Origin of the sequence: Methylorubrum sp. Q1 (genome assembly GCF_004683995.1) — a bacterium.
Classification (GTDB): domain Bacteria; phylum Pseudomonadota; class Alphaproteobacteria; order Rhizobiales; family Beijerinckiaceae; genus Methylobacterium.
Window position 1 is genome coordinate 1 of sequence record NZ_SRHQ01000019.1, and the last position, 114,228, is coordinate 114,228.

The window sequence follows — 114,228 nt, forward strand, 5'->3', positions numbered from 1 at the left end:
GTGGTTCGACGCCTCCTCGTGAACAGAGATACAGGCGCTCCTTGGGAGCGCCTGTTTTCGTTTGAGCGCTCGGCCCCTAAACTGGCGGCAGCGACGCACGCGCGGGATCTGGGGCGGAAGGCGCCGTGTCCTGCAGGACTGGGACAGGCTGCCGATGACGCGGTTGGCGCCGGGCTCACGGCCCTCGGTCATTCTGAGAGGGAGCCCCGTTGCGTACGGGCTCTTCGTCGGGTGGACCTGACAGGCCCGCCAACCCTCGAGCAGGTCAGGCGGCGGGGTCTCTCGTTTTGAGGAACGATCCCATCCTCTCGCTCATTCCTGCCTGCCTATATCGGGCTCAGGAAGCATTCGATGCCTCGCCTCGCCACCCTCGGCCTTCTGCTTGCCGCACCGTTCGTCGTCGCCGCGGCCTCTGCCGCACCGGAGAGCAAGCGCGGCAACCCGGATCTCAAGAAATACTGCACGGGCGATGCCTTGCAGTTTTGCGGAGGCATCGACTCCGATAGCCCCGAGATGGATGCCTGCTTCAAGAAGCACCGCGCCGAGCTGTCCGAGAACTGCCGCCGCGCGATCACCGCCTACGAAGCGTCGGGCGGGAAGTGAGGGGCAGACCCGTGCGTCGGACCTCTCTCGCCATCGTCGTCGCTGTCACCATGACAGGAGGGGTGCCCAACTCTATCACGAGTGCATGAAGCGGCTCCGCGCGGTAAGGCGCCGATGCAAGGCCGAAGCACTGATGGGCAGCCGCATTCGCGAGGCTGCCGGGAACGATCTGACGAAATTCGTTGGGCGCTTGTGAGGTATCCGTCGATGCACGCCAAACTCGCTACGATCCTCATCACGGTTGGGATCGCGATGGCCGCCCCCGCTCACGCGCAGGGACTTCAGCGCGGGGCGCAGGAGGGGGCCGCGCGCGGGGAGGAGATGGCCGGCCCCCTGGGAGCCGTGGTTGGCGGAGCGATCGGTGCGGCCGTCGGGACTGCCAATGGAATTCTTGGCATCGACCGCCGTGAGCGTTTTCGCATCTACGCTCGGGCTGAACGTCGTCCTTCCTTCGTCTCTCGTCTGCCGGTTCGCGTCGGCACCATCCTGCCGGACGAAGGTCCGGTCTATTACGACGTTCCGCGCGAGTTCGAGCTCAAGGGCTACAACTACACCATCGTGAACGATCACCCCGTGCTCGTCGAACCGGGCACGCGCCGCATCGTCGAAGTGATCGACTGAGGAGGCCGCAGCCTGGAACGGCATGCCGTGCCGGCTCGAAAGTGACCGGGCCGTCGGACCGCTCATTGATTGTTAACCAAGATACCCCCATCTGACGGACATGCCGATCGCGATCCTGTCGCTCGATCGGTCGCGGCCACGATGCCGGGATTGGGGTGACGCCGGATGTACGCGCACCTTCGTTCCGGCTCCCGTGGCCGTTCGTTTTCAGCGCCGGTCCGAATGACTTTGAGGCGCGTTCGGAGCGTGCTCATCGAAGCGTGACGGAGCCGCTTTCGTACTCTCCACCAGCAGACGGATCATCTCTGATCGGCTCTCCAGCATGATGGCGGGAGGTTCGCCGACGAGAGACCGCCAGCGGGCCACGAAATCCGCCTGAGGCAGATCGACGAGAACGTCCAAGTCTGGCGGCCATTTATCATCGGACATGCCGGCACTCCTGTCTGGTGCACTTATACGGAGTTGCGCGGGAACCCGTTTCGCCCCCCATACCGAGAGGGTTAACCGCCCCTTTCGGGAAAGGGACATCCGACAAGGCAGCCACGAGCGCAGGGACTGAGGACTGCCCGGCTCAGTCTGCCTATCGATCAGCCCCGGCAGGCCGAGGAGAACGCCTCTCGTGAGGAGAGGCGGGCAACCCGCAGCACAGCATCAGATTGGAAAGCCGGAAGTCTTGCACGTTCTCGTTCCCGGCCGAACCTGTGGCACCTGTGCGGAGTGCTGCCGCTTTCTTGAAGTGAAGGCGCTTGCCAAGCCTGCCGGAACCTTATGCGCGCATCAGACAGGTGTGGCCTGCGGCATCTACCAGGATCGTCCAGCCGCCTGCGCCACGTGGCACTGCCTCTGGCGCAAAGTCGGGGCGCTCCCAGATGAGTTGCAGCCCGACCGTTCAGGGGTGATGTTCTCGCTGGAAACGGCTCCCGCGGCTGAAGACCCTTTCCTGCGCGCCCGCATTGTCTGCCGGGCCGTGCACGGGTCTGACGCCTTCGAGCGGTGGGAGGCGGTCGAGGCGATCGACATGTTCGTTCGAGAGGGCTCGCTGCCGGTATGGACAGCCTTCGACTCCGTGACGTCTCTGGTGTACCCAGAGCCTGCCCATGCGGATCGGCTGCGGGACGCCATCAGGCATCCGCACGCGGCGATAAGCCAAGTCTGCGGGCAAGAGGCCGCAATCTGGAGGCTGAGGCTCGGCTACGGCGATGCGCCTCAAGAAGCCAACGGTTTGGAACAAAAGCCGCTCGGCGCGTTAAAGCCTCTGTTCGCCACAGGAGAAGCACACATGGCAACCGGTACGGTAAAGTGGTTCAACGAGACGAAGGGCTATGGCTTCATCCAGCCCGACAACGGCGGCAAGGACGTGTTCGTGCACATCTCGGCGGTCGAGCGCGCCGGCCTGCGCGATCTCGCTGAAGGGCAGAAGGTGACCTACGAGGTTGAGATCGACCGGAAGAGCGGCAAAGAGTCGGCCGGACAGCTTCAGGTTGCCTGATCGTCGGGCGCCCCAGAGTCGCCAGTAGGGAAAGTGGTGGGCTGGCTTAGCGTCAGCCTACCCGCTTTGCGGTCGCTTGCCCTGTTCGGTTTGCCCGAGCCAATGCGCTCGTGAAATGCCCGTCCCTGCGACCAACTGCGCAGCTTGGGATCATCCGCCGATGAAGCGCGGTTGCCACCTCGCTTTTATGCGGACCGGAGTTCTGCTTGTCCAATCCCTTCATCGCTTCCCTTCTGCTCGCGTTCGAGGCGCAGCGGGTTATCGAACTCCGTCTGGTACGGCTTGCCTGGGGCGGTCAGGAAGGGTGGGCCGAGATGAACTCGATGGTGTTCGAGAAGATCGCGGCGGCCACCGAGACGACGACGACGTTGCTGACCGGCGGTTCACATCAGGACGTGGTTGCCCGCTACCTTGAACACGTGGCAGCGAACACGGAGCGGCTGAGGGCGTAGCGTCCGCCCCGGATGCCGCGCTCGCCCGTTCGGTGTGGCCAGCGCATCCCCCTTGCTCGCCTACCGGCCTTCGAGGCGGCAAGAGGGGGCTGTTTCGACGGGGCAGGAGGCGGGTGGCTCTCGATAAATCCGCACTCGGGGCGGCTCATCGCCGTTTTCCAGCGCATTGCGACGCTCTTCCTCGGCGTAGTCCCAACTCCATTCGTCGGAGTGCTCCCCATCAAGGACGACGCCGGCCCGGCAGCCCCAGCCATGCTTGCGTGCGACCTGGGCCTGCTCGTAGGTGACGGTGAAATAGCCGTACTCGTGAAGCTCTCGATCACGGCAGAGGATCTGACCGTCAGCCGTCACGATATCGCCCGGCTTCGCACCATCCGGCATTGTCGATGTCATTGTTGGTTCCTGTGCGTCGCGTCTCGGCACGATCATACCGATCCTTCGGATGTGTGGAACAGGCCGCGGAGCGTATCTCTGCAAAATAACGGCAGTCAGCATCGGCGCCAATGCGCTGCCCGGAGCGCTTTCAGACGAAGTGGCTTCCGGTTCGTCGAAAGAATGCGCGGCACAACAAAAGGTTAGAGGCGTGATCCGACCCAACGTGGGCGGGTACGGCTCTCATGGTCGAGCATGGGGCATGGTTGCTGCACCGGCCACCGGTGGAATGCCTCGGTGCGCTCGAGCCCTCACCCCGCCATCGAACGCGCGGTTCGAACTGATGAGCGTACAAAGCGCCGCGCCGAGCCAATTCAAACAGAAAACGGGGCGCAGCCCAGCATTCTTCTCGACGTCTTTCCCCTGACATGCTTGCTGAGAACACCGGCCAGCACGAGCCGGACAGGGAGCAAACATGCGCAACGGTTGGGTTGTGGTCGGCGCACTTGGCTGCGCCCTCGGCGCTGAGCCGGCTCAGGCGGGCATCACCGGCATCGAGATCGCCAGCGTCGAGCCTTTTGCGGATGGCGCGGCGTTCGGATCAGCCGGCAGCTACGAGCGTGTCGTCGGCACGGCCCGCGGTGAGCTGGACCCCGCCGATCCCGCGAATGCCGGCATCGTCGACATCGCCCTGGCGCCCCGCAACGCCCGCGGCATGGTCGAGTACAAGACCGACCTGTTCATCCTGCGGCCCAAGGATCCGGCCCGGGGCAGCGGAACGCTCTTGTTCGAGGTGCTGAACCGGGGCCGCAAGTTCCTCTTCAACTGGGTCCTCGATGCACCGGCTCAGGCCGCGCAGGCGGTCAACGATCCCAAGACCGCCACCGATGCCGGGACCGGGCTCGTCCTGCGCCGGGGCTACACCATCGTCTGGTCGGGCTGGGAGGCGGACGCACTGCGCCAGCAGGGCGGTATGGCGATCGACGTCCCGGTGGCCACGCGCAGCGGCAAGCCGATCGTCGAGGTCGTGCGCGATGAACTCGTCAGCGCGACCCGAGGCCCGCCCGAGGCTCCGTTCTACCTTTCCTTCAAGACAGCCAGCCAGGACAAGGCCGACGTGCGGCTCACCGTTCGGCGCCGAGAGGCCGACCCGCCGCGACCGGTACCGCCCGACGCTTGGCACTACGCGACGCCACGTCAGATCGAGCTTCTGCCGAAGGGCATCAAGCCGCTGCCCGGCTCGCTCTACGAATTCACATACCAAGCCACCGAGCCGAAGGTTCTCGGGATCGGCTTCGCCGCCACGCGGGACGTGGTGGCCTATCTCCGCGGCGCGGGCGGCGCGGCCAATCCGGCGGGTGGCGCGATCCGGCACACCCTCGCGCTCGGCATCTCGCAGAGCGGGCGCTATCTGCGCGACTTCATCCAACAGGGCTTCAACCGGGACGAAACCGGCAAGCGGGTGTTCGACGGCGTCCTGTCTCACATCGCGGGCGTGGGCGGGGTGTTCCTCAACGCCCGCTTCGGTCAGCCCTCGCGAACCAACACGCAGCACGAAGACCATCTCTACCCGGAGAACACCTTCCCGTTCTCGGCCGCCGCCCAGCACGATCCCGTCACCGGTCGGACGGGCAAGCTGCTGCGGGATGATGGATTCGACCCTCTGTTGATCGAGGCTAATACCGGCACCGAGTATTGGCAGAAGGGTGCCTCCCTCCTCACGACCGATCCGGCTGGCCGCACCGATGTGCCGCTGCCGGACACCGCGCGCGCCTACTTGGTTTCGAGCGGCTTCCACTATCGGCGTGCCGGACTGGGCTCGACCAAGGGCCCCTGCACGAACCCGCGCAGCAGCCTGAACCCGGCCCCGGCAGTCCGGGCGCTGCTGGTCGCGCTCGAGGAGTGGGTGACGGATGGTAAGGCACCGCCCGAGAGCCGTGTGCCGCGCCTATCCGATCAAACCCTGGTCGAGGCGGCCGATATCGGCTTCCCGTTCATGATCGGCGTTCCCGTTCCGACAGCGCCGAATGCGATCGCGCGCTTCAGCACCTATGTGGATCCACGCCCGGAAAGCGGGCCGCAATATCGCCCGCTGGTCCCGCGCGTCGATGCCGACGGCAACGAGGTGGCCGGCATTCGCCTGCCGGCCGTTGCGGCCCCGCGTGCAACCTTCACTGGTTGGAACCTGTATGCCGATCCGTTCCCCGCCGGTGCGCTGTGCGATCGCGAGGGCAGCCAGATCCCGTTCGCGCGCACCCGTGCCGAACGGGACACGGCCGGCGACCCCCGCTTGTCCCTTGAGGAGCGCTATCAGGACGCGGATGCCTACGTCGCGGCCGTGACGAAATCCGTCGATGCACTCGTGTCGGATCGCCTGCTGCTGCAGGAGGACGGGGATCGCATGATCGCGGCGGCGCGACAGGAAACGCCGTAGCGGACGGCCTTTCGCGGAGGACGGCGCCATTCGCCGGCCTCCGCACCCGACCTCACCCGGATCGAACGGGCCTTCGCCGAGCTTCAAGGCACTGCTGCGCCAGAGAGCACCGGAGCAGACGACACACCGGTGGCGCCGGCCATCGTGGTCGGCGCCACCGGATGCCGTCCCTGCGCTCAGTTGGTCTTCGGGTCGGTGACCGTGAAAGCGAGCGTCGCGCCGTAGCTGTCCGCATCGGCCAGCGTCGGCGTCTGCGAAGGGGTCACGCGGTGCGCGACACCGAGCACCTGCGGGCCGGCACTGCGCAGCGAAACGACGGCGACGCCCTGCGCATCCGTCGTGGCGCGGGCCTGATCCGCCTCGCTCTTGAAGTTCACGCCGTCGGTGGCGACCACGCTGGCGCCTCCGAGCGGGCGGCCCTCGAACAGCACGCGCACCCGGATCTGGCCCGAGGCCGCAGCCGGCTCCTCCAGCGGGACGATCTCCAGCGGTTGGCCGACGATCCTGTCCCACGGAGCCGTCGGGCCCGATACGGCCTTGGCGAACTTCACCGACCAGAGGCTCTTATCGGCCTGCGGCAGCATCCGTTTGCTGGCGTTGCGGTAGCTGCCGTCGGGCAGGCGCACCCAGTAGCCGTTGTCGTAGGACGCCGCGACCAGCGCATCGCCGTCGTGGGCGGCCTTGAGCACAGGTGCCGCGCCGGACTCCACCTTGGCGTTCAGGGCCACCGCGCTCGAAGGCTCGTAGGCGGTCAGGCTCATCAGCTTGCCAGCACTCGGCAGTTCCGGCTCGTGGGGATGGCCGTAGAGGACCTGCACGCCGCCGCCGACCGGATTGAGCCAGAGGTCGTGGGCGCAAGCCGGTGCGGTGAGGGCGAGGAACGCGGCGAGGAGGGCGGTGTGTCTCATCGTGGAGATGCTTCCCGTTACGGAATTTCGGGCGATGCCGGCCGGCCGCGGCGGACTGGTGAAGATCGCGGCAGCCGCAGCCGGTGGCGAGACCGTGGCCTGCGGATTCGGCGTCGGCCCCGGGACGGTCGTCGCCGACGTCATGGCACCGCACAGCGCGATGATCCGGATCTCCAACGATTCCACTGCGGCCGGATGGATGGCGTCGCAAGAGGTGTTCACCCCGAACGGCACCGGCCGATGCGCGCCGGTGCGTCAGGAGCGGCGACGTCGTTCGAGCCGGGGCTCAAAGCCTCGGATCGATACGGGATCGCAGCGCCCGAGTATGCACAAGCTACGCCATTTTACACCCATGCACGCCCCACGCAGATTTCGGGCATCTTGCCGTGGAGCGGGCACATGCGGATGCACCGCCCTCGACCGTGCGGCCCGGCGGCTCCTCGGGTCGGCTCACTTGATTCCCGGGACCGGACCTCGCGCCGCATGGCCCCTCAGGCAGCGACCTCGTCGCGCGGCTCCTGCATCGATGCGAGGGGGGCTTCCAAGCGGCAAACGAGACCGGTCGGCGCGTAGCTGAGCTTGACCTCTCCGCCGACCTCGGCGGCGAAGCTGCGCTCGATCAGGCGCGAACCGAAGCCGCGGCGCGAGGGCTGGCTCAGGATGGGCGGCCCGCCCTGCTCGGACCATGTCAGGCAGAAGCGGGGCGCCTCGCCCTCGTGCACCACGTGCCAGCGCAGGTCGACGCATCCCGCCTCGTTGGAGAGGGCGCCGTACTTGGTCGCGTTGGTAGCCAGCTCGTGCAGGGCCAGGGCAAGCGAGAGCGCCGCCCTGGCCCCGAGAAGCACGCCCGGCCCGCTCGCGCGGATGCGCGCCGTGGCGGCGCCGCGATGGACCGCCAGAGCGCCCTCCACGATCTCGGCGATGGGCGCCTCGGTCCAGCTCGACCGGGTCAGGATGTCGTGGGCGCGGCCGAGCGAGATCAGGCGCGCGGCGAAGGCCTCGCGGGCTGCATCGAGATCCGGGGCGTTGCGGAGGGTCTGGCTGGCGATGGCCTGGACAAGGGTGAGCGTGTTCTTGACCCGGTGCTGCAACTCGCCCGTGAGCAGGCGCTGGTGCTCCTCGGCCCGCTTGCGCTCGCTGATGTCGAACATCGCCCCGATCATCCGCACCGCCGTCCCGTGCCCGTCACGGATGACGTAGCCCCGGTCGAGGATGTCGGCATAGGTGCCGTTCGCGCGCAGGAAACGGTACTCGTCGCTCCAGGCAGTGCCGGTCCCGTCGATGATCGCGTGGATGGAGGCGTCGATCCGCGCCCGGTCATCGGGATGGATATGGGCGATCCACCAATCGCCGGTCGGATCGACCGCCTCCGGCGGATAGCCGTGAGCGGCCGTGAGGGCCTCGTTCCAGAGGACTTGGTTGGTCGCGAGGTTCCAGTCCCAGATCGCGTCGTTGGTGGCGCGCGCCGCGAGGCGGTAACGCTCCTCGGTCTCACGCAGGGCCTGCTCGGCCCGTCGGCTCTGCGTGACGTCGCGCGCAGTGCCGATGAAGCGCACGGTGCGGCCGCCGGCGACGAAGGCCTGTCCCTTGGCGGCGACCCAGCGCTCGACGCCGTCCTCCAGCCCGATGGTCCGGTAGGCGATGTCGTAGCTGCCGCTGCCGGCCGGATTGAGCGCGGCCTCGACCGCCCGATCGACCCAGGCTCGGTCATCCGGATGCAGGCCGGCCAGGAACACGTCGTAGCCGACCGGCGCCTCAGGTCCCAGGCCGAACAGCGTGCGGGTGCGTGAATCCCATTCCAGCGTGCCCGTGACGAGGTCGTAGTCGAAGATGCCGGTTCCGGTCGCCTCGACGGCGAGATGCAACTGCTCGCGCGCCCGGTGTAGATCCTCGTCCGCCTGCCGACGGTCGTGGATGTCGCTGTTGCTGCCGAGCCAGCCGACCACCGCGCCGCTCGCGTCCCGGCGCGGCTCGGCACGGATCAGGAACCAGCGGTAGGCTCCGTCGCCGCGGCGCAGCCGCGCCTCGGTGTCGTAGACGGTCTCGCGGGTGCGGGCCGTCTCCCAGGCTTCGAGCAGGCCGCCCAGGTCGTCCGGGTGGATCGCCTCGCCCCAGCCGAACGGCAGCGCCTGTTCCGGGGTCTGGCCGGTATAGGCGTACCAGCGGTCGTTGAGGTAGCTGAGGCTGCCGTCCGGATTGCCGAACCAGATGATGGCCGGCGCCAGTTCGGTGAGCGCCGAGAAGCGTTCCTCGGCCACCTTGCGCTCGTGGATGTCGAGGGTGGTGCCGATCCAGCTCCGGAGATCGCCCGCCTCGTCGCGGACGGGCTGGGCCCGCGACAGGAACCAGCGGAACTGACCGTCCGCGCGACGAAGGGGGAACTCGACCTCGTAGGCTCCCTGGCTTCGCGCCGCCGCGAGCCACGCGTCGCGGACGCGCTCGCGGTGATCGGGGTGGATCACGCCCATCCAGCTCGCCTCGCCGGTCTCCCCGGCGGGCAGGCCCGTGTAGTCGTACCAATAGGCATTGCAGTAGGTGATGTTGCCGGCCTCGTCGCCGAACCACACCACTTGCGGACTGACTTCGACGAGGGAACGGTAGCGCAGCTCGCTCGCCCGTAGCGCGGCCTCCGAAGCGCGGTGCCCGCTGCGGTCGCGTAGGATCTTGAGGAAGCCGATGACCCCGCCGTCTTCGGCCGTCAGCGGCATCATCTCGCCCGAGGCCCAGAAGCGGGTCCCGTCCTTGCGCATGTGCCAGCGCTCGTCCGGAGCGCTGCCGGCCTGCGCGGCCAGGCGCTTCTCGACCTCGGGCCGGCCGTCCGCCCGATCCTCCGGCGTGAAGAAGGCCTCGACCGTCCGGCCCAGCATCTCGGCCTCGGTCCAGCCGAGGATGCGCTCGGCGCCGGTGTTCCAGCGCGTGACGCGGCCCTGGGGGTCCATGGCCACGATCGCGTAGTCGGTGGCACTGTCGAGGATGCGCTCGTGCAGCAGGCGCTGCTCGGCCTGCTCACGCAGCGAGCGGCGCAGTTCCATCTGCGCCATCGCTTGGCGGGCGAGCCGCATCAGGCCGCGGCGCTGCCGCTCCGTGAGTTCGCGCGGGCGGGTATCGAGGACGCAGACGGTCCCGATCGGCTGCCCCTCGCCGGTCCTCAGCAGGGCACCGGCGTAGAAGCGCAGGCCGGGATCGCCGCCAACGAGCGGGTTGCCTTCGAAGCGCGGGTCGCGCGCGGTGTCGGGCACGTAGAGGAAGTCGTCGTGCAGGATGGCCTGCCGGCAGAAGGAGGTTTCGAGCGGCGTCTCGCGCACACCGAGGCCGACCTCCGCCTTGAAGAACTGCCGCCCGTCGCCCACGAGGTTGACCACTGCGATCGGCGCCTCGCAAAGCTCGGCGGCGGCCTCCGCGATCTCGTCGAAATCCTGCTCGCGCGGGGTGTCGAGCAACCGATAGCGGTCCAAGGCGCGAAGGCGCGCAGCCTCTTGCTCGCTCATCGGGGCGGGGTTCATCGTTCGGACAGGCTGGGGCTCGACACAGTGTTCCACCATGGAGGTCCGGCGGAGGCGAAAGTGAGGCCGGGCCCCGTTTCCACCGGAAGGCGGCGCCTCACCTGGCGGCCGCATGAGACACCGCCTTCACGCCCATCCCGGCCGGGCCGCTGCCGACGGCCGGATGCGACGGCCTACGCGCCTTCGAGACAGGGCCCGCCGAATGCCCGCCCGCGAAGGGCCGGCAGCCGCCATCGGCCCGCAGGATCAGCGGCGCGGTTGCCGGCGGCCACGGCCGGTTGCGCGAGCGCCGCGCTCAAGAGGAGCGGTCGGCGGTGCCGGAGCCTCCGGGAGGTGGCGCGCCGCCACCCGGGGCCGGGGCGCCCGTGCTGCCCGCGGACGATTCTGCCGACGCGCCGCTTCCGGGCATCGACACGTCAGGCTCCGACAGGGCGGCCTGCAGGCGGCTCTCCTGCTCCGGCGAGAGCGAGGAGCGGATGACGCGCCCTCGGAACCGTGACATCTCCGCGAGCACCTTTTCCGGCTGTGCCTTGCGCACGAGGATGAACAGCGCCGAGGTGTTCGGCTGCACCGCCTCGGCGACGGAGCGGATGAAGTCATCGTTGATGCCGTAATCCGCAAGCTTGCCCGAGAGGGCGCCCGCGCCCAATCCGAGAGCAGCCCCCGTCGCGAGGCCGAGCAGCGGGTTGAGGAAGAGGAGGCCGACCAGCGAGCCCCACATCGCGCCCCAGATACCGCCGGAGGCTGCTCCGGCGCCGACCAGATCGACGCTCTGCTTGAGCCGCAGCTTGCCGTCGGAGCTCCGCACGGCGACGACCGCATCTTCGAGATCGATCAGATACTCCGTCTGCAAGCGGGCCAATTCGTTCAGGGCGCGGTCCGCCTCCTGCGGATCCTCGAAGCCGATCACCACGAGTTCTGCCATCCAATCCTCCTCAATGAATACGTCCGGCGGGGATTCCCGAGGGCAGCCGACCCGGACCGTCCCGTCGCCTGAACAATCCTGCAGCGCATCGACGCCGCGGCAGCGAAGGACGAGATCCAGACTTGTCGAATGAGAGAAAGCTTTGCAGCTCCTCTCTCGGCACAGCCTTCGCCGGGATCCTTGCTGCGCAATCCCCTCAGGAAACCATCGCTCAGGGCCAATTCAGCGCTAACACAGGGGATGGCCGGCCCGATTGCGACACATCAATGCCAACGCACCGGACTCATGGCCAAACAGGCCGACTTTCGAGGCTCAAAACTGCTTTTGCAGCAGGCCCTACGCTAGCGATTACGAGCCGATCACCCGCCTGACTGTCTCTCACGAAACGCCCGCTGCGCCGCCGTGCCCGGAAGGCGGGACGATCGGTGATCGCGCGTTTCGTGAGGCCCTCTTATCCGTCACGCCGGCCCTCTGACGCCGGCCGTCCTCTCGGGAGACGCGCAATGGCCGAAGCCATTCCAGGCAAGGAAGGTCACGATTTCGTCGTCGAACCCGATGCATCGGCCGCCTATTGGCACAATCGCCCTGCCAATACGCTCCCGCCCCCCGACATGATGGGCGCCTACATGCGCAACCGCCCGGTGCCGGGGCCGCGGGTGGAGGGGCGCAAGGCCTGGATCATCGGCGGCGGCATCGCCGGGCTGGCCGCCGCATTCTACATGATCCGCGATGGCGGCATGAACGGCCAGGACATCACGATCCTCGACGCGTTGGACGTCGAAGGCGGCTCGCTCGACGGCGCCGGCAACCCGGAGGACGGGTACATCATCCGCGGCGGTCGCGAGATGAACTGGAACTACGACAACCTCTGGGACATGTTCCAGGATGTTCAGGCGCTCGAACTCCCGGAAGGCTACAGCGTCCTCGACGAGTACCGGCTCGTCAATGATCAAGACCCCAATTACTCCAAAGCCCGCCTCATGCATGAGCAGGGGCAGATCCGGGATTTCTCGAATTTCGGCCTCACGAAATCCCAGCAATGGGAATTGATCCGCCTGCTGCTCAAGCGCAAGGAGGATCTCGACGACATCACGATCGAGCAATATTTCAGCCCGGAATTCCTGGAGACCAACTTCTGGTTCTTCTGGCGATCGATGTTCGCCTTCGAGAACTGGCAGAGCCTGCTCGAGATGAAGCTCTACATGCACCGCTTCCTCGATGCGATCGACGGGCTGGCGGATATGTCGGCGCTCGTCTTTCCGAAGTACAACCAATACGACAGCTTCGTCCGGCCGCTGGTCAACCACCTCATGGCGCGCGGCGTGACCGTGCGGTTCGGCGTGCGGGCGTATGATCTGGCCATGAGCGTCGATGGCGATGCCCGCACCGTCATGGGTATCCACGTCAAAACGAAGGGCAAGGAAGAGGTCATTCCCGTCTAGAACCGGGACGTGGTCTTTGCTCTGACGGGCTCGATGACCGAGGGCACGGCCTATGGCGACATGGACCAGGCGCCGATCCTCGAACGCGGCCGACACGATCCGGGCCAGGAGAGCGACTGGGCGCTGTGGAAGAATCTGGCTGAGAAATCACCGGTCTTCGGCAATCCCGTGAAGTTCTACGGCGACATCGACAAGTCGATGTGGGAATCGGTGACGCTGACCTGCAAACCCTCGCCCCTCGTCGAGCGCCTGAAGGAGCTGGCGGTCAACGATCCGTATTCGGGCAAGACGGTGACGGGTGGCATCATCACCTTCACGGATTCGAACTGGGTGCTGAGCGTGACCTGCAACCGTCAGCCGCACTTCCCGGAACAGCCCAAGGACGTGTTGGTGCTCTGGGCCTATGCGCTCCTGATGGATAAGGACGGGAACCACGTCAGGAAGCCGATGCCCGCCTGTACCGGCCGGGAGATCTTGAGCGAACTTTGCTATCATCTCGGCATTGCCGACCAATGCGAAGCCGTCGCGGCCAACACCAAGGTGCGGTTGGCGCTGATGCCCTACATCACGGCGATGTTCATGCCCCGTGCGGCGGGCGACCGGCCGCATGTCGTGCCGAAGGGCTGCACGAATCTGGGCCTGATGGGCCAGTTCGTCGAAACCTCGAACGACATCATCTTCACGATGGACAGCTCGATCCGCACCGCACGCGTAGCCGTCTATACGCTGCTCGGCCTGCACAAGCAGGTGCCCGACATCAGCCCTGTACAGTACGATATCCGAAACCTTCTCAAAGCGGCGCGCGCCCTGAACAACAATCTACCCTTCCCCGGCGAACGTCTGCTGCATCGATTGCTGGGCAAGACCTATTACGCCCATATTCTTCCGCCCCTGCCGGCCTTGGAAGGCCCGAGCCGCGAAGCGGCCCAGTTGGAACTGCGACATCTGCTGGGGCGGCGTCGCCACGCCTTGAGCGCGATCGGCGAGTCTCTGGAACACATTCGAGGCTATCTCAAATCGCAGAAATGATGGCCGCGCCGGGGTTCGCAGTTCGGCGCCGCATCAACCTCGGGAGCGGTCCCGCGCTGCCGGACCGTCCCTCGACATCATCCCTTCGCCTGTCCCGCAATCATCCGGCCCAAAGTCCGCTCCGGTTTTACCCCCGCCCGACCATGATCTCGCCCCAGAATCGCCGAGTGCGACGACGCACTTGGTTAACGAGACATTGACCGGCCGGGGATTGCGCGTCGCAGGTCGCGTGCGTCGGCGGGACGGTACAGGACCGGGGCGGAGGCCGCCCCCGGACGGGAATTCGGGCGGCGCATGGCACATCCTCTCCTCTCGTGGGCTCTCCCCTCGACCGCCTATCTGAGCGCGGCACTGATCCTGGCCTCCTCCGCGCCGTTTGGACGGCTCGATCTGCCACCGCTTCAAACGGTGGCGGTTCCCGTTGCGGCCGACCCGGTGCCGGATGCCCCCGAAGAGACGGTGGCCGAAATCGCGGAGAAGGCGCCGGACGCCGCGGAGCCGCCGGCCGAAGCTTTGGCCGAATCCTTGACCGAGTGGATGCCCCGGGCGTTGCCCGCCCCCGCCGAGGCGCGCTTCGGGACGGCTTCCCTGTTCTGGCTTCCGGATGCGGCGCCGGCGACGGCCCTCGCGCAGGTCGTGCCGTTGCCGGTGCGCCGCCCGGCCGAGCTGACGCGCCTCGGGGCGGCGGACGCCCTGCGCCGGGCCGAGCGGATGGTCGCGCGCCGGTCCACGGCTGCGGTGGCGCCGGCCCAGGCAGAGGACACCCGCACTTTCTTCGAGAAGTTGCTCGGCGTCGAAAAGCCTGCCACGCCGGCCCCCGCCCTCGCCTATGCGGCCCTGGAAAACGGCGCTGCCGAGTCGGCCGCCCGCCGGGTCCTGACCACACCCCTGCCCGCCGCGCCGCCCGTCGGCGAAGGTGGTATCGCGGTCTACGACATCAGCGCCCAGAGCGTGGTTCTGCCGAGCGGCGAACGGCTGGAAGCACATTCCGGCCTCGGCGAGAGCATGGACGATCCGCGCTACGTCCATCTCAAGATGCGCGGCGCCACCCCGCCGGGCACCTACGATCTGACCGAGCGTGAGGCCCCGTTCCACGGCGTACGAGCCCTGCGCCTCACGCCCATCGGCGGCAGCGAGGCGATCCACGGCCGCGTCGGCCTGCTCACCCACACCTACCTGCTCGGGCCCAACGGCGCCTCGAACGGCTGCATCTCGTTCAAGGATTACGACCGGTTCCTGCAGGCCTATCTGCGCGGCGAGATCCGCCGCGTGGTGGTCGTTCCGGGTCGCGGCCGTGACGCGAACCCTTTGGTTGCATCGCGCTGAGCACGCGCCACACCGCTCGCCGTTTTCTTTCTGAGAAAATTTAATTCTCAATACGCTCGATTCTGACTCGATCTTCGCTTAGGATCTCGGGCGTTGCCGGGACCTGCCCCGTGGTTTCGGCACCCCGGGGACAGCTCCGCCCCCGCACCGGGCGGGGCGGCGTGTGTATCGGAGTCGTGGCGTATGCGTGTGATCCAACGCGTTCTGGGCAGCCGGTCGGAGGCTGGTCTCGCGGAGCGCCTGCATCACCTCGAACATCACGGCGCGGTGGACATCCTGCGGGTGCCGAGCGCCGACGTGGCCCGGCGCCGCCTGCGGGCGACGACGGTGGCCGGCGAGGAGATCGCGCTCGCCCTGCCGCGGGATCAGGCCCTGTTCGACGGCGCCGTGCTCGTCCTCGAAGATGGTCATGCTCTCGTCGCCCGCGTCGGCGCCGAGAGCTGGCTGCGGCTCGTGCCGCGTTCCACCGCCGATGCGCTCGAACTCGGCTACCATGCCGGCAACCTTCACTGGAGGGTCCGCTTCGATGGCGCGACGCTCCTCGTCGCGCTGGAAGGGCCGGCCGAGGATTACCTCGTCCGTCTCGGCGCCCTGGTCGAGGAGGGGCGCGTCGCCCATTCCATCGACGCGGCGGTTGAGGAGGCCTGAGGCGTTGCTTGCCGCCCTCACCGCGCTCCAGCAGGCCGACACGGCCTTCCCGAGCGGCAGCTTCGCCTTCTCGAACGGCCTCGAAGGCTTGGTGGCCGAGAACCCGGCCTTCGACGAGGCGGCGCTCGCCCGCACCGTCACGGCGGCCCTGCGATTCCGCTGGGCCGCGACGGACCGGGTCGCCCTGATCCTGGCCCACCGCGCCGGCGGGGCGATCGAACGCCTCGCTGCCATCGACGCGGCGGTCGAGGCGGCCTCACTTGCCGAGCCGATGCGGGTCGGCAGCCGCCGCAACGGCGCCTCGCTGCTGGCCTCGCACGCCCGCCTTGGCACGCCGGGCGCCACCGAACTGCGCGCGGCCGTGCGCGCGGGCCGGCTGCTCGGACACCTTCCCACCGTGCAGGGTGCATTGTGGCCCGCGCTCGGCCTCGACGAGCGCAATGCCGCGTCCGTTTCCGGATACCTCTTCGCCAGCGGCCTGACCTCGGCCGCAGTGCGGCTCGGCGCCATTGGGGCGATCGAGGCGCAGCGGGTGTTGGGGGGCGCGCTGCCGCTGATCGCCGAACTGCTGGAGCCGCCCGTGCCCGAGCCGGCGGGCGCCATCGAACTCACCGGCTTCACCCCGCTGATCGAGATCGCCGCCATGCGCCAGGCCCAGGCCGAGCTGCGCCTGTTCGCGAATTGAAGGAGCCGCGCCGATGCTGCTGACGCCGACCGAGATGGAACGGCTCACGATCTTCACCGCCGCCGAACTCGCCCGCAAGCGGCGGACGCGGGGGCTCAAGTTGAACTACCCGGAAGCGGTGGCGATCATCACCGACGAGATCCTAGAGGGCGCCCGCGACGGGCGCACCGTCGCCGACCTGATCGGCTGGGGCTCGACCATCCTGACCACCGGCGACGTGATGCCGGGCGTGGCCTCGATGATGCCGATCCTGCAGGTCGAATGCGTCTTCCCCGACGGCACCAAGCTCGTCACCGTGCACGAGCCGATCCGACCCGCGGAAGGGGCGGAAGCCGACACGCTGGAACCCGGCGCGATCCTGCCGGCAGAGGGCGAGATCGAGCTTGCCGCCGGGCGCCCGCGGGTCACGATCGAGGTCGTCAACACCGGCGACCGGCCGGTGCAGATCGGCTCGCACTACCACTTCTTCGAGGTCAACCGGGCGCTCGACTTCGACCGGGCCAAGGCGCTGGGCTTTCGCCTCGACATCCCGGCGGGCACGGCGGTCCGGTTCGAGCCGGGCCAGCGCAAGAGCGTGACGCTGGTGGGGTTCGGCGGCGAGCGCGAACTCACCGGCCTCAACAACCTGACGCAAGGCAAGCTCGACACCGACGCGGCCCGCGCCGACGCGCTGGCGCGCGCCAAGGCCCGCGGCTTCAAGGGCGCCTGAGGGAGACGCGGAAAAATGGTCACGATCCCCCGGCGCGACTACGCCGCCCTCTACGGCCCCACCACCGGCGACGGCGTGCGGCTCGCCGACACCTCGCTCATCGCGGTGGTCGAGCACGATCACGCGGTCTACGGCGACGAGTGCCTGCACGGCGGCGGCAAGACGCTGCGCGACGGCATCGGCATGGCGCCGGGTGTCACGGCGGCTGAAGGAGCGCTCGACTTCCTGCTCTGCAACGTGCTCGTGATCGATCCCGTGCTCGGCATCGTGAAGGGCGATCTCGGCATCAAGGACGGGCGCATCGTCGGCCTCGGCAAGGCCGGCAACCCGGCGATCATGGACGGCGTCGATCCACGCCTGATCGTCTCGGCCGGCACCACCGTGCGCGACTGCGAGGGGCTGATCGCGACACCGGGCGCCATCGACGTGCACGTGCACTTCGATTCCGCCGGCCTGCCCGACCACGCCATCGCCTCGGGCATCACCACCCTGCTCGGCGGCTCGCTCGGGCCGATCACGGTGGGCATCGATTCCGGCGGGCCGTTCAACACGGGAAAAATGCTCCAGGCGGCCGAAGCCTGGCCCGTCAATTTCGGCTTTTTGGGAAGGGGCAACACCCACAAGCCGGCGGCCTTGAAGGAACAGCTTGAGACCGGCGTCCTTGGCCTCAAGATCCACGAGGATTGGGGGGCGATGCCGGCGGCGATCGATGCCTGCATCGGCTTTGCCGACGAATACGACTTCCAGGTCCAGCTCCACACCGACACGCTGAACGAATCCGGCTTCGTGGAGGACACGCTGGCGGCGATCGGCGGGCGCACGATCCACATGTACCACACGGAAGGCGCCGGCGGCGGGCACGCGCCGGACATCATCCGCGTGGCGGGTTTGCCCCACTGCCTGCCTTCCTCGACGAACCCGACCAACCCCTACACGGTCAACACGTTCGACGAGCACCTCGACATGACGATGGTGTGCCACCACCTCAACCCGGCTTTGCCCGAGGACGTGGCCTTCGCCGAGAGCCGCATCCGCGCGCAGACCATCGCGGCCGAGGACGTGCTGCACGATATCGGCGCGATCTCGATGCTCGGCTCCGACAGCCAGGGCATGGGCCGCATCCACGAGGTGATCTGCCGGACATGGCAGCTCGCCTCCAAGATGAAGGACCAGCGCGGCGCGCTGCCCGAGGAGCGGCCGGGCTTGGGCGACAACGCCCGGATCAAGCGCTACATCGCCAAATACACCATCAACGCCGCGCGCACCTTCGGCATCCAAGAGCACATCGGCTCGCTGGAGCCCGGCAAGATGGCCGACATCGTGATCTGGCGCCCGGCCTTCTTCGGCATCAAGCCCGAACTCGTGATCAAGGGCGGCTTCATCGCCTGGGGCGCCATGGGCGATTCCGCGGCCTCGCTGATGACCTGCGAGCCGATGCTGATGCGCCCGCAATGGGGGGCCTTCGGGCTCGCCAAGCAGGGGCTGTCGGCCTGCTTCGTCCATCCGCTGGCGATTGAGGGCGGGCTTCGCGAGAATCTGGGTCTGCGAAAGAACCTGCTGCCGGCCCGCGGCACCCGCCGGCTCACCAAAGCCGACATGCTCTGGAACGACGCCTGCCCGGACATCCGGGTCGATCCGCAGACCTTCAAGGTCTTCGTGGACGGGCAGCTCGCCACCTGCGAGCCCGCGACCGTCCTGCCGCTCGCTCAACGGTACATGCTGCGATGAGCGCGTCCGCTCTCCCCTCCCCCGCCCTCCCTGAGACCGTCGCGGCCGCCCGCATCGGCATCGGCGGCCCGGTGGGCTCCGGCAAGACCGCGCTGATCGAACGGCTGATCCCGGCGCTCCAGGCCCGCGGGGTCGATCTCGCGGTCGTCACCAACGACCTCGTCACCAAGGAGGATGCCGAGCGCCTGCGCCGCTCCGGGCTGATCGACCCGGCCCGGGTCGAGGCGGTGGAAGCCGGAGCCTGCCCGCACACCGTCATCCGCGAGGACCCGACCCTCAACATCGCGGCCGGCGACGATCTGGAGGCGAAGTTTCCGGGGCTCCAGCTCCTGATTTTCGAATCGGGGGGCGACAACCTCGCCTCAACCTTCTCCCTCGATCTGGTCGATTGGTGGATCTTCGTGATCGACGTGGCGGGCGGCGACGACATCCCGCGAAAGCGCGGCCCCGGCGTGCTGCGCTGCGACCTCCTCGTCATCAACAAGACCGATCTCGCGCCTCATGTCGGCGTCGATCTGCCCGGCATGCTGGCCGAGGCCGCACGCGTCCGGGGCGAAAAGCCGGTCGCCGCCACCAATGCCCGCTCCGGCGAAGGCGTCGAGGTGGTCGCCGACGCGATCTGCCGCGCCGTGCTGTTCGCGCCCTGATGGCCCTGTCGCTGGACGGCCGTCCGGAGACGCCCACCCCGGCCCAGGCGCCCTCCGCTCCGGTCGGGCGCCGGGTGCAGGCGTCCCTCGTCTTCGCCCGCGGCGGGGGCAGCACCGTGCTGTCGCGGCAGGTCGTGCCGTACCCGTTCCACATCACCCGCGCCTTCCGGATGCATCCGGAGAGCCCCGACCTCGCCACGCTCTACCTGCAATCGGCCTCGGGCGGCCTCTACGCCGCCGACCACCTCACCCTCGCGATCACGGCGCGGGCCGGCGCACGGGCGCATGTCACGACCCAGGCCGGCACGGTCGTGCATCGCGGCGGCCCCGAACCCTCGCGCCAGGAGACGCGGCTCACCATCGCCGCGGATGCCTTCCTCGCGCTCAATCCCGATCCGCTCATCCTGTTTCCGGGCGCGCATCTCGCCGTCTGCACCGAGATCACCGCCGAGCCCGGTGCCCGCGCCATCGTCACGGAGAGCGTCGCCTGTCACGACCCCGCGGGTGAAAGCCGTCCGTTCGACCGGCTCGACCTCGGCCTGACGATCCGCACCCCGGACGGACGCCCCCTGGTGCAGGAGCGCAGCCGCATCGACGGGACGGCGTTCGCGGCGCCGGATTCACCGATGGGGCCTCACCGCGCCTTTGGCACGATGGTCGTGCTCGGCGCGCCCGACGACGCGCGACTGGCCGGCCTCCGCCTGAGGCAGGCGGCCGATGCAGTCGGCTGCCTGACCGGCGTGAGTCCGCTGCCCAGCGGCGCGGGGCTCGGCCTGCGCCTGCTCGCCCCGGACGGCGGTGCGCTGTCCGCCGGCATGGATGCGGTGTTCCGGATCGTGTTCGAGGCCTTGAGCGGGTGCGCACCCGGCCGTCGCCGGAAGTAGAGATTGCCCCGAAACGACCAGTCGGGCGGCAGATCGCGAGAAATATGAGCAGGCCGCCCAGCAATTCCCCTTGATACGTATCGTTTTCCTGAGACGAAATACGCACGGGGGCATCGGCCTCGTTTGACGGCCACACAGCCGTCATTCGGACCGATCGGCCGGATGACGTTCGAAGGATTTCGAAGAGACATGCGCTCGCGTGACCGAAACGACGCCCACTTCCATCTCCGCCGCCGGCTTCTCCTCGGCCTTGCCGCCTCTCCGCTGCTGGGTGCCCTGCTCGGACGTGCCCTTGCGCAGACCGGCGCGGGCGCGCTCGCCGTCACCGACACGGAGGTGACCATCGGCATCCTGCACTCGATCAGCGGCACCATGGCGATGTCCGAGACCGGGGCGACGCAAGGGGAGAGGCTCGCCATCGAACAGATCAATGCGGGCGGCGGCATCCTCGGCCGCACGGTGAAGGTGATCCAAGAGGACGGCGCCTCCGACTGGCCGACCTTTGCCGAGAAGGCGCGCAAGCTCGTCGTCAACGACCATTGCGCGGCGGTGTTCGGCTGCGTGACCTCGGCCTCGCGCAAGGCGGTGCTGCCGGTCTTCGAGCAATATAACGGCCTCCTGTACTACCCGACCTATTACGAGGGCCTGGAGCAATCCAAGAACGTGATCTACACCGGCCAGGAGGCGACCCAGCAGACGCTCGCCGCCCTCGATTGGGTGACGAAGGAGAAGGGCGCCAAATCCTTCTTCATGGTCGGCTCGGACTATATCTGGCCGCGCACCACCAACAAGATCGCCACCAAGCACATCACCAACGTGACCAAGGGCACGATCGTCGGCGAGGAATACTTCCCGCTCGGGCACACGCAGTTCAACTCGGTCATCAACAAGATCAAGCTCAAGAAGCCGGACGTCATCTTCGCCACCGTCGTCGGCGGCTCGAACGTGGCGTTCTACAAGCAGATCAAGGCGGCCGGCATCGACCTCAAGAAGCAGACGCTGGTCACGGTCTCCGTCACCGAGGACGACGTCGATGGCATCGGCGGCGAGAACATCGCCGACGCCTATTCCTGCATGAAGTACTTCCAGTCGCTGAAGAACCCGGCCAACGAGGCTTTCGTCGCCGCCTTCAAGAAGCGCTGGGGCGACAAGACCGTCATCGGCGACGTGACCCAGGCGGCCTATCTCAGCCCGTTCCTGTGGAAGGCGGCGGTGGAGAAGGCCGGTTCCTTCGAGGTCGACAAGGTGATCGCCGCTTCACCGGGCCTCGAGCTGAAGGACGCACCGGAAGGCGTCGTGAAGATCCACGAGAACCATCACCTCTGGGCCAAGACCCGCGTCGCCCGCGCCCGGCCAGACGGGCAGTTCGACGTGGTCTACGAGAGCCCGGAGTTGATCGAGCCGAACCCGTTCCCGAAAGGATATCAGTAGGCGGCTCGGGCGGGGTCAGAGGTAGCTCAGACCCCGCCACCGGCTTCGCCGCTTCAGCCGGACCATCCAGAGGCAGGCCGGGTAGAGGGCCAGCGCGAACACCGCCGCGATCAGCCAGATCTGAAACGGGGCGTCGGCTTCGACCCGGCCGGAGGGACCCACAAGGCCGAAGGCGGCGAGGCCGTCGTAGGTCAGGCGCAGGGCCCACAAGTGCAGCAGGTAGAAGAACAGCGGCGCCCCGCCAAAGACGGTGAGCCAGCGTAGACGCCGTTCCGGCAGGCGCTCGAACAGAGCGAGCAGCAGCAGGCCGGGACCGAGGGTCGCGAGCAGGAAGTCGGCCGAGGGCGGATACTTGGTGAGGTTGACGAAGGACAGCGCGGTCGCGCCCCAATCCTGACCCGCCTGCCATGGATGCGGATCACCGTAGCCGTTGAAGCCGCGCAGGATCAGGAAGGCGGCGAGGCTCGCGAACCCGAGGGCGACGAGGCGTCGGCGGCGCGTGCCCGGATCGACGCCCGCGCCGTAGAGCGGCCCCAGCGCGTAGCCCGCGGCGATCACGCCGATCCAGGGCAGCACCGGATAGGAGGTGCGCGCCGCGCCCCAGGGCAGCGGGATCAAGCCGCGCTGATGCAGCACCGCCCACAGGGCGTAGCCCATCTGATCGGGCGTGAGCATGATCCCGTCGAGCGCATTGTGCCCCAGCATGATCGCCAAGCCTACGCCGATCAGCGCCGGACGCGGCAGCCAGAGCAGTGCGGCGAGCGCCATCATGCTGAGCCCGATCGCCCAGATCACCTGCAGGTAGAGGATCGGCGGTAGGAGGGCACGGGTCCAGGCCAGGTTGACCAGGGTCACTTCGAGGGCGACCAGGAAGAGTCCGCGCTTGATGAGGAAGGCGGAGGCCGCGGCGCGGCTGGCGTGCTTCTGCCCGTAGAGGCTCGCCGAGAGCCCCGTCAGCAGCAGGAAGACCGGGGCGCAGACATGCGAGGCGGCCCGCGTCAGGAACAGGCCGGGCGGGGTTGCCGCGAGGTTCACCGGGTCGCTCACCTGGGCGTGCAGGTAGAAGAACTCCCGCACGTGATCGACCAGCATCAGCAGCATCACGAGCCCGCGCAGGGCATCGATGGCGCCGATGCGGGTGCGTGGCGCGGCCCCCGCCCCGATGGGAGCCGGGCCGGGGGCCGCCGCCTGGCGAGCCTTCATCAGAACCGCACCGTCATCGTTCCGGTGAAGCGGCGGGGCGCACCGGGATAGACCCGGAAGCGGTTGAGGGAGCTCTCGTAATACTCGGTGTCGAACACGTTCTCGATGTTCAGCCCGAAGCGGAAGTTCTCGTAGCGGTAATAGGCGAGCGCATCGACCGCGATGTAAGCTGGCAGGGAGAAGCTGTTGACCGCATCCGCCGCCCGCTCGCCGACGCCGCGCACGCCGCCGCCGAGCCCGAGCCCCTTCCACGGGCCGGCCTGCACCTCGTGGACGGCGAGCAGGCTGCCGGAATGGCGCGGCACGTTGATCAGCGGCGTGCCGGCCGGCAAGGTCGGATCTTCGGTGACCACGGCCTCCGCGTAGACGTAGCCCGCCAGCAACTTGATCTCCGGCGTGATCTGGCCGGCGGCGGTCAGCTCGAAGCCCTGGCTGCGCGCCCCGCCGACCGCCACGGAGAAGCCGCTGCCGTTGGCCTCCGGCGTCAGCACGTTCTGCCGTTCGATCCGGAAGGCGGTGCTGGTCAGCGCCAGCGCGCCGCCGTAGAGGTCGAGCTTGGCACCGACCTCGTAGCCGATGCCGGTCTCCGGCGCGAACGGCCCGGAGGCGGCGACGGCGGCGGCATCGGGACCGATATTGGGGCGGAAACTCGTACCGACATTGGCGTAGAGGGAGAATTCGGGCAGCGGTTGGTAGACGAGGCCGGCGCGGGGCGTCGCGGCAAAGTAGGTCTGATCGACCTGGGACCGCGGGATACGCTCGCGGAACGACTGTTCGAAGAAGTCGAAGCGCACGCCGAGCAGCGCCTTCCATTCGGCGGTGAGGCTGATCTGGTCCTGCGCGTAGAGGGCGGTGTTGGTGATCCGCTCGAGGTTGTTGCGCGGGATGGTGATCGGCGGCAGCGGCTGGCCGTAGCGCGGATCGTCGATGTCGATCGCGTAGGGGCTCGTGCGGAAGTTCGAGCGCAGATAGAGCACACGGCTATCGGTGCTCTCGCGCTCGAAGCCCAGCAGCATCGTGTGACCGATGCCGGCGGTGTCGAAGCGCCCGACCACCTCCGCTTGGCCGATCGCCGTGTCCCAGCGGTAATCGCGCACGTTGCGATCGCGCGAGACGGTGCGGTTGTCGGCGGCGATGGCGCGGATCTCGGCGGATTCGCCCTCCAGCGTGCCGGTGTTGAAGTGGGTGGCCAGCCGCATCTGCCAATCGGCGTTGAAGCGGTGATCGACGCGGACCTGCATCGTGTTGTTGGTCTGATAGGTGCTCTGGCCCGGCTCGCCGAGGAAGCGCGAGATCGGCAAGAGCCCGAGCCGCCCGTTGATGGCGATGACGCCGCGGTCAAAGACGATGCGGTTGCGCAGGAACTCCGTCTCGACGGTGATGCGCGTGTCCGGCGTGATCTGCCAGCTCAGAACGGGCGCCACGAGCAGCCGGTCGCTGTCGACGAAATCGCGAAAACTGCCCTGGCGGCCGGCGGCGAGATTGAAGCGGTAGGCGAGCGTGCCCTCCTCGTTGAGCGCGCCACCGGCATCGACCGTACCGCGGAACTGCCCGAACGAGTCCCACAGCCCGCCCATCTCGACGAAGCGCTCGGCGGTCGGCTGCTTGGTGATGATGTTGACGAGCCCGCCCGGATCGCTGCGCCCGAACAGCCCGCCGCCGGGGCCTTTGAGCACCTCGACGCGCTCGACGTTCTGGGCGTCGGGCGGGGGCGGCGTGCCGCGGTTGAGCGGAAAGCCGTTCTTGTAGATCTCGGACGTGGGCACGCCGCGGATGGCATAGCTGAACACCGACAGGCCGCCGAAATTGTTCTGCTGCGCCACGCCCGGCGTGTAGTTGAAGACGCGATCGACGCGGGTGGCGGCGAGATCCGTGATGACCTCGCGCGGCGCCACGGTGACGATCTGGGGCACGTCGCGCTGGGGCGTGTCGGTCTTGGTGCTGCTCACCGCGCGGTCGGCGCGGTAGCCCGGCGTCGGCCCGATCAGGCCGATCGTGCCGGCGGCGCTGGTCCGGCCGTCCGATGCGCCGTTGCCGACGCCGCGGCCGTCGCCCTCGACCGCCAGTTCCTCGAGGGTGACCGATTCCTGCGCCCGCGCCTCCGGGCCGTGCAGGCCGGCGCAGAGCAGCGCGGCGAGCATCCAAGGCGGGCGCCGGATCGAGACGTCGATGGCGTTCAGGCTCGTCCGAACTGTCACAAGGCGCGCTCTGGCTGTTCGGACGCAGGGCCCGAGCGGGTGCCCCGCCGGGAGCGCAGGGGAACGCTCTCGCCGATCAGGCACGCCGCCGGAGCACCCCGCCCGGGGGACATCGTCGCGCCAAGGCAGGTCTCCTGGCTCACGGGTCAGCGCCCCCGTCTCGGCCTTCCCGGTGCAGGGCACCAGTGACCTTCGACGACGGAGGCTCGCCGCTTACAGTTGCGGGGGCAGCTTCGGCCTCGCCCGGACGGGCTTACCGAATTCCCTCTTAGCCCTCGGACATGCATCCGGGGAACCTTGGCCGCAGCAACTTCGCTGCGATGCGGCGCAGGGTCAACATGCCAACGAATGAAATGTAACAACATTACACAGCCTGTGGCTCGCAGAGCACAAGGCTCGGCGACGTTCTCCATGACTGCACACCGCGCCCGTCCGGGGGGAAAGGCCGCGCCTCGTGGCGCGGCGCAGCCGTCGAGAAACAGCATCGAACGTTTTTCAAAGGACGTGACCGAGCTTTAGGCAAGATTAACCAAGATCCCGTTGAATGACGAAGGCTTAAGGTTGATCCTTCCCTAATCGGCGAAGCCATCTCGTTTTGTCATTCTGGCACAGATAGGCCGGGGATGACGGCGGGAGGCCGTATGGGATCCGCGTTGTCGAGTACCGCCCGCAATGGACATCGCCGAGCTCGTCCAGAGTCGCTCCGCCCGGCCCGTCATCCGCCGTCGGCGCCGCCCGCCTGTCGCGGCGCTCGCGCTGACCGCCCTCGGCGGTCTCGCGGTCGCCGGGATGCTGCAACCGCAGAATCGTGCCGCGCCCGCCCCCGTGGAAACCGCGCAGGTCTCGGGCGAGGCCGAAGGAGCGGAGACCGTGCAGGCCGCGCCCGGCGCGTTGGCCTGGATGCTCGACCCCACCCCCGTTCTCGACACCGCGCCCCGCGGCTTCGTCCCCCGGACCCCGCAGGTGTCCGCCTTCCGGGCGCCGCCCGTGGCGGAGCCTGCCCCATCGGAGCCGGTCACGACCCTGGCCGCCCTCCCCGCGGATCAGGCCGACGACACCGCGCCCACCGTCACGCCGCGCCCGGCTGTGCCGACGGCCCGCCTCGCCCTTACGGTGCCGCTGCCGGTGCGGCGGCCCAACGAATTCCGCTACGAGCCGCGCATGCAGACCGCCCGGGCGGCGACGCCTCGGATCGCCACCGCATCCACGGCGCGCGCCTCCGCCGAGCCAACCCGCAGCGTGTTCAGCGCCGCGGTCACCGACAACCGCAACTTCCTCGAGAAGATGTTCGATCTGCCGGGCTCTGCCGCGCCGTCCTCGGACAGGGCGATGGCCTATGCCGGGCTCGACAGCGGCGCGGTCGATTCGGCCGCGCGGCGCCGCGTCGTGCCGGGCCCGGTCTCCGAGCCGGGGGTCGCCGTCTACGACATCAGCGCCGCCACCGTCACGCTGCCGAGCGGCGAGGTGCTGGAGGCGCATTCCGGCCTCGGCGTCGCCCAGGACAACCCGGACCACGTCCATATCCGGATGCGCGGCGCCACCCCGCCCGGAGTCTACGACCTGCGGGAGCGCGAGGCGCTGTTCCACGGGGTGCGGGCGATCCGCCTCAACCCGGTCGGCGGCTCGGCCGCCATCCACGGGCGCGACGGCATCCTCGCCCACACCTACATGCTGGGCCCGAGCGGTGCCTCGAACGGCTGCGTCGTGTTCCGGAACTACACCCGCTTCCTTCAGGCCTATCTGAGCGGCCAAGTCCGGCGTCTCGTCGTGGTGCCCGGTACCGCCCCCGGAATCTTCGCCAGCCGGCGCAACGCCACGCCGCGCCGCTCGGCCTCGGCGGATTAACGGGTTTCCAAAGGGATCATCCCTTTGGCGGGGCATCGGGGCGGCGCCCCGATCTCTTTTCAGGGCTCTGCCCTGGACCCGCGAAAGGACTTGTCCTTTCGAAACCTGCTTTGGGCCCGTCAGGACTTGGCGACGGGCTTGAGCTTGAGTTGGTCGATGGCCCAGCGCCACGTCCCGTCCGATTGCCGGCGGGCCGACTCGACCGAGAGTCCGCCGTTCGGCAGCCGCGCGAAGGTGAGCGCGAGGTCGCCGTTGCGGATCGCCGGCAGGGTCTCAGGCTCGGGGAAGTCCGACTTGCGTGCGAGCAGATCCGTGTAGAAGCGGCGGATCTCGTCGTGGCCGGTCGCCACGATGTCGCCCGCGGCCACCACGGCCTGCGGCTCGTACAGGGCAACCAGCCCCTCGGCATCGCCGGCATTGGCCCGTTCGTGGAAGAGCCGGGCCAGATCCTCCGGCTCGCGTGCCACATCCCGCTGCGTCTCGCTCATCGCTCGTTCCTCCCTGTCTGTTTCAAGCCTGTCTATTTCAGACGGTTGCCCTGGCCGTCCCGCACCGCGACCGCCACCGGAACGCCAGCCTTGACGCTCTCGGACACGGTGCAGAACTGCTCGAACTGAGCGAGCACCCGGTCGAGCCGGTCCATCGATTCGGCGGGCGCGCCGAGCGCGATATCGACCTCGATCCCGACAAGGCGCAGGCGGCCTTCCGCGTTGCGGGCCACGCGCCCGATCGCCTCGGCGCTCACGCCCCCGCCCTCCTGCCGGTACTTGCCGAGCGCGAAGGCGAGGCTCGCGCACAGACAGTTGCTCACGGCCGCAATCAGCACCTGCTCCGGCGAGGGCCCGGTGCCGCCACCGATCGGCTCCGGCTCGTCCGTCAGCAGCGGCACGAAGCTCTCGCCGAAATCGATCCGGAAGGCATAGGCTTCGATCTGCCGGATCCGAATGCTGTGTTTGTCCGACATCGTGACCTCCTCGCCTTCCTATCAACCCGCCGCTGCGCGATCTCGTTCGAGTCCGGCCGGACGATCGCTCGAACGCGATCCCCCCCGGTTTCTGGCTGGCTTCAATCGCCGGGGCCCGCCGCCGCGGACCGTGTCGGTTCCTTGCCCGGCTCCCCGGGCTTTCACGCCGCCAAGCCGCTCAAGCGGGTTCGCGCAATGCCCCTGGCCAGTCCGCACCATGCCTTGACCTGCCATTCGCATCTGGTATACCAGATGCCAATGACGAGCCACCGGAAAGAGTGATCTCGACCCGGAAGGCCCGAGACCCGGGAAGCCAAGGAGGCAACGCCTGCCATGACCGAACGCGGCATCCTCGACAGACATCGCATCTCTCCGCTCACAGCGCGGCCTCAGGGCTAGCCGGCGGCGGAAGGGGGGCAACGGATGGCCCAATCGCAGACCTTCGACACGTCCGGGCTCGTCGCGGCGATCGGTGACGCGGTGGTGATCTCCGACGCGGACGGACGGATCGTCATCTGGAATCCGGCCGCCGAGCGGATCTTCGGCTACTCGGAAGCCGAGGCGCTTGGGCAGAGCCTCGACCTCATCACCCCGGAGCGTCACCGCCGCCGCCACTGGGATGGCTACGCCAAGACGATGCGCACGGGCGAGACCCGCTACGGCACGTCCCTGCTCAAGGTTCCGGCCCTGCACAGGGGTGGCCGGGCCCTGTCCATCGCCTTCACCGTCGCGCTGCTGCACGGCGCGGAGGGCGAAGTCACCGGCATCGCCGCGGTCATCCGCGACGAGACCGAGCGCTTTCAGGAAGAGCGCTCCCTGCGCCGCCGCGTGGCGGAGCTGGAAGAGGCTTTGGGCACCCTCGTCTGCGCCTGAGGCGGGGCGCCCGAGCCATTCAGCAATATTACCGACCGTAATATTTTTCGATTTTCCAACAACGACGACCCACAACGAAGTCGAAATAGGGAGAAGACTGAGATGACCCAGCCGCTCGACGGGATCAAAATCATCGATTTCACCCACGTCCAGGCGGGTCCCGCCTGCACCCAGCTCCTCGCGTGGTTCGGGGCGGACGTGATCAAGGTCGAGCGTCCGGGCTCGGGCGACGTGACGCGCAACCAGCTTCGCCACGTCGAGGACGCGGATGCGCTCTACTTCACGATGCTCAACTCCAACAAGCGTTCGCTGACGCTGGACACCAAGAACCCGCAGGGCAAGGAAGTCCTGGAAAAGCTGATCCGCGAATCCGACGTGATGGTCGAGAATTTCGGCCCCGGCGCGCTCGATCGCATGGGCTTCACCTGGGCCCGCATCCAGGAGCTCAACCCAGGCATGATCCTCGCCTCGGTGAAGGGCTTCTCCGACGGACACCACTACGAGGATCTGAAGGTCTACGAGAACGTGGCGCAGTGCGCCGGCGGTGCGGCCTCGACCACCGGCTTCTGGGACGGCCCGCCGACCGTGTCGGCCGCCGCGCTCGGCGACTCGAACACCGGCATGCATCTCGCCATCGGCATCCTCACGGCGCTTCACCAGAAGACCAAGACCGGCAAGGGCCAGAAGGTCGCCGTGTCGATGCAGGATTCGGTGATCAACCTCTGCCGGGTGAAGCTGCGCGACCAGCAGCGCCTCGATGCCATCGGCTACCTCGAAGAATACCCGCAATACCCGCACGGCGAATTCTCGGACGTGGTGCCGCGTGGCGGCAACGCGGGCGGCGGCGGCCAGCCGGGCTGGGTGCTCAAGTGCAAGGGCTGGCAGACGGACCCGAACGCCTACATCTACTTCACGATCCAGGGCCATGCCTGGGCCCCGATCTGCAAGGCGCTCGGCCGCGAGGAATGGATCGACGATCCGGCCTACAACACCGCCCGCGCTCGCCAGGACAAGATCTTCGAGATCTTCGCCATCATCGAGGATTGGCTGGCCGACAAGACCAAGTTCGAGGCCGTCGATATCCTGCGCAAGTTCGACATCCCGTGCTCGCCGGTGCTGTCGATGAAGGAGATCGCCGCCGATCCGTCGCTGCGCGCGAGCGGCACCATCGTCGAGGTGCCGCACCCCAAGCTCGGCTCGTATCTGACCGTCGGCTCCCCGATCAAGTTCTCGGACATGAAGGTCGACATCAAGGCTTCGCCGCTTCTGGGCGAGCACACCGACGAGGTCCTCGCGGGCCTCGGCTACTCGCCCGAGCAGATCGCCGCGATGCACGAGTCGCGCGCGGTCTGAGGGGAAGCGGCAGCGCGGGTCTCCGCGCTGCCCGCACAGGATGGCCAGTCTCTTTCGGCCATGAACCTCCCGGGACGGGGCATCGCTCCGGGAGCGCATGACCGGGCATGACGCCCGGGTTTCTTCCTCCTCCGATGACTTTCCCGGGCCGACTCCGTCGGTCCGGTTTTTCGGTGTCCGGGCCCCTGATACGGCATCCGTTTGATCGAACTTGCGTCACGGCGGAAGCCGAGTGTTCCCCTCTCCCCGCGGGCTGGGAGAGGGGAAATCCGCCCTCCCGCAGGGATCAACCGGATTGAGACTGTCTCACTCACAAAACTCTCGATCTCTGACCGTTCTCGTGTTGGCGAGGACGGCGCGGCGGGCGTTTTCGAGAGACACTTGAATGGAGGCGCGTTCGCCCGCGCCGCCTAACCGAAGAAATCGCCCAGGAAGAAGTCTACGGCCTGGCTCACCACGTTGGGATGGTAGGCATGCGGACCGTCATACTCGACGTAGGTGAGGTCGTAGCCCGCCGCCCGAAGCAGCCGGGCGTGGTTGCGGGCGCTCCGGTCGATCGGAATCTGCTCGTCGCGGGTGCCGTGCGACAGGAAGATTTTGGGCGCACCCGCCTGCACCTGCACCGACATGAACCCGGCGGACGACACGATCAGGTGGCTGACCCGGTCACCGTTGGTGAGCCCGAGGGACAGCGCGTAGCTGCCGCCGTCCGAATGGCCCGCGAAGGCGAGATGGCCCGGATCGATCAGGAACCGGTCGGCCACCTCGGCGAGCGCCCGGTCGAGCCGCTCCCGGTCCGGCCCGTTGCCGGCGATCACGAGATCCCAGGTCGGGTGCAGCGATTGCGGCGCGAGCAGCAGGAAGCCGCGCTGGTCCGCATGGGCTTCCAGCATCGGCAGGATCTTTTCGGCACTGCCGCCGCCGCCGTGGAACAGGACGACGAGCGGCGTCGGCAGGCGGGGGTCGATGTGCTCGGGCACGCGGAGCATCGCGTCGCGGGTCTCGAACAGACCGAGCGCGTGGCGGCCCGGCGGCAGCGGCGGCTTGCCCGGCAGCCGCGGCAGGAAGGCGAGCCGGCCGGCGAGCCGGGGATCGAGGGCAACCATCGGATCGAAGGGGGAGGAGGACATGGGGCGTCTCGCAGGTGGAGCCCAACGCCGCCCCTCATGCTGAGGTGCCCGCGACAGCGGGCCTCGAAGCACCTCGGACCGGTCCTTCCCCATGCCCGGGAAGGACATCGGAAGGCTGTCTCGGGTCGTTCGCCGCGCGTGCTTCGAGGCTTTCGCTTCGCTCCGCACCTCAGCATGAGGGACGGAGGGGCTTGCCGGACAAAAAAGGACCGCGGCGCCCATTTCGGGCACCGCGGTCCGGCTCAGTCGAAGCGGTCGGAGGGCAGTGCCCGCCTCACTTCTTCTTCAGGGTGCTCTGCGGGTTGAGGCTGCCGATATTGCCGCTCTCGCTGCCGGCGGCCGGGTCGATCTCCGCATTGATGAGGGTCGGCTTACCGGAATTCATCGCCTCGTCCACGGCCCGCTTCAGCTCGTCCGGCGTGGTGACGTTCACGCCGACGCCGCCGAAGGCCTCCATCATCTTGTCGTAGCGGGAATTCTTGACGAAGACGGTGGTGCCCGGATCGCGGCCGGTCGGATCGGTGTCGGTGCCGCGATAGATGCCGTTGTTGTTGAAGATGACGATGCAGACCGGCAGCTCGTAGCGGCAGATGGTCTCCACCTCCATGCCGGAGAAGCCGAAGGCCGAGTCACCCTCGACCGCCAGCACCGGCTTGCCGGTCTCGACAGCCGCCGCGACGGCGAAGCCCATGCCGATGCCCATCACGCCCCAGGTGCCGACGTCCAGGCGCTTGCGCGGCTGGTACATGTCGATGATGCCGCGGGCGAGATCGAGGGTGTTGGCGCCCTCGTTGACGAGGATCGCGTCGGGCCGCTCCTTGATGACGGTCCGGAGCGCCCCGAGTGCCGAGTGGAAGCACATCGGCGAGGAGTTCTTCATCAGCTTCGGGGCCATCTTGGCGATGTTGGCCTCGCGCTTGCTCCGCAGCGTCTCCAGCCAGTCGGAGGGCGCACCCTTCCAGTCCTTGCGGATGCCGTCGAGCAGCGCTTCGACGCAGGAGCCGATATCGCCCACCACCGGCGCGACGATCTCGACGTTCGAGTCCATCTCGCGCGGCTCGATGTCGATCTGGATGAAGCGCTTCGAGCCGGGCTCGCCCCAGGTCTTGCCCTTGCCGTGGGAGAGCAGCCAGTTGAGGCGGGCGCCCACCAGCAGCACCACGTCGGAATCCTTGAGCGCGGTGGAGCGGGCCGCACCGGCCGAGAGCGGGTGGGTGTCGGGCAGGAGGCCCTTGGCCATGCTCATCGGCACGTAGGGGATGCCGCTCTCCTCGACGAGCGCGCGCACGGCCTCGTCGGCCTGGGCGTAGGCCGCGCCCTTGCCGAGGATGATGAGCGGACGCTCGGCCGACTTCAGCACGTCGAGCGCCCGGGCGATGGCGGACGGGGCCGGGAGTTGGGCCGGGGCCGCGTCGATCACCTTGACCAGCGAGCGCGCGCCGAGATCGGCGTCGATGACTTGCGAAAAGAGCTTGGCGGGCAGATCGAGATAGACGCCGCCGGGCCGGCCGGAGACGGCGGCACGGATCGCGCGAGCCACGCCGATGCCGATATCGGCGGCGTGCAGCACGCGGAAGGCGGCCTTGCAGAGCGGCTTGGCGATGGCGAGCTGGTCCATCTCCTCGTAGTCGCCCTGCTGCAGATCAACGATCTCACGCTCGGAGGAGCCGGAGATCAGGATCATCGGGAAGCAGTTGGTGGTGGCGTTGGCCAGCGCGGTTAGGCCGTTGAGGAAGCCCGGCGCCGAGACCGTAAGGCAGATGCCCGGCTTCTTGGTGAGGAAGCCGGCGATCGCGGCGGCGTTGCCCGCGTTCTGCTCGTGGCGGAAGGAGATGACCCGCAGACCCTCGGCCTGGGCCAGACGGCCGAGATCGGTGATCGGGATGCCGGGCACGTTATAGATCGTCTCGATGCCGTTGAGCTTGAGCGCGTCGATGACGAGGTGGAAGCCATCCGTCAGCTCCGGCTCCTCGTGGGGCATCGCGCCCGCGGTGATCGCGTCGATGTTCTGGGCCTGGACGGTCATGCGGCGTTCTCCCTTATGGTGCGGATGCTCTTGTCCGGCGCGGGGCCCGATGGCGTCAGGCCGGGCTCGTTTCGCGCCTGCTGCTGCGCCGCGCGCAGCGTGCGGACCGGTCTCGAGTGGCCGGTCTTGTTGCGACACATCTGGCATACCAAATACCAATGAGTTGGTCAAACGAAACACGTGGCTTTGCGTGCCCCCACGTGAGGCGCCGGGGGAGCGGTCGAAACAGGGGCTGCGGGGGTCGCCGGATCCAGGGTTTCGGGGATGACGCGTCGAGAGACAGGCCGCCCGGCATCCGGCGGACATGCTTCCTCGAAGGGAAGTCCGACGGCGGACTTGTCTTCAGCGTTTTCTGATCACGCTCGGCACGGTCCCGAAGCGCGATCCGGCCTCGTCGTGGGTCGCCGGCCAGATTGGCTACGAGTCGAGACACCGGCCCCCTGTGACACCGCGAAAGCGTTGAAGGCATGGTCGGCGAAGGGCGGCCGAGGGGCCGGCGCGAGGAACTCCGCTGCCGGGAGTTCGGCTGGGGCGGCCGCCGCCCCGACGCGAGCCGTCGAGGCGGCGGACCATCATTCGAGGCCTTCAGGCCAGCGTCACTGCGCGAGCTTCCGCCGCGTCGGCGATCTCAGCCTCCGCCGCGAGGTAGCGCCGCCGCATCGGCTTCAGCACGAAGACCGCCAGCGCCGCGGCCAGGATGTTCAGCCCGATGATGAGGCCGAACACCGCCGACCAGCCGTAGGACGCCGACAGCACGCTGGCGAAGGGGACGAGGAAGGCCGCCGTACCCTTGGCCGTATAGAGGAGGCCGGCGTTGCTGGCGGCGTATTTCGAGCCGAACGTGTCGCCGCAGGTGGCTGGGAACAGCGAGTAGATCTCCCCGAACACGCCGAAATACATCGCCGTACACAGAACGAAGACGACCGGATTACGCCCGTAGCCGAGGAGCAGAATGCAGGCCGTCGCCGCAATCACGAAGGCAATGAACATCGTGTTCTCGCGGCCGATGTTGTCGGACACCCAGCCGAAGAAGGGCCGGCCGAACCCGTCGAAGATGCGGTCGAGCGAGATCGCCAGGGTGAGCGCGGCCATCTGCAGGCCGAACAGGTTCATCGGCACGTCGGCGACCTTGAAGTCGTGGGCGATGGGCGCGATCTGCGCCGCCGCCATCAGGCCGCCGGAGGTGACCATCACGAACATCGCGTACATCGTCCAGAATACGGGGGTGCGCACCGCTTCCTTCGGGCTGCGGTCGATCTTGGTCTGGGGAAGGCGCAGGTTCTTGCGCCGGATCGGCACGGCGACCGAGGGCTTGCGCAGGAAGAAGGACAGCAGGACGACGACCGCGCCCTGGCCGAGGCCGAACACGAGGAAGGCCTGGGCATAGCCGCTGGCGGCGATCATGTTGGCGATCGGGATCACCGTGATCGCCGCGCCCGCGCCGAAGCCCGCCGCGGTCGCGCCCGCCGCCAGCCCGCGCCGGTCCGGAAACCATTTCAGGGCGTTGCCGACGCAGGTGCCGTAGACCGAGCCCGCGCCGATGCCGCCGATCACCGCGGCGGTGTAGAGCAGGAAGAGGGAGTCGGCATAGGCGTTCAGGGCCCAGGACAGGGCGATCATGACGCCGCCGAAGCCCACCACGATGCTCGGCCCGTAGCGATCGACGAACCACGTCTCGACCGGCACGAGCCAGGTTTCGGTGGCGACGAAGATCGTGAAGGCGAACTGGATCGCCGTGCGCCCCCATTGGTGCTGCGCATCGATCGGATCGACGAAGAGCGTCCAGCCATACTGAAGGTTGGCGATCATGGCCATGCAGAGCACGCCGAAGGCGAGTTGCCACCACTTGGCGGAAGGCGCATCCGAAGGCGCCTGGAGCGGCGCGTGTTGCTCTGCCGGTTGGTGTACCATCCGGTTCTCTCCCTGAACGTTTCTCGTGCTCCCCTGGCGCCGCATCATGCACAATGATGCTAGGCATACAATATACCAACGCAGGAAAGTCCGTCCGCGATGCTGCGGCGACCCGGCACACCGGGCGACGGCATCGGCGCGCACTTCAAAGAATGCGCGGCGTCGGGACCGGAAAACGCGTCGGCGCGCACCGGGCGTCTGAGCCCGGCACGCGCCGACATTCTTCGAAAGGCCGGGCGGCGGCCCGGCCCGTGCGCGGCCTTAGTGGGCGGAGACCGTCTCCGGCTTGGCCTCCAAGGCGGCCGACTCCCGCGTGTAGGCCTGCCGCATCGGCTTGAGGACGAAGATCGCCATCAGCGCCGCGAGGATGTTGAGCGCGGCGGCCGCCAGGAACACCGCGTGCCAGCTCCCCGTCATCGTCGTGAGGATGCTGGTATAGGGCACGATCAGCGCCGCCGTGCCCTTGGCGGTGTAGAGCAGGCCGGCATTGGTGGCGGCGTATTTCGAGCCGAAGGTGTCGCCGCAAGTCGCTGGGAACAGCGAGTAGATCTCGCCCCAGGCGAAGAACACCAGACCGGTCAGGATCACGAACAGGATCGGATCCTGGCCGAACTGGCTCAGCAGGTAGATGCCCACACCCTCGATGCCGAAGGAAAGGAACATCGTGTTCTCACGGCCGATATGGTCGGAGATCCAGCCGAAGAGCGGGCGCGTCACGCCGTTGAGCACCCGGTCGATCGTGGCGGCGAAGGTGAGTGCCGGCAGGGTGATCCCCAGCAGGCTCACCGGTACGTCGGCGATGTGGAAGTCCTTGGCGATGGGGCCGAGCTGGGCGGTGGCCATCAGGCCGCCGGCCGCCATCATCACGAACATCGCGTACATCACCCAGAAGATCGGGGTGCGCACCATCTCGCCGGGCGTGAAGTCGCGGCGGCTCTGGCTGACGCGGGCGATCTCGGGCACCTGCCCCTTCTTCGGCGCCACCAGAAACAGCGCGATCAGCATCACGATCAGGCCCTGGCCGATGCCGAACCAGAAGAAGGCGGCCTCGTAGCCGTAATGGTGGATCACCGCCTGGATCGGCACGACGGTGAGCGCCGAGCCCGCGCCGAAGCCCATGGCGGTGAGGCCCGCAGCCAGACCGCGCCGGTCGGGGAACCACTTCAGCGAATTGCCGACGCAGGTGCCGTAGACCGCGCCCGCACCGGTGCCGCCAACGGCCGCCCCGACATAGAGCAGCCAGAGCGTGTCGGCGTAGGCGTTGATCACCCAGGCCAGCCCGCACAACAGGCCGCCGACGAGCGTCACGGCCCGCGGGCCGTACTTGTCGACGAACCAGCCCTCGATCGGCACCAGCCACGTCTCGGTGAGGACGAACAGGGTGAAAGCGACTTGGATCGCGGCGCGGTCCCAGCCGTGCCGTTCCTGCATCGGGTTGACGAAGAACGTCCAGCCGTACTGCATATTGGCGATCATGCACATGCAGACGATGCCGAACACCAATTGCAGCCATCGGCTCGTCGGTGGTGGAACGTATGTTGTCGTGGGTTGGGTCATGGACGCATCTCCAGTGTACGCTCGATTTTTCCGAGCTTTTTGGCCGCTCAATTTCTCGATTATTTTTCGAATATGACTTTAAATATTCTCTGACGCGAATGACTGCCTGAGCAGACCATCGCGCTCTTCCGGTCGAATCTTGGGGCCGCATCCCACTCGATCACATCGGATCGGCGGATCCGGACCATCGTTTCAACGCGCCCTCTTTCGACGAACCGGCAGCCACCTCGTCGGAATGCGCTCACGAAGCCGAAGGCACCGCCCCGGACGAACTCTCCCGGTTCCCGGGGACACCCTGCGAGGACGACGGCGAGGCTTTCGCGCAGCCCTGGATCAGGGGCAGGACATGCCTCGGATCATGCCGCACCGGCCGAACGGAGGACGTCCAAGCAGGTCGATTTGGCGGGTCGATCTTGCCAATCCCGCCCGGACGCCGGCACCATAATTCAAAACGCAGGATTGACAATAGGTATGCTGTATACCAGCCTGCGTTCAAAGGCGGCCCCGTTCGAGAGGCATGCCGATGGAGGAGCGCCGTGTTTGGAACGATGCGCCGTGAGCCGGATGCCGCGGGCGTCCGCACCATCCACCGGGACCGATCCGTGGCCGAGGCAGCGCAACTCCTCGCCCAGCCGGGAACGGGCGCGCTCGTCGTCGTCGAGGGCGATGCCGACGCAACGGTGACGGGTCTGCTGACCCAGCGCGACATCTTCCGCGCGGTGGCGGCCGAGGGCCCCGAGATCTACAGCCGCAGCGTCTGGCTCATCACCGATCACGACTTTCCCGCGGTCGATGTCGGCGCTTCGGCGCAGGAGCGGCTGAAGACCTTCTGCGAGCGGAAGGTCGATCACATCGCCCTGATGGATTCCTGCCGCATCAGCGCGATCCTGAGCATCTGGGACTGCGCTGGCCAAGGGGTTGGTCAAGGGGTCGGCCACGATCTTAGCCGAGATCTTGGCCAAGCACCGGCGACAAACCCGCCGGCATTGCCGCATACGTGAAGGCGCACGGCGGAGAGTGAGCGCAAATGGAGCGCCGGACACGACGCATCTCGTTATGGATTCATGCCTGCCGGGAGCAGGCACTGTTCACCGAGCGTTGTGCGAGAACGATCCGGAACAGGTTGGAAGACGATTCCGAGAAAAGGCGTCAGCCATGGAAAACCCGATGAAATATCTGACCGTCGTCGAATGCCCGATCGTCTTTCCGGGCGAGAACGAATTCGGTGCGTCGAGCATCGATATGCTTCCCCGTCTCGGCATCGCCGGCGGGCTGGAGAGCCGCCACATCCGCGTTCTGGACGAGCGCATCATCGCGGTGTGCATCTGGCGCAGCTCGTTCTGCGCCAAGCTGTTCTTCGACACCGCGTGGCACGAGCGGGCGGCGAGCCTGTGGGGCGAGGCCTACCAGATCCGGTTCGAGGCGATCGAGAACGCCTCCGCCGCCTGATCGAAACCGGGAGGGGCGAGCGATGACCGACGCCGCGCCGCCCCTCGCCGACAGGTTTGCAGACGAAACCGCCGGCACCGCCCTCGCGGACGAGCCGGCCTTCCACGCCTGGAATCCCGGCCTCGAACCCGGCCTGCCGCGGGCGATGCGCCCGCTCGCGACGGTGTTCCGGCCCGAGAACCTCCGCCTGCCCTTTTCCGAAATCCTCGAACTGTCCGATTTCAGCGGCCTGCCCCCGACGCAGCTCGCCCTCTTCCGGCCTGAGCGCCTCGCGGTCCACGAGGTGCTGATCCGGGTCATGGCCGATATCTCGGTCCCCGTCGGCGAAGTCTACGCCGATCTCGGACTGAACTTCCGGCGCATCGTCGGTACGCTGCTGCGCGAGGGCGTGATGCACCGCCTGGACGCGGTCGCGGCCATCCTCGACGCGGTCCGCGCCGAGGCCGATGCGGCGCTGGAGTGCGAGCTGTCGGCCCTGTTCGACGAGGCGCCCGCGCCGCCGCCCGAACCGGTCTCCGCCTGGGCCGGGTGGCTCCGCCGCCTCGGCCCACGCGAGCCGCCCTCCCCTTCCCCGTCCCCTGCCCCATCGCCTTCTCTGGCCGGCGACGGGCAGGCTCGCATCCTCGCCCGCCTCGACGAACGATGCGCGGCCGCGAGCGAAGCCGAGAGTATGGAGAGCGCCGCCCGCGAGGCCCTGCGCACGGTGTTCGGCCACGTCATCGCCCGCCAGGGCATGCTGATCCGCGACCGCACGCTGCTGCGGCGGCTCGCCGGCATCCTCGTCACCAACCGTTGCGGCAGCGACCGGATCGGCGCGCTGATCGCGCCCTGGATCGAGTCGGTCGCCGCGGCGCAGGGCTACCATCGGCCCGCACCGCAAGCGCAGCCGGTGGTGATGACCGTCAAAGGTGCGTCGGCCTCGGGCAAGAGCACGATCCGGCCCTATCAGCGCGACCTCGCCGGACGGATCGGCGCACAATGGCAGGACTTCGCCGTCATCACGCCCGACGTCTGGCGCAAGTTCCTGCTGGACTATGACAGCTTGGGCGAAGCGCGCCGCTATGCCGGGCCGCTGACAGGCCACGAGGTCGAGATCATCGATGCCAAGCTCGACCGCTACATCACCCGCAAGGCGGCCGGCGGCCGCCTCTCGCACCTGCTGATCGACCGGTTCCGCTTCGACAGCTTCTCGACGGAGGCCGGCAGCGACGGCGCTGGCCAGCTCCTCACCCGGTTCGGCCAGCGCGTCTACCTGCAATTCATGATCACTCCGCCCGAGGAAACCGTGGAGCGGGCCTGGAAGCGGGGCGAGGAGTTCGGACGCTACAAGGCGGTCGAGGATCTGCTCGCGCACAACGTCGAGGCCTTTACCGGCATGCCGCGGCTGTTCTTCACCTGGGCGCTGCGCCGGGACCGTCCGGTCACTTACGAATTTCTCGACAACAGCGTGCCAAAGGGCGCGCGTCCGCTCACCATCGCCTTCGGTACGAACGACGCGATGACGATCCTCGACGCCAAAGCCCTGCTGGCGATCGAGCGTTACCGGCGGATCGATATCCGCGCCCGCGCGGCGGCCGACGTCTATCGCGGCGTCGCCGACGCGCCGGAGGCCGAGGCGCGTTTTCTGCGGGAGGCCTTGCGGCAAGTGTCCGTGGTGCGCTTTGCCGATCGGGAGTCGGGGCGGGTCTTCGCGCGCTTCGAGAACGGTCGTCTCGTCGGCCTCGACCCGGCGGGTCTCGCCGCCGCATGCCGGGAGGCCGGGACCGCGCGGGCGCTCTCAGCGACGGGCCTGACGAAGCACACCGCGGGCGTCGCCCCGCTCGACGAGGTTCTCTGCCCGGACGAAACCTCGACCCTCGGCGCATGGGGTCCGGAGGCAGACCGAGCGACCTCCTGAACCGCTGCCATGCTGCGGTGCGACATCGACAGGCGTCTGTCACGCCATCGCCAGCGGCAGGGATTGCCGCCGGATTCGCGCGCCGCCAGATCAAGGCACACCATTCACATGCACGTGACGCATGCATGTGTCTGGTATTTTGTACTTCATATCCCAAAGCGAGCGGCTTATCCGGGATTCGTTCGCACCGCACCATAGCCCGTACCGACGGAGACTATCATGCTCGCCACTTGGCTCGCCGCGCTTGTTTTCCTCGTCGCCGTTCAGGCTCTGTTCGTCGTGAAGCTGGCTGACCGGCTGACCGTCTCGAGCGCTGCCCAGGATGTCCCGACGGGCCGCGGCATTGAGGCGCCGCAGACTTCCGGGCGCTACGCTCGCGCCGCCTGAACCACGACCTCACGTCCGGCGAATCGCGCGGCGGCCAGCCATTCGGGTCCGGCCGGTTTGGCGGGCGAGACTGCGCAGCCCATCTCGGCCACGGACGGCGTTGCATCGAGAAACGCCTGCATCTCGGCATCGGAGTAGTGACCGAACGCGTCCACGAGATCCGCCAGAGCGCGGTCCGCGGCGTGGTCTGGGACGTTTTCGGCCATCACCGTATCCTCCGGTCGCCGGCCCGAACGGTGCGCAACGCCGCCGTCTCGGGTCTCGCTTGCTCATTGGTATCTGGCATACCAGACGCGAGAAATCAAGTTCCGAAGGCTTCGGTATTCGGCATGATAGTGCCGCGCGCTACTCCGCAGCGATGCGGTGGACGCCGCCTACCGCGCCCGAGCCGAGGATGTCGCCGATCTCGGCATCCGTGCAGCCCAGCACCTCGCGCAGGATCTCGTCGGTATGCTCGCCGAGCAGCGGCGCGCGGGTGATCTCGGTCGGGCTCGCCGACAGCTTGATCGGGTTGCCCACCGTCAGGTAGGTGCCGCGGGTCGGGTGCTCGACCTCGACCACAGTGCCGTTCGCCCGCAGCGTCGGATCCTCGGCGATCTCCCGCATCGACAGGATCGGTCCGCACGGGATCTCGTAGGCGTTGAGGATCTCCATCGCCTCGAGCTTGTCGTGCTTCATCGTCCACGCTTCGATGCGCGTGAAGATCTCGTTAAGATGCGGCAGGCGGGCCTTCGGCGTCGCGTAGGCCGGATCGGTCTTCCAGTCCGGCTCGCCGATGATGTCGCAGATCGGTCCCCAGACCGCGCCCTGCGTGATGAAGTAGATGTAGGCGTTGGGATCCTGCTCCCAGCCCTTGCACTTCAGGATGCGGCCGGGCTGCCCCCCGCCGGAATCGTTGCCGGCCCGCGGCACCGCCTCACCGAAGGGGACGCCTTCGCCGTACTGGCTGTATTCCATCAGCGGGCCGTGGGCGAGACGCTGCTGGTCGCGCAGCTTCACCCGGCAGAGGTTGAGCACTCCGTCCTGCATGGCACAATCGACGCGCTGGCCCTGCCCCGTCTGGGTGCGCTGGTAGAGGGCGGTGACGATGCCGAGTGCGAGGTGCAGGCCCGTGCCGGAATCGCCGATCTGCGCGCCCGACACCATCGGCACGCCGTCGCGCCAGCCGGTGGTGGAGGCCGCGCCGCCGACGCATTGGGCGACGTTCTCGTAGACCTTGCAATCCTGGTAGCGGCCGGGCCCGAAGCCCTTCACCGAGGCCAGGATCAGGCCCGGATTGGCGGCCTGCAATTTCTCCCAGGTCAGCCCCATGCGATCGAGCGCACCGGGGGCGAAATTCTCGACCAGCACGTCGCACTCGGCGATGAGCCGCCAGAGGATCGCGTTGCCCTTGGGGTTCTTGCCGTCGAGCGTGATCGAACGCTTGTTGTGGTTCAGCATCGTGAAATAGAGGCTGTCCACGCCGGGAAGGTCTTGAAGCTGCTGGCGCGTCGCATCGCCCGCGCCCGGCCGCTCGACCTTGATCACGTCGGCCCCGAACCACGCGAGCAGTTGCGTGCAGGTCGGCCCCGATTGAACATGGGTGAAATCGAGGATGCGAACGCCCTCGAGTGCCTTGCCCGGTGCCTTGCTCATCGCAGGTCTCCTCCCCAGGAGAGTGGCATGTTGCCGGGCGCTGATCGGCCGATGGCGTCGGCCGTATGCGCCCGCGGGGTTCCGTGCCGGTCTGGTTCCGTACCGGTCTTGGGCTCCGGCATGGCTGGCGTGCGCGACTTGGGTGCGGCTCAGGGCATCATCAGCGAGGCTGCCCTGCACCCGGCGAATGCCGCCGACATCGACTCCCCGGCTTTCTTCTGGCATACCAGATGCCAGAGGTCAACATTTCGGCTCGGAGACCGGAGATCCGCACAGTCTCGTGCGGATTCCGCGGGGAGAGCCGGGACGCCGGAGTGCGGGCTGCCTTGTCTTCCGAAGGATGAGACGCCATGCTCCCGCGGCTCGATGTTTCCACTCCGGACCCGCAACCCCATCGGCATTAAGGTCGATCCGAAGTGATGGAAAATCTCTCGATCAAGCCAATCGTTCCGGCGACGAGCCTGCGGACGCTGGCCTACGAGGCGCTGAAATCCGCCATCACCAACATGGACATCTACGGCCAGACCGGAGATGTGCGGCTCGATGAGCGCGGCTTGTCGCAGACGCTCGGCGTGAGCCGCACGCCGATCCGCGAGGCGCTGACGGTGCTGGAGCAGGAAGGCTTCGTGCGCAACGAGCCCCGACGCGGCGTGTTCGTGGTCAAGAAGACGAAACGCGAGATCGTCGGCATGATCCAGGCCTGGGCGGCTTTGGAGAGCATGGCGGCGCGGCTCGCCTGCACCGCCGCCTCGGACGAGGATCTGGCCTGCCTGCGCCGCTCCTTCCCGGAGTTCTTCGACGGGCAGCCCTACGAGCATCTCGACGAGTACTCGGAAGCCAATATCCGCTTCCACCAGAAGATCATTGCGCTCGGCCACAGCGCGGTGATCACGGACCTGACCAGCAACCTGCTGATGCATGTGCGCGGCATCCGCAACACGGCGCTCCGCCAGGGCGACCGCGCCTCGAAGTCGATCGAGGAGCACGTGCGGATCATCGAGGCGCTGGAGGCCCGCGACGCGGAGCGCGCCGAGCGCCTCGTGCGCGACCACGGCCTCGGCCTCGCCGACCACGTCCAGCGCTACGGCGACCACCTCGACTGATCGGCCCAGGACAAAGCGGCGCCGACGACCGTCTCCGCTCCCGGCCTGCTTCGTCTCAGGGCGTGCCGTGAGGGTGCTTTAGGCTCTCGTTTTCGCATCATCTTTTTTCCGAAAGTCGGCAACCACCTTCCGGGATGATGCTCTAGCCGGGACGAGTAACGCCGCCCGCTATCCCCCCGGGATCGCCAGCGGATTGTCGGTGAGCGCCGCCCGGTCCGGCGTGTCCAGGGCGGGTTTGCCGAGGAAGGCGTCCCAGATCCGGCGGACGAAGGCCGGGTCGAGGTCGCGCACGATCAGTACGAGCCGCGAACGGCGATCCGCGTCGGGCCAGGCCGGCAGCGTCACGGGCGCGTGGACGACGTGCTGCACCCCGTGCACCACGACCGGCCGCTCGGGATCGTCGGCGAGCGCCACGAGACCCTTGAGGCGCAGGAGCTTCGGCCCGTGCGCCGAACGCAGGAGATCCAGGAACATCTCGAAGGCCGGGCGCGGCACCGGTTCGTCGCTGGTGAGGTGAAAGGCGCGGATCGCCGCGTCGTGCCGGTTCACATCGTGATGATGGTGGCCGTGATCGTGGTGATGGCCGTGCGCGCGCTCTTCCGCGCCGAGCCAGGCACGCACGTCGTCCCCCTTGCCGTCGAGGCCGAACAGGCCGCCGAGCAGGCACTCGGCCGGCACGTCGGGCCCGTGGATCCGGGCCCCCGGATTGAGGGCGGCGAGCCGCTGGGTCAGCGCCTCTGCCCCGGCGCCGGGCAGGTCGCCCTTGGTCACCACGAGATGGTCGGCGACCGCCGCCTGTCGCAGGGCCTCGCCGTGCGCGTCGAGGGTGTCGGCGCCGTTGACCGCATCGATCACGGTCACCACGCCCTGCAACTGAAAGCGGATCGCGAGATAGGGGTGGTAGATCAGGGCGTGGAGGATCGGCGCCGGGTCGGCGAGCCCGGTGGTCTCGATCACCACCCGGCGGAACGGGTTGATGCGGCCGTTGTCGCGGCGGCGCAGAAGGTCTTCCAACGTCGAGATCAGGTCGCCGCGCACGGTGCAGCACAGGCAGCCGGCGCCGAGCAGGATCATCCCCTCATCGACCGCCTCGATCAGCAGGTGATCGAGTCCGATCTCGCCGAACTCGTTGACGATCACCACCGTGTCGGCGAGCGCCGGATCGCCGAGCAGGCGGTTCAGCAGCGTGGTCTTGCCCGCGCCGAGGAAGCCCGTGAGCACGGTGAGCGGGATCGGCGCGGGGCGGCCGGGTTGTTCGGAGGAGGACATGGTTGGACGGCCTTCGAAGTCTGATCCGCCGCACATTTCCTCTCCCCGCCCGCGGGGAGAGGCCGGTCTGCACCCTGTCGTTCAGGCCGGAAGCGGAGGTGAAGCCGAAGCGGCGGTGAGGGGGCGGTGCCGGAAGGGGCGTCTTCGGCCACGCCCCTCACCTTCGGCTGTCGCCTCGCTTCATGCCCCGACGAGGGGGCATGAAGCCCTCTCCCCCCAAGTGGGGCGAGGGGCGCATCGGTCGTGCAGGGTATGTCTCGGCAACGATATGACGATGCCGGGGGCCTTCGAAAACCCCTTACGACTCGTCGTTCTTCGCCTTGGCGGGCTTCTTGTCCGCTTTCTTGGCGGCAGGCTTGGCCGCTTCGGGCTTTTTGGCGGCCGGCTTGTGCGCCGGCTTCACGGCCGCCTTCGGAGCGGGCTCCACCGCCGTGTAGGCGCTGGTCGTGGCCGGCACGCCCTTGTCCCGCCCGGCGGCGGTCTTCGTGGCGGGCTTGGGCGCGGTCACGGCGGCGGCGCGAGCCTTGGCGGCCTTCTCCGAGGCGGCCTGCTTGGCGGCTTCACGGGCCGCGTCCTTGGTAGCCTTGGCTTCGGCACGCTTGCGCTGGGCAGCCTCCTGCGCGGCCTGCCGGGCCGCCTGTTTGGAAGCCTGCGCCTCCTGTTCCTCACGGGCCAGCGCCATCGCACCTTCCGTGGGGCTGCTGCCGATCCAGACCGGGATCGGCTGGAGCGGCGCCCGCGGCGGCAGGGTGCGGCCGCGGACATTGGCGCTGCTGAGCGCGGCGAAGGCGAGGTTGGTGGCGTCCGGGGTCGCCGAGCCGAGGAGCTGCGTCGTCGCGCTGTCGGCGCCGGGACCGCTCGCGGTGAGCGCGCCGGGGCCTTCGTCCACCGGCATCGGCTTGCGCTTGTCGCAGATGTAGGGCCGCATGTCCGGCGGGGCGGCGACGTTGGAGGGCGGCAGAGATTCCAGAGTCGGCGCGGTCCAGCCCGCCGACTGGCCGAAGCCGTAATCGAACAGGTCGGCAGCCTTGATGTCGCGCTCGCGCGCGCTCGGCTGGCCCATTACCACGGTGATGATGCGCCGCCCCCCGCGGGTCGCAGTCGCCACCACGTTGAAGCCGCCCGAGCAGATGAAGCCGGTCTTCATGCCGTCGGCGCCGGGATAGCGCCCGAGCAGGCCGTTATGGTTGGCCATCACCGACTTGCCGAACTGGATCGCCGAGATCGAGAACAGGTTCTGTTGGTTGGGGAAGTCGCGCATCAGCGCGCGGGCCAGGATCGCCATGTCGCGGGCGCTCGTCCATTGCCGCGGCTCGGGCAGGCCGTTGGGGTTGTACCAGCGGCTCTCGCGCATGCCGATCCGGTGCGCGGTCTCGTTCATCATGTCGGCGAAGCCCTCGACGGAGCCGCCGAGCCCCTCGCCGATCACCCAGGACACGTCGTTGGCCGACTTGACCATGATGATCTTGAGGGCGTTGTCGAGGGTGATCTGCGTGCCGGGCTTGAAGCCCATCTTCGAGGGCGGCTCGGCGGCGGCGGCGGGCGAGACCGTCAGCAGCGTGTCGAGCGAGACCTTGCCCTGGCGCACCATGTCGAGGGCGACGTAGGTGGTCATCAGCTTGGTGATCGAGGCCGGATACCAGGGGTCGGTCGCGCCCTGGCTGTAGAGCACCTTGCCGGACTCGGCATCGACGACGAGGATCGGTGCCGTGACCGCCGAGGCCGCCCCCGCCATCAGGCCGAGGGCGGTGAGCGAGCCGATCAGCCGTCCCCAAACACGGTTCACCATCGGGCCAATCTCGAAAGGGTGGGAGGGCGCGGGACGCCGCGGAGCAGGAATTCCGTTGCCGGCTCCGGGCCTTCGTGAAGAAAGCGCCCGGAAAGGGTCGGATCGAGAGTACCCGTTCATCAACGTGCCCTCCGTGGCGAGAGCATGGCAGAGCCCGGCGTTTTGCCCAACGGTACGCTGCCGATCAGGGTTGCGCTCCGCGAAATCGTACACCGCTTGGTCTTCCGCGCCTCCCGGGGGTATGGGCAAGCCCTGGCAGAAAAGCGCAACGATGTCCTACGCGGTCAAGGAACTCTTCCACACACTTCAGGGTGAGGGCGCCCAGGCCGGGCGCGCGGCGGTGTTCTGCCGGTTTTCCGGCTGCAATCTCTGGTCGGGCCGCGAGGCGGACCGGGCGGGCGCCGCCTGCCGCTTCTGCGACACCGATTTCGTCGGGATGGACGGAGAGGGCGGCGGGCGCTTCGCCTCCGCCGAGATCCTGGCGGACGCCGTCGCCGCGACCTGGGCCGGGGGGGCGGCCAACCGCTACGTCGTGTTCACCGGCGGCGAGCCGCTGCTGCAACTCGACGAGGCGTTGATCGCCGCCGTTCATGCCCGCGGCTTCGAGGTCGCGGTGGAGACCAACGGGACGCTTCCCGCGCCGCCCGGCATCGACTGGATCTGCGTGAGCCCCAAGGCCGGCAACCCGCTGGTCCAGACCTCAGGCGACGAGTTGAAGCTCGTCTTCCCGCAGGCCGAGGCCGAGGCCGCGCCGGAGCGTTTTTCGGATTTGCCCTTTCGGCACCATTTCCTGCAGCCGATGGACGGCCCGGAAGCCGCCGCCCACACCGCCGCGGCGGTGGCCTATTGCCGCTCGAACGCCCGCTGGCGGCTCTCGCTCCAGACGCACAAGATCATCGGGATTCCGTAAGGGCATCGTCCCGAAGGACGGCTTTCGGCTTCGGCTGACAGCGATGCGCGGGCAGGTGGGTGGGCAGGCGGAACAGGTGCGGCCGGCGGTTGCATCCGCCGTCAACCTCGACCACCTTCGCGCGCAACCGCGGCCGGCCTGCGCATGGCCGAGAGGATGCCCGATGACGCCCGATTCCACCACGCCGGACGCCACGCTCAAGCTCGATCACTCCTCCGTCGAGGAACTCAACCTCGCCCTGCGCCACTACCGGCGCCTGATGATCCGCCTGCCCCTGATCCTCGTCCTCGGCTTCGCAGCAGCGATCGGCCTGTCGTATCTCGGCACCGCGCTGTCGCCACCCTACGGCGTGTACATCCTCGGCTGGGATCTCATGACCTGGGGGCTGCTCGGGGTCCTCGCCGTTCTCTTCGCCGAACTCTGGTGGGAGGGGCGTCAGATCGGGCGCGCCCTCAACAGTGTCGAGATGCAGTCCGCGCCGATCGCCTCTCTCTTGGGCGGACAGGCGCTGATCGGGGAGCGCGCCCGCGAACACGGCATGAAGCCGGGCCCCTTCAACGGTCCGCTCCGGCCGATCCATAAACACCAGCCTCCGAGCGCCAGCCGGGCTGACGAGCGACCGAGGATTTAGGTCGAGGCGACCGAACGGTCTGACCTGGTCCAGCGTTAAGGGTCCCCAGGTCTGAGGATCCGAGGATTGATCGATGTGGAGCTGGCGGATCATGGATCGGGCGCCCCGTGATGGCCGCTGGATCATCGCCATCAACCGGGGCGAGCCGGACCGCCGAGCCGTCATTCGCTGGGATCCGCGCCGTTTCGGTGACAGCGAGCCCTGGCGGGTCGCTTCGTGCGACCACGGCTACGCATCGGACGCGTTCACGGACTGGATGCCTTTTCCACCCTGGCCAGTTCAGGGCGACGAAGCAGACGCGAGTCCGGGCGAGACTCCGGCAGCGCGAGGCGGTGAGACGGTGCCGAACGGGCTGTGAGGCCTCGAAGGCTCAGCACGACGCGGGTGCCCTCGCCGACTTTGGTGTCGATCCGAATCCAGCGGCTCGACGGATGAGCCGTGCTCAGCCCGCTACGGCGCTGTCAGCATCAATGGCGGGGGGTTCCCGGTTCGGCTCCGGCGATGCCGCGATTGGCTTTTGATCCGAACGGGTGCGCGGGTCCGCCGATCCGAGCGAGAGGTGAGGCCGGGCGACCCCTCAGTTTGGTTAATTGACCACGTAAATACAGGTATGGTCTCGCAGGCATCCGCTTCAGCAGACGAGAGCGTCTCGCGAGCAGGAGCCTGAAGAAGGTGGGTGCGTTGTAGCGGATGTAGCGTGGAAGGTTCTCGAACCATTCCGCACTCAGCCGCGCATCGCGTTGCACGCGAGCGAGGGCGCGGCGGCGTCGATGGTCGAACGCGTCGAGGGCGCGGGGAAGGCTGTCGTGCTCGCTCAAGGCCGAGGCGAGCGCGATCGCGTCGTCGATGGCCAGACGCGTTCCCGAACCGATCGTGAAATGTGTCGTATGCGCGGCGTCGCCGATCAGCACCAAGTTGTCCGCGTGCCACTTTCGGTTGGCCAACCTGCGGAAGCTCGACCATGGCAGTGTGTTGCCATGGCCATCGCGGCTGATCAGTTCGTGACCGTCGAGATACTTGGCAAAGATACTTTCCAGCACCCGCAATTCGGCATCCGCGACCATCGTGCCAAGACCGAGACCATTCCACGTCTCCGGTGCGCATTCCACGATGAACGTACTCATTCCCTCCTTGAAGGAGTAGGCGTGAAACCAGACCCATCCGGCGCTGGTCGGAACGAATCCGAACGTGAAGGAAGGGAATCGCTGTGTCGTTGCGAGCCAGAGGTATTTGTTGCGGCCGGCTTCGATCTGCGGCCGGAACCGATCCGCGCGGTGCCGACGCAACCGACTCGCGACACCGTCGGCCGCCACGATGAGGTCGGCATCGGCGACCTGACCCAGTTCGCTGATCTCGCTCTCGAACCGTACATCGACGCCGAGCGCGAGCGCCCGCTCGATGAGGATCTGCAGGAGGCGACGACGGCACAGGCCGTAGCCCCCGCCTCCGTAGCGAAGCGGCGGTTGCCCTTCGACGTCGACCACTTGCCCGGACCAGGGAACCGCCTGATCCGCGATCGCCTGCGCGCTGTCCGGATCATTGGTCCGCAGGGTGGCAAGAAGATCGTCCCAGAAGACGACGCCCCACCCATGTGTCGTTCCCGCCGGGTTTCGCTCGTGGACGACGATCTCATGGTTCGGGTTGCGCCGCTTCATCACGATCGCGAAATACAATCCGGCAGGCCCCGCACCGACGCATGAGATCTTCATCAAGACTCTCCATCTCGCCTGATGCTTCCTGCATCATGACATGAGACAACTCGGCCAGACCGCATTCCGAAGGAGCGGCCACCGGTTCGTCGAAAGACTACGCATCAAAACAACGACCGAGAGCCGCCAGCCTGATGCAATCAGGTCGGATACGGCTCCAGGCCATGATTTTATGTGTAATTTGGCTGCCGCACTCGCGACGACAGGAGTTCTTTCTGCATGCAGCGCGAGCACCGGCGGCTTTTGAAGGGTGCAGGAATGCTGACGAGCATCCTGCGCGACAGTTCAGTCGTGGCAGCGCGACGAAAGCTGGCGACGAGAGCTTGAGATGAACAACCAACGCGCGCAACGTCGATTATGGATGGTGGCCGTAACCCCAACGGGCCACGATCGCTGCTTCGCGCGCCGGGATGGGCGTGACATCTCTCCCCAGCCCGCTTGGGCGTCGGAGCCGCCTCCGGCCGACCGTCGCACCCGCGTTCGTTGATCGACGCTCACCCCAGGGCCGGGCCGCCAGCGCTGCGTGCTCCGACGGGTGACGATCGTGCTTCCACGCGCGATCGGGTCCGAACGCCCTTTGCAGCCTCCCCTTGAACCAGCGCCCGATCTCGAACGAAGCGTCCGAGCGGTCCCAGGCGACGAGGCAGGCTCGGTTCGAGGGGCCGCGCCGGTCGATCACCCTACGCGGCCTTGCGGCCGCAAAGACCGGATAGAGGGTGCATTTCGGCCGATGTGGTGACATATCCACGATCTCGGTGCGCCGGCCGGCCGCCGTCAACCCGCTGCGCTGTCCGCGGCGGGACCGTTCCGGACCTCGTGAAGATCCCGCGATGAAGATCACCCAGGCCTTCACCTTCGAGGCGGCCCACCGCCTGCCGAACGTGCCGCAGACCCATCGCTGCCACCGCATGCACGGGCATTCCTACCGCGTGGAGCTGACGGTGGCGGGCGCGGTCGATCCGACGAGCGGTTGGGTGGTCGATTTCTACGACATCGAGAGCGCCTTCGCCCCACTCCTGGAGCGGCTCGACCACCATTGCCTCAACGAGATCGAGGGGCTGGAGAATCCCACCGCCGAGCATATCGCGGCCTGGATCTGGCATCGCGCCAAGCCGGCGATTCCGGGGCTTTCCAGCGTGCGGATCTTCGAGACGCCCTATTCCTGGGCCGAATACGAGGGCGACTGACCATGCCGGAGGACGCGGCCGTGGCGAATGGTGAGGCCGGGGCCCTGGTGCTGTTCTCCGGCGGCCAGGATTCGGCGACCTGCCTCGCCTGGGCGCTCGACCGCTTCGCGCATGTGGAGACGCTCGGCTTCGATTACGGCCAGCGCCACCGGGTCGAACTCGATCGGCGCGCGGCTTTGCGGCAGGGCCTGACCGCCCTCGATCCGGCCTGGGGCCGCCGGCTCGGGCCGGATCATACGCTGGCGCTTGCCGCGCTCGGCGAGATCTCCGACACGGCGCTGACCCGCGACAGCGCGATCGCGTTTGCGCGCGACGGCCTACCCAACACCTTCGTGCCCGGCCGCAACCTCGCCTTCCTCACCTTCGCCGCCGCGCTCGCCTACCGCCGCGGCCTGCGCCACATCGTCGGCGGCATGTGCGAGACCGACTATTCCGGCTATCCCGATTGCCGCGACGACACGATCAAGGCGCTGCAGGTCGCGCTCAACCTCGGCATGGAGCGCCGCTTCGTGCTGCACACGCCCCTGATGTGGATCGACAAGGCGCAGACCTGGGCGCTCGCGGAAAGCTTGGGCGGACGCGCCCTCGTGGATCTCGTCGTCGAGGAGAGCCATACCTGCTATCTCGGCGAGCGCGGGGCGCGCCACGCCTGGGGCTACGGCTGCGGCACCTGCCCGGCCTGTGACCTGCGCGCCAAGGGGTTTTCGCGTTATCTCGCCGCGCGAGCGGAATAGGAGGCTTCCCATGCGTGCAGACGCCTTCCTCGAGGCCGTGAAGGCCCTGCCCATCGCCCCTCTCGCCACTCTGGTGCCGGACGAGGGCGGCCTCGTCGTGGTCGCGCCCCACCCCGACGACGAGAGCCTCGGCTGCGGCGGGCTGATCGCGCAGGCCGTGCGAGAGGGCCGAACTGTCCGCGTCGTCATCGTCAGCAACGGCTGCGGCTCGCACCCGAATTCCAAGGCCTATCCGCACGACCGCCTGCGGGACTTGCGCGAGGCGGAGACCGTGGCGGCGATGGCCGAACTCGGGCTGAGCTCCGAGCATGTCCATTTCCTGCGCCTGCCCGATGGCGGCGTGCCGAGCGAGGGCGCAGGCGCGGAGGCGGCGGCGGACCGGATCGCCGACATCGCCCGAGAGGCCGGGGCGAGCGCCCTGTTCGTGACCTGGCGGCACGATCCCCATTGCGACCACACCGCCTCCGCCGCCATCGTCGATCTCGCGAAGGCGCGGCTTCCCGATATCGCGGCCTATGCCTACCCGGTCTGGGGCTGGACCCTGCCGCCCGAGCGCGAGGTCGGACCGCCCCCCGAAGGCTATCGCCTTACGGTGGAAGACGAGCGCGCGGCCAAGCGCCGGGCGGTGGAGGCGCATGCCTCGCAGGTCTCCGGGCTGATCACGGACGATCCGTCCGGCTTCCAGTTGCAGCCGGCGATGATCGACCGGCTCTGCGGCCCGCACGAGTGGTACATCGCGCTGCGCTGATCCCCTTTCGCTGCCCCTCTTCATTTGGGTTTCAGGTTGGGGCTGGCAGGACGGGTACGACCGTAAAGCTTGGCCCGAACCGGAATCCCCGTGAGCACCATCAGCGTCGTCACGCTCAACAAGGGGCGCGACGCCCATCTCGCCCGACTGATCGAGGGGCTCGCCCGCGGGCCTGCCCCCGCCGAATGCGTCGTCGTCCAGATGGGCCCCGCCCCCGAGCCGCTGCCCGCAACGCCGTTCCCGCTGCGGCCGATCGCCTTCCCGAGCGCCGGCCTGCCGCTCGCCGCCGCGCGCAATGCCGGCCGGGCGGCGGCCTCCGGCGACATCCTCGTCTTCCTCGACGTCGATTGCATCCCCTCCGCCGGCCTCGTGCCGGCGCTGGCCGCGGCGGCGGCCGCGCATGACGGCCTCGTCTGCGGGCCGATCCGCTACCTGCCCGCGGGCGCGGTGCAGGACGGCTGGCAGGAGGCCGACCTCCTGCGGGCCGGGCTCCTCCACCCGGCCCGGACTTTCCCGAACGGCGGCGTGGCGGAGACGAAGAATCCCGGCCTGTTCTGGTCGCTCGCCTTCGCGGTGCGCGCCTCGACCTACGACCGGCTCGGCGGGTTCGACGAGGGCTATGACGGCTACGGCGCCGAGGATACCGATCTCGCCTTCCGCGCGGCCGAAATCGGCGTGCCGGTTCTGCTGGCGGGCGCACCGCCGGCCTTCCACCAGCATCACCTCTCCTGCGACCCGCCGCTCCAGCACTTCGCCGACATCGTCCGCAACGCGCGCCGCTTCCGCGCCCGGCACGGGCTCTGGCCGATGGACGGCTGGCTCGATGCCTTCGCCCGGCTCGGCCTGATCGGCGAAAGCCGCGAGCCCGACATCACCCTCCTGCGCGGCCCGAGCCCGGAGGAGATCGCCGCCGCGCGCGTGCCACCCGAGCGGCCGTTCTGAGCGGTTTTTGGGGCGCGGATGCCGTCGATCCCGTTCACGACCTTAGCTTGAGAGGCACAAGCGGAGCGGCGGCCTCAAAGAGGCTCCGGGCGTCACGCGGGATTTTCGCCGCCGGACGGCGGATCGGCCTCCCATCATGGATGACGCGCCGTTACAGTTTCGGTCGCGTGGGCTCGGCCCGCCCCATGATCCTGCCAAGCAACATCCGTGGCGCAGCGTAGCATTGACGGCTCGCACGCACGTGTAGCGCCGATCATTCCGGCCCTATCTCTTGTACTGTGGCGCGATGATCCGCCGCATCGCGTAAAAAGTTTTCGGCACTCGGCGCGAACTCTTTGAGATGCGGCTGGTTCTCCGGGGATCTCATCTCTCCTTTGAACCCAGGAGCCTCGCTGACCGCCAAGCCCCCGCCCGTTCCGTCGGCCAACCGCTCCGACAAGGGGCAGGGAAGCGCCCCCGAGACCGCGACCACCCAGGGCCGAACCTCGTCGCAGACGAAGGACCCGGACAAGATCGGCCAAGCGGGCAACTCGAAGATCAGCACCACCCATCAGGGTCATCAGCAGGATCGCTGAATGAGCACCTCCAGCACGCATCCCAACGCCGACCGTCACCATGGCGGGCCGGGCAGCAGCCATCAGGACCGGTCGAAGCCCTCTGCCGATCCGGATCACGGGCCGACACCGGGCAGCCCGACGAACGGCTCCAAGTCCGGCGTGTCCAGAGGCGGTGGCGAGCGCGACGCGCTCCACGCCCATCGCGGCCCGGGCCATGCCCCCGACCGCACCGACCGCTCTCATTAACGGCAGCGCACTGCACCGACATCGAGCGGAACGATCCGCTCCGCATCAGGAGAACCGCTATGGACGAGAGCCGCAAGCACGATTCCCTGCGCGACTTCAACGCGAATGCCGACCGTAACGGGCAGGATTTCGGGCAGGACAGTCCCCTCGACGTCGCCCGCCCCGCCGATCTCCAGCGCGCCCTCCAGGAGGATCCGGGCGGGGAGGCCCAGGTGGCGCGCACGGCCTCCGACTTCGACCGGCGTGATTCGATCGAGGGCGGCAGCATCGAGTCGGTCGAGGCCACCGAGGCGGAGACGCCGCCGGAGAACCTGCGCCGCATCAGCGACCCGAGCTACACGCCCAAGCGCTGATCGGCCCGGCCACGGAGCATGGAGGCGCGGCCGTTGGGTGAGTGCCCGCCGCCGCGATCCTATATCTTGCGATCCTCGCGCCCGCTCCGGCCCGGAGGGTCGACGGGCCGGAGCGCTCGTCAGCCCGCATCCCGGCACAGGGTCTCGATCGCGGCGGCTGTCCGCGCCAGCGCGTCGGGCTCGGCGAAGCGCCGAACCACGTCCGGATCGAGGGCGAGCCCGCGGGCGACGAGGGGGGCCCACGCCGCGGGATCGGGCCAGCCGCGTTGGACGACGGCCGCGCCGAGCCGTTCCAGCGCCTCCGCCTTGGCCTCCTGCTCGTCATAGGCGCGCGGCTCCGGCAGGCACAGGAAGCGCTTGCCGAGGCCCGCCACGACGGTGACGAGCCCGTCGCCCGCCCCCCCGATCACGAGAGAGGCCGGGACGAGATGTGGGCGCACATCCGTGACCCATCCGTGGAGATGCAGGTTTTTCGGAACCGCGCCCGCGCCGGTCACCGGCCCGAGGACGTGCCAAGCCCGGTCCGGGACGGCGTTGGCGACCTGAGCGAGCCTGTCCAGACGCCCGCCCTCGCCGCCACGCCCGAACACCACGACGATGCGCCCATCCTCCTCGGAGACCGCCCCCGCCGGAGCCCCCCCGAGGAAGCCGCCATAGATAGTCTTTTCACGCATCCAGGCCGGCACGTCGCCGCCGTCGAGGGCTTCGGGAAAGGGGGCCAGCAGCCGCGAGGCGGCGCGGAACGCTTCCAGGTGCGGCGGGTCCGTGCGGGTGCCGGAGAGGCGCACCACGAGGCTCGGCACCGACAGGAGCCGGACCAGCAGCGCCACCTCGGCCGAGACATCGACGACGATCAGCGCCGGGTCGTTCTCCGCCGCCCAGGCGGCGATCCGGCCCATCCGCGCGCGGATGCCCGGATGGTTCAGCGGCACGTAGTGGAAGCATTCGGGCCGCTGCCCCACGCCGTCCTGCCCGTCGAAGCTCCGATCGAGGCGGTCGTCGGGCAGGTCGAGGACGGGGCCCGGCGCGCCTGAGATGTCGAGCCCGGCAAAGCTGCCCATCAGCGTGCAGGGCCGCCCGAACGCCTCGAGCGCCCGTGCGAGCGTGATCGCCCGCTGCAGGTGCCCGGCGCCCTGATGGTGGACGTAGTAGCCGACCGGACGCGTCATGCGGGCTCCGAGACAAGTGCGGCGCGAGGCGGCAAGACCGCCGGGACGACAGGCCGGCGTCAGGCGGCTTTATCGCGCCCCAGGGCCGCGGCAAGGTTTTCGAGGGCCGCCAGCGCCTCGTCGAGGCCGCATTCCGGCGCGGGGCCGTCCCGCGCATCCAGGCGGGCATGGGCCCGCTCCACGAAGGCGATGTCGTTGGGGCAGGCCGCCGGATCGATGGCGGCGAGGTCGTCCGCATCGAGCCCGAGCGCGTGCAGGGCGGACGGCGCGGCGCCCTCGCGATAGGCGCGGCGCAAAGCGGCCCGGCGCAGGATGATCCGCTGCCAGTGGGCGGCCACCGGCAGCCGGTAGGCCTCGCCCTCGCGCACGACGCGGGCACGGCGCAGCATCTCGGTCGCCATGCCGCCCTCGGCCCGTCCGGCGGTGCGGGCCGAGACGAGCACCGACACGGCGGGGCAGTGGCGCAGGCGCCCGCCCGCCCGCTGAACCGCGGCGACCAGGGCGTTGTCCTCACCGCGGGGCAGAGCCGGCAGGCCGCCGACGGCGCGATAGAGCGAGGCCCGGAGCGCGAGACTTCCGCCGGTATGGTCGCCGTGGCGCGGCGCCGGGTCGTGGGACGGCGGATCGAGGGCGTCTTCCAGCGCGCGCACACCCGACCAGTAGCGCTCGACCCGCGCGTGGAAGACGGCGAGCGCGGGGTCGGCCCGATCCTCGTCGTCGATCACGAGCCTGCCGCCGACGATCTCGGCGTTCTCCAAGGCGCGCAGGTTCGCCGCGACCCAGCCGGAGGCGAGCCGCGCATCGGCATCGGTGGTGAGCAGCACGCCGTCCGGCGCGCCCTCGCTCTCCAACCACTCGGCGCCCGCATCGAGGGCGCGGCGGCGGGCGGTGCCGACATGGGCCTCGGACGGGGCGAAGGTCGCCTCGATCAGGCGCAGCGCCAGGGTGTCGAGCGCGCCAGAGTTTTCGAGCGCGCGCACCGCCTCGACCGTCCCGTCGGTGCAGTTGTTGCTGACGATCACGACCTTCAGGGGGGCGGCCGCCGAGAATCCCTCCTGCGCGGCGAGCGCCCGCAGCAGGCGTGGCAGGCGCTCGGCCTCGTTGCGGGCCGGGATGCAGACGACGGCCGGGCTGGAGGGCGCGGGCATCGTGTCAGGCCGCCGGGCGTTCGAAGAGGGCGGCGCGGGAACTCTGGACCGGCGCCCCCGCCAACACCTCGCGGTAGAGTTCCTCGTAGCCGTCGGTCATCACCTGGGCGTCGTAGAGCGTCTCGGCCCGGCGGCGGCAGGCGCGGCGGTCGAGGCCGACGGCGCGCTGGATCGCGCGGGCCAGCGCCGCCACGTCGTCGGCGGGCGCGAGCGCGCCGGAGAAGCGATCAACGATGTCGGGGATCGCGCCGCGGCCGAAGGCGGCGACCGGGGTGCCGCAGGCCAGCGCCTCGGCGACGACGAGGCCGAACGGCTCTTCCCAGCGCGGCGAGACGATGGCCGCCCGCGCCCCGCCGAGCTGGCGGGCCAGCTCCCGGTGGGAGAGGTGTCCGACATAGGCCGCATCCGCTCCGAGACGCGGGGCGATCCACTCGTTCCAATAGCGCGGATTCGGCTGCGGGCCGGCAAAGCGCAGGGGGATCCCGGCGCGGCGCGCCGCGTCGATGGCCAGATGCGTGCCCTTCTCCGGCACGATCCGCCCGCTCCAGAACACGTAGCCCGCCGGGTCGGCCTTGGGGCTGAAGGCGAAGGTCGAGAGGTCGATGCCGTTGCCGATGACGCGGGCATCCGGCACGAGCGGTTGCCATTCCTGCGCCAGCGACGGCGAGACGGCGGCGAAGATCATGCCGGGCTTGGCTGCGCGCACGCCCTCGGCCAGCGATTCGAAAGGCGGCGTGTGCAGCGCCGTCGTCATCGGCACGGGGAGCGTGTGGCTCGCGCGCAGCGGCAGATCGTGCAGGCTGTTGTTGTGCACGATGTCGAAGCCGCCGCGCGCGACCGCTTCCATGATCCGCTCGTAGGCCACGAGTTCGGCGCGCTCGATCCGCTCGCAGGCCACGGGATCGCCCAGGGCGTCGCCGGTCGGCGGGCAGACGGGGTTCGGCACCAGCGCCGGGTCGGAGCCCTCCGAGGCGAAGAGCGTGACCCGGTGCCCCCGCGCCCGCAGCGCGCCGGCCAAGTGATGCGTGTGCATCTCGAGGCCGCCCAGATAGGGCTGTCCGATCGGGAACTTGAGATGGGCGATGACGGCGATCTTCAAGGGCATTGTCCGACGTCGGTGGCGGGAAGGACTCTGGGATGAGTCCAACGGCCAGGCTTCCAGCCGCACCATCGCCGTTCGTCTAGGAACGCCCGATGAACGAACCCTTCAGGAAATGGAGAGCTTGGGGAATAAAAGTGCCGCAGGTTGCGGACGGGTCCCAAATTCGTGTGTGCCGCCGCCAAGCACCGCGCCAGCCGCGTTCGGGCAGTAACCTGCGCGCGGATTGTGCCCGGAAACGCTATGGCCCGAGGCGCGATCGACGCGGCGACCTGTCGTCGACATCACGGCCCGTGCCGCGATGGGACGCTCTACATGGGTGTCAGCTCTAACCGTCCGCGCCGTGCCTCAGCGCGTCGGGAAGGATTGATGGACGACTTCACCACCTGCGACGGCGCGAGCGGCTGGTCTGGCGCGAACCATACGAGGCGATGAGCGACACCATCGCTCGCAAGCACGAGCGGCGCCGTCGCGCCCAGGATCGCCTTGCCGCGCGAGACGGAGCGGCTGAGGACTACTCGTCCTCGCCGAACTTGTCGGCGAGCAGCGCCTCGATCGCGTCGAGAGCGGCTTGCCCGTCGTCGCCGACGGCGACCACGGCGATGGAAGTGCCCTTGGCGGCCCCCAGCGTCAGCAGACCCATGATCGAGCGCCCGCCGACGGTCTCGCCGCCGCGGGTCACCGTCACGGCGGCGGTGAAGCGCTCCACCGTCTGCACGAACTTGGCCGAGGCGCGGGCATGCAGGCCGCGGCGGTTGATGATCGGCAAGATCCGGACGAGGCCACCCTCGGGCACCTCCGGCTGCGGCTCGACCTCGCCGTCCACGCTCTCTCCCATCGCCCCTGGCACTCCCTCCCCCGCCGCTTCGGTGCGGACCGGCGACGCGTCGAGGCGCGCCGTTCCGGATGCGGGACGATGTGGTTAAGCCGGGAGCGGGGCGAAGAAAAGGCCGTGCGGGGGTGAGACCGGGCTACTTGCCCGCAAGAACCCGCGAGGCGACGTTGATGTACTTGCGGCCCGCCTCCTGCGCATGGAGCACGGCGTCGCCCAGGCTCTCGGCCTCGCGCACGCTGGCGAGCTTGATCAGCATCGGCAGGTTGATCCCGGCGACCACCTCGACCTGGCCGCCGTTCATGCACGACAAGGCGAGGTTCGACGGCGTACCGCCGAACATGTCGGTGAGAACCACGACGCCCTGACCGGAGTTGACCCGACCGACGGCGGACATGATGTCGCCGCGGCGCAGCTCCATGTCGTCCTCTGGGCCGATCGTAATCGTCTCGACCTGCTTTTGAGGGCCGACGACATGCTCCAGGGCGGCCTTGAACTCGGTCGCTAACAGCCCGTGTGTGACGAGCACCATTCCAATCATCGAAGCGTGTTCCAACGCCCTGTGAGCGGAGACGCCATCTTGTGCAGCGCAAGGTGAAGCGCAAGCGGGTCGCGTCGTTTTGCGCGACACAACGGGCTCACCATGACACGGCCGCGGCAGCCGCGCTACACATCGTGGACACCGCCGGGCACAAGAGCCGCCGGGTGCGTCCGCATTGCCACGCCGGCTCGAAGCGCCTCACGGATCAGGTATTCGCGGGGATGGCGCGGTTCAAGGGCGAGGCGGGGCAGCTCGACCCCGAGAAGCATGGTGGTCGCGGCGTTATCGGGAAGGCGCTCGGCCTCCACCACGAGATCGACCACGAGGCGCAGCACCGCGGCCGGTGCATGCGCCGCCAGACGGCGAAGGCCGAGGCCGCGGATCTCGATCAGGCCGGCGAGCGCCGGATGGGGCCGGGCCACGACGCGGCCGTGATGGACCTCCAGCCGGATGCGGTCATCGCCGACGAGGCGGGCATGGCGCCCCTCCAGGAAGAAGCGGTCGAGCAGAGCGAGGCCGAGCGCCGACTTGCCCGAGCCGGACGGCCCCCGGATCAGCAGGCCGGCCTCGTCGAGGAGGACGCAGCTCGCATGCACCGTCTCCCGGGGTCGCCCCGGCGCGGCGCCCTCCCCGCTCATGCCGCGAGGTCGTCGTCGCCGTAGCGGTCGGCCCGGGGGGCTACGGGCAGGCGCACGATGAAGCGGGCGCCCCGCACCGTCGGGTGCCCCTCCTCGTCGGCCGGGCCGGGCCGGTTCTCGGCGCGGATCGAGCCGTGATGGGCCTGGATGATCTGCCGCGAGATCGACAGGCCGAGCCCGGAATTCTGGCCGAAACCCTGTTCGGGCCGGTCGGTGTAGAAGCGCTCGAAGATCCGCTCCACGGCGTGTTCGGGGATGCCCGGCCCCTCGTCCTCGACCACGAACTCGACCTCGTTCTTGAGGCGGCGCAAAGCCACCCGCACCTTGGCGCCGGGCGGGGAGAACGAGCGGGCGTTGTCGAGCAGGTTGTTGACGACCTGCCCGAGGCGGCTGTCGTGGCCGATGATGCGGAACGGGTCCTCGATCTCGCCGCTCGGCCGCTCGATGTCGAACTGGATCACCGCCGCCTTGGCGCGGCGCCGCTCGTTCGCCACCGATGTCACGGTGGTCAGGAGCTTGCCGAGATCGACCCGGCGCGCCTCCGCGCGGGCGAGCTCCGCGTCGAGGCGGGAGGCGTCGGAGATGTCGGAGATGAGCCGGTCGAGGCGCTTCACGTCGTGCTGGATGATCTGCATCAGCCGGCCGCGCGATTCGTCGGTCTTGGCCAGCGGCAGGGTCTCGACGGCGCTGCGGAGCGAAGTCAGCGGGTTCTTCAGCTCGTGGCTGACATCGGCCGCAAAGCTCTCGATGGCGTCGAGCCGCCGGTAGAGCGCCTGCGTCATGTCGCGCAGCGCACCCGAGAGGTGGCCGATCTCGTCGGTGCGGCTCGTGAAGTCGGGAATCTCCTGGCGCGACTTGATGCCCCGGCGCACCCGCTCGGCGGCGTCGGCCAAGCGCCGCACCGGCCCGGCGATGGCGCCCGCGAGCAGGATCGACAGCACCAGCATCACGGCGGCCGCGACGAGGAACACCTGGAGCAGGCCGAATCGCTCGGAGGCGATCACCCGGTCGATGTCGCCGCCTTGCGTCGAGACCATCAGCACGCCGCGCACCGAGCCCGCGCGCTGGATCGGCACCGCCACCGAGACGATGGTCTCGCCGCGCTCGTTGCGCCGGGAGATCGTGCCGCGCGAGCCCTTGAGCGCCGCCTGGACCTCGCGGAAGGCGCGCCCGTCCTGCGGCCCCGCCTCCTCCTGGGCCGAGCGCTCGCTGATGACGAGGCCGAGAATGCGGGTGCCGACGAAATCCCAGATCCGCTCCAGCACGTTGGGCTTGGGCGGCTTCACCACGGTCTCGCTGCGGCCGATATCGCCGCGGGCGTAGAGCGTGCGGGTGTCGAACAGCAGGCTTCCCTCGCTGTCGTAGACCCGGGCGCGGTTGCCCGTCGGGGTCACGAGGCGTCGCAGAAGCGGCGCGACCTTCTCGGGATTGAGCGAGAAGGCGAGCGAGGCGGGATCGTCGTCGAATTCCCGGCCCTCGCCGGCCTGCTGCTGCAGGAGCTTGTCCGGATCGACGCGGATCGTGTCGGTGTCGACGGAGGCCTGGGCGGCGATGGCGCCGGCGATGATGTCGCCCTGGATCAGCAGGCTCTGCACGCGCGCCTGGATCAGCCCCTGGCGGAACTGGTTCAGGTAGAGGAAGCCGAACAGGAGGACGATCAGCCCGACGAGGTTGAGCACCACGATGCGGCGCGTCAGGCTCGACGAGGCGCGCTGGCCGACCGCGTTCCAGAGGTCGCGCGGCCAAGTCAGGGGCGGGCGGGTGAGGGAGCCGACGAGCCGCGCGAGGACGCCGCGGCGCGCGTGGGCCTCATCGGAATCGGGCTGGCGGGACAGGGGGGCGAGCATCGACGGACGGGACCGCGGGGGAATCGCCTCAACCCTCCTTGAAGCGGTAGCCGACGCCGTAGAGCGTCTCGATCATGTCGAAGCTCTGGTCCGTCACCTTGAACTTCTTGCGCAGCCGCTTGATGTGGCTGTCGATGGTGCGGTCGTCGACATAGACCTGATCGTCGTAGGCCGCGTCCATCAGGGCGTTGCGGCTCTTCACGACGCCGGGGCGCTGGGCCAGCGCCTGGAGGATCAGGAACTCGGTGACGGTCAGCGTCACCGGCTCGCCCTTCCAGGTGCAGGTATGGCGCTCGGGGTCCATCATCAGCTGGCCGCGCTCGAGCGAGCGGGCGGCGGCCTCGGCGTCGCGGGCGGCCGCGCCCGGGGTGGCGTCCTTGGGGGCGAAGCGGCGCAGCACCGCCTTCACCCGCTCGACCAGCAGGCGCTGGGAGAACGGCTTATGGATGAAGTCGTCCGCGCCCATCTTGAGGCCGAACAGCTCGTCGATCTCCTCGTCCTTCGACGTCAGAAAGATCACGGGAAGGTCCGATTTCTGCCGCAGGCGCCTGAGAAGCTCCATTCCGTCCATGCGCGGCATCTTGATGTCGAAGATGGCGAGATCGGGCGGGGAGTGACGCAGACCGTCCAGCGCCGAGGCGCCGTCGGTGTAGGTCTGGATGCGGTAACCCTCGGTCTCCAGCGCGATCGAGACGGAGGTCAGGATGTTGCGGTCGTCGTCGACGAGGGCGATCGTGGGCATGCAGTTTCCCTGACTTGACGGCGCGCGCGCCGCCCCTGGCGCGTCCTTGGCGGGGCCCGCAACGGCGAGGCTCGGTACCCGCAAATCGGGGACCGCCAGCCGTGCGGAGGGTCTCGTCCTTTACGACCATCGTTCGAAAAAAGCGAGCGGCAGTCTAAGCTTGGCCGTGCCGGATGGCTTGGATAAGAGCGTTGGGATGGGGAAAAAGGGCGGACAACGCGCCGCGCCCAGCGCCGGCATCGCCCCTCGTGCGGAGCGCTCGCGCCGCGCTATGCTCCAGCCCGAAACCGGGAAGGAATGCTTTCATGGCCAACGACGCGATGCCGCCTGCGGGGGAACGGCGCCGGCCGGCCGAACCGCTGCCCGCCTCGGAAGCCCCGTTCGATGCGATCGGGCTTGCCCGGTATCTTCTGCGCAGCGTGCGATCGGGCGCGCTCGCCACGATCGACGCGGCCGACGGCACGCCTTTCGCCTCCCTCGTCACCCTCGCCACCGACAACGACGGCACGCCGGTGATGCTGCTCTCGCGTCTCTCGGCGCACACGCGCAACCTCGATCACGACCCGCGCGCCTCGCTGCTGTTCTCGGTGGGCGGCAAGGGCGATCCACTTGCCCATCCGCGCCTGACGGTGACGGGCCGCGCCGCGCGCTCCGACGAGCCGCGGATCCGCGAGCGCTTCCTGGCCCGCCACCCAAAGGCGAAGCTCTACGCCGACTTCCCCGATTTCGGCTTCTTCACCCTCGCTCCCACGGCCGGCCACCTCAACGGCGGCTTTGCCAAGGCGGCGACCCTGACGCCGCAGGAACTGCTCCTCGACATGGCCGGCGCCGAGGCCATCGTCGCGGGCGAGCGCGGCGCCGTCGAGCATATGAACGCGGATCACGCCGACGCGCTCGCCCTCTACGCCGCGGGCGCCGGCGAGCCCGGCAGCGGCTGGCGGCTCACCGGGCTCGATCCGGAGGGGCTCGACCTGATGGCCGGCGACCGCACGGCGCGGGTGCCCTACCCCGAGCCGGTGCGCGACATGGGCGCCTTGCGCAAGAGCCTCGTGGCGATGGCGGCCGCAGCGCGGGCCGGCTCCGCGGCCGAGGCCGCCCCTAAGCCCGCCGGGCCGGCCTGAGCCCGTTCGGCAGGCCCGCCGCGCAAACAAGGCAAGCGCCCGCGGCGCCCCCCGCCTTGGCGTGCGTGCCCGCCGCTGCTATCTCCGCCCGGACAATCCCGACAAACCTGCCGTGCGCCGCGTCAGCCCCGCGACGGGACCGCCGTGCCGGAGACCCCGATGACCACCCGCACCATCGACAACATCCGCAACTTCTCCATCGTCGCGCATATCGACCACGGCAAGTCGACGCTCGCCGACCGGCTGATTCAGACGACCGGCACCGTGGCGCTGCGCGACATGAGCGAGCAGATGCTCGACTCGATGGATATCGAGAAAGAGCGCGGCATCACCATCAAGGCCCAGACCGTGCGCCTGGAATACCGCGCGGAGGACGGCAAGGATTACATCCTCAACCTGATGGACACGCCCGGCCACGTCGACTTCGCCTACGAGGTGTCGCGGTCGCTGGCCGCCTGCGAGGGCTCGCTGCTGGTGGTGGACGCGAGCCAGGGCGTCGAGGCGCAGACGCTCGCCAACGTCTACCAGGCGCTCGACGCCAACCACGAGATCGTGCCCGTCCTCAACAAGGTCGATCTGCCGGCCGCCGAGCCGGACCGGGTCAAGGAGCAGATCGAGGAGGTGATCGGGCTCGATGCCTCCCAGGCCGTGCCGATCTCGGCCAAGACCGGCCTCAACATCGAGGCGGTGCTGGAGGCCATCGTCACCCGCCTGCCGGCCCCGAAGGGCGACCGCGAGGCGCCGCTCAAGGCGCTGCTGGTCGATAGCTGGTACGACGTCTATCTCGGCGTCGTCGTGCTCGTGCGCATCGTCGACGGCGTGCTCAAGAAGGGCATGACCATCCGCATGATGGGCGCGGACGCCGCCTACGGCGTCGATCGCATCGGCGTGTTCCGCCCGAAGATGGCCGATATCGGCGAACTCGGCCCCGGCGAGGTCGGCTTCTTCACCGGCTCGATCAAGGAGGTGGCCGACACCCGCGTCGGCGACACCATCACCGAGGACAAGCGCCAGACCACGCAGATGCTCGCGGGCTTCAAGGAGGTTCAGGCGGTCGTGTTCTGCGGCCTGTTCCCCGTGGACGCCGCCGATTTCGAGTCGCTCCGCGGTGCCATGGGCAAGCTGCGGCTCAACGACGCCAGCTTCTCCTACGAGATGGAGACCTCGGCCGCGCTCGGCTTCGGCTTCCGCTGCGGCTTCCTCGGCCTGCTCCACCTCGAGATCATCCAGGAGCGGCTGGAGCGCGAGTTCAACCTCGACCTGATCTCGACCGCGCCGTCGGTCGTCTACCGCCTGCTGATGCGCGACGGCGAGCACAAGGAGCTGCACAACCCGGCCGACATGCCCGACCCGATGAAGATCGAGACGGTCGAGGAGCCGTGGATCCGCGCCACGATCCTCACGCCCGACGAGTATCTCGGCGGCGTGCTGAAACTGTGCCAGGACCGGCGCGGGGTCCAGATCGACCTCAACTACGTCGGCAAGCGGGCCATGGTCGTCTACGACCTTCCGCTCAACGAAGTCGTGTTCGATTTCTACGACCGGCTGAAGTCGATCTCGAAGGGCTACGCCTCGTTCGACTACCACGTCTCGGATTACCGCGAAGGCGACCTCGTGAAGATGTCGATCCTGGTGAACGCCGAGCCGGTCGATGCGCTCTCGATGCTCGTCCACCGCACCCGCGCCGAGTCGCGCGGCCGGGCGATGTGCGAGAAGCTGAAGGATCTGATCCCGCGTCACCTGTTCCAGATCCCGGTCCAGGCGGCCATCGGCGGTAAGATCATCGCCCGCGAGACCATCCGGGCGCTGTCCAAGGACGTGACCGCCAAGTGCTACGGCGGCGACATCTCGCGCAAGCGCAAGCTTCTGGACAAGCAGAAGGAAGGCAAGAAGCGCATGCGCCAGTTCGGCCGCGTGGAGATCCCACAGGAAGCCTTCATCGCCGCGCTGAAGATGGACGATTGAGAACCGGTTCAACGGAGTTGCTTGGCAATCTCGGCGCTCCTCATGCTGAGGCGCCGAGCGGAAGCTCGGCATGAGAGCGTCACAGCAGTCGGAGAAGGGGCTGGCAAGGCCGCGGCGACGAAGCCGCACGAGCAACAATCGAAAAAATCCCTCCCGCGTGTCGAATCGGCGCCCTTCTTTCATTTGTAAGAAACCGGTCGCGTCATACCCCCGTCAAGCCGCCACGGTAACGGCGTAATTCGGGAGCTTCGGTTGCGCGCAAGCGAAAGCCGAATCATCCGGCATGCGGCGCGCCGTTCGGTGGCATCGAGGCGCCGGGTCGAAACGGGATCAAGACGCAAATGGGCGGGGCGCACGAGGAAGATCTGACGCCGCGGGCGGTGCGGCTGCGGACGCAGTTGCTCGTTGCCTGCGTGCTGGGGGCCGGCGCGGCCGCCGCCCTCTGGTACGGCCGCCCGAAGGAAGTCGATGCCGCCGTGCCGATGCCGGCCGCCGTGACGGCCACCGCACCGGGGCGCTTCGTGCTCACCGAGAGCCAACTCGCCACCGTCACCACCGTGGCGGTCGAGCAGCGGCTGTTCTACGAGGACATCGCCACAGAGGGAAAGATCAGCGTCGACGAGTACCGCGCGACGCCCGTCTTCTCGCCCTATGCGGGCCGGGTCATCACCATCTTCGCCCGCTCCGGCGAACAGGTGAAGCAGGGCGACAAGCTGTTCTCGCTCCAGGCCAATGAGATGGTCCAGGCGCAGAACGATTTCCTCGCGGCGCTGAACGTGCTCAACAAGACGCGCTCGCAGCTCTCCTACGCCACCAACACCGAGAAGCGCCTGCACGACCTCTACGATTCCCGCGTGACCACGCTGAAGGAATTGCAGACCGCGCAGAACGACCTCACGACGGCGCAGAACGACGCCAAGACGGCGGAGGTCGGCCTGGAGGCGGTGCGCAACCGCCTGCGCATCCTCGGGCTCGCCGACGACGACATGAAGGCGCTCCAGACCAAGGGCGCGATCAACCCCGAGACGACGATCAATGCGCCGCTCTCCGGCACCGTGATCCAGCGCAAGATCGGCCCGGGCCAGTACATCAACACCGGCGGCTCCGACCCCTCCTACCTCATCGGCGATCTCGGCCGGGTCTGGATCGTCGCGCAGTTGCGCGAGACCGACGCGGCCAAGGTCGATCTCGGCGAGCGCATCCGCTTCCGAACCCTCGCCTACCCGAACCAGACCTTCGAGAGCCGGATCAACTACATCGGCGCCTCGGTCGATCCCGCCACGCGCCGCATCGTCGTGCGCGCCGAGGTCGACAACTCCAAGGGCCTCCTGAAGCCCGAGATGTATGCCAGTGTCCACATCATCAACGAGCGCGAGACCGTCTCCCGCGCCGTGCCGCGCCAAGCGGTGATCTTCGAGGGCGACAAGGCGCGGGTCTGGGTGCTCGGCGCCGGCAACACCGTCGAGAGCCGCGCGGTGAAAACCGGGTTCCTCGACGGCAACGACATCGAGGTCACGGAAGGGCTCGCGCTCGGCGAGCGGGTGATCTCGAAGGGCGCCCTGTTCATCGACGGCATGACCGACCAGCCCGGCTGAGGAAGCCCGGCCCACCGTTTCTCCGCGAACACAAGCATTCCGAGCCGGGGCCGTCCCCGGCCGCGCCCGACGGCGCGAGGTTGGAACCGCCCCCATGAACGGCATCGTCGCGCTCGCGCTCCGGCAACGGCCCCTCGTCATCCTCGCCTTCGTGCTGTTCGTGGTCGGCGGCTTGGCCGCCTTCCAGAACCTCAACATCGAGGCCTATCCCGACCCGACCCCGCCGATGGTCGATGTCGTGACCCAGACCGACGGCCTCTCGGCCGAGGAGATCGAGCGCTACGTCACGATCCCGATCGAGCGGATCACCTCGGGCATGCCGAACCTCAAACAGGTGCGGACGATCTCGCTCTACGGCCTGTCCGACGTGAAGCTGCAGTTCGGCTTCGAGTTCGACTACCTCCAGGCCGAGCAGCAGGTGCTGAACCGCCTGCAGCAGCTCGATCCGCTGCCCGCCGGTGCGAAGCCCACCATCTCGCCGATCAGCCCGATCGGCGAGATCTTCCGCTACAAGCTCACGGCGCCGCCAGGCTACAGCGTGCTCGACCTGCGCACGCTCCAGGAATGGGTGCTGAAGAAGCGCTTCCGCGCGGTGCCTGGCGTGATCGATGCCATCGGCTGGGGCGGCAAGACCAAGACCATCGAGCTCTCGGTCGATCTCGACCGGCTGATGGCCTACGGCCTCTCCCTCGCCAACGTGGTCAAGACCCTCAACGACAGCAACCTCAATGTCGGCGGCAACCGCGTCGCCATCGGCGGCCAGTCGGCGGTGGTGCGCGCGGTCGGCCTGATCCGCGACATCGACGACATCAACGGCACGGTGCTGACCCAGGTCGGCGGCGCGCCGGTGCTGGTCAAGGATGTGGCCACCGTCACGATCGGCCACCAGCCGCGGCTCGGCATCGCCGGGATGAACGACGAGGACGACATCGTCCAGGGCATCGTCCTGATGCGCCGCGGCGAGAAGAGCACGCCCTCGATCGAGGCGGTGAAGGCGGAGGTCGCCAAGATCGAGGCCGCCGGCATCCTGCCGCCGGGCGTCACGATCGAGCGCATCTACGACCGCGCCGACCTGATCGCGGTCACCACCCACACCGTGCTGCACAACATGGTGGTGGGCATTCTGCTGATCCTCGCGATTCAGTGGCTGTTCCTCGGCAACCTGCGCTCGGCCTTGATCGTCGTGGCGACGATTCCCTTCGCCCTGTTCTTTGCCGTCGTCATCCTCGTGGCGCGCGATGAATCCGCCAACCTGCTCTCGGTCGGCGCGCTCGATTTCGGCCTCATCGTCGATGGCACCGTCATCATGGTCGAGGCGATCTTCCGGCGCCTGTCGGGCCACGGCATTCCCGGCTACCCGCCGCCGGGACTGGACGCGAAATCGGGGCGGATCGCGCTCGCGGCCGGCGATGTCAGCCGCTCGATCTTCTTTGCCGCGGCGATCATCGTCACCGGCTTCCTGCCGCTCTTCACGCTCACCGGCGTCGAGGGCCACATCTTCGGGCCGATGGCGACGACCTATGCCTACGCCTTGCTCGGCGGCCTCATCGCCACCTTCACCGTCACGCCCGCGCTCGCCGCCTACCTTCTCCCCGCCCATATCGAGGAGAAGGAGACGATCCTCGTGCGCGCCCTCGACCGGATGTACCGCCCGGCGGTGCGCGCGGCGCTCGGCGCCCGGCTCGTCACGGTGGCCTGCGTGGCGCTGATCGCGGTCGGCGTGGGACTGGCCGCGCGCAACCTCGGCTCGGAATTCCTGCCGAAGTTGGAGGAGGGCAATCTCTGGGTCCGCGCCACCATGCCGGCGACGATCTCGCTGCGTGAGAGCAACGGCTACGTCAACGAGATGCGCAAGATCATCGCCTCGCTGCCCGAGGTCGAGCGCGTGGTCTCGCAGCACGGGCGCCCGGACGACGGCACCGACGCGGCCGGCTTCTTCAACGCCGAGTTCTTTGCGCCGATGAAGCCGCTCGAACAGTGGCGCCCCGGCGTGGACAAGGAGAAACTCACCGAGGAGATGCTGCACAAGCTCCAGACCGCCTTCCCCGGCGTCGATTTCAACCTGTCGCAGTACCTTCAGGACAACGTCGCCGAGGCGGTCTCCGGCATCAAGGGCGAGAACTCGTTCAAGATCTTCGGCAACGATCTGCAGAAACTCACCGACAGCGCGAAAAGCGTGATGAAGGTGCTCTCCACGGTCCGAGGCGTCGAGGATCTGGCGGTCTTCCAGTCGCTCGGCCAGCCGACCATCGAGATCGACGTGGACCGGGTGCGCGCCGCCCGCTACGGCCTGACGCCGGGCGACATCAACACCACGGTGCGCACCGCCATCGGCGGCGACTCGGCCGGCGATCTCTACGATCCCGGCTCCGAGCGGCACTACCCGATCATGGTGCGGCTTGCGCCGCAATTCCGCCAGAGCATCGAGGCGATCGCCAACCTGCGCATCGCCGGCCAGAGCCCGGCCAACGGCGCGCCCGTGCAGTTCCCCCTGAGTGCGGTGGCGCGGGTCGAGCTCGTCTCCGGCCCCGCCTACATCTACCGCGAGGCGCAGGAGCGCTACCTGCCGGTGAAGTTCTCCGTGCGCGGACGCGACCTCGGCAGCACCATCGAGGAAGCGCGCGCCCGCGTCGCCAAGGAGGTGACGCTTCCGCCGGGCTATCGGCTGGAGTTGGTCGGCGAGTTCAACAACATGAAGGGCGCGATCGCCCGCCTCTCCGTGACCGTGCCGATCGCGATCGGCATCATCGCGATCCTGCTGTTCATGAACTTCTCGTCTGTGGTGGACTCGCTGCTCGCGCTCAGCGTGATCCCGATGGCGATGGCCGGCGGTATCCTGGCGCTCTCGCTGACCGGCACCTCGTTCAGCGTCTCGGCGGCGATCGGCTTCATCGCGCTGCTCGGCATCGCGGTGATGGACGGCATCATCGTGCTGTCCTTCTACAACGACCTCCTCGCCGCGGGCGTGCAGCGCGTGCCGGCGATGCTGCACACCTGCTACACGCAGATGCGCCCCGTGGTGATGACCTGCGTCGTGGCCGGCGTCGGCCTGCTGCCCGCAGCCTTCTCCACCGGGGTCGGCTCGCAGGTGCAGAAGCCGCTGGCGCTGGTGGTGGTGGGCGGCATGGCGCTGGCACCTCTGCTGATCCTGCTCGTGCTGCCGGTGCTGATCCTTACCTTCTCGCGCCGTAAGCCCGCCGTGCATTCCGAGGCCTCGGACCGGGTCGCGGCGGCGCAGGCTTCCCACGCCGGAGCGCATTGAGGGGCGTCAGCGCCCCTCAATGCGCTCCGGCGCGTTGCTTCGCAAAGTGAATTTTCGTCTGTCGCTCGGGCGCCCGCGCGGGGCTTGCTGAGACAGTCACCGCTCGAATCAAACGGGGACTGTATCACCCCCGCCGCGTCGAGCCCCGCAGCACCGCCCGCCCGCTCAGCGTCACCTTGCGCACCGGCTGGCCCGGATGCTCGATCCGCTCGAACAGGAGGCGCATCGCTTGGGTGCCGATTTCGGCCACGGGCTGCTCGATCACGGTCAGGCCGGGCTCGACCAGATCGGTCCAAGGCTCGTTGTCGAAGCCCGCGAGCGCGAGATCCTTCGGCACGGCGAGCCCGAGGGTCCGGGCCGCGCGCACCGCCCCCATCAGCGTCAGACCGTTGGAGAGGATCAGCGCCTCGGGCCGGTCGGGCTGTGACAGCCAGCGCGCCGCCTCCGCTTCCGCGGCCGCCGCGTTCGGTGCCACGGTGCGGGCAAGCGGCGCGAGGCCGGAGCGGGCCATAGCGGTCTCGTAGCCGGCCTGACGCTCCCGCGCGGTCGAGCTGGTGGAGCCGAACAGGCCACCGATGCACCGGAAGCCCTGCGCCACGAGGTGATCGACCAGGGCCGAGGCGGCGGCGGCATTGTCGAGCACCACGCTGTCATGGGCACCGGGCAGGCCCGAGCGGTCGATGAACACCGTCGGGAAGGACAGGCTGTTCGCCGTCAGCCCCTCCGCCGTGGTGCGGGTGGGCGCGAAGATCACGCCGGTGACGCGCTCCTCCTCCATCAGGCGGAGGTACATCGCTTCGCGGGCCGGATCCTCGTCGGTGTTGCACAGGATTACCCGCATCCCGGCAGCGTAGGCCGCATCCTCCACCGCCCGGCTCACCGCCGTGAAGAACGGGTTGCGGATGTCGGCGACGATCAGGCCGATGGTCTGCGCCGCCTTCGAGCGCAGGCGCCGGGCCGAGAGGTTCGGCCGGTAGCCGGTGGCTCGCACCGCTGCCTCGACCTGTTCGCGCAGGGCGGCGCTCACCGGCCCACGCCCCAGCGCGCGCGACACCGTCGCCGTCGAGACACCCGCCATGCGGGCCACGTCGCGGATTCCGACGCTCATCGAATGGAAAACGTTTTCACCGGCATGAACAAGTTCTGCCATCCCGCAACACGGCGAGCAAGCATTAGCCTGTACTTTGATCCAAGCCCTTTCCGGACACCTTTTCAGTAGAACGTTTTCACTAAGAACAACAGATCAGGCCCAAACGCCGACGATGACCAATGCTCCCGGCAAAGCCAGACGGGGCAGGTCTTAGGTTGAGCGCGCGCCATGCCCGCGCTGACGCCCCCGGCTGTATCGACGGCGCTTACGGTGCCAGCAAGCCGCGCCGCGAGGGAATAGCGGATACCTGTCTCGGCCACGGCGTCGTCATCCCGTGCGGCATGGTCGATGACTGCCCTCTGGTGCGTGAGAACGGACTCGCCCTCTTCCAGATCCCCGGCGGCATCGAAGGGCCCGACGGCCCAGTCGCCCATCTCGTGGTCGCCCGCGCTGCGCAGTCGAACACCCAAACCACCGTGCTGAGCTGCCTCACCCGTCGGATTCAGGACGAGGCCGTCGCCATCGCACCGTGGCGTTGCGAGACGAACCGGCCGACCAGCTCACGCCTTCAATGGATGGCGCCAAGCATCAGATTTCACCGGCGAGCAGAACGGGGGATCAGCCCCAACAAAAAGCGGCGCGCCTATGGGGCGCGCCGGATGAGGTAACTCGCGGTCTCAGGAACGAGTCGTTGTACTTTATCCAGTATACCAGCGCGTGTCTGTGCCCTTCCGGTTACAGACCCCTTCCTGCTCACACTTTTGTGAGAGACAGGTGACACGGGCGGATGTGCGTTACCGCTTCGCCAGGGCGTCGGCGAAGGCGACGATGCGGTTGCGGGCGTAGGTCGGCACGCCGGCGCTGATCGAGGTGCCGGTGTTGAACGAGGAATTGCCCATCAGCACCTGCACCGGCAGCAGGTTTTTCAGCACAGGCACGCGGGCATATTCCTGCTTGCGCTCCAGCACGTCGGCCTTGATGGCGAGGGCCATGTAGGTCGTCACCACGGTCCGGTTCGGATCGTCGGGGGCCGGCTGCATCACCGCCAGGAACTTGCCGAAGCGCAGGATCTGATTGACCCAGAAGATCGTCTGTTCGAGCCCGCCCGCCACGGGCGTGTCGATCTTCGTGAGCGCCGCGAGACCCGCGGCCTCGGCCGGCGGCAGCACCCGTAACTCGCTCTGGAACGAGACGAACTCCGCGACCTTCTTCGAGCTGCCGAGTTCGAGCTTGTTGGCGAGCTTCACGCCGAGCGGCAGCTTGCCCTCGAGATCGTAGCGCGACTCGATGCACACGCCGCCCGCCCCGCACCAGGGCCGGTCGGGGCGCTTGGCAAAGGCGGCAGCCGGGTCCTTGGTCGGGGTCACCTCCGCCGGTTCGAGCCGCTTGTGGCGGATCACCGGGTCCATCTTGGCCAGGAAGTCGAGATTGGCGAAAGCCGACAGGTCGATGGCGGAGGGTGGCTTGGCCACGACGAAGCGGCCTTCCGCAACGTAGACCTTCAGGGTCTCGTGGCGCGGCTTGGCGACGCCGTTCACCGTCTGGGTGTAGTCGGGCTCGACGTAGCCGGGCCAGGGGCTCAGCGCGGCGGCCTCCGCGGCCCGCGCCTTCCGCCACGCATCGAAAGCGATCAGCCCGCTCTCCGGATTGGCCGAGGCGGCCTCGCGGTGGTCGGTGAACAGCACCGTGCCGGGCTTGAGGCTCGTGGCGTCGCCGGGCGTGAGGGCCGGCACGTCCTTGACCCGGTCGGAGACCAGGGCGGCGGGCTTCGGGAGATCCTTGGGGAAATCTTTCGCCGCCTCTTGCGCGCGGGCGGGCACCGCCAGCGCGAGCGCGACGACAAGGGCGGCCGGAAACTGCCTGGGCAAAGCGGACCTCGGAGGAGTCGATGAGGGAGGGCGTCGGAGGGCGCAGGCTCAGTAGCCCGGGTCGTCGCCGAACGGGTAATCGGGATCGCGGCGGCGCGGGCGCGTGCGGGTGTCGCCATCGTCGTCGAAGGGCGAGCCGAACGGAACCGGGTTGACCTGCCCGTAGCGGTCGCGGCCGGGCCAAGCCTGCGGCTCCTCCCGGCGATCGCGGCGCAGCCCCCAAGGGTCGGCCGTCCGGTCGGAATCGGTCTCGGCGCTGCGCCGCTGCGCGAACGGGTCTTCGGTGTTCCGGCGCCCGCCCGGCAGGTTGCCGAAGAGGTCGCCGGCCACGTCCGCCCCGTCCTCGGCGTTGGCGTAATCGCCGTCCTCCGCATCGGGACGCATGGCGTAGAGCGTGTCGCGGGGCACCAGCACGTATTGCGTGTCGGCCACTTGCCCCCCCTTGAGGCGGAAATGCTCGACGAAGCCGCCACTCGCGACGCGCTGGCCGCTCCTCGGCTCGATCGGCAGGTCGGCGATCAACGCCTTCGCCTCCGGAGAAGGCGGCGCCAGCGGCGTGCGGGCCACGCCGTTGGCCCAGGCCGCCTGGAAGATCGCCCGCGCGATCGGCACCGAGACGTGGCCGCCGGTCTGGCCGCGGCCGAGCGTGCGGCGCACGCCGTCGGCATTGTCGTAGCCGGCCCAGACCACCACGGTGATCTCGTTCGAGAAGCCGGCAAACCATGCGTCGTTCTCGTTCTCCGAGGTGCCGGTCTTGCCGGCGACGTAGGCCGATATGCCCGAGAGCGCGGCGGCGGTGCCGTGCTGGGTCACGCCCTGGAGCATGGTCTTGAGCTGGTAGAACGCCACCCGGTCCGCCGAGCCGATCCGCACCGGCGCCTTGTCGGGATGGCGGTAGACCGGTTTGCCGTCGCGCTCGACCGCTTCCAGGGCGTAGGCGCTCGGGCGGGCGCCCTCGTTGGCGATGGCGGCGTAGAAGCTCGCCAGATCGATCATCCGCACCGGCTGGGCGCCGAGCACGAAGGGATAGTAGCGCTCGCACTCGGCATAGAGCTGGGCCTCCAGCGCGATGTCGCAGACCCGCTGGAGGCTGTCGGGCGCCTTGGGCGCGATGCCGCCCTGGAGCAGGCGAGCGGTGACGAGGTTCTTGGAGAATTCGAGCCCGCGCCGGATCGTCGTCGCGCCGGAGCCGCCGCCGTCGTAGTTCTTGGGCGACCACGAATCGCCGACTCCGCCGATCGGCGGCAGGGTCACGGCGGAATCCATCACCAGGGTGTTGGGCTGAAGCCCCGCATTCAATGCGGCGAGGTAGGTCAGCGGCTTCAGGGTCGAGCCCGGCTGGCGCACGGCCTGCGTCACGCGGTTGAGCTGGCTCAGCGGATAGGAGAAGCCCCCGCTCATCGCCAGGATCTTGCCCGTGCGGTTCTCCAGCACGATAGCGGCCCCCTGGACGGTGGGGCGCACGCGCAGGTCGGCGCGGAGGCTGCCCTTGCCCTCGCGCAAGCGCACCCGGACGGCATCGTACACTTGAAGCTTTCCGCGCGCGGGGCCGGGCTCCAGGCTCGCGACCCGTCCGTCGGGCAGGCCGATCCTGGTGCCGTTCTTGCCCGTCTGGAGCACCACCGCGAGCGGCCAGCGCACGTCGTAGAGCGGCGGCCGGGCGGAGACGAGCGCGCGCTGCCAAGCCGGTTGGACGGTGGGCTGGGCCGGCGCCTTCGCGGCCGCCTTGCCCACCCCCTTGCCCGCCCCTGTCTTGGCCCCCTTCTTCGTCTCGGGCGCGGGGGCCGGCTCGACCGCCGGCGCGGGCGCCGCGGCCTCGATGCGCTTGATCGCCTCGGACAGGTTCAGTTCCGGTCCCTCGTAGCGGGCGCGGCCGGTGCCGCGCTCGTAGGTCGCCAGCCCCTCCTGCAGCGCCGCTTCGAGCGCGCTTTGCAGGCCGGCATTCACCGTGGCACGCACGGTGTAGCTCGCGTTGGTGAGCGTTTCGAGCCCGGCGAAGGTGCGCGTCTCGCGCGCCACGTGATCGACGAGGTAGAAACCGGAATCCTGGCGCGCGGCGTCCGGCGGCTTGATCCCGAGATCGGAGGCCAGGGCCGCATTCATCTGTGCCTCGGTGATCGTGCCCTCTTCCTTCATCCGGCTCAGCACGTAGGCGCGCCGCTCCCGCGCCCGCTCCGGGTATTTGTCGGGGCTGTAGTAGTTCGGGCCCTTCGGCAGGCCGGCGAGCAGGGCAGCCTCGGGCAGCGTCAGCGCGCCGACCGACTTCCCGAACCACGAGCGCGCGGCCATCTCGATGCCGTAGGCGCCGCGGCCGAGATAGATCCCGTTGAGGTAGAGCCCGAGGATCTGCGGCTTGGTCTGGAGCCGCTCCAGGCGCGAAGCCACGATCATCTCGCGGATCTTGCGCTCGTAGGTGACGTCGTCGCCCACCGACAGGTTTTTCACCACCTGCTGCGTGATGGTCGAGCCGCCGGCCGGGCGCCCCGGCGAGGCGAGGTTGCCGACGAAGGCGCGGATCACCCCGCGTTCATCGATGCCGTGGTGCTGGTAGAAGCGCTTGTCCTCCGCTGCAACGAAGGCCTTTTGCACGAGGTCGGGCACGCCCTCGATCGGCACGACGAGGCGGCGCCCATGCGTCTCGAAGGTCTCGGAATAGGGTTTGCCCGCCGAATCCAGGATGACGCTGGCGCTGGGAAGCTTGATGTCGCGCAGGGCCTCGGCCGAGGGCAGGTCCTTCACGGCGTTGTTGTAGAAGGCGATCACCGCCGACGCCTCGAAGGGGGAATTGGCCGGATTCTCGCCCTTGCAGAATTGCTTGTAGCTCGTGTTCAGCTCGGCGATGTCGAGCCCGTGCAGGATCTTGGGCGCGTTGTCGCCCGCCACCGCGCTCGGATCCTCCATGGCGGTGGAGATCAGCTCATCGAGATTGATGTCCTCGATGTCGAAGGACTTGCGCATGTGGGCGCAGCCGTCGCGCAGGATCGCCACGACCTGCCCGCCATCCTTGGCCGGGTCGAACTGGGTCCGCACCGCGTCGGGCCGCGTCGTGACCTGGGACAGGGTCAGAGCGGTCGCGAACAGCTTGATCAGGATGGCGTTCATCGAGCGGTTGAGGTCCCCGGCCGGCACGCGACGGAGAGCGTACCAGGACCGATCAAGCGGCGCACAACGCGGCTGATTTATGGACAGGCTCGCCCGGACGCCACGGGGCGGGGATGCGTCGACGGCGGGTGTGGACGCCAGCCCCTCCAACGAAAAAGGGGCGACCGCTTCGCGCGATCGCCCCCGAAACCCACCCGCCTGCGACGACCGATGCCGATCAGCGCAGGAGCTGGAGGATGCCCTGCTGCGCCTGGTTGGCGAGCGACAGCGCCGAGATGCCCAGCGACTGACGGGTCGAGAGCGCCTGGGAGTTGGCCGCCTCCTCGTTGAGGTCGGCGTTGGTCAGGTTCGACGCGCCGGTATCGAGAATGTTGACGAGCCGCTTGGTGAAGTCCTGCCGGTTCTGCACCACGGAGAGGTTCGAGCCGAAGGTCGAGCTCGCCGAGCGCAGGGTGTCGGAGCCTGAAGTCAGCTTGGTCAGCGTGCCCTTGATGTCCGCGTCGAGCAGGAAGTTGCCCTGGCCGTTCACTGACGTGCCCGAGTTGCCGGTGATCGAGGTCAGGAGCAGGCCGTCGGCCGTCAGATCCTGGCCTTGGATGTCGAGATTGGCGGTGTCGCGCTCGTTGAAGGCGATGTGCAGCTTGTTCGAGGGGTCACTGTTACTGATCAGATTCACGCCGTTGAAGCTCGAATCCTTGGCCAGCTGCGTGATCTGGGTCAGCAGGCTATTGTACTGCTCGGCAAGTTTGGCGCGGGTATCTACGCCTGCCACCGTTAAGTTGGTACCCGAGGTTACGACATCGTTGCCGGTGCCATACTTGGCAACCGTAGCGGCGCTGGTTGTGCCGGTGGCAAAACCCAAGGCTGACTGACCGGCCGTGGTGGCGAACTCGACCGCCGCGCTGGCGTTCAGCACGATCTTCGTCCCGGTCGTGTCCTTGGAGAACATCGTCGAGCCGGCTGCGGTGTTGAGCGCAGTGATGGCGCCGTCGATGGTCGAGTTGGAAGCGATGCTCGCCGTCGTCGCCTGTCCGTTCACGTACAGTTTAACCGAAGTCGCGGAACTCGTAGTAGCGTAGGCAGTGCCCGCGGTACCGGTCGTCGTGATCTGCGTCGACAGCGCCTGGTTGGCGGTGGACTTCGCCGAGTCGATCAGCTTCTGGATCGAGGTGATGCCCTGGTTGGCCGCCTGGATCGTCTGGATGCCGTTCGAGATCGAGTCGAGCAGCGAATTGAGATCGCCCGATCGACTGTTGAAGGACTGCGCGGTGAAGAAGTTCACCGGATTATCGAGGGCCGACGAGACCTTCAGTCCCGTTGCCAGCCGGTTCTGAGTGGTGGCCGTCAGAGCCGAGGTGTCCTGCAGCGAGAGCAGGTTCTGACGGGTGGCGGCGGAAAGCGTGACGCTCGAAGACATGGGTAACAACCCCGTTCAGATCGATACCGATCCGGTATTAGGGTTAATTCACCATGCCCATGGTTTCTTTAGCGTTAACGATCTTTTTTCGGCCGAATAATTTTCAATTTTGGAATGGGGAGACGGTCGGAACAAGGTCCCGACCGTCTCTTTTGCTGGTGCGATGCGTCTCAGGGAACGCGATCAGCGCAGGAGCTGGAGGATGCTCTGCTGCGCCTGGTTGGCGAGCGACAGCGCCGAGATGCCCAGCGACTGACGGGTCGAGAGCGCCTGGGAGTTGGCTGCCTCCAGGTTGAGGTCGGCGTTGGTCAGGTTCGCCGCACCGGTATCGAGCACGTTGATCAGGTTCTTCGAGAAGCTCTGACGGTTCTGCACCACGGAGAGGTTCGAGCCGAAGGTCGAGCTCGCCGTGCGCAGGGTATCGGAGCCTGAAGTCAGCTTGGTCAGCGTGCCCTTGATGTCGTCGTCGAGCAGGAAGTTGCCCTGGCCGTTCACTGACGTACCCGAGTTGCCGGTGATCGAGGTCAGGCTCAGGCCGTCGGCCGTCAGATCCTGGCCCTGGACGTCGAGGTTCGAGGTGTCCTTCTCGTTGAAGGCGATGTGCAGCTTGTTCGTAGCGTCGCCGTTGCTGATCAGGTTCGTGCCGTTGAAGCTCGAATCCTTGGCCAGCTGCGTGATCTGGGTCAGCAGGCTGTTGTACTGCTCAGCCAGTTTCTTACGCGTCTCCACGCCCGAGATGGTCAGGTTGGCGCTGCCGCTCGCGGCCGTGTTGCCGCTGCCGTACTTGTCCGCCGTGTCCGTGCCCGTGCCGGCGGTAAAGCCCAGCGCCGTCTGACCGGCCGTGGTGGCGAACTCGACCGCCGCGCTGGCGTTCAGCACGATCTTCGTCCCGGATGTGTCCTTGGAGAACATCGTCGAGCCGGCTGCGGTGTTGAGCGCAGAGACGGCGCCGTCGATGGTCGAGTTGGAAGCGATGCTCGCCGTCGTCGCCTGTCCGTTCACGTACAGTTTAACCGAAGTCGCGGAACTCGTAGTAGCGTAGGCAGTGCCCGCGGTACCGGTCGTGGTGATCTGCGTCGACAGCGCCTGGTTGGCGGTGGATTTCGCCGAGTCGATCAGCTTCTGGATCGAGGTGATGCCCTGGTTGGCCGCCTGGATCGCCTGGACGCCGTTCGAGATGCCGTCGAGCAAGCCACCCAGATCGGTCGAGCGGTTCGACAGGTTCTGCGCGGTGAAGAAGTTGACGGGGCTGTCGAGGGCGGAGGAAACCTTGAGGCCGGTGGCAAGGCGGTTCTGGGTGGTGGCCGTCAGCGAAGAGGTGTCCTGCAGCGAGAGCAGGTTCTGACGGGTGGCGGACGAAAGCGTGATGCCGGAGGACATGGGGGCGATCCTTGTGGGTCTTGATACCGCCTTTTTGGCGACACCCGGACCCTCCACCCCGCGCCTTGCCGAGACCTTAATTCAACCGTCCGATTCCGCCGCTTTCGCCTGTCAAACGCAAGCATCGCGCAAAGCCTTGCCATCGTGGTTAAGAGAACATCACGACCTTTGCTTCGTTTCGTCCCACCAAGGAACTGTCCACCATGGCCCTGCGCATCGAGCTCAAGCCCCAGGAGCGGCTGATCATCAACGGCGCGCTGATCCGCAACGGCGACCGCCGCTCGACCTTCGTGATCGAGAACCAGTGCAAATTCCTGCGCGAGAGCGAGATCATCACCGAGACCGAGGCGGACACCGCGGCCAAGCGCCTCTGCGTGACGCTCCAGTTCATCTATCTCGCCGACAACCCGCCGGAGGCCGAGGATCTGTTCGTGCGCCAAGCCACGGAGATCATGAAGGCGTCGCCGAGCATGGCGCCCTACATCCTCGCGATTCAGGACGAACTCTCGGCGCGCCAGTATCACCGCGCGATCAAGCGTGGGCGCGAGTTGATCGCCTATGAGCGCCAGCTCCTCGACCATCTCGAGGCGAGCCGCGATGCGGATGCGCATCAAGGCTGAGCGGCCGAGGCCGGAGCAGGAGCCCGAAGCCTCGTCCTGAAACGAGGATCCAGGACGACGCTTTCACTGGGCCGGGGATCGCCCCGCCCTTTGCGGTCTCACACGATGCCGCTCTTCTCGTAGGGCCAAGGCTTGCCGAGATGGGCCGCGACCCGGGCGGCATCGGAGCCCACCGCCTCGACCGCCGCCTGCACCTGCTCCGCCGGCACCTCGAACCGACGCGCCCAGTAGGCGCGGTCCCGCGGGGCGTCGAGAACCACCTGGGCGGGATCGCCGCTCACCGCATGTCTGACGTCGGACGCTTCCTGCACCATGCCCCTGTCCTCCCGATCGCGCCCGCACGAGGAAGCGGGCCAAAGGGGGCAAACCGGCGGGCGGGGCCGGATGGTTCCGCCGACGGTCGTCCGCTCATGCCTCCCGTGGGGCCGCCGCCGGCCGCAGGCGTGCCGGCGCGGCCGCGATGTGGAAGGCGGCCGGGCGCCGGAACAGAAAATCCAGGCGGGTGCCGCGTATCAGCCGCTCGAAGGCGAGCGGCACCGTCACCGCCGCCACGGTGACGACGAGGCTCGCGAGCCCGACGTCGAGGGCGAGATCGGGCTGGGCGTCGTTGAACCGGGCGATCAGGGTGCGGGTGAGCGCCATCGGCAGGAAGAAGCCGAGATAGATCACGATGGAGCGCTCGCCGCAGGCGCGCAGCGCCGCGGTGACGGGGCCGCCCGCACGGGTCATCAGCCCGGCAAAGGCGACGATGGCGAGCGCACCGACCGTACCGAGCGCCAGGCTGACCACCGGCAGGCGCGCGAGCGTCGGCAGCGCCTCGATCCCCGTCGGCGTGAACACGAACACGGCCTCCAGCACGGCCCACAGGGCGAGGCCTGCGACCGCGAGGCCGGCCCGCTCGCGCACCCGATCGGCGAAGCGGAAGATCCACTCGGCGAAGAGGTAGCCGCCCAGGAAGTAGACGTAGCGCTCGCAGAACTCGTCCAGGAGTTCCGGCAGGCCGCTCGTCGGCAGGATCTGCAGCACGGCCGCCGCGACGAGCAGCAGGGCCGGCGGCACCCGGCGGTGGAGCAGCTTCGTCACCACCGAGAACACCGCGAGCAGGTAGACGAACCACAGCGTCGAGTAGGGCACCACCAGCGCCTCCGCGAGGTGCAGCCCGAAGGCGGTTAGTTTCTCCGCGATCCCGTCCGCCCCGCCGACGATCGAGCCGGCCTTGAACAGCGACTGGATCACCACCCACAGCCCGTAGAAATAGGCGAAGTGGACCACGCGCCGGTCCGCGAACAGCCGCCAGTCGCGGTCGATCACCCGGCCGAGGAAGAGCCCCGAGAGCAGGAAGAAGTCGGGGATCCGGAACGGCTTGGCGAATTCGACGACCGTATGAAGGAAGCCCTCGCCGCCCAGGGCCTCGCCGGTGCCGAGCGTCGAATGCATCATCACGACGAGGATGATGCAAAGGCCCTTGGCGACATCGACCCAGGCGAGCCGGGCGGCCTCTTCGGGAAGCGGGCGGAGGGGGCGGGTGGCCGCGGTGGACGCTATGGAGGGCGCTGCGGTCATGGCGGGCGGACCTGGTGCGGGCGGGATCGAGCCGCGATGGTGGCGCCGAAGCGTTAAGCGCCCGCGAGCACGGCCCGGAGATCTCGCCATGCGGTTAATACCGCAGCAACACGGCCGGACATTTCCCACCGGTTGCCGCGCCCTCGGCTGAAACGCCGTATTCGCCCCTGTCAAACCTGCGGATGCAGTAACACGCAGAGTCCGTTCACCATCCGGCCGGGTCGCCGTCGCGGCGCAACGCTTTCATCAGGCTCTGCGAGCAGTGTTCCGGCCGAAGAGCAAGAGGACGGATGGGGGGAAGTCATGCACATCGTGTCGGGCAGCGAGGGGGAGACCAGGACCGTCCAACTTTCGGAGATTCTCGGCGCCCTGAGCCACGCCCTCGATCTGACGGAGGGCCAACCCGTCGGGCATTGCGTGCGCGCAACCTGGATCGGCTTCCATATCGGCCGGCAGATGGGCCTGCCCGAGCTGCAACTCTGGGAACTCTACCACACCGTGATGCTGAAGGATCTCGGCTGCTCCAGCAATGCCGCGCGCATCTGTGAACTCTACCTGTCGGACGACCTGAGCTTCAAGCGTGACTTCAAGACGGTCAGCGACAGCCTGCCGAAGGTTCTGGGCTTCGTCTTTTCGCATACGGGTCTCAAGGCCGGCTTGGCGGACCGTTTCCGGGCGGTGCTCAACATCCTGCAGAACGGGGGTACGATCGTCGACGAACTGATCCAGACCCGGTGTCAGCGCGGCGCCGAGATCGCCCGGCAGTTACGCTTCCCGGCCAGCGTCTGCGAAGCCATCCACGCCCTCGACGAGCACTGGAACGGCGGCGGCCGGCCCGATCGGCTCGCCGGCCCCGCGATCCCGCTCTATGCCCGCGTGGCGCTGCTCGCCCAGGTGGTCGACGTCTTCCACGCCTCCGCCGGCCGCGCCGCAGCCCTGGCCGAGGTGCGGGCGCGCGCCGGCACGTGGTTCGATCCGCAGATCGTGGCCTGCTTCGAGGCGGCCGCGGCCGCACCCGGCTTCTGGGAGACCCTGGCCTCCGACAGGGTCGAGGCGGCGGTGTTCGCGCTGGCGCCCCGCAGCCCGATCGTGGTGGACGAAGACTACCTCGACGACATCGCCCGCGCCTTCGCGCAGATCATCGATGCCAAGAGCCCGTTCACCTCGGGCCATTCGGAGCGCGTCGCGGTCTATGCCGACATGGTCGCGGCCGAACTCGGCTACACGCCGGAGCGCCGACGCTGGCTGAAGCGGGCCGCGCTGCTGCACGATGTCGGCAAGCTCGGGGTCTCGAACGCGATCCTCGACAAGAACGGCAAGCTGGACGAGGCCGAGTGGCAGGACATGCGCAACCACGCCTCGATGTCGGAGACGATCCTAACACGGGTGGCCGCCTTCCACGAGATCGCCCGGATCGGGGGCGGCCATCACGAGCGGCTCGACGGAAGGGGCTATCCGCGCGGGCTGAAGGGCGAGGCGATCGCGCCTGAAACACGGATCGTCTCGGTCGCCGACGTGTTCGACGCCCTAACCGCCGACCGGCCTTACCGGAAGGCCATGCCCGTGGAGAAGGCGCTCGCCATCATGCGCGGCGATGTCGGCACCGCCTTCGATCCCGATTGCTTCGCGGCGCTGGAACGGGCCATCGCCGGGCTCGACGTGGAATTGGCGCAGGCGCACGAGGCGGCATAGGGCGAAACGCACGGCTCATCCGAGATCACGCGCGAGGCCACTCGGGCACCCCGCCGGAGCGTCGGAGCCGACAATGCCCGCTCGGCCGAGTGAGTCTCGCCCTACCGCCGCACGCCCCCGTCGCCGCGCCGGTCGCGGGTCTTGCGCGTCGGGGCGTGGAAATCGTCGGGCTTGCCGCGCACCCAGTCGAGGAAGCGGGCGATCTCGGGATCGGCGCGCAGCGCCTCGACCTCGGCGAGCCGCCGGGCGATCTCGGCCTCGCTGTAGCGGGCATGGATCGCCGAGTGGCAGATCTGATGGAGCCGCACGGTCGCCCCGTGGGCGCCGCCCTTCATCTTCGGCGTGAGATGATGCAGGCTCTGGCGCGCATGGGCTGGAATCGGCCGCTCGCAGAGGGGGCAGACCGGCGTGGCCGCCGGCTTCGGTCCGTGCGTCTCGGGATCCGCGTCGCGCCAGCGACGGGCGCGCCGCCCCACCACCCCGTGTCTCCGTTCAGCGGCCCGGTCCCGCCGGGCGCCAGGGAAACGGACGGGAAGCCGCACGGCTCCCGCCGGGCCCCCGCGTCACGTCCGCCGCCTCGATCGCGCGCCTTACCTTGTTGCGGCGAAGGGTGCACGCTACGCCCGGAGCCCAAGCGGCGATACGGCGGTGGGCGGTATGAAGCGGACAACCATCGATTCCAAGCTCTCCGTGGCCGGCCAGCCGAGCCTCGCGGAGATCGAGGCGCTCGGTGCCGAGGGCGTGCGCCTCCTCATCAACAACCGCCCCGACGACGAGGAGCCGGGCCAGCCCGGCACGGCGGCCGAGCGCGCGGCGGCGGAGGCGGCGGGCCTGGGCTACCTCGATCTGCCGGTGACCGGCCCCACCCTCACCCGCGAGGCGGTGGAGCGCTTCCACGCGGCGGTCGAGGCGGCGCCGGGCCCGGTCGTCGCCCATTGCCGCAGCGGCACGCGCTCGCTGACGCTCTGGGCGATCGGCGAAGTCCTCGCCGGACGCTTGGGCAGGGACGAGGTGGCCGCCTACGGCGCCCGCCACGGCTACGACCTCTCGGGCGCCGAGCGCTGGCTCGACGCGAATGCGGGCTGAGCGAAGACGCCGCTACGGTCCTGGCATGGTCAGGATCAGCGGACCGTTGCGCGTGGCGACGACGGTGTGCTCGTACTGGACCGTGAGGGCGCGCGGCCGGCTGTAGAGGGTCCAGGGATCGTCGCCGTCCTCGGCGAAGTCCGCGCCCAGCGACAGGAACGGCTCGACGGTCAAAACCATGCCGTCCCGCATGATCCGTCGCTCGGACGGATCGGGCCAGGTCGCGATCTCGGTCGGCTCCTCGTGCAGCGACAGGCCCACGCCGTGACTCGCGAGGTTGCGCACCAGCGTGTAGCCGTTCTTGTGCGCGAAGGTGCCCACCGCCCGGCCGATGCCCGAAAGCGGCTTGCCGGCGCCGACCTGACGCAGGCCCGCCCACATCGCCCGGCGCCCGTCCTTGCACAGCCGCTCGACCGCGCGCGTCACCGGCGGCACGGCGAACGACGCGCCCGTATCGGCAAAGTAGCCGTCCCGCTCCGCCGAGACGTCGATATTGACCAAGTCCCCCGGCGCGATACGGCGCTCGCCGGGGATGCCGTGGGCGATCTCCTCGTTGACGCTGATGCAGGTCGCGCCCGGAAAGGCGTAGACCGCCTCCGGCGCCGAGCGCGCGCCGGCCGCCTCCAGGAAGGCCCGCCCGACGTCATCGAGTTCGCGCGTGGTCATGCCGGGCTCGATCGCCCGGCCCATCACGGCCAGCGTATCGGCCACGATGCGGCCGATCTGCTTCAGCCCCACCAACTCGTCGTCGTTCGACACCGTCATGTCGCGTCCTTTCGCAGGCTCGGGGTCCGGCATTCCCGTCCCGGCCTTCGCAGAGAGCCGTGGGCTTCTCGAGCCGAGTCGCCCGCCGGACGGTTCTGCCATCTTCGGGCGATCCCGCGAAGCCATCGGCGTGGCGCGGGCCGTGGCAATGCCTGCATGAGAGCGGGCGGTTCCTCGTCGAAATTCGAGAGGGCACGCCGCGTCGGTCGCACCGGGACACGCCAGGCCCTTCGATCACGCATGGGGCCGCTAGAAACGCCGCGAAAGGTTCCCGGCGCAGAATCCGAGGAACCCTCGGATATCTCTTGCCACATCCGAACTTGATGCAGGGGTCCGCAAGTTCAGGATCGACCAAGCGGCATCTTGAACAGCGGAGCTGCCGTAGTCGATCCCCACCGAAGCGGATCGGATACGCTTCGCCTCCGCCGGAAACCCAACCGTCCTGAGCACGGGCACTTGCGAATTGGCTTCGTCATCCGGCCCTATCGGGAGGCGGGGGAACAGGCAGCTTTAAGTTGCGTTGCACAACCGATGGGACGCGCGTGCCCGGTCCGATCAGGCCGCAGCGCCGACCTTGCCCAACCTTCCCGGAGGAGTGTGAGATGGCTGGAACGTCCGAGACATCCGGTGCAACGCATCCGTCCGGCTTGCCACCGACCGGATCGGCCCGCCTCGACGCGATGAGTGCCGTCCTGGCCCGCAACTGGTGGCTCGTGGCCCTGCGCGGGGCGCTCGCCATCCTGTTCGGAGCGATCGCCTTCGTGGCGCCGGGGGCCTTCGTGCTCTCCCTGGTGCTGTTCTTCTCGGCCTACATGCTGGTCGACGGCTTCTTCGGCATCGCCGCAGCGGTGCGGGCGGCACGCCAACACGAGCGCTGGGGGTTCCTGCTACTCGAGGGCCTGCTCGACCTCGTGGTCGGCGTCGCAGCGTTTCTCGTGCCGGCCGCCGCCGTCTGGGCCTTCGTGCTTCTCGTGGCCGCCTGGGCCCTGCTCTCGGGCGGCCTGATGATCGCGGCGGCCTTCCGCCTCCACCCGCATTACGGCCGCTGGTGGCTGGGCCTCGGCGGGGTGATCTCGGTGCTGTTCGGGATCGCGCTTCTGATCAATCCCGGCATGTCGGCTTTGGTGCTGACGTGGTGGCTGGGCGCCTACGCGGTGGCCTTCGGCGTGATGCTGCTGATCCTCGGCTTTCGTCTGCGCTCCCATCACACGGGGCAGGCGCAGCCGCTCTCGGGGAGCGACCACGCCCGAACCTCGGGCTGAACGCTGCCCGGCCCGCCTGAGGCGGGCCGGTTCGTCACTCGCCGGCCCCCCCCGGCCCCGCGGCGCTGTTGCGCCGAACGAGGACGCGGTTCGGAACCTGATCTGCCTTCTCCGGCCGCCAGAGCGGCACGAGGAAGCGCAGCCAAGCGCGTGTCTCTTCGCCGCCGAGGTTGCGCTGTGCGATGTCGCGGGTGACGAAGGACTGGACCGTGAACGTATCGAACGCGTAGGCGACGAGGGGACCCATGGCGACCTGTCCGAGAGGCCGGTAGCCCTGCCGGTTCGTCGGCAGGTCGGTCGAGCCGAAGGCGACGGCACCGAACGACCATTTGCCGAACCGCTTGGTCGCGGTCAGGTCGAGGTTGAGGTAGTCGGAATAGTGCACGTTGGTGGGCGAATTGTCCGCCAGCATCGTGCCGTAATGGAGGTTGGCCGTCACGTTCCAGCCATCGCCGACATAGCTGATCGCGAAGCGCTGGGCGATCGAGGCCGAGCGCAGGGCAAACAGCGTGTCGGTCGGCCAGAAGCCGCCGATGAAGTAGCTCACGCCGAGGTTGTCCGCGACCTTCCAGGCGATCTGGGCCGTCGTCAGCGACTGGGCGAGGCCGGCCTGCCAGGGGCCTTCCTGCGGGCTGACCGCATTGAACGGGAAGGACTGAAGGAACCGCAGTTGCCCGCCCAGTACCTTCCAGGGCGTTGACCAGAGGAAGACGGCGAGGTTGTTGTTGCCCTGGCTGTCCCGCGGCTGCGTGCTGCGCTCGGCGAAGCTCGTCGTGATCCCCAATTGCACGCCTTCCGGGACCTGCCAGCCCGTCGGAAGACCGACGGTGATACCGGGCAATGCGGCGGAGCGGGCCAGAGCCGAGGAAGACGCCCCGGCCAGGCAAGCGCCCGCTACGCAAACAGACGTGACGACCTGCGCGCCGCGCCGCACTTTCTGTCCGAATTTCAAGTCGATTCCCCTGGAACTTGCGCCTGAACCGCCATCCTCGACTCGGCACGCCTTGCTCGTTGAGCCTCCTTCTAGGAGGGTCGGCCCAGGGGAGAGAAGCCGAGCCTCGGCCGATCAATTGATAAATTTCGAGACTTGTTACAATTTTAATCCAAAAACAACAGACTAAAAATATCTGCGCGATTTCAAAAAAAGGGGGATTAAAAATCGTCCTGGCACAAAGCCACATGTGAAGCCGTTCGGGAGCGCCACCGCCGAAGTAGATGCCAGCCCGGTATCAAGCACAGCCTCACGGACCCGATCGCAAAGTGCCGCCGATACGAACCGGCCCAGCGCCAGCGCCGGATCGGGCGTCCGGGGAGGCCCGGAGCGGGTCAAGCCATCAGCGCCCGCGCGGTGTCGGCATCGGCCAGCGGGCGCCCGAGCAGGCGGGCGCCCTCCGCGGCGCGACGGATCTGGGCGGCATTGCTCTCGGCCGGGTGGCCGTCGGGCGCGAGCAGGCTGTTCTCGAAGCCGACGCGCACGTGACCGCCGAGGCCCGCCGCAACGAGGGCGCAGGCATTCTCCCGCGGGCCGAAGGCGCAGATCGCCCAGAGCGGCACCCCCTCCCCGCCTGCTGCGAGGAAGGGCAGCAGGTCGGCGGGCCGCGAAACCTGTCCGGGCGTATAGCGGCCCAGCACGAAGAGCGGGAAATCCCCGCCCTCGCCGAGCACGCCGCGGCTTTTGAGATCGGCGTAACGGGCCACCTCGGCCGGTTCGTACAGAATGATCTGGAGGAGGACGCGCTCGCGCCGCGCCCAGGCGAAGAACGCTGCCGCCGCGGTCTCGGCCCCGGCATCCGGCACGATCTCGCGCAGCGCCAGCGACACCGCCTCGGGGCGCGTGGCACGCACCACCGCCATCTGCTCCGGGGCTTCGTAGCGCCCGGCGGCCTCCGAGGTGATCTGGACGACGAGGCGATCCCCGGCCTCGGCGCGGATCGCGGCGGTGACCGCGCGATAGGCCTGCGCGTCGAGGAGGTGGCGGCCTTGTCCGTCGCGGACATGGACGTGGATCAGGGCGGCACCGGCTTCCGCGATCTCGGCGGCGGTGCGGGCGATCTCGCTCTCCGTGATCGGCAGGGCGGGATGGTCGGCCTTGCTGCGGGTGGCGCCGTTCGGGGCGTTGGCGAGGATGAGCGGCGGCCAGCCGGCGTCGTGCGTCACGGGTTCGGTCTCGCGTTCGAAGGAAATCAGTCGCTGGCGCCCAGGCCCAGGCGCCGCATGCGGTCGGAGAGCGTCTTGCGCGGCAGGCCGAGCGTCCGCGCCGCCTCGGCGATGCGCTGGCCGGAGGCCTTGAGCGCGTCCTCGATCACGAGGCGCTCCACCCGGTCGAGGAGGGCGTCGAGGCTCGGCGCCGCGCCGGGGCCGCCGGCGAGGTCCGGGCTGAGGAAGCCGAGGACATAGCGCTCGGCGGCGTTCTTGAGTTCGCGCACGTTGCCCGGCCAATCGGCAAGCATCAGCGAGCGGCGCAGGGACGGCGGCACCTCGATCACCGGACGCTGATACTTCACCGCCGCCTGGACGAGAAAGCGCTCGAACAGCAGCGGGATGTCCTCGCGGCGCTCGCGCAAGGGGGGCAGGGTCAGCGTCACCACGTTGAGGCGGAAGAACAGGTCGCGGCGGAAGCGGCCCGCCTCCGAGAGTGCGTCGAGATCCTCCTTCGTGGCCGCCACCACCCGGAGATCCACCGGCACGCTGGTGTTGGAGCCGAGCCGTTCCACGCGCCGCTCCTGCAGCACGCGCAGCAGCTTTACTTGAAGCGCCAGCGGCATGCTCTCGACCTCGTCGAGGAACAGCGTGCCGCCGCTCGCGTGCTCGACCTTGCCGATGCGGCGCTTGCCCGCCCCGGTGAAGGCGCCGGCCTCGTGGCCGAACATCTCGCTCTCGAACATGCTCTCGGGGATGGCGCCGCAATTGATGGCCACGAAGGGTTTCGCCGCCCGCGCGCCGCCCTCGTGCAGGGCGCGGGCGACCTGCTCCTTGCCCGCCCCGGTCTCGCCGAGCACCAGCACGTCGGCGGCGGCCGAACTGAGCGAGGCGATGTCGTCGCGCAGCCGCCGCAGGGCCGGCGACTGGCCGACGAGGCAGCGCTCCACCGCGCTGCCCGGCGCGTCGCCGCGGTCGAGGGCGCTACGCAGGCGGCGATTCTCCATCACCAGCGCCCGCTTTTCCAGGGCGCGGCGGACCACCTCGACGAAGGCATCGTTGACGAACGGCTTCTCGATGAAGTGGTAGGCGCCCTCGCGCATGGCGGCGACCGCCATGGCGATGTCGCCGTGGCCGGTGACGAGCACCACCGGCAATTCCGGGTCGCGGCGGCGGATGTCGGCGAGGAGTTCGAGCCCGTCGCGGCCGGGAAGGCGCACGTCGCTCACGACGATGCCGGAGAAGCCGCGCCCGATGGCCGGCAACGCCGCCTCGGCGCTGGAAAAAGCCTCGACCGCGAGGCCGGCGAGCTGCAGCGCCTGCTCCATGGCAAGCCGAACCATCTCCTCGTCATCGATCAGCACGACCCGCGCGGCGGCTGGCTCGGCCTCAGGAAACATGTCGCATCCTCTCCGACGGGGGCGTGTCCGCGGCCTCCTCGATCGCGTCCTTGGCTACCTCCATCACGAGGTCGAAGGCGAGGCCGCCGCCGGGCATCGGCCGGGGCTGAAGGCTCGCTCCGAATTCGCGGGCGATGGCGAGCGAGATCGGCAGACCGAGGCCGAGCCCCTCCCCCGCCGGCTTGGTGGTGAAGAACGGCTCGAAGAGGCGCGCCAGCGCCGCCGCGTCGAGGCCCGGCCCGTTATCCTCGACGCTGAGCACGACCTGCCCCTCCCCGGCCCAGGCGCGCACCGCGACCTCCGCACCGGGGCGCCCCTTCACCGCATCGAGGGCGTTGCCGACAAGATTCACCAGCACCTGCGACAGGCGGATCGGCTCGAACACCACCCATCGCGCCGCCGGGTCGAGATCGGTCGTCACCCGCGCGCCCGCGTCGCGGATGCGGGAGGATAGGATCGCGAGGCTCTCCGAGACCGCCACGCCGACATCGACCGCGACCCGCTCCGTCCCCGACCGGCGGGAGAAGCTGCGCAACTGTCCGGTGATCTTGCCGAGCCGGTCCACCAGGGAGACGATACGGGTCAGGTTGGCGGCGGCCTCCGCCTCCCGGCCCTGGCGCAGGAAGGCGGAGGCATTGTCGGCCAAGCCCCGCATGGCGGCGAGCGGCTGGTTGAGCTCGTGGGTGATGCCCGCCGCCATCTGGCCGAGGGTCGCCATCTTGGCCGCCTGGACCAGCTCCCCTTGTGCCTCGCGCAGGTCGCCCTCGGCGCGGGTCCGCTCCTCGATCTCACCCGCGAGCTTGAGGTTGGCCGCGCTGAGATCGGCGGTCCGGGCCGCGACCGCGGCCTCCAGCGCCCGCTGCGCCGCGCGGTTCTCGCGCATCCGCCGCAGATGCTGGCGCCCGTAGAGGCCGATCAGGCCGAGCACGACCAGGGCCAGGACCGCGCCGATCCGGGCGCTGCGCCCGGCGATGGCCACCGGCGCGGCGTCGGCGAAGAGCAGCAGCGTCCAGCCATAGGCCGGCAGGCTCGCCTCTTCGAACAGGGCGCGGGTCTGCGGCGCGGCCTGCGACCGGCTGACCAGGGGCACGGCGCCGACCATATCCGTCCGGCCGAGATCGATCGGGGCATAATCGTCGCGCCCATACTGGCGCGTCCGTTCCATGCCGGCACGGGCAGCGGCATCGAGCGGCTTCGTCGCGCGGAACTTGAGAGCCGGATCGGAGGCAAGGAAGACGATGCCGTTCTCGTCGGCCACCAGCACGCGGTCGGTGCCCTCGCGCCAGATCGTCTCCAGCGGGTCGAGGCTGACCTTGGTCGCCACCACGCCGCGCACCGTGCCGTCGATGACGACGGGCGCGCTGATGAAGTAGCCGGGCACGCCGGTCAGCGTGCCGATGGCGTAGAAGCGGCCGGTGCGCCCGCCGCGCGCTTCCGTGAAATAGGGACGATAGGAGAAGTCCTGGCCAACATAGGTCTGGGGCGTATCCCAGTTCGAGGCGGCGATGGTCAGGCCGGACGGGATCAGCAGGTAGACGACACCCGCCCCTGCCTCGCGGCTCAGCCGCTGGAGATAGGCGTTGACGGTGGCGACCTGCGCCGGATCGTCGGGGGCGGCGAGCAACGACCGCACCCGCGGATCGAGGGCGGCAGCGGCGGGCAGGAAGCCGAACCGCTCGATGGTGCCCTCCAGGCTCCGGGCGTAGATTTCCGCCCGCTGGCGCGCATCGCCCGCGAGGCTTTCCGCCACGCGGGCCTCCGTCACCTCCCCCGCCTTGAGAACGGCGAAGACAGCCGCCGCCGCCAGCGCGGCGAGGATGAGGACACGCGCGGCCGTGGCGCGGGGGAAAGGCATCACTCTCATGGTCCGGAGGAGGCTTCCGTCACCGCCATCGTATGCGGTGAGCGATCCGATGCGATGTCCGGTGATGACGGGCGCCGCAGCTTCCCCCTCTCCCTGCTGTGCGGGGAGAGGCCCGCAGGCACCCTGCCGTGACGGCGGGAAGCGGAGGCGAGAGCCGGAGCGGTGGTGAGGGGGCTTGGACGGAAGGGGCCCATCCGTCCAAGCCCCCTCACCCTCGCCTGCCGGCTCGCTCAGCCGACGACACGGTCGGCCGAGTCCTCTCCCCGGGCGGCGGGGAGAGGGGATCCGCGATCTCCGAAGTGATGATCCGGAAGCGATATGAGAACCTAACATGGGAGCGCCGTGGCTCGAAGAAAGCCGTGGCGGCGATCCTCAATCCGTCGTCAGCCCCTTCATCTCCACCTGCTCGAACCGGTGCTGCTCCGCGGTGACGAGAGCGGAGAGGTCGCGCTTCAGGGCGTTGAAGGCGGCCGAGGCGCTGTCGCGCGGGCGCGGCAGCTCGACCCGCAGGTCGCGCTTGATCGTGCCGGGGCGGTAGGTGAGCACGACGATGCGGTCGGCGAGATAGATCGATTCCTCGATCGAGTGGGTGACGAACACGATGGTCTTGCCTGTCGCCGCCCAGATCCGCAGCAACTCGTCCTGCAGCGAGCGGCGGGTCAGGGCGTCGAGCGCGCCGAACGGCTCGTCCATGAGCATGACCGGGCTGTCCAGCGCCAGAACGCGGGCGATCGCCACGCGCTGGCGCATACCGCCGGACAGGTCCTTGGGGAAACGGTCGCGGAACTCGGCGAGCTTGAGCATGTCGAGGAGCTCGGCCACCCGCGCCTGGATCGCCCCGCGGGACATGCCCTTGATCTCCAGACCGAAGGCGATGTTCTGCGCCACCGTCATCCAGGGAAACAGGGCGTATTCCTGGAACACCATGCCCCGGTCGGGACCGGGCGCGGCGACCTTGCGGCCCTCGACGTCGATGCCGCCGCGGGTCGGGTGGGAGAAGCCGGCGATGGCGTTGAGCAGCGTCGACTTCCCGCAGCCGGACGGGCCGAGCAGGCAGACGAACTCACCGCGGTTGATGGTGAGGTCGATGTCCTTGAGGGCGACGACCTCGCCGCCGGTGACGGGGAAGATCTTGTCGACGCCCGCGACGACGATGTGGGGCGAGGCGGCCAGCGGCGCAACGACCGGCACGGCGTCCTGCGTGACGGAGGCGATGGGATGCGGTTGCACGGACATGGGAGACCTCACGATTCCAGGCCGCGATGCCAGCGGAGCAGGTGGTTGTTCAGGCGGCTCACCGCCATGTCGATGACGAGCCCGAGGGCGCCGATGGTCAGCATCCCGGCGATGATCTTGTCGGACCAGAAGTATTCGCGCGCCTCCAGGATGCGGAAGCCGAGGCCGTTATTGACCGCGATCATCTCGGCCACGATCACCACGATGAAGGCGGTGCCGATGCCGATCCGCGCCCCCGACAGGATGTAAGGGGTGGCCGCCGGCAGGATGACTCGCCGGAAGATCGTCATCCGGCTGGCGCCGAGGCTACGGGCGGCGCGGATGTAGATCCCGTCCACATGGCGCACGCCGGCGATGGTGTTCATCAGCACGGGGAAGAAGGCGCCGATGGCGATGAGGAACACGGCCGGCGCATTGCCGAGGCCGAACCACAGGATCGAGAGCGGGATGTAGGCGATCGGCGGGATCGGCCGCAGCACCTGCATCAACGGGTTGATATGCCGGTAGATCAGGTCGCTGGAGCCCATGAACAGGCCGAGCGGCAGGGCGAGTCCCGCGCCGACGGCGAAGCCGACGACGACGCGGTAGAGCGAGGCCACCGCATCGTGCAGCATCTCGCCGGAGAAGAGCCACGCAAACCACGATCCGTGCTCGGGATCATAGGCTTCGAGCGGCGCGAGATAGGCCCACCAGCGCACCGCGACCGCGGCGGGCGAGGGCAGCACCATCGGGTTGACGAGCCCGGCCGTGCAGGCGAGTTGCCAGATCACGAGAATGGCGACGGGAACCGCCAGCCCCTCGGCCAGGGGTTTGAGACGTAAGGCGTTCACGGGAAGCCCTCCTCAGTTCGTGCCGGCTGAGGCCTTGGCGGCCTCCAGCAGGTCGAGCTTCACCCACTCGGCGGCCTTGGCGGGCTTCGACATCTTGCCGATGCCGTGCTCGGCCATGACGTCGGTGGTGCTCTGGATGTGGTCGGCGCTCATCTCCAGGGTGTAGGGCGAGTTGGCGAGCGCCTCCTGGAACTCGGCGGCCGTGACCTGGCCCTTGAACACGTCCTGCGTGACGAAGGTCTCGGCGGCCTTCGGGTTTTCCATGAAGGTCTTCTGCGCCTTCACGAAGCACTCCATGAACTTGGTCGCGACCGGCTTCTTTTCGCCGTAGAACTTCTCCGTCATCACCAGCGTGCGGATCGGCGAGCCGACCGGGGTGTCGTAGGGCTTGATCACCTCGACGCCGAAGCCGCGGGCGATGGCCTGGGCCGATTGCGGCTCGGTCTGCATGATCGCATCGACCTGCTTCTGCAGCAGCGCCTGGTTGAGATCCGGATAGCCGAGATAGATCAGGTTGACGTCGCGGGCCTTGAGGCCGTGCTTGGCCATCTCGGCGCCGAGCAGCACCTCCTGGATCGAGCCGCGGGTGACGCCGACCTTCTTCCCCTTGAGGTCGGCCGCCGACTTGATGCCGGATTCGGGCGTGGCGAGCAGGCGCGCGCCGCCCTTGGCGAAGCCGCCGACGATGAAGACGGGGGCGCCGTTGCCGCGCGCCGAGATTGCGGCCTCGGACGCGGTGGCGCCGACATCGAGTTCGCCGGCGAGCATCGCCTGCATGATGTCGGGCCCCTTGGCGAAGATCTTGAGATCGATGGTCAGGCCGCAGGTCTTCGCGATCTCCTTGACGTAGGAGACGCCGGCGAAGTGCGCGAGCTTGAGGTTGCCGACGCGCACCACTTCCTGCGCGGAAAGCGGAAGCGGGGCGAGCGATGCGGCGGTCGCGGCCGCGAGCATGGCAAGGCCGCGACGCGTGAAACGAAGGCGTTCGAGCAAGGGGCTTCTCCCGGATGGCCCGGCTCTGCGGCCGGTGCGGATGGTCCGGCCCTCTTTGCAGAGCGCATGCCAGCCATGCAGGAAGCGCTAACCTTCGCGCAATCGCCTGTGCGGAAAGGGTTTTTTCTGAATACTTCGGATCATGTCCGAACAACAGGCGGCGGATTTCCGCCACCTGCGCCGTCGTGGCGGCGGATGGCCGCCACCCACACGCCATTGTGATGGACGGACCTCGACGGCTGGCGCGTGCCGAAGACGTTGTCAGTCGAGCGGCACGAGAACGATGGCGTCGCCTTCGAGCCGCGCCTGGACCGACTGGCCCCAGCGGGCGCCGCCGAGATCGTCGGCCGTCTTGTAAAGACCGTCGATGGCGACGAGTTCCGGCTCGAACTTACGGGTGAGGATGCGGGCGCCCGGATCACCCACCGCTCCCGCGATCGCCCGTCCGCGCAGGGCGCCGTAGATGTGGATCGAGCCCCCCGCGATCACCTCCGCCCCCGAGGCGACTGAACCCATCACGGTCACGTCGCCGTCGAGATGCTGGATCACCTGCCCCGAGCGCACCGGCGCGTCGAGCACGAAGGAGCGCGTCCGAGCCGGCGCCGCGGACGCCACCAAAGCCGGGGCCGACGGGTGGTCCGCCGCCGTGGGTGCCTCGGCGGCGCCGGGCTCGGGGGGCGCGATGTCCTCGACCGGCTTGCCGCCCACCAGCGGCGGCGGGAAGCCGGGCCCGAGCGAGGTCGGTCCGATGCCCTCGATGCCGAGGATGGTGATGGAGCGCCGGTTCAATTCCTCGCAGAGATGGGCGAGGTCCGAGCGCTCGAAGCGCAGGCCGGTCACGTCGAGAATGATCGCCCGCACCGAGAAGAAGGCGGGCGCGCGCCGCTTGAGCGCGTCGAGTTCGGCGAGCCACTGATCGATCGGCGGCACGGGGGCCAGCACCATCGCCAGGAAGGAGCGGCCGCGGAAGCGGATCGGGGGACGGTCGGTCACGGGAAAGTTCGCGGCGAAGGGATCATGCCTGGAAGCTTATGGCAGATCCTCGACCCGTCCGGCCAGGAGCCGGCGCTCCTCAACAGCAAAGTGGCGCGCGGGGCGCCGACTGCCGAGGCGCAGGCCGGCTCCCGTCGCTCAGGCCGGGCAGGCGCCGACACGGGCGAGCACGCCGTCGGCGACCTGCGCATCGTAGAGCGCCTGGACGTCGGCGATGCCGAGCGGCTGGTCCGGTCCACCGTCCGCGCCCAGGAACAGGTAGATCGTGCCCTCGACCCCGCGATGGCCGAAGAAGACGATCGCTTCGCTCTCGCCCGCCCCTTCGAAATGCGGCTCGCCGTTGACGACGCCTTCGACGTAGCTGCCCGTGGGCCGTATCTCCTTCAGCGTGCCGTCCGGGCGGTAGAAGCGCAGTTCACCCTGCAGCACCAGGGTGAAGTACGGGCAGGTGTGGCGGTGGAGCGGCTGTCGCGTCCACGGCGCGAACTTGTAGACGATATCGACGATCCCGCTCGCCGCATCGCACTTGTAGATGAAGAAGGCGACGTCATCGAAGCCGTCCAGTCTGCTCCAGGGGATGTTGCTGTCGTCGAAGGTGCTCGGCATGGCGTTTCCTCGCGATTGGGTTCCTCTCCGGTCCGGGCGTCGTGGCCCGGCACCCGACTCTCCAGTTGCCCGAACGGACAACGGAGCCGGGAGCCCGCATCATAGCGCAGCGGGCGAGCCGGACTTGCCGGAAGGTGACAGGACCTTCGACCGGCCCCCGCTCGGGGAGGCCGAGCCCGGCGTACCCCGCGCAGCAGCCCCCGCACGGTTGGAATACCCACCGGCTTGCAGGATCACCCCGGTTTCCTCTATTGCAGCGCGACACTGCCCGATTCCCGTGAGCCCGCCGCGACGGTCGCCTTAGAGCGTTCCGCCACGTGACGGGCTCGCCATGCTTCCGAGACCCTCCGATGAAGCTGCGCAACATCGCCATCATCGCCCACGTCGATCACGGCAAAACGACGCTGGTCGACAAGCTGCTTCAGCAGTCCGGCACCTTCCGCGAAAACCAGCGGGTCGAGGAGCGGGCGATGGATTCCAACGACCTCGAGAAGGAGCGTGGCATCACGATCCTGGCCAAGGCGACCTCGGTCGTCTGGCAGGATACTCGGGTCAACATCGTCGACACCCCCGGCCACGCCGATTTCGGCGGCGAGGTCGAGCGCATCCTCTCGATGGTCGATGGCGTGATCGTGCTGGTCGATGCCGCTGAGGGCCCGATGCCGCAGACCAAGTTCGTGGTCGGCAAGGCGCTCAAGATCGGCCTTCGCCCGATCGTCGCGATCAACAAGGTCGACCGGCCGGATGCGCGCATCAACGAGGTCGTCAACGAGGTGTTCGACCTGTTCGCGGCGCTCGACGCCACCGACGAGCAGCTCGACTTCCCGATCCTCTACGGCTCGGGCCGCAACGGCTGGATGGCCGATTCGCCGGACGCCTCGCCGGATGTCGGCCTCGCGCCGCTGTTCGATCTCGTGCTCAAGCACGTGCCGCAGGCGCGCGTCGAAGAGGGCCCGTTCCGGATGCTCGGCACGCTGCTCGAAGCCAACCCGTTCCTCGGCCGCATCATCACCGGGCGCATCGCCTCGGGCACGGTGAAGCCGAACCAGTCGATCAAGGTTCTCGATCGCACCGGCAAGGTCGTGGAGACCGGCCGCGTCTCGAAGATCCTCGCCTTCCGCGGCCTGGAGCGCGCGCCGATCGAGGTCGGTGAGGCGGGCGACATCGTCTCCATCGCCGGCCTTGTGAAGGGCACGGTGGCCGACACCTTCTGCGACCCGCAGGTCGAGACCCCGATCCAGGCCCAGCCGATCGATCCGCCGACCGTCACCATGTCGTTCATCGTCAACGATTCGCCGCTCGCCGGCACCGAGGGCGACAAGGTCACGAGCCGGATGATCCGCGACCGCCTGTTCAAGGAGGCCGAGGGCAACGTCACGCTCAAGATCGAGGAAGCCGCCGACAAGGATTCGTTCTACGTCTCCGGCCGCGGCGAGCTGCAGCTCTCGATCCTGATCGAGACCATGCGCCGCGAGGGCTTCGAAGTGGCCGTGTCGCGTCCGCGCGTCGTCCTGGAGAAGGACGAGGCCGGCGAGATCCTGGAGCCCGTCGAAGAGGTCGTGGTCGACGTCGACGAGGAGTATTCGGGCGTCGTCGTACAGAAGATGTCCGAGCGCAAGGCCGAGATGATCGAGATGCGGCCCTCGGGCGGCAACCGTCTCCGGCTCGTCTTCCACGCTCCGACCCGCGGCCTCATCGGCTACCAGGGCGAGCTGATGACCGACACCCGCGGCACCGCGATCATGAACCGCCTGTTCAAGGCCTACGAGCCCTACAAGGGCGAGATCGCCGGCCGCCGCAACGGCGTGCTGATCTCGAACGACAAGGGTGAGGCCGTGGCCTACGCCATGTGGAACCTCGAAGACCGCGGCCCGATGATGATCGAGCCCGGCGCCAAGGTCTATCAGGGCATGATCGTCGGCGAGCACAACCGCGAGAACGACCTCGAGGTGAACGTGCTCAAGGGCAAGAAGCTCACCAACATCCGCACCACCTCGAAGGACGAGGCCGTGCGCCTGACGCCGCCGATCCGGATGACGCTGGAGAAGTCGCTGGCCTGGATTCAGGACGACGAGCTGATGGAAGTCACGCCGAAGTCGATCCGCCTGCGCAAGATCCACCTCGACCCGAACGACCGCAAGCGCTTCGAGCGTTCGAAGGAAGCGATGACGGGCTAAACGCCCCGCTTCATTCGCCAAACCGAAAAGGCCCCGATGCGGCGAACGCATCGGGGCCTTTTTCATTCGGCGTCCCTCACGAACGGGAACTTCGGATCAGGCTCCCCCTATCCCGCGAAACGAAGAGAGGGGGGACGACGCGTCCGAGCCGATCACTCCGGTCAGCCGCGGAGATCGAGTTCCCGACTCGCCTCAGGCCGCCCGCACCGTGTGAAGGAACTGGCGGACCTGGCCATCGAGATGCTCGGACTGACGCGACAGTTCGGAGGCCGAGATCAGCACTTGGCTCGCCGCTGCTCCCGTCTCCTGGGCCGCCACCGCGACGCTCGCGACGTTGCCCGTCACCGCACCGGTGCCGGCGGACGCTTCGGAGACGTTGCGCACGATCTCCTGGGTCGCCGCACCCTGCTCCTCGACCGCCGCAGCGATCGAACTGGCCAGCCCGTCGATCTCGCGGATGCGGGCGGCGATGTCGCCGATGGCCGTGACCGCCTGCCCGGTGATGGTCTGAACCTGTCCGATCTGCCCCGAGATCTCGTCGGTGGCCCGCGCGGTCTGGTTGGCGAGTTCCTTGACCTCGGCCGCGACCACCGCGAAGCCGCGGCCCGCTTCGCCCGCGCGCGCCGCCTCGATGGTGGCGTTGAGCGCGAGCAGGTTGGTCTGGCCGGCAATGGTAGAGATCAGCCCCACAACGTCGCCAATCTTGGCGGCGGCGACGCTGAGATCCTGTACGAGCTGCGCGGTGCCCTCGGCCTCGACCACCGCCTTCTGCGCGAGGGTCGTCGAGCCAGTAACCTGCCGGGCGATCTCTTGCACCGAGGCGCCAAGCTCCTCGGCCGCCGCGGCGACCGTGCCGACATTGGTGGCAGCCTCTTCCGCGGCGGCGGCGGCGGCGTTCGATTGGTCGGCCGTCTGCGAGGCGGTGCCGGCCATGCCCTGCGCGGTCACTTGCAACTCCGTGGCGGCAGCGGAGACGGTGCCGACGATGCCGCTCACCGCGCGCTCGAAATTATCGGCCATGTCGCGCATCGCCGCCTTGCGCTGCGCCTCGGCACCGGCCCGCGCCAGGGCGGTCTCTTCCTCCAGGGCGCGGGTGCGGATCAGGTTGTCCTTGAACACCTGCACCGCGCCCGCCATGGCCCCGACCTCCTCGCGGCGCTCCCGGAAGGGGATCTCGACGCTGGCGTCTCCTTCCGCGAGGCGGCTCATCAGCCCGGTCATCCGGCGGACCGGGCGGGAGACAAAGCCGTTCAGCAGCATGATGCCGAGCCCGGCCACGACGAGGAGCGCAACGAAGCCGGCGCCGACGGCGAAGCGGGACGATGCGGCCGCGTCCTTCACGGTGTCGGCACGGACTTCCAGCAAGCCGGTCTCGGAACTCGCGATCTCGGCGGCAACCTTGCGCACGGCATCCATGGCGCTCTTGCCCGCGCCGGAGGCCTCGATCTGACGCGCCTGCGCCTGGGTCGCCTCGTTGCGCATGAGGGCGATCTCGCGCTCCGCGACGGTCCCGATCCACTGCCGGGTGGCCGCATCGAGCGCGTCGAGCCGGCTCACCTGCTGCGGGTTGTCGGCCACGAGGCCGCGCAGCCGCTTCAGCGTCTCGCCATAGATCTTGGTGCCCGAATTGTACGGTTCGAGGAAAGAGGGATCGGCCGAGATCAGATAGCCGCGCAGACCGGTCTCCTGGTCCACCAGGGCGCCGGTGAGCCGGTCGAGTTGAAGCAGAACCTCGTAGCTGTGATCGCGCCAGCGGTTCGAGTCCTCGATCGTGCCGAGGCTGCGCCATGTCGTGAACGAGGCGCCCGAAACGGCAGCGATGACGAAGGCGAAAACCAGGACGAGTTTGGCGACGATGGGAAGGTTGGCAAAGGCCCGCATGGACTTGACTCGAAATGCGAATGCGCCGCACGACGGCCGCGCTTGCAACATTTGATGACTTTCGAGCTGCTAAGAGCGGGTTAATCCCGAGGCGTACGAGTAAATTGTGCGCAGATGTGATCGATAATCCGACCTTGCGTGATTCGCACCGATCACAGGATCCGGCGATCCGGGAGGCACAGGCCGGCTTAAGGATTGTTTCCGTCCGCACATTTCGGCCAAGCGGCTGAAGTATCTGGCTTTCTCAGCCTGGACTGGCGTGATGGGAAAATCTTGCCCGGCAATTCTTGCCCGGTGCGCGTAAAAATTAACTCCCCGGTAACCATCCGGGCGGTCAATGGGCGTGTCGGTAAGGAAACGTCAACGCCCGTGACCAGCCCCGCTCCCACCCGCCCCTCACTGCCCCTGCGAGGCCGCGTGTTCCGCGCCGTCTCATTGGCGCCGGAAGCCCCCCTTGCCGAATGGCTCGCCCTCCTGGACGCAGCCCTGAAGCGATCGGCCACGCTGTTCGACGACAGGGCCGTGATCCTCGACGTCGCCGGCCTCAAAGCCGCGCCGTCCGAGTTGGAGACCCTGATCGCCGAGCTGTCGGCCCGGCAGCTCCGTATCCTCGGCATCGAGGGCGCGGAGGCTCCGCTGCCCTCGCTCTTGCCGCCGCGGCTCGTCGGCGGTCGCCCCGCCGGCGACGTCGTCGAGGCGCCGGCGTTCGAGGAAGAGAAGCCGGGCGTGTCGTCCCTCACCATCGAGGGCTCGGTGCGTTCGGGCCAAAGCATCGTCCACCGCGAGGGGGACGTGACCGTGATGGGCTCGGTGTCCTCGGGCGCCGAGATCCTCGCGGGCGGCTCCATCCACGTCTACGGCGCCCTGCGCGGGCGGGCCATCGCGGGCGCCGCCCGCAACCCTCGCGCACGCATCTACTGCCGCAAGTTCGAGCCCGAGCTTCTCGGCATCGACCGCCTCGTCCGCACGGCCGAGGACATGGGCACTCACCTGCGCGGTCAAGCGGTCCAGATCTGGTCCGACGGCGGCGCGATCAAAATTGCAGCCTTGGGTTAAGGGGAAACGAGAATGGCCAAGGTTCTTTGTGTCACGTCCGGTAAGGGCGGCGTCGGCAAGACCACCACGACGGCAGCGCTCGGTGCGGCGCTGGCGCAGGCCGGCGAGAAGGTCTGCGTGGTCGATTTCGACGTCGGCCTGCGCAACCTCGACCTGATCATGGGCGCCGAGCGCCGCGTGGTCTACGACCTGATCAACGTCACCAACGGCGATGCCAAGCTGCCGCAGGCGCTGATCCGCGACAAGCGCCTGGAAAACCTCTCCCTGCTGCCCGCCTCCCAGACCCGCGACAAGGACGCGCTCACCGACGAGGGCGTCGAGCGGGTGATGGGCGAGCTTCGCGAGAAGTTCGACTGGATCGTCTGCGACAGCCCCGCCGGCATCGAGCGCGGCGCCCAGCTCGCCATGCGCCACGCCGACGTGGCCGTGGTGGTGACGAACCCCGAGGTCTCCTCGGTGCGCGACTCGGACCGGATCATCGGCCTGCTCGACTCCAAGACGGTGCGCGCCGAGCGCGGCGACACGATCGAGAAGCACCTGATCCTGACCCGCTTCGACCCGGCCCGCGCCGACCGTGGCGACATGCTCAAGGTCGACGACGTGCTCGAGATCCTCTCGATCCCGCTGCTGGCCATCATCCCGGAAAGCCTCGAAGTGCTGCGCGCCTCGAATGTCGGCTGCCCGGTGACGCTCAACAACCCGCTCTGCGCGCCCTCCCGCGCCTACATCGATGCCGTGCGTCGCCTGAAGGGCGAGACCGTGCCGATGGCGATCCCCTCCGACCGCAAATCCCTGATCAACAAGCTGTTCACACGGAGGGCCGCATGAGTGTCCTGACCTTCCTCAAGCCGCGTGGCTCCGGTTCGGTCGCACGCGAACGCCTTCAGCTCATCCTCGCGCACGAGCGCGTGGAGAATGGGCGACCCGACCTGATCATCACGTTGCGCGAAGAGATCCTGAACGTGATCGCCAAGCACGTCACGGTCGAGCGCGACAAGGTGCAGATCAAGCTGGAACGGGGCGAAGGCGTCTCGACCCTCGGCGTGGACATCGAATTCCCCGTCGATGCGGTGATCAAGCCGAAGGCGAAGGCCAAGCGCGCCATCGCCTGACCCGCGGTCCTCCGGACGAATCACGACCTGCGGCTCCGAACGGGCGCCGCAGGTCTTTTCATTTCAAGGCGCTGTCCGGAGCCGCGTCGCGACTGACGGTATTGTCCCTGGAGGTGGCGTAGCTCGCCGGTCGCGGGAGAGCCCGCCTTGGGCCCTTCACAGCGCTGAAGCAGGCGGGATCTCGCGGGGTGGTCATCGGCGGTTGCCGGGTCGGGTTGCGAGCACCACTGTCGCGCCGCGCTCGACGATCGGCCTGTCGAAGGCGACGCCGCGCACGTCGAGCCGGTTCGATCGCAGCATCGCCATCGCCGACACGACGTCGCTCTTCGACGAGCGGATGCTGCTCACGGTCGGCGGCCGATGGCAGAGCCTCGACGTGAATTCCTACAATCCCGTCACGGGCTTTCGCAGCGGTGCGAGCGAGAGCGGCGCCTTCTCGCCCGGCATCGGCCTGTCGCCGGGCCTCAGCCTGACGGGCCGGGTGATCTACACCGCGGCGCAGTATTGCGATCTGGCCAACAGCCAGAAGATCCCCGACCGGGCGACGCTCGATCTCGGCCTGCGCTACGCCACCCTGTTCCGGGACAGGCCGCTGACGCGCCGGGCCAACGTCGTCAACGTGACGGGCCACAACGATTGGGCGACGACGGGGCGCGGCATCCTCGCCCAAGGAACGCCGCGAACGGTGCTGCTCTCCGCCTCGGTGGACTTTTGAGGGCTCAGGCCCGCCGCGTCAGCCGGAAGGCGGGGGCGTGATCGGGCTGGGTCGTCACCACGGCCGCCGGGAGCACCGGGCGCGTGTCCGCCCGCTCGATCCGGAAATGCCCGACGATCCGGCTCAACGCGAGCGTCGCCTCGGTGAGCGCGAAGGCCGCGCCGATGCAGACCCGCGGCCCCGCCCCGAAGGGCAGGTAGGCGAAGCGCGGCACCGGCAGCGCGCCGGGCAAGAAGCGGCCCGGATCGAAGGCGTCGGGGTCGCGCCACAGCGTACGGTGCCGGTGCAGCAGCCAGGGCGAGATCGTCACGCTGTCGCCGGGCCGGATCGCCTCGCCGGCCAGCTCGTCCGGACCGAGCGCGCGGCGGGCCAGCACGAAGGCGGGCGGGTAGAGCCGCATCGTCTCCTCGATCACCGCGCGGGTGAACGGTTTGTCCACGCTCCCCGATTCCGCCGCCACGGCTCCTTGCGTTTCCGGTGCGAGCGCGAGGAGGGTGCACGCCCAGAGCAGGGTCACCGCCGTGGTCTCGTGCCCGGCCAGGATCATGGTGGCGACCTGATCGCGCAACTCCTCGTGCGAGAAGCCCCGGCCGGTCTCGGGATCGCGGGCGGCCCGCAGCAGGTCGAGCAGGTCCCGCGCCTCGCCTCCGACGTGACGCCCACTCTGGCCCTCGTCGCGGTCGGCGATGACCTCATCGAGGAAGCCGACCCAGTCGCGGCGGAAGCGGGCGCGGGCCCGGTCGAGCGGCGTGGCGAAGCGCAAGGGCACCAGCAGATCGGTCAGGTGCGGGCGCCCGAGCCGCGCGGCGTAGGCTTCGAGGAAGCCGCGCAGGCGGTCGCCGTGGCGGGCCATGCCGACAGAGAACATGGTGCGCCCGGCGATCTCCAGGGCGAGCCGCTGGAGCGCGGCGAACAGATCGACCGGTCCGCGTGCCGCCGGGCCTTCGAGGGCCGCGACCGCCTCGTCGCTCGCCGACAGGATGTGGGGCACCAGCGTCTCCACCGCCCGCGGGGTGAAGGCAGGCGCCAGCGCGCGCCGCTGGTGGCGCCACGCCGTCCCCTCGCTGATGAGCAGGCCGTCGCCGAGCATCGGCCGCAGCAGGCGGATGGTGATCGGGGTGCGGGCGTAGTTGGCGGCGTTGTCCACCAGCACGCGCCGCACCAGGTCCGGATCGCTGACGGTGAAGCGCGCGCGCCCGAACAGCCGGCGGCGGCGCAAGGGCGACTCGTAGGCGGAGGCCGGCCAGCACGCGATGCCGTTGACCCGCATCGCCGCGATGAAGCGCAGGGTCGGCAATTCCTCTTCCGGCGGCACCGGCACCGGCGGCACCAAGCGCGGCGCCGCGTGGCCGGGCGGAGCCTGCATGTCCATTCCGTCAGTTCCTCTCGCGCCCGTGAGCGGGCGCTCGCGAAGCGTTCTAGGCGCTGAGGCCCGCCGGGGCGAGTGCCATGGCGGACGGGCCCGGCGATGGGCTGCGAAGCCTCAACCGCACGACGAGAGCGGATGAAAATTTCGCCCCGGACGTAGCACAGGCAAGCTCAGAGCACGGGCCAAGTCTTCGGAAAACCCTCGGAACTTCTCTTTTCGACAGACGTCAACGGTCGTTGATTGCAAGGGAATCTCTCGATTTGACCGCATCTCCGTCGATCCGCGTCCTCGATCCGTCCCGCTGCCATCTCGGCGAGGGGCCGAGCTACGATCCGGCGACCGACACCGCGTGGTGGGTCGATATCCTGGAGAACCGCCTGTTCGAATTGCCCCTGAGCGAGGGTGCCGGCCCGGCGAAGGTGCACGCCCTGCCGTTCATGGCGAGCGACGTCGCCGCCATCGACGCCGAGCGGCAACTGCTCTCGGCGGAGGACGGGCTCTACCTCCGCACGCTCCGCGATGGGCAACTGAGCCTGTTCTGCCCGCTGGAAGCGGAGGATGCCGGCACCCGCTCCAATGACGGCCGGGTCCATCCGAGCGGCGCGCTCTGGATCGGCACCATGGGCCGGGACGCCGAGACCGGGCGCGGCGCGATCTACCACGTCGCCGGCACGCGCGTGACGCGACTGTTCTCCGGCCTCTCGATCCCCAACGGGATCGCCTTCTCGCCGGACGGCGCGACCGGCTACTTCGTCGATACCGACGAGGGTGTGCTGCGCCGCGTCACGCTCGACCCCGCCACCGGCCTGCCCGTGGGCGAGCCCGAGACCCATTACGACCACAGCGGCGGCGAGGGCGGAATCGATGGCGCGGCGGTGGACGCCGAGGGGCTGATCTGGACCGCGCGCTTCGGCGGCGCCTGCCTCGACGCCTACAGCCCGGCGGGTGAGCGGGTGCGCACCGTGTCCGTCCCGGCGCGCCAGCCCACCTGCCCGACCTTCGCCGGCCGCGACCTCGACCGGCTCCTCCTCACCACGGCCTACGAAGGCATGGACGAGGCCGCCCGGGCGGAGGACCCCGAGCACGGGCGCACCCTGCTCGTGGACATCGGCGTCCGTGGCCTGTTGGAGCCGGCCTTCCGCCTCGAGGCCTGATCGGCCGGGCCGAGCCTCACCCTCCACGAAACCGGGCAGCCAGCCTGCGGCGCCCCAGGAACGACCATGTCCGAGACGATGTCCGATCCGCAGACCCGCCCCTATCAGCCGATCGAGGCCTACGCGCTCCTCAGCAATTGCGAGGGCTGCGCACTCGTGGCGCGCGATGGCGGGATCGACTGGGCCTGCCTCGAACGCTTCGACGCCGACCCCTCCTTCTCGCGCCTGCTCGATAAGACTCGCGGCGGCCATTTCACCATCCGGCCGACCGAGCGCTTCGAGACCGCGCGGCAATATCTGAGCCGCAGCAACATCATCGAGACCACCTTCACCACGCAGACCGGCTTCGTGACGCTCCACGACTTCATGGTCGGGCCGGAGGGTGGCGAGGACCGGCCGCGATTGGTGCGCCTCGTCACCGGCGTCTCGGGCTGCGTCTCGATGATCGCCGAGTACCGCCCGCTCGCAGGCTTCGCGGAGGACTTCGCGCCGCTCGCCGTCGAGGGCCACCGCGTCACCGCGCCGGGTTGCCCCGGCCTCGTCTCGGAGGCCGCGTTCTCGACGGAGGGCGAGTTGGCCGCCGCGCGATTCACCCTGGAGGGCGGGCAGGCCTGCGGCTTCGCCCTCTATCGCGACACCCCACCCGAGACCTGTCCGGACGTCCGCCTTCTCATGGAGGAGACGCGCCGGGCCTGGGTGCTTTGGACGGAGGGCGCGGCCTATGCCGGCCCGCTCGCGGACGAGCTGATGCGCTCGGCGCTGGTGCTGAAGGCACTGACCTACGAGCCCACTGGGGCGATCGTGGCCGCGGCCACCACCTCCCTGCCGGAGGAGATCGGCGGCATCCGCAACTGGGACTATCGCTTCTGCTGGATTCGCGACGCCTGCCTGTCCTTCTACGTGCTCAAGAAGTTCGGGATGACCCGCGAGGCGGAATCCTTCTTCGGCTTCGTCACCGAGCTGTGCGAGCGGGAGGAGAGCCGCCTGAAGCCGCTCTACAGCATTTCGGGCGAGGCCGACCTCAAGGAGATCCAGGTCGATCACTTCGAGGGCTGGCGCGGCAGCACCCCGGTGCGCCACGGCAACGAGGCGGCCGAGCAGCATCAGGCCGACGCCTACGGCCAAGTGCTCGACCTGCTCTACCTCTACGAGCGCTTGGGCGGCACGATGCCGGAGGCGATGCGCAAGCACGGGGCGCGGCTCGCCGACGTCTCGGCGGCGCATTGGCACGAGCCCGATGCCGGCCTGTGGGAGCCGCGCAAGCCCGAGGAGCGCTACCTGCACGCGGCGATCATGAACTGGGTCGCCCTCGACCGGGCGATCCGCCTGTTCGGCGAGCGCGAGGAATGGTGCCGCGAGCGCGACCGGATCGTCGCCTGCATCAACGGCGAGGCGATCCACCGCGACGGATACTACCCGCAATATATCGGCGGCGACGACGTCGATGCCGCGCTTCTGATCGCGCCGATGGTCGGCTTCCCCGTGGACGAAGCGGCCTTCGCCCGCACCGTCGACGTGGTGATCGAGCGCCTCGGCCACGGCCCCCTCGTCTACCGCTACAAGAACGACGACGGGCTGCCCGGCCACGAGGGCACCTTCCTGCTCTGCGCCTTCTGGCTCGTGGACGCCCTGCTCTGGCTCGGGCGGGACGAGGAGGCGCGCACCCGCTTCCAGGCGCTGCGCGCGCTGCAGAACGATGTCGGCCTCTACGCCGAGGAGGTCGCGGAGGACGACACCTTCCTTGGGAACTTCCCGCAGGCTTTCAGCCATCTCGGCTTCATCCACAGCGCGCTGATGCTCGACCTCTCCGAGCATGGCGGTCGCGAAGCGGTGCAGGGCACCTACGCCGACCGCTCCCTGCGCGAGACGGATTCGCGCCGGGCGCCCCGTATCCACGGGGCCGAAGCGGGGGCGTGAGAACCGGCATGACCCGCATCGGCTACCACGCCTCGCACGAGCAGCACGCCCCCTCCGCCCTCCTGCACCACGTGCGGGCAGCGGACGAAGCGGGGTTCGCCTGTGCCATGTCCTCGGAGCACTTCAAGCCGTCGAGCCGCGCGCAGGGGCATTCGGGCCATGCCTGGTCCTGGCTCGGAGCGGCGATGGCGACGACGCGGCTTCCGTTCGGCATCATCACCGCGCCGGGCTAGCGCCACCATCGGCCGTGCTCGCGCAATCGGCGGCGACGCTCGCCGAGATGTTTCCCGAGCGCCTGTGGCTGGCGCTCGGCAGCGGCCAGCGCCTCAACGAGGACATCACCGGCCTGCCCTGGCCGGAGAAGTCCGAGCGCAACGCGCGGCTCACCGAATGCGCCGCGGTCATCCGGGCGCTGCTGGCCGGGCAGACCGTGACCCATCGCGGCCGCGTCACGGTGATCGACGCGCAGCTCTACTCGCGGCCCAAGTCCCCGCCGCTCCTGATCGGCGGGGCCGCCACCGCGGCGACCGCCCGCGCCCTCGGCGCCTGGGCCGACGGCCTCGTCACCGTCGGCATCGAGCCGGACACGCTGCGCCCGGTGGTCGAGGCTTTCCGCGAGGGCGGCGGCGCGGGCAAGCCGGTCTTCCTCCAGACCAAGGTCTGCTGGGACCCCGACCCGGCCCGTGCGCTCGCCGAGGCGCACACGCAGTGGTTGAGCAACGCCATCGAGGGCGAGGTGAACTGGGAGCTGCGCCGCCCGGAAGATTTCGAGACCGCCGCCCGCTTCGTCCGCCCCGAGGACATGCATGCCTGCGTACGGATCTCGGACGACCTCGGTCAGCACGCCGCCTGGCTCGCTGACCTGGCCGAGATGGGCTTTGCCGAGATCGTTGTCCATCAGGTCGGGGCCCGTCAGGCGGCTTTCATCGACGCCTTCGGCCGCAGCGTGCTGCTCCAGTTCGGCGGCTGACGCCGCTCGGGATCAGAACCGCGTGCGGGCAACGCGCCCACGGCTGCCGGCCCCGAACACGCTCTCGATCACGGCCCAGGTCGAGGGGCTGAGACCGTGGTCGCTCCGCAGCCGGCGCGGGTCCGCCCGTTCGAGCCGGTCCATCTCGGCGGCGCATCTCCGGAGTGCGAACCCTGGCGTGCCGGTCATCGGCACGGAGCGCTGCCCCTTCGCCCCGTCCGCCTCGAAGCGCAGGCAGGCCGAGAGATCGTCCTTCAGATCGTCGAACGGGGCCGCCTCGGCACCGGCGGAGAGGGTCACGAGCAGGGGGATGAGGAGAGCGGTACGAAGGAACATCAAGGCGCTCCGGTCACGATCGGCTGACGACAACGCATGGGCCGGCGATTCGCCGCACGTGAGAGGCCGCACTTTGGGAGACCGGTTCGGCGGCGGCGCCGCACGCCTACGCCACGGCCGGGGCTCCACTCGCCGGTCCGCGCCGGAACAGGAAGACCTGACGCCCCTCGCCCGCCAGCGCGGCGGCGCCCTGGCGGGTGCAGATCCAGTCGCGCACCATCGCGGCGGCAACGGGCGAGACCGCCGGCTTCCACAGCCAGATGTCGCGGGCCTCGTCGATCCCGTGCTCGTGAAACAGGGCGGCGGACGCATCCTCGGTCACACCCACCGACCAGGCGGAGAAATCGGCGCCGAACTCCTTCACGTAGCTGATGAACTCGAACTTGATCTGCTGCACGCTGTAGGCGGTCATCGGATGCCCCTCACGCGGGAATCGGCGCGATGCGGCCGGGCTCCGTGCGGCGGCCCTGCGCCCGGGCGGCACCCTCGCGCTTCTCCTCGGCCGACATCTCCTTGCAGATCACCTCAAGCGCGTTCAGCGCCGTGCCGACCCCGTGCCCGGCGGCGAGCGAGAGCCACGCGAAGGCTTCGACGCGGTCGCGCTCCACCCCGATCCCCTGGGCGTAGAGATGGCCGAGTCGGGCCTGGGACGGGTAGTGCCCGGCCTGCGCCGCGCTTCGGTAGAGGTCGGCGGCGCGGGCGGGGTCGGCGGGCAGGCCGTCGCCTTTCGCCAGCAGGGTGGCGAGGTTGTAGGCCGCCATCACGTCGCCGCTCGCCGCCGCCCGTTCCAGCCAGCGGGCGCCCTCGGCCCGGTCCTGCGCCACGCCCTGGCCCATCGCCAGCATCGCCCCGACATTGGTCGCGGCCGGGCCGTGGCCCTGCTCGGCGGCGCGGCGATACCATTCGAAAGCCTGCGTCAGCGAGGCGGGCACGCCGGCCCCGCCGGCATGGAGCGCACCGAGCCACGCTTGCGCGTCCGGGTCGCCCGCCTCGGCGAGCGGCTGGAACACGGCGAGCGCCCGGTCGTAGGCGCCGGACTGGAAGGCGGCGACGCCCTCAGCGAGGACGGGCGGCGCAAGGGTCTGGACGGCAAGGGGCACAGCAAAGCTCATCGACATCTCCCGAGACATCAGCAGCCGCGGCCCTGGGCCGTGGCGTAGAGGGGTTGGCTGTCCGTGGCGGCGGGCCGCGCCCGCACGCGGGCGGCGATGTTTTGCTGGAGCCAGAGACCGGCGGCTTTGGTCGGCAGGGCCTCGCCGGCGTCCGGACGCGAGAGCGCCGCCTGCGCGGTAACGGCCGGCGCCATCCGGGCGGCGATCTCGGCGAGCCATGCATCCCATGAGGCTTCAAGGTCGGGCGCCGCCCTCCCCTTCGGGCCGAGCAGCCCGATCCGCAGCAGCGTCCGGCCCAACGCCGTCGGCTGCAGCATCACGGCGCAGGTCTCACCCCGCGCCTCGATCAGGACGAGGTTGGGGAAGTGGGCGGCAATGGCAGCGGCCTCTCCGGTCGCAAGCCGCCCGGTCAGGTGCAGGCTGTCCGGCGCTTCCGCGAACCGGTCGCCCTCGGCCAGCGCCTGCGCCGCGAGCTTCCAATTGGCGGCGAACTCCGCCCGCCGGGTCTCGCCGGTCAGCGCGGCCAGCCCCTCGGGTGGCGCTTCGGGCGCTGCGGCAGCGTGATCGAGATTGATCCGCAGCATTGGCCCCCAGGCGCGGGCGGCGACCGGCAGCAGACGCTCCGGGCGCAGGCCGAGATACTGGTGCATCGCCGGGGTCGGCCCGTCCGTGCCCGCCGGCAGAACCGCCCCGTCGCGGCTGTAGCCGCAGGCGGTGAAGGAGCAGCGGGTCTTGGTGCCGGTCCGGCATTGCAGGGGCACCGCGCGGCAGCCGCCGTGCTGGGCCTTGTTGAAGCGTCCGACGAGACCGCCGTCGCGCGTGCGCTGGACATGGAGGCCGTGATGGCCGGCCGTGAAAGGCAGGAGGTCGTCCGGCGCCGGGATCTCGGCGCCGAGGCCGATCGCGAGCCAGGAGCGGGTCCAGACCGCGTCGTCCTCCAGTTCGGCGAAGGCGAGCGCCCGGTAGGCGGCCGGCGGCAGAAGGCGCGGCGCGGCGGGGTCGAGGCTGCCGGCGAAGAAGGCCGGGTCGGCGAGGTCGAGCCCCTCGACGCGGTGGCCGAGATCGGGGCGGTCCGGCACGAAGCCGGCGGACGCGGCGGCGAGGGCCATGAACTCCTCTCCTCTAAGGGCATCTCTGCAAAGTCATGTGAGCCAGCGCATGGTCATGCCGAGGGTGACCATGGCGAGGTCGTTAGCCGCCCGCTTATCGTAGCGGGTGGCAGTGCAGCGGTACTGCTTGAATCGGTTAATCAGTTGCTCGACCCGATTGCGCTCACGGTGGACGGCCTTGTCGGGCTGGCGCAGCTGGTCCTTTTGGGTGGGGATCAGCGCGCGCCAAGGCACCATCGCGTTTGGACAACGCGTCAACGAACTGCTCGAGAAGGACATCGCGCTCATCGCGGCAACGAGGAAATCCCAGACATAGTAACGCCCTCGCGAGGTAGACGTCGGAGCGGTCAGTAGTTCTGCAGCTCCGCCTCAACAGCCAGCCTCAAATCATCCACCGAAGGCGTGACCCCTTTGCCTGCCGGCGTAAAGAGTACGCCTGGCAAGACCCCATCCAGTTTCAGTTTAGGCAACAGAACCTCCATGAATTCGACCAAATCGATCGAGCGCGGCTCATATCCGGCCCACTCGTTGACAGCACAAACCTGCGCGTATTCCTTGGCAGGCCATAGTGGAAAGACTGGCGTCCCTTCATCTGCTGCTGCAAGAGCCCATTCCTCTTGATACAGCCCCCAGACCTCTTCCCAGTCAACAATGATTTTGATGAAGTGTTCGAAGCGCTTGATATCCGGCAATGCAAATATTGCTTCAATTTGTTTCGGACTCACTTTCATGAATTGCACTCCCTCAGGCCACGGCCGCCAGGCACTTGCTCGATCGAACTCGCCATACTTGCGCCACAAGTGATGCAGGTCTCAATTTTGCAAATTCGAGTGACTGCAGTTGTGACCCTGCCCTGCCTCTCGACACACTCGCGGACAAGATCCATGCCTGGAGGATTACGATTTTTTGAAAGTTAGCCCCCGTCGATTAATCACAAATTCTGCTTGACCACGCCGCGAGCAGCGAACTCAAATTGTCATCATTTGCAATCCCGCGCCAGAGCCCCACCCGACCTGACTGCATCAGGTCGACGTCTCTATGTCTTTGTCTCGAAGCGCATTCTTTCGACGAACCGGTTTCTACTTCGTCGCAATGCGCTCCGAGCCGTAAAGGGACCGGTGGCAGCGCACGGGGGGCTGACGGCGCTGCCACCGGGGCTCCGCCCGAGGAAGGCGAGGACGGAGCGTCGAAGCGGTCCCCGCCATGGCGGGGACCAACAGGTCTCAGGCCGGCAGCGGCTCGCCGCGCTCCTTGCGGCTGCGATGCTCCATCGGCGTCGGGTCGTAATCGGCCCGGCCGCGGTGCTTGATCGCGCTCGAAGGCGGGGCCGGCAGCGGTCCGTCCATCGCGAAGCGATCGAGGACGTTCTTGGTCAACCGCGAGATGTTGTTGTCGCAGTTGTTCCACGGCAGCGAGCCGCAATAGGCGATCGAGGAGAAGGCGAAGCAGGCCCCCCCGTTCGGGGTCTCGTGGTAGGCGATGTCGCCGCGCACCCGCGGATGGGTGGTACCGTCCAGCCCCTGCTGATTGAAGCCGAAATCCTCCATGACGAGGAGGTAGGCCTCCGTGTGCCGCCCGGCCGAGGTCGCCACCGTCAGGGTGTGCGGGGGCGAACCCAGCATGGTGTCGACGATGTCGAGTTCGAGACCCGCCGCGCCGCCGCCGACCAGACCGAAATTACCGAGCTTCTCGTCGTAGTCGATGCCCTCGAAGGCCCAGGCGACGCGCTGGTCCAGGCTATCCGGTGTGCGCGAGAAGTAGCTCGACACGTCGAAGCCCTCGGACGACATGCCGACGCCGGCCACCGCGTGCAGGTAGCGCCCGCGGAAGCGCCACATCCCGCCGAGTTCGCCCGTGCCCTGATGGTAGTATTCGCCCGGATCGGCCCGCCAGGTGCGGATGCCGGATTCGCAGCGGCGCATCTCGGTGACGATGCCGCGGCCCTTGTCCTCGTAGCCCGGGTGGAACGAGTGGACCCAGTACCACGCGTCGGCGCCCATATACATGAGCCGGCCGCCGCGCTGCGTGTAGTTGTGGAGCGCGTCGAGCTGGGTTCCCGTATTGTGCTCCGGGTGCGAGCCGGTGATGATGACGTTGTAGTTCTCGATGCGCGCCAGCCCGTCGTAGGTGATGTCCTCGTCGGTGAAGATGTCGTACTCGTAGCCCATCGTCTCCAGCCAGTAGATCAGGTGGAGGTCGGCTGGGTATTGCCACGGCGCCTGGGCGAGGAAGTGGTCGTATTTCGGTCGGATCGACAGGATCGGCCGCAGGCGCGACGAGATCGAGATACCCGTGCCGTCGGTGTGGGTGTCGTAGATCGAGCCGCCGTATTCGCGGTGCTCGGACAGGAACATGTTCTGCTGCTGCATGATCGGCACGCGGTAGACGAACAGTTCCGCCCCGCCCGCATTGCAGGCCACGTGCTCGTTGGCATAGGCCATGTAGCTGATCGTCGGCACCATCACCGCGATCTTGGCGGTCTCCTGGCCGATGCGCGGCACCACCCAGAACGGGATGAACTCCTCGTCGCCCTCGGCCGTCGTCAGCTTGGCGGCGTAGAACCGGCTCTTCACGCCGGTCTCCGGCACGGCCCAGGCGAAGTCGGAGACCCAGCGGGCGTCGTCCACGTCGTCGTCGTGGAAGCTGATGGCGCCGTATTCCTGCGGCGCGTGCTTCCAGTCGAAGTTCTGGCCCGACCAGTTGTAGCCGGTCATCGCGCGGTTGGGGCAGTTCACCAGGGTCGCGTCGAAGCGGTAGGGCCCCTCGTCCTTCGCCGTCAGCGTGTCGATGCCGACGGAGAAGTTCCAGGCGGCGACGATGCACTCGGAGAGCTTTCCGGTCGGGCCGGCATTGCGCCGCTCGGTCAGGCCGGGCTGGGCGCCGGCCTTCATCATTTCGATCTCGGCGCGCGAGAGCGCCCGGTTACAGATGCGCGGGCTGTCGATCTTGCCGTTATACTTGCCGGCAAAGACCACGCCGGCCGGCTTCGAGGAGGCGGCGAGCGGATCCTCCG

98 protein-coding genes, 3 pseudogenes and 1 riboswitch (1 of these 102 only partly in view) are annotated in these 114,228 nt (G+C 68.6%); of the genes and pseudogenes, 47 read left to right on the top strand and 54 right to left on the bottom strand.

Annotation, left to right across the window (positions count from 1 at the left end; genetic code table 11):
• Nucleotides 1-351 precede the first annotated feature (351 nt).
• Both E4V01_RS17630 and E4V01_RS17635 read left to right on the top strand, forming a co-directional pair.
• A complete protein-coding gene (locus E4V01_RS17630) occupies nt 352-603 on the top strand; it encodes a cysteine rich repeat-containing protein (RefSeq protein ID WP_060768851.1) in 252 nt (83 codons plus the stop codon).
• Between the two features lie 207 nt (nt 604-810).
• The gene (locus E4V01_RS17635) at nt 811-1,224 is read left to right on the top strand and encodes a DUF1236 domain-containing protein (RefSeq protein WP_060768852.1); all 414 of its coding nucleotides are present in this window, start codon (nt 811-813) and stop codon (nt 1,222-1,224) included.
• Nucleotides 1,225-1,431: 207 nt separating this feature from the next.
• Here E4V01_RS17635 and E4V01_RS17640 read toward each other — a convergent pair whose 3' ends face one another.
• Nucleotides 1,432-1,653 (bottom strand): hypothetical protein, encoded by a 222-nt coding sequence (locus E4V01_RS17640; RefSeq protein WP_083530754.1) that lies wholly within the window; start codon nt 1,651-1,653, stop codon nt 1,432-1,434.
• An 850-nt stretch (nt 1,654-2,503) separates the two neighbouring features.
• Between E4V01_RS17640 and E4V01_RS17650 the strand changes: the two genes are divergently transcribed.
• Complete coding sequence (locus E4V01_RS17650) at nt 2,504-2,713, top strand: cold-shock protein (RefSeq protein WP_012252841.1); 210 nt, start codon at nt 2,504-2,506, stop codon at nt 2,711-2,713.
• A 206-nt stretch (nt 2,714-2,919) separates the two neighbouring features.
• The gene (locus tag E4V01_RS17655) at nt 2,920-3,165 is read left to right on the top strand and encodes a hypothetical protein (protein ID WP_135299238.1); all 246 of its coding nucleotides are present in this window, start codon (nt 2,920-2,922) and stop codon (nt 3,163-3,165) included.
• A gap of 60 nt (nt 3,166-3,225) precedes the next feature.
• Here E4V01_RS17655 and E4V01_RS17660 read toward each other — a convergent pair whose 3' ends face one another.
• Nucleotides 3,226-3,558 carry a hypothetical protein gene (locus E4V01_RS17660; RefSeq protein WP_060768854.1) on the bottom strand — a complete coding sequence of 111 codons (333 nt, stop codon included), beginning with the start codon at nt 3,556-3,558 and terminating at the stop codon, nt 3,226-3,228.
• A 454-nt stretch (nt 3,559-4,012) separates the two neighbouring features.
• Here E4V01_RS17660 and E4V01_RS17665 point away from each other — a divergent pair, with 454 nt between their 5' ends.
• Entirely contained in the window at nt 4,013-5,971 is a 1,959-nt protein-coding gene (locus E4V01_RS17665) for an alpha/beta hydrolase domain-containing protein (protein WP_135299239.1), read from the top strand.
• A 176-nt stretch (nt 5,972-6,147) separates the two neighbouring features.
• On the opposite strand, the gene E4V01_RS17670 is transcribed toward E4V01_RS17665, so the two are convergent.
• The 3 genes from E4V01_RS17670 to E4V01_RS17680 form a co-directional block, all read right to left on the bottom strand.
• Nucleotides 6,148-6,879 (bottom strand): DUF4198 domain-containing protein, encoded by a 732-nt coding sequence (locus E4V01_RS17670; RefSeq protein WP_135299240.1) that lies wholly within the window; start codon nt 6,877-6,879, stop codon nt 6,148-6,150.
• 491 nt (nt 6,880-7,370) lie between these two features.
• Nucleotides 7,371-10,367 carry a PAS domain S-box protein gene (locus E4V01_RS17675; RefSeq protein ID WP_193763222.1) on the bottom strand — a complete coding sequence of 999 codons (2,997 nt, stop codon included), beginning with the start codon at nt 10,365-10,367 and terminating at the stop codon, nt 7,371-7,373.
• A 310-nt stretch (nt 10,368-10,677) separates the two neighbouring features.
• Nucleotides 10,678-11,307 carry a DUF1269 domain-containing protein gene (locus E4V01_RS17680; protein WP_135299242.1) on the bottom strand — a complete coding sequence of 210 codons (630 nt, stop codon included), beginning with the start codon at nt 11,305-11,307 and terminating at the stop codon, nt 10,678-10,680.
• 503 nt (nt 11,308-11,810) lie between these two features.
• Between E4V01_RS17680 and E4V01_RS17685 the strand changes: the two are divergent.
• From E4V01_RS17685 to urtA, 9 genes and pseudogenes are all read left to right on the top strand, one after another.
• A pseudogene (locus E4V01_RS17685) lies at nt 11,811-13,778 on the top strand (oleate hydratase).
• Nucleotides 13,779-14,072: 294 nt separating this feature from the next.
• Nucleotides 14,073-15,104: a DUF2778 domain-containing protein gene (locus tag E4V01_RS17690; protein ID WP_135299243.1), complete on the top strand. Its 1,032-nt coding sequence runs from the start codon at nt 14,073-14,075 to the stop codon at nt 15,102-15,104.
• Between the two features lie 183 nt (nt 15,105-15,287).
• Nucleotides 15,288-15,752 (top strand): urease accessory protein UreE, encoded by a 465-nt coding sequence (gene ureE, locus E4V01_RS17695; RefSeq protein ID WP_060768860.1) that lies wholly within the window; start codon nt 15,288-15,290, stop codon nt 15,750-15,752.
• A gap of 4 nt (nt 15,753-15,756) precedes the next feature.
• Nucleotides 15,757-16,437: an urease accessory protein UreF gene (locus E4V01_RS17700; RefSeq protein WP_135299244.1), complete on the top strand. Its 681-nt coding sequence runs from the start codon at nt 15,757-15,759 to the stop codon at nt 16,435-16,437.
• 13 nt (nt 16,438-16,450) lie between these two features.
• Complete coding sequence (locus E4V01_RS17705) at nt 16,451-17,146, top strand: urease subunit beta (RefSeq protein ID WP_135299245.1); 696 nt, start codon at nt 16,451-16,453, stop codon at nt 17,144-17,146.
• A gap of 15 nt (nt 17,147-17,161) precedes the next feature.
• Entirely contained in the window at nt 17,162-18,874 is a 1,713-nt protein-coding gene (gene ureC, locus E4V01_RS17710; protein ID WP_135299246.1) for an urease subunit alpha, read from the top strand.
• Nucleotides 18,871-19,521: an urease accessory protein UreG gene (gene ureG, locus E4V01_RS17715; protein ID WP_135299247.1), complete on the top strand. Its 651-nt coding sequence runs from the start codon at nt 18,871-18,873 to the stop codon at nt 19,519-19,521. The genes ureC and ureG overlap by 4 nt, the downstream gene beginning before the upstream one ends.
• Entirely contained in the window at nt 19,521-20,405 is an 885-nt protein-coding gene (locus E4V01_RS17720; protein ID WP_135299248.1) for an urease accessory protein UreD, read from the top strand. Before ureG ends, E4V01_RS17720 begins: the two co-directional genes overlap by 1 nt.
• A 189-nt stretch (nt 20,406-20,594) precedes the next feature.
• A complete protein-coding gene (gene urtA / locus E4V01_RS17725; RefSeq protein ID WP_135299249.1) occupies nt 20,595-21,836 on the top strand; it encodes an urea ABC transporter substrate-binding protein in 1,242 nt (413 codons plus the stop codon).
• Nucleotides 21,837-21,851: 15 nt separating this feature from the next.
• Here urtA and E4V01_RS17730 read toward each other — a convergent pair whose 3' ends face one another.
• Both E4V01_RS17730 and E4V01_RS17735 read right to left on the bottom strand, forming a co-directional pair.
• Nucleotides 21,852-23,039 (bottom strand): DUF1624 domain-containing protein, encoded by a 1,188-nt coding sequence (locus tag E4V01_RS17730; RefSeq protein ID WP_135299250.1) that lies wholly within the window; start codon nt 23,037-23,039, stop codon nt 21,852-21,854.
• Nucleotides 23,039-25,180 carry a TonB-dependent siderophore receptor gene (locus E4V01_RS17735; protein WP_371688530.1) on the bottom strand — a complete coding sequence of 714 codons (2,142 nt, stop codon included), beginning with the start codon at nt 25,178-25,180 and terminating at the stop codon, nt 23,039-23,041. Before E4V01_RS17735 ends, E4V01_RS17730 begins: the two co-directional genes overlap by 1 nt.
• Before the next feature lie 163 nt (nt 25,181-25,343).
• Nucleotides 25,344-25,552: riboswitch (cobalamin riboswitch) on the bottom strand.
• A 357-nt stretch (nt 25,553-25,909) separates the two neighbouring features.
• Here E4V01_RS17735 and E4V01_RS17740 point away from each other — a divergent pair.
• Entirely contained in the window at nt 25,910-27,082 is a 1,173-nt protein-coding gene (locus E4V01_RS17740) for a DUF2778 domain-containing protein (RefSeq protein ID WP_135299252.1), read from the top strand.
• 119 nt (nt 27,083-27,201) lie between these two features.
• On the opposite strand, the gene E4V01_RS17745 is transcribed toward E4V01_RS17740, so the two are convergent.
• Both E4V01_RS17745 and E4V01_RS17750 read right to left on the bottom strand, forming a co-directional pair.
• Nucleotides 27,202-27,570 (bottom strand): nuclear transport factor 2 family protein, encoded by a 369-nt coding sequence (locus E4V01_RS17745; protein ID WP_060768870.1) that lies wholly within the window; start codon nt 27,568-27,570, stop codon nt 27,202-27,204.
• A gap of 32 nt (nt 27,571-27,602) precedes the next feature.
• Nucleotides 27,603-28,046, bottom strand: coding sequence for an OsmC family protein (locus E4V01_RS17750; RefSeq protein ID WP_003602635.1), 444 nt, complete (start codon nt 28,044-28,046; stop codon nt 27,603-27,605).
• Nucleotides 28,047-28,469: 423 nt separating this feature from the next.
• Between E4V01_RS17750 and E4V01_RS17755 the strand changes: the two genes are divergently transcribed.
• Nucleotides 28,470-28,919: a PAS domain S-box protein gene (locus E4V01_RS17755; protein ID WP_135299253.1), complete on the top strand. Its 450-nt coding sequence runs from the start codon at nt 28,470-28,472 to the stop codon at nt 28,917-28,919.
• A 102-nt stretch (nt 28,920-29,021) separates the two neighbouring features.
• Nucleotides 29,022-30,272 carry a formyl-CoA transferase gene (frc, locus tag E4V01_RS17760; RefSeq protein ID WP_135299254.1) on the top strand — a complete coding sequence of 417 codons (1,251 nt, stop codon included), beginning with the start codon at nt 29,022-29,024 and terminating at the stop codon, nt 30,270-30,272.
• A 410-nt stretch (nt 30,273-30,682) separates the two neighbouring features.
• On the opposite strand, the gene E4V01_RS17765 is transcribed toward frc (E4V01_RS17760), so the two are convergent.
• The 4 genes from E4V01_RS17765 to oxlT (E4V01_RS17780) all read right to left on the bottom strand — a co-directional run bounded on the left by E4V01_RS17765 (nt 30,683) and on the right by oxlT (E4V01_RS17780) (nt 36,896).
• Nucleotides 30,683-31,402 (bottom strand): alpha/beta hydrolase, encoded by a 720-nt coding sequence (locus E4V01_RS17765; protein WP_135299255.1) that lies wholly within the window; start codon nt 31,400-31,402, stop codon nt 30,683-30,685.
• A gap of 274 nt (nt 31,403-31,676) precedes the next feature.
• On the bottom strand, nt 31,677-33,428 hold the full coding sequence (gene oxc, locus E4V01_RS17770; protein ID WP_135299256.1) for an oxalyl-CoA decarboxylase: 1,752 nt from the start codon (nt 33,426-33,428) through the stop codon (nt 31,677-31,679).
• 585 nt (nt 33,429-34,013) lie between these two features.
• Nucleotides 34,014-35,339, bottom strand: coding sequence for an oxalate/formate MFS antiporter (gene oxlT / locus E4V01_RS17775; RefSeq protein ID WP_135299257.1), 1,326 nt, complete (start codon nt 35,337-35,339; stop codon nt 34,014-34,016).
• Nucleotides 35,340-35,600: 261 nt separating this feature from the next.
• Entirely contained in the window at nt 35,601-36,896 is a 1,296-nt protein-coding gene (gene oxlT, locus E4V01_RS17780; RefSeq protein WP_060768876.1) for an oxalate/formate MFS antiporter, read from the bottom strand.
• Nucleotides 36,897-37,432: 536 nt separating this feature from the next.
• Here oxlT (E4V01_RS17780) and E4V01_RS17785 point away from each other — a divergent pair.
• From E4V01_RS17785 to E4V01_RS25755, 4 genes are all read left to right on the top strand, one after another.
• Nucleotides 37,433-37,897, top strand: coding sequence for a cyclic nucleotide-binding/CBS domain-containing protein (locus tag E4V01_RS17785; protein ID WP_135299258.1), 465 nt, complete (start codon nt 37,433-37,435; stop codon nt 37,895-37,897).
• A 166-nt stretch (nt 37,898-38,063) separates the two neighbouring features.
• On the top strand, nt 38,064-38,345 hold the full coding sequence (locus E4V01_RS17790) for a hypothetical protein (protein WP_060772161.1): 282 nt from the start codon (nt 38,064-38,066) through the stop codon (nt 38,343-38,345).
• A 22-nt stretch (nt 38,346-38,367) separates the two neighbouring features.
• Nucleotides 38,368-40,242: a hypothetical protein gene (locus E4V01_RS17795; protein ID WP_135299259.1), complete on the top strand. Its 1,875-nt coding sequence runs from the start codon at nt 38,368-38,370 to the stop codon at nt 40,240-40,242.
• 219 nt (nt 40,243-40,461) lie between these two features.
• Entirely contained in the window at nt 40,462-40,629 is a 168-nt protein-coding gene (locus E4V01_RS25755; protein ID WP_193763223.1) for a hypothetical protein, read from the top strand.
• Here E4V01_RS25755 and E4V01_RS17800 read toward each other — a convergent pair.
• Nucleotides 40,611-40,835 carry a hypothetical protein gene (locus tag E4V01_RS17800; protein ID WP_135299260.1) on the bottom strand — a complete coding sequence of 75 codons (225 nt, stop codon included), beginning with the start codon at nt 40,833-40,835 and terminating at the stop codon, nt 40,611-40,613. The two genes, E4V01_RS25755 and E4V01_RS17800, sit on opposite strands and share 19 nt — an antisense overlap.
• 139 nt (nt 40,836-40,974) lie before the next feature.
• Nucleotides 40,975-42,264 carry a formyl-CoA transferase gene (frc, locus tag E4V01_RS17805; protein ID WP_060768880.1) on the bottom strand — a complete coding sequence of 430 codons (1,290 nt, stop codon included), beginning with the start codon at nt 42,262-42,264 and terminating at the stop codon, nt 40,975-40,977.
• Nucleotides 42,265-42,683: 419 nt separating this feature from the next.
• Between frc (E4V01_RS17805) and E4V01_RS17810 the strand changes: the two genes are divergently transcribed.
• The gene (locus E4V01_RS17810) at nt 42,684-43,367 is read left to right on the top strand and encodes a GntR family transcriptional regulator (RefSeq protein ID WP_060768881.1); all 684 of its coding nucleotides are present in this window, start codon (nt 42,684-42,686) and stop codon (nt 43,365-43,367) included.
• Nucleotides 43,368-43,535: 168 nt separating this feature from the next.
• Here E4V01_RS17810 and E4V01_RS17815 read toward each other — a convergent pair whose 3' ends face one another.
• Nucleotides 43,536-44,636, bottom strand: a complete 1,101-nt coding sequence (locus tag E4V01_RS17815) for a GTP-binding protein (protein WP_135299261.1) — start codon at nt 44,634-44,636, stop codon at nt 43,536-43,538.
• A gap of 298 nt (nt 44,637-44,934) precedes the next feature.
• Entirely contained in the window at nt 44,935-46,425 is a 1,491-nt protein-coding gene (locus E4V01_RS17820; RefSeq protein ID WP_060768883.1) for a D-alanyl-D-alanine carboxypeptidase family protein, read from the bottom strand.
• A 271-nt stretch (nt 46,426-46,696) separates the two neighbouring features.
• Between E4V01_RS17820 and queE the strand changes: the two genes are divergently transcribed.
• Both queE and E4V01_RS17830 read left to right on the top strand, forming a co-directional pair.
• Nucleotides 46,697-47,335: a 7-carboxy-7-deazaguanine synthase gene (gene queE / locus E4V01_RS17825; protein WP_135299262.1), complete on the top strand. Its 639-nt coding sequence runs from the start codon at nt 46,697-46,699 to the stop codon at nt 47,333-47,335.
• A gap of 163 nt (nt 47,336-47,498) precedes the next feature.
• A complete protein-coding gene (locus E4V01_RS17830) occupies nt 47,499-47,966 on the top strand; it encodes an ABC transporter ATP-binding protein (RefSeq protein WP_135299263.1) in 468 nt (155 codons plus the stop codon).
• A 467-nt stretch (nt 47,967-48,433) separates the two neighbouring features.
• On the opposite strand, the gene E4V01_RS17840 is transcribed toward E4V01_RS17830, so the two are convergent.
• Nucleotides 48,434-49,675 carry an FAD-dependent monooxygenase gene (locus tag E4V01_RS17840; RefSeq protein WP_135299265.1) on the bottom strand — a complete coding sequence of 414 codons (1,242 nt, stop codon included), beginning with the start codon at nt 49,673-49,675 and terminating at the stop codon, nt 48,434-48,436.
• 830 nt (nt 49,676-50,505) lie between these two features.
• On the opposite strand from E4V01_RS17840, the gene queD reads away from it, so the two are divergent.
• The 7 genes from queD to E4V01_RS17875 all read left to right on the top strand — a co-directional run bounded on the left by queD (nt 50,506) and on the right by E4V01_RS17875 (nt 54,442).
• Nucleotides 50,506-50,862, top strand: a complete 357-nt coding sequence (queD, locus tag E4V01_RS17845; RefSeq protein WP_056197282.1) for a 6-carboxytetrahydropterin synthase QueD — start codon at nt 50,506-50,508, stop codon at nt 50,860-50,862.
• A gap of 2 nt (nt 50,863-50,864) precedes the next feature.
• Nucleotides 50,865-51,596 (top strand): 7-cyano-7-deazaguanine synthase QueC, encoded by a 732-nt coding sequence (queC, locus tag E4V01_RS17850; protein ID WP_060768887.1) that lies wholly within the window; start codon nt 50,865-50,867, stop codon nt 51,594-51,596.
• 10 nt (nt 51,597-51,606) lie between these two features.
• On the top strand, nt 51,607-52,344 hold the full coding sequence (locus E4V01_RS17855; protein ID WP_135299266.1) for a PIG-L deacetylase family protein: 738 nt from the start codon (nt 51,607-51,609) through the stop codon (nt 52,342-52,344).
• Nucleotides 52,345-52,434: 90 nt separating this feature from the next.
• On the top strand, nt 52,435-53,286 hold the full coding sequence (locus E4V01_RS17860) for a glycosyltransferase family 2 protein (protein WP_135299267.1): 852 nt from the start codon (nt 52,435-52,437) through the stop codon (nt 53,284-53,286).
• 392 nt (nt 53,287-53,678) lie between these two features.
• On the top strand, nt 53,679-53,861 hold the full coding sequence (locus E4V01_RS17865) for a hypothetical protein (protein WP_135299304.1): 183 nt from the start codon (nt 53,679-53,681) through the stop codon (nt 53,859-53,861).
• Nucleotides 53,862-54,089, top strand: coding sequence for a hypothetical protein (locus tag E4V01_RS17870; protein ID WP_135299268.1), 228 nt, complete (start codon nt 53,862-53,864; stop codon nt 54,087-54,089).
• Between the two features lie 59 nt (nt 54,090-54,148).
• Entirely contained in the window at nt 54,149-54,442 is a 294-nt protein-coding gene (locus E4V01_RS17875; RefSeq protein ID WP_135299269.1) for a hypothetical protein, read from the top strand.
• A gap of 119 nt (nt 54,443-54,561) precedes the next feature.
• Here the strand turns inward: E4V01_RS17875 and E4V01_RS17880 are convergent, their stop codons facing one another.
• From E4V01_RS17880 to E4V01_RS17915, 8 genes are all read right to left on the bottom strand, one after another.
• Nucleotides 54,562-55,611 (bottom strand): glycosyltransferase, encoded by a 1,050-nt coding sequence (locus E4V01_RS17880; RefSeq protein WP_135299270.1) that lies wholly within the window; start codon nt 55,609-55,611, stop codon nt 54,562-54,564.
• 59 nt (nt 55,612-55,670) lie between these two features.
• Entirely contained in the window at nt 55,671-56,759 is a 1,089-nt protein-coding gene (locus E4V01_RS17885) for a glycosyltransferase family 2 protein (RefSeq protein ID WP_135299271.1), read from the bottom strand.
• 4 nt (nt 56,760-56,763) lie between these two features.
• Entirely contained in the window at nt 56,764-57,858 is a 1,095-nt protein-coding gene (locus tag E4V01_RS17890) for a glycosyltransferase family 4 protein (RefSeq protein ID WP_060772163.1), read from the bottom strand.
• Between the two features lie 514 nt (nt 57,859-58,372).
• Entirely contained in the window at nt 58,373-58,696 is a 324-nt protein-coding gene (locus tag E4V01_RS17895) for an HPr family phosphocarrier protein (protein ID WP_060768893.1), read from the bottom strand.
• 133 nt (nt 58,697-58,829) lie between these two features.
• Nucleotides 58,830-59,231, bottom strand: coding sequence for a PTS sugar transporter subunit IIA (locus E4V01_RS17900; RefSeq protein ID WP_003606016.1), 402 nt, complete (start codon nt 59,229-59,231; stop codon nt 58,830-58,832).
• Between the two features lie 125 nt (nt 59,232-59,356).
• Nucleotides 59,357-59,869, bottom strand: a complete 513-nt coding sequence (locus tag E4V01_RS17905) for an HPr kinase/phosphorylase (protein WP_135299272.1) — start codon at nt 59,867-59,869, stop codon at nt 59,357-59,359.
• Nucleotides 59,866-61,716, bottom strand: a complete 1,851-nt coding sequence (locus E4V01_RS17910; protein WP_135299273.1) for a sensor histidine kinase — start codon at nt 61,714-61,716, stop codon at nt 59,866-59,868. Before E4V01_RS17910 ends, E4V01_RS17905 begins: the two co-directional genes overlap by 4 nt.
• A 28-nt stretch (nt 61,717-61,744) precedes the next feature.
• Complete coding sequence (locus E4V01_RS17915; RefSeq protein WP_060768896.1) at nt 61,745-62,458, bottom strand: response regulator transcription factor; 714 nt, start codon at nt 62,456-62,458, stop codon at nt 61,745-61,747.
• A 305-nt stretch (nt 62,459-62,763) separates the two neighbouring features.
• Between E4V01_RS17915 and E4V01_RS17920 the strand changes: the two genes are divergently transcribed.
• The 4 genes from E4V01_RS17920 to E4V01_RS17935 all read left to right on the top strand — a co-directional run bounded on the left by E4V01_RS17920 (nt 62,764) and on the right by E4V01_RS17935 (nt 70,401).
• Nucleotides 62,764-63,579 (top strand): HugZ family protein, encoded by an 816-nt coding sequence (locus E4V01_RS17920; protein WP_135299274.1) that lies wholly within the window; start codon nt 62,764-62,766, stop codon nt 63,577-63,579.
• A 159-nt stretch (nt 63,580-63,738) separates the two neighbouring features.
• Nucleotides 63,739-65,544, top strand: coding sequence for a translation elongation factor 4 (lepA, locus tag E4V01_RS17925; RefSeq protein WP_060768898.1), 1,806 nt, complete (start codon nt 63,739-63,741; stop codon nt 65,542-65,544).
• A 341-nt stretch (nt 65,545-65,885) separates the two neighbouring features.
• Nucleotides 65,886-67,139 carry an efflux RND transporter periplasmic adaptor subunit gene (locus E4V01_RS17930; protein ID WP_135299275.1) on the top strand — a complete coding sequence of 418 codons (1,254 nt, stop codon included), beginning with the start codon at nt 65,886-65,888 and terminating at the stop codon, nt 67,137-67,139.
• A 94-nt stretch (nt 67,140-67,233) separates the two neighbouring features.
• Entirely contained in the window at nt 67,234-70,401 is a 3,168-nt protein-coding gene (locus tag E4V01_RS17935) for an efflux RND transporter permease subunit (protein ID WP_135299276.1), read from the top strand.
• A gap of 124 nt (nt 70,402-70,525) precedes the next feature.
• Here E4V01_RS17935 and E4V01_RS17940 read toward each other — a convergent pair whose 3' ends face one another.
• From E4V01_RS17940 to E4V01_RS17965, 6 genes are all read right to left on the bottom strand, one after another.
• Nucleotides 70,526-71,509, bottom strand: a complete 984-nt coding sequence (locus E4V01_RS17940; protein WP_135299277.1) for a LacI family DNA-binding transcriptional regulator — start codon at nt 71,507-71,509, stop codon at nt 70,526-70,528.
• A gap of 104 nt (nt 71,510-71,613) precedes the next feature.
• On the bottom strand, nt 71,614-71,925 hold the full coding sequence (locus E4V01_RS26245; RefSeq protein WP_245517601.1) for a hypothetical protein: 312 nt from the start codon (nt 71,923-71,925) through the stop codon (nt 71,614-71,616).
• Nucleotides 71,926-72,285: 360 nt separating this feature from the next.
• Nucleotides 72,286-73,359, bottom strand: coding sequence for a hypothetical protein (locus E4V01_RS17950; RefSeq protein WP_135299279.1), 1,074 nt, complete (start codon nt 73,357-73,359; stop codon nt 72,286-72,288).
• Between the two features lie 48 nt (nt 73,360-73,407).
• On the bottom strand, nt 73,408-76,461 hold the full coding sequence (locus E4V01_RS17955; protein ID WP_135299280.1) for a penicillin-binding protein 1A: 3,054 nt from the start codon (nt 76,459-76,461) through the stop codon (nt 73,408-73,410).
• 217 nt (nt 76,462-76,678) lie between these two features.
• Nucleotides 76,679-77,878: a flagellin gene (locus E4V01_RS17960; protein WP_135299281.1), complete on the bottom strand. Its 1,200-nt coding sequence runs from the start codon at nt 77,876-77,878 to the stop codon at nt 76,679-76,681.
• 183 nt (nt 77,879-78,061) lie between these two features.
• The gene (locus E4V01_RS17965; RefSeq protein ID WP_135299282.1) at nt 78,062-79,258 is read right to left on the bottom strand and encodes a flagellin; all 1,197 of its coding nucleotides are present in this window, start codon (nt 79,256-79,258) and stop codon (nt 78,062-78,064) included.
• A gap of 203 nt (nt 79,259-79,461) precedes the next feature.
• Between E4V01_RS17965 and E4V01_RS17970 the strand changes: the two genes are divergently transcribed.
• Nucleotides 79,462-79,878 carry a flagellar biosynthesis repressor FlbT gene (locus E4V01_RS17970; protein WP_003600422.1) on the top strand — a complete coding sequence of 139 codons (417 nt, stop codon included), beginning with the start codon at nt 79,462-79,464 and terminating at the stop codon, nt 79,876-79,878.
• A 98-nt stretch (nt 79,879-79,976) separates the two neighbouring features.
• On the opposite strand, the gene E4V01_RS17975 is transcribed toward E4V01_RS17970, so the two are convergent.
• Both E4V01_RS17975 and E4V01_RS17980 read right to left on the bottom strand, forming a co-directional pair.
• Nucleotides 79,977-80,192, bottom strand: a complete 216-nt coding sequence (locus tag E4V01_RS17975; RefSeq protein ID WP_135299283.1) for a DUF3606 domain-containing protein — start codon at nt 80,190-80,192, stop codon at nt 79,977-79,979.
• Between the two features lie 94 nt (nt 80,193-80,286).
• The gene (locus E4V01_RS17980) at nt 80,287-81,441 is read right to left on the bottom strand and encodes an acyltransferase family protein (protein ID WP_135299284.1); all 1,155 of its coding nucleotides are present in this window, start codon (nt 81,439-81,441) and stop codon (nt 80,287-80,289) included.
• A gap of 303 nt (nt 81,442-81,744) precedes the next feature.
• Here E4V01_RS17980 and E4V01_RS17985 point away from each other — a divergent pair, with 303 nt between their 5' ends.
• A complete protein-coding gene (locus E4V01_RS17985; protein WP_135299285.1) occupies nt 81,745-83,133 on the top strand; it encodes an HD-GYP domain-containing protein in 1,389 nt (462 codons plus the stop codon).
• A 101-nt stretch (nt 83,134-83,234) separates the two neighbouring features.
• Here the strand turns inward: E4V01_RS17985 and E4V01_RS17990 are convergent, their stop codons facing one another.
• Nucleotides 83,235-83,612 carry a restriction endonuclease gene (locus E4V01_RS17990; protein ID WP_003600426.1) on the bottom strand — a complete coding sequence of 126 codons (378 nt, stop codon included), beginning with the start codon at nt 83,610-83,612 and terminating at the stop codon, nt 83,235-83,237.
• A 178-nt stretch (nt 83,613-83,790) separates the two neighbouring features.
• Between E4V01_RS17990 and E4V01_RS17995 the strand changes: the two genes are divergently transcribed.
• Entirely contained in the window at nt 83,791-84,219 is a 429-nt protein-coding gene (locus E4V01_RS17995; RefSeq protein WP_060768907.1) for a TIGR01244 family sulfur transferase, read from the top strand.
• Nucleotides 84,220-84,231: 12 nt separating this feature from the next.
• Here E4V01_RS17995 and map read toward each other — a convergent pair whose 3' ends face one another.
• Entirely contained in the window at nt 84,232-84,984 is a 753-nt protein-coding gene (map, locus tag E4V01_RS18000; protein ID WP_135299286.1) for a type I methionyl aminopeptidase, read from the bottom strand.
• Between the two features lie 602 nt (nt 84,985-85,586).
• On the opposite strand from map, the gene E4V01_RS18005 reads away from it, so the two are divergent.
• A complete protein-coding gene (locus E4V01_RS18005) occupies nt 85,587-86,246 on the top strand; it encodes an HdeD family acid-resistance protein (protein ID WP_060768909.1) in 660 nt (219 codons plus the stop codon).
• Nucleotides 86,247-86,280: 34 nt separating this feature from the next.
• On the opposite strand, the gene E4V01_RS18010 is transcribed toward E4V01_RS18005, so the two are convergent.
• From E4V01_RS18010 to E4V01_RS18055, 9 genes are all read right to left on the bottom strand, one after another.
• Entirely contained in the window at nt 86,281-87,198 is a 918-nt protein-coding gene (locus E4V01_RS18010) for a transporter (RefSeq protein WP_193763224.1), read from the bottom strand.
• Between the two features lie 374 nt (nt 87,199-87,572).
• The gene (locus tag E4V01_RS18015; protein ID WP_135299305.1) at nt 87,573-88,430 is read right to left on the bottom strand and encodes a 3-keto-5-aminohexanoate cleavage protein; all 858 of its coding nucleotides are present in this window, start codon (nt 88,428-88,430) and stop codon (nt 87,573-87,575) included.
• Nucleotides 88,430-89,785, bottom strand: coding sequence for a sigma-54 dependent transcriptional regulator (locus E4V01_RS18020; RefSeq protein WP_135299288.1), 1,356 nt, complete (start codon nt 89,783-89,785; stop codon nt 88,430-88,432). The genes E4V01_RS18015 and E4V01_RS18020 overlap by 1 nt, the downstream gene beginning before the upstream one ends.
• Entirely contained in the window at nt 89,775-91,640 is a 1,866-nt protein-coding gene (locus tag E4V01_RS18025) for an ATP-binding protein (RefSeq protein WP_135299289.1), read from the bottom strand. The genes E4V01_RS18020 and E4V01_RS18025 overlap by 11 nt, the downstream gene beginning before the upstream one ends.
• 381 nt (nt 91,641-92,021) lie before the next feature.
• Nucleotides 92,022-92,885, bottom strand: coding sequence for an ABC transporter ATP-binding protein (locus tag E4V01_RS18035; protein WP_060768914.1), 864 nt, complete (start codon nt 92,883-92,885; stop codon nt 92,022-92,024).
• 8 nt (nt 92,886-92,893) lie between these two features.
• On the bottom strand, nt 92,894-93,715 hold the full coding sequence (locus E4V01_RS18040) for an ABC transporter permease (RefSeq protein WP_060768915.1): 822 nt from the start codon (nt 93,713-93,715) through the stop codon (nt 92,894-92,896).
• A gap of 12 nt (nt 93,716-93,727) precedes the next feature.
• A complete protein-coding gene (locus E4V01_RS18045) occupies nt 93,728-94,708 on the bottom strand; it encodes an ABC transporter substrate-binding protein (protein ID WP_135299291.1) in 981 nt (326 codons plus the stop codon).
• Between the two features lie 261 nt (nt 94,709-94,969).
• Nucleotides 94,970-95,701: a septum site-determining protein MinC gene (gene minC / locus E4V01_RS18050; protein WP_060768917.1), complete on the bottom strand. Its 732-nt coding sequence runs from the start codon at nt 95,699-95,701 to the stop codon at nt 94,970-94,972.
• Between the two features lie 138 nt (nt 95,702-95,839).
• Complete coding sequence (locus E4V01_RS18055) at nt 95,840-96,307, bottom strand: regulator (RefSeq protein WP_135299292.1); 468 nt, start codon at nt 96,305-96,307, stop codon at nt 95,840-95,842.
• Between the two features lie 350 nt (nt 96,308-96,657).
• On the opposite strand from E4V01_RS18055, the gene typA reads away from it, so the two are divergent.
• Complete coding sequence (gene typA, locus E4V01_RS18060) at nt 96,658-98,484, top strand: translational GTPase TypA (protein ID WP_060768919.1); 1,827 nt, start codon at nt 96,658-96,660, stop codon at nt 98,482-98,484.
• A gap of 192 nt (nt 98,485-98,676) precedes the next feature.
• Here typA and E4V01_RS18065 read toward each other — a convergent pair whose 3' ends face one another.
• Nucleotides 98,677-100,365 (bottom strand): methyl-accepting chemotaxis protein, encoded by a 1,689-nt coding sequence (locus tag E4V01_RS18065; RefSeq protein WP_060768920.1) that lies wholly within the window; start codon nt 100,363-100,365, stop codon nt 98,677-98,679.
• Nucleotides 100,366-100,782: 417 nt separating this feature from the next.
• Here E4V01_RS18065 and minC (E4V01_RS18070) point away from each other — a divergent pair, with 417 nt between their 5' ends.
• The 4 genes from minC (E4V01_RS18070) to E4V01_RS18085 all read left to right on the top strand — a co-directional run bounded on the left by minC (E4V01_RS18070) (nt 100,783) and on the right by E4V01_RS18085 (nt 103,248).
• The gene (gene minC / locus E4V01_RS18070; protein ID WP_060768921.1) at nt 100,783-101,421 is read left to right on the top strand and encodes a septum site-determining protein MinC; all 639 of its coding nucleotides are present in this window, start codon (nt 100,783-100,785) and stop codon (nt 101,419-101,421) included.
• A gap of 12 nt (nt 101,422-101,433) precedes the next feature.
• The gene (gene minD, locus E4V01_RS18075; RefSeq protein WP_003602600.1) at nt 101,434-102,249 is read left to right on the top strand and encodes a septum site-determining protein MinD; all 816 of its coding nucleotides are present in this window, start codon (nt 101,434-101,436) and stop codon (nt 102,247-102,249) included.
• Complete coding sequence (gene minE / locus E4V01_RS18080) at nt 102,246-102,533, top strand: cell division topological specificity factor MinE (RefSeq protein WP_003602598.1); 288 nt, start codon at nt 102,246-102,248, stop codon at nt 102,531-102,533. Before minD ends, minE begins: the two co-directional genes overlap by 4 nt.
• Before the next feature lie 202 nt (nt 102,534-102,735).
• The gene (locus E4V01_RS18085) at nt 102,736-103,248 is read left to right on the top strand and encodes a hypothetical protein (protein ID WP_245517599.1); all 513 of its coding nucleotides are present in this window, start codon (nt 102,736-102,738) and stop codon (nt 103,246-103,248) included.
• A 4-nt stretch (nt 103,249-103,252) separates the two neighbouring features.
• On the opposite strand, the gene E4V01_RS18090 is transcribed toward E4V01_RS18085, so the two are convergent.
• Nucleotides 103,253-104,620 (bottom strand): cytochrome P450, encoded by a 1,368-nt coding sequence (locus E4V01_RS18090; RefSeq protein ID WP_135299293.1) that lies wholly within the window; start codon nt 104,618-104,620, stop codon nt 103,253-103,255.
• Nucleotides 104,621-104,877: 257 nt separating this feature from the next.
• Between E4V01_RS18090 and E4V01_RS18095 the strand changes: the two genes are divergently transcribed.
• The 3 genes and pseudogenes from E4V01_RS18095 (at nt 104,878) to E4V01_RS18105 (ending at nt 108,658) form a co-directional block, all read left to right on the top strand.
• Nucleotides 104,878-105,771: an SMP-30/gluconolactonase/LRE family protein gene (locus tag E4V01_RS18095; RefSeq protein ID WP_135299294.1), complete on the top strand. Its 894-nt coding sequence runs from the start codon at nt 104,878-104,880 to the stop codon at nt 105,769-105,771.
• Nucleotides 105,772-105,837: 66 nt separating this feature from the next.
• Nucleotides 105,838-107,688: a glycoside hydrolase family 15 protein gene (locus E4V01_RS18100; protein WP_135299295.1), complete on the top strand. Its 1,851-nt coding sequence runs from the start codon at nt 105,838-105,840 to the stop codon at nt 107,686-107,688.
• 8 nt (nt 107,689-107,696) lie between these two features.
• Nucleotides 107,697-108,658, top strand: a pseudogene (locus E4V01_RS18105) (TIGR03885 family FMN-dependent LLM class oxidoreductase).
• Between the two features lie 12 nt (nt 108,659-108,670).
• On the opposite strand, the gene E4V01_RS18110 reads toward E4V01_RS18105, so the two are convergent.
• The 7 genes and pseudogenes from E4V01_RS18110 to E4V01_RS18140 form a co-directional block, all read right to left on the bottom strand.
• Complete coding sequence (locus E4V01_RS18110) at nt 108,671-108,994, bottom strand: hypothetical protein (RefSeq protein ID WP_060768926.1); 324 nt, start codon at nt 108,992-108,994, stop codon at nt 108,671-108,673.
• 106 nt (nt 108,995-109,100) lie between these two features.
• Nucleotides 109,101-109,406: a hypothetical protein gene (locus tag E4V01_RS18115; protein WP_135299296.1), complete on the bottom strand. Its 306-nt coding sequence runs from the start codon at nt 109,404-109,406 to the stop codon at nt 109,101-109,103.
• 10 nt (nt 109,407-109,416) lie between these two features.
• The gene (locus E4V01_RS18120; RefSeq protein WP_371688529.1) at nt 109,417-110,106 is read right to left on the bottom strand and encodes a tetratricopeptide repeat protein; all 690 of its coding nucleotides are present in this window, start codon (nt 110,104-110,106) and stop codon (nt 109,417-109,419) included.
• 17 nt (nt 110,107-110,123) lie between these two features.
• Nucleotides 110,124-111,215 carry a hypothetical protein gene (locus E4V01_RS18125; protein WP_135299298.1) on the bottom strand — a complete coding sequence of 364 codons (1,092 nt, stop codon included), beginning with the start codon at nt 111,213-111,215 and terminating at the stop codon, nt 110,124-110,126.
• A gap of 33 nt (nt 111,216-111,248) precedes the next feature.
• A pseudogene (locus E4V01_RS18130) lies at nt 111,249-111,482 on the bottom strand (IS5/IS1182 family transposase); the annotation flags it as partial.
• Between the two features lie 80 nt (nt 111,483-111,562).
• A complete protein-coding gene (locus E4V01_RS18135) occupies nt 111,563-111,946 on the bottom strand; it encodes a DUF2750 domain-containing protein (protein ID WP_135299299.1) in 384 nt (127 codons plus the stop codon).
• Between the two features lie 492 nt (nt 111,947-112,438).
• Nucleotides 112,439-114,228: the 3' portion of a N,N-dimethylformamidase beta subunit family domain-containing protein gene (locus E4V01_RS18140; protein WP_135299300.1), read on the bottom strand. Its footprint extends 643 nt past the window's final position; only the last 1,790 of its 2,433 coding nucleotides appear in the window; its start codon lies off the right edge, out of view; it ends in the stop codon at nt 112,439-112,441.

What these genes read in the sequence shown, in the direction of transcription:
- E4V01_RS17630 (WP_060768851.1), top strand. Translation starts at nt 352, where the DNA reads ATGCCTCGCCTCGCCACCCTCGGCCTTCTGCTTGCCGCACCGTTCGTC.
- E4V01_RS17635 (WP_060768852.1), top strand. Translation starts at nt 811, where the DNA reads ATGCACGCCAAACTCGCTACGATCCTCATCACGGTTGGGATCGCGATG.
- E4V01_RS17640 (WP_083530754.1), bottom strand. Translation starts at nt 1,653, where the DNA reads ATGTCCGATGATAAATGGCCGCCAGACTTGGACGTTCTCGTCGATCTG.
- E4V01_RS17650 (WP_012252841.1), top strand. Translation starts at nt 2,504, where the DNA reads ATGGCAACCGGTACGGTAAAGTGGTTCAACGAGACGAAGGGCTATGGC.
- E4V01_RS17660 (WP_060768854.1), bottom strand. Translation starts at nt 3,558, where the DNA reads ATGACATCGACAATGCCGGATGGTGCGAAGCCGGGCGATATCGTGACG.
- E4V01_RS17665 (WP_135299239.1), top strand. Translation starts at nt 4,013, where the DNA reads ATGCGCAACGGTTGGGTTGTGGTCGGCGCACTTGGCTGCGCCCTCGGC.
- E4V01_RS17670 (WP_135299240.1), bottom strand. Translation starts at nt 6,879, where the DNA reads ATGAGACACACCGCCCTCCTCGCCGCGTTCCTCGCCCTCACCGCACCG.
- E4V01_RS17675 (WP_193763222.1), bottom strand. Translation starts at nt 10,367, where the DNA reads ATGAGCGAGCAAGAGGCTGCGCGCCTTCGCGCCTTGGACCGCTATCGG.
- E4V01_RS17680 (WP_135299242.1), bottom strand. Translation starts at nt 11,307, where the DNA reads ATGGCAGAACTCGTGGTGATCGGCTTCGAGGATCCGCAGGAGGCGGAC.
- E4V01_RS17690 (WP_135299243.1), top strand. Translation starts at nt 14,073, where the DNA reads ATGGCACATCCTCTCCTCTCGTGGGCTCTCCCCTCGACCGCCTATCTG.
- ureE (WP_060768860.1), top strand. Translation starts at nt 15,288, where the DNA reads ATGCGTGTGATCCAACGCGTTCTGGGCAGCCGGTCGGAGGCTGGTCTC.
- E4V01_RS17705 (WP_135299245.1), top strand. Translation starts at nt 16,451, where the DNA reads ATGCTGCTGACGCCGACCGAGATGGAACGGCTCACGATCTTCACCGCC.
- ureC (WP_135299246.1), top strand. Translation starts at nt 17,162, where the DNA reads ATGGTCACGATCCCCCGGCGCGACTACGCCGCCCTCTACGGCCCCACC.
- ureG (WP_135299247.1), top strand. Translation starts at nt 18,871, where the DNA reads ATGAGCGCGTCCGCTCTCCCCTCCCCCGCCCTCCCTGAGACCGTCGCG.
- E4V01_RS17720 (WP_135299248.1), top strand. Translation starts at nt 19,521, where the DNA reads ATGGCCCTGTCGCTGGACGGCCGTCCGGAGACGCCCACCCCGGCCCAG.
- urtA (WP_135299249.1), top strand. Translation starts at nt 20,595, where the DNA reads ATGCGCTCGCGTGACCGAAACGACGCCCACTTCCATCTCCGCCGCCGG.
- E4V01_RS17730 (WP_135299250.1), bottom strand. Translation starts at nt 23,039, where the DNA reads ATGAAGGCTCGCCAGGCGGCGGCCCCCGGCCCGGCTCCCATCGGGGCG.
- E4V01_RS17735 (WP_371688530.1), bottom strand. Translation starts at nt 25,180, where the DNA reads ATGCTCGCCGCGCTGCTCTGCGCCGGCCTGCACGGCCCGGAGGCGCGG.
- E4V01_RS17740 (WP_135299252.1), top strand. Translation starts at nt 25,910, where the DNA reads ATGGACATCGCCGAGCTCGTCCAGAGTCGCTCCGCCCGGCCCGTCATC.
- E4V01_RS17745 (WP_060768870.1), bottom strand. Translation starts at nt 27,570, where the DNA reads ATGAGCGAGACGCAGCGGGATGTGGCACGCGAGCCGGAGGATCTGGCC.
- E4V01_RS17750 (WP_003602635.1), bottom strand. Translation starts at nt 28,046, where the DNA reads ATGTCGGACAAACACAGCATTCGGATCCGGCAGATCGAAGCCTATGCC.
- E4V01_RS17755 (WP_135299253.1), top strand. Translation starts at nt 28,470, where the DNA reads ATGGCCCAATCGCAGACCTTCGACACGTCCGGGCTCGTCGCGGCGATC.
- frc (WP_135299254.1), top strand. Translation starts at nt 29,022, where the DNA reads ATGACCCAGCCGCTCGACGGGATCAAAATCATCGATTTCACCCACGTC.
- E4V01_RS17765 (WP_135299255.1), bottom strand. Translation starts at nt 31,402, where the DNA reads ATGTCCTCCTCCCCCTTCGATCCGATGGTTGCCCTCGATCCCCGGCTC.
- oxc (WP_135299256.1), bottom strand. Translation starts at nt 33,428, where the DNA reads ATGACCGTCCAGGCCCAGAACATCGACGCGATCACCGCGGGCGCGATG.
- oxlT (WP_135299257.1), bottom strand. Translation starts at nt 35,339, where the DNA reads ATGGTACACCAACCGGCAGAGCAACACGCGCCGCTCCAGGCGCCTTCG.
- oxlT (WP_060768876.1), bottom strand. Translation starts at nt 36,896, where the DNA reads ATGACCCAACCCACGACAACATACGTTCCACCACCGACGAGCCGATGG.
- E4V01_RS17790 (WP_060772161.1), top strand. Translation starts at nt 38,064, where the DNA reads ATGAAATATCTGACCGTCGTCGAATGCCCGATCGTCTTTCCGGGCGAG.
- E4V01_RS17795 (WP_135299259.1), top strand. Translation starts at nt 38,368, where the DNA reads ATGACCGACGCCGCGCCGCCCCTCGCCGACAGGTTTGCAGACGAAACC.
- E4V01_RS25755 (WP_193763223.1), top strand. Translation starts at nt 40,462, where the DNA reads ATGCTCGCCACTTGGCTCGCCGCGCTTGTTTTCCTCGTCGCCGTTCAG.
- E4V01_RS17800 (WP_135299260.1), bottom strand. Translation starts at nt 40,835, where the DNA reads ATGGCCGAAAACGTCCCAGACCACGCCGCGGACCGCGCTCTGGCGGAT.
- frc (WP_060768880.1), bottom strand. Translation starts at nt 42,264, where the DNA reads ATGAGCAAGGCACCGGGCAAGGCACTCGAGGGCGTTCGCATCCTCGAT.
- E4V01_RS17810 (WP_060768881.1), top strand. Translation starts at nt 42,684, where the DNA reads ATGGAAAATCTCTCGATCAAGCCAATCGTTCCGGCGACGAGCCTGCGG.
- E4V01_RS17815 (WP_135299261.1), bottom strand. Translation starts at nt 44,636, where the DNA reads ATGTCCTCCTCCGAACAACCCGGCCGCCCCGCGCCGATCCCGCTCACC.
- E4V01_RS17820 (WP_060768883.1), bottom strand. Translation starts at nt 46,425, where the DNA reads ATGGTGAACCGTGTTTGGGGACGGCTGATCGGCTCGCTCACCGCCCTC.
- queE (WP_135299262.1), top strand. Translation starts at nt 46,697, where the DNA reads ATGTCCTACGCGGTCAAGGAACTCTTCCACACACTTCAGGGTGAGGGC.
- E4V01_RS17830 (WP_135299263.1), top strand. Translation starts at nt 47,499, where the DNA reads ATGACGCCCGATTCCACCACGCCGGACGCCACGCTCAAGCTCGATCAC.
- E4V01_RS17840 (WP_135299265.1), bottom strand. Translation starts at nt 49,675, where the DNA reads ATGAAGATCTCATGCGTCGGTGCGGGGCCTGCCGGATTGTATTTCGCG.
- queD (WP_056197282.1), top strand. Translation starts at nt 50,506, where the DNA reads ATGAAGATCACCCAGGCCTTCACCTTCGAGGCGGCCCACCGCCTGCCG.
- queC (WP_060768887.1), top strand. Translation starts at nt 50,865, where the DNA reads ATGCCGGAGGACGCGGCCGTGGCGAATGGTGAGGCCGGGGCCCTGGTG.
- E4V01_RS17855 (WP_135299266.1), top strand. Translation starts at nt 51,607, where the DNA reads ATGCGTGCAGACGCCTTCCTCGAGGCCGTGAAGGCCCTGCCCATCGCC.
- E4V01_RS17870 (WP_135299268.1), top strand. Translation starts at nt 53,862, where the DNA reads ATGAGCACCTCCAGCACGCATCCCAACGCCGACCGTCACCATGGCGGG.
- E4V01_RS17875 (WP_135299269.1), top strand. Translation starts at nt 54,149, where the DNA reads ATGGACGAGAGCCGCAAGCACGATTCCCTGCGCGACTTCAACGCGAAT.
- E4V01_RS17880 (WP_135299270.1), bottom strand. Translation starts at nt 55,611, where the DNA reads ATGACGCGTCCGGTCGGCTACTACGTCCACCATCAGGGCGCCGGGCAC.
- E4V01_RS17885 (WP_135299271.1), bottom strand. Translation starts at nt 56,759, where the DNA reads ATGCCCGCGCCCTCCAGCCCGGCCGTCGTCTGCATCCCGGCCCGCAAC.
- E4V01_RS17895 (WP_060768893.1), bottom strand. Translation starts at nt 58,696, where the DNA reads ATGGGAGAGAGCGTGGACGGCGAGGTCGAGCCGCAGCCGGAGGTGCCC.
- E4V01_RS17900 (WP_003606016.1), bottom strand. Translation starts at nt 59,231, where the DNA reads ATGATTGGAATGGTGCTCGTCACACACGGGCTGTTAGCGACCGAGTTC.
- E4V01_RS17905 (WP_135299272.1), bottom strand. Translation starts at nt 59,869, where the DNA reads ATGAGCGGGGAGGGCGCCGCGCCGGGGCGACCCCGGGAGACGGTGCAT.
- E4V01_RS17910 (WP_135299273.1), bottom strand. Translation starts at nt 61,716, where the DNA reads ATGCTCGCCCCCCTGTCCCGCCAGCCCGATTCCGATGAGGCCCACGCG.
- E4V01_RS17915 (WP_060768896.1), bottom strand. Translation starts at nt 62,458, where the DNA reads ATGCCCACGATCGCCCTCGTCGACGACGACCGCAACATCCTGACCTCC.
- E4V01_RS17920 (WP_135299274.1), top strand. Translation starts at nt 62,764, where the DNA reads ATGGCCAACGACGCGATGCCGCCTGCGGGGGAACGGCGCCGGCCGGCC.
- lepA (WP_060768898.1), top strand. Translation starts at nt 63,739, where the DNA reads ATGACCACCCGCACCATCGACAACATCCGCAACTTCTCCATCGTCGCG.
- E4V01_RS17930 (WP_135299275.1), top strand. Translation starts at nt 65,886, where the DNA reads ATGGGCGGGGCGCACGAGGAAGATCTGACGCCGCGGGCGGTGCGGCTG.
- E4V01_RS17935 (WP_135299276.1), top strand. Translation starts at nt 67,234, where the DNA reads ATGAACGGCATCGTCGCGCTCGCGCTCCGGCAACGGCCCCTCGTCATC.
- E4V01_RS17940 (WP_135299277.1), bottom strand. Translation starts at nt 71,509, where the DNA reads ATGAGCGTCGGAATCCGCGACGTGGCCCGCATGGCGGGTGTCTCGACG.
- E4V01_RS26245 (WP_245517601.1), bottom strand. Translation starts at nt 71,925, where the DNA reads ATGGGCGACTGGGCCGTCGGGCCCTTCGATGCCGCCGGGGATCTGGAA.
- E4V01_RS17955 (WP_135299280.1), bottom strand. Translation starts at nt 76,461, where the DNA reads ATGAACGCCATCCTGATCAAGCTGTTCGCGACCGCTCTGACCCTGTCC.
- E4V01_RS17960 (WP_135299281.1), bottom strand. Translation starts at nt 77,878, where the DNA reads ATGTCTTCGAGCGTCACGCTTTCCGCCGCCACCCGTCAGAACCTGCTC.
- E4V01_RS17965 (WP_135299282.1), bottom strand. Translation starts at nt 79,258, where the DNA reads ATGTCCTCCGGCATCACGCTTTCGTCCGCCACCCGTCAGAACCTGCTC.
- E4V01_RS17970 (WP_003600422.1), top strand. Translation starts at nt 79,462, where the DNA reads ATGGCCCTGCGCATCGAGCTCAAGCCCCAGGAGCGGCTGATCATCAAC.
- E4V01_RS17975 (WP_135299283.1), bottom strand. Translation starts at nt 80,192, where the DNA reads ATGGTGCAGGAAGCGTCCGACGTCAGACATGCGGTGAGCGGCGATCCC.
- E4V01_RS17980 (WP_135299284.1), bottom strand. Translation starts at nt 81,441, where the DNA reads ATGACCGCAGCGCCCTCCATAGCGTCCACCGCGGCCACCCGCCCCCTC.
- E4V01_RS17985 (WP_135299285.1), top strand. Translation starts at nt 81,745, where the DNA reads ATGCACATCGTGTCGGGCAGCGAGGGGGAGACCAGGACCGTCCAACTT.
- E4V01_RS17995 (WP_060768907.1), top strand. Translation starts at nt 83,791, where the DNA reads ATGAAGCGGACAACCATCGATTCCAAGCTCTCCGTGGCCGGCCAGCCG.
- map (WP_135299286.1), bottom strand. Translation starts at nt 84,984, where the DNA reads ATGACGGTGTCGAACGACGACGAGTTGGTGGGGCTGAAGCAGATCGGC.
- E4V01_RS18005 (WP_060768909.1), top strand. Translation starts at nt 85,587, where the DNA reads ATGGCTGGAACGTCCGAGACATCCGGTGCAACGCATCCGTCCGGCTTG.
- E4V01_RS18020 (WP_135299288.1), bottom strand. Translation starts at nt 89,785, where the DNA reads ATGTTTCCTGAGGCCGAGCCAGCCGCCGCGCGGGTCGTGCTGATCGAT.
- E4V01_RS18025 (WP_135299289.1), bottom strand. Translation starts at nt 91,640, where the DNA reads ATGCCTTTCCCCCGCGCCACGGCCGCGCGTGTCCTCATCCTCGCCGCG.
- E4V01_RS18035 (WP_060768914.1), bottom strand. Translation starts at nt 92,885, where the DNA reads ATGTCCGTGCAACCGCATCCCATCGCCTCCGTCACGCAGGACGCCGTG.
- E4V01_RS18055 (WP_135299292.1), bottom strand. Translation starts at nt 96,307, where the DNA reads ATGCCGAGCACCTTCGACGACAGCAACATCCCCTGGAGCAGACTGGAC.
- typA (WP_060768919.1), top strand. Translation starts at nt 96,658, where the DNA reads ATGAAGCTGCGCAACATCGCCATCATCGCCCACGTCGATCACGGCAAA.
- E4V01_RS18065 (WP_060768920.1), bottom strand. Translation starts at nt 100,365, where the DNA reads ATGCGGGCCTTTGCCAACCTTCCCATCGTCGCCAAACTCGTCCTGGTT.
- minD (WP_003602600.1), top strand. Translation starts at nt 101,434, where the DNA reads ATGGCCAAGGTTCTTTGTGTCACGTCCGGTAAGGGCGGCGTCGGCAAG.
- minE (WP_003602598.1), top strand. Translation starts at nt 102,246, where the DNA reads ATGAGTGTCCTGACCTTCCTCAAGCCGCGTGGCTCCGGTTCGGTCGCA.
- E4V01_RS18090 (WP_135299293.1), bottom strand. Translation starts at nt 104,620, where the DNA reads ATGGACATGCAGGCTCCGCCCGGCCACGCGGCGCCGCGCTTGGTGCCG.
- E4V01_RS18100 (WP_135299295.1), top strand. Translation starts at nt 105,838, where the DNA reads ATGTCCGAGACGATGTCCGATCCGCAGACCCGCCCCTATCAGCCGATC.
- E4V01_RS18110 (WP_060768926.1), bottom strand. Translation starts at nt 108,994, where the DNA reads ATGTTCCTTCGTACCGCTCTCCTCATCCCCCTGCTCGTGACCCTCTCC.
- E4V01_RS18115 (WP_135299296.1), bottom strand. Translation starts at nt 109,406, where the DNA reads ATGACCGCCTACAGCGTGCAGCAGATCAAGTTCGAGTTCATCAGCTAC.
- E4V01_RS18120 (WP_371688529.1), bottom strand. Translation starts at nt 110,106, where the DNA reads ATGAGCTTTGCTGTGCCCCTTGCCGTCCAGACCCTTGCGCCGCCCGTC.
- E4V01_RS18125 (WP_135299298.1), bottom strand. Translation starts at nt 111,215, where the DNA reads ATGGCCCTCGCCGCCGCGTCCGCCGGCTTCGTGCCGGACCGCCCCGAT.
- E4V01_RS18135 (WP_135299299.1), bottom strand. Translation starts at nt 111,946, where the DNA reads ATGAAAGTGAGTCCGAAACAAATTGAAGCAATATTTGCATTGCCGGAT.